The following is a 110447-nucleotide window of genomic DNA, read 5'->3' on the forward strand; positions in this document are numbered from 1 at the left end:
TGACTACAATGTGAATTCAGACCGTGACATCAAACAAGAACAATGCATGATTTATATCAAACGAGTGTGAATTGACGTAGTCAAGCCATTTACGGTAGCTTGGTAGAAACTTGCGGGCCATATCCCCGCGATTATACGACTTCTATCTATTTGATTTCTGTGTCTATTGTACCAACTTCATTTTTAAAACACAATACAAAAAGCGAACATTTTTCAAAGAAATGTCCGCTTCATTCGTCTTATTACACGAATTTGGAAAATCACATCTAGTTCTTTATACACCCATCACTGAATTCTGGCAAAAACCGTTTCTGCTACATCGAAAAATGCCTTCACAGCAGGAGAAGCTTGCGTGACCGATGGACAGGCAAGCGCCACCTCACGATGATGCGATACATTCAGATGACTGATCTGCACAAATTGCTGCGTTTTTAGGAATAACTCAGGACCTATCGTCACACCAAGTCCTTCCCCAACCATGCGGGCAATGGTCGTACAATCATGCACTTCAAATAAAATAGACGGCTTGATTTGCGCCTCTGAAAAAATATCCTCTACATGGGATTGATACATGCCAGTTGGCATAATAAATGGTTCATCTGCTAATTCTTCCATGTCTACAATTGGCTGCTGCTTAAAACGATGATTTTCGTGATAGGCGACCACCATTTTATCTTTCATAAGTGGCAATAGATGAAACGCTTCATCCGCTTTACCTTTTACAACAAACCCAACATCAATAATGCCAGAATCGAGCCACTCCAATATTTCTTCATATGTCCCCTCATAGAATTTAAATTCAATCTTTGGATGCTTTTTCTGATAGCTCACAAGCAGTTTTGGCAATAAACAAGCGGATGCACTGGCAAATGTTCCAATCCGAATCAAGCCAGATTCAATATTTTTGGTGAGCGCAATTTCCTGCTGAATTTTCTCTACTCGATTTAGCACTTCTCTTATATGCGGGAGAAGGGTTTCACCGGTATCTGTCAGCGTAATGCCCTTTTTTCGGTCACGCACGAATAAAGACACGCCCCACTCCGTCTCTAAACTTGCCACCGCATGACTCACGGCAGACTGTGTCATATTTAATGCTTCAGCTGCAGCGGTAAAACTGCCTAGCTCGACCACCTTAGCCATCGTCTCGAATCGAACAAAGCTCATGAGTATTCACTCATCCCTTTCATGAAAAACATCAATTTTACTTATGTTAGCACGGAATTTAAAATGAATACAACGTTTCAACATAAAGGAAGGGTTCAAAATGAAAAGTACATCTTATCCATTGCTCATATTTCTTTTAGCCGTTGGTTCTTTCGTCACAGGTACTTCAGAATTCGTCGTATCAGGCATACTGGACATCATTTCTGACGATCTGCGCATCTCCATCCCGGTTGCGGGACAGCTTATCACCATCTATTCTCTTTTTTATGCGGTGGGTGCCCTCTTTTTAGTCATGGCCACATCGAAATTGAATCGAAAAAAGGTTCTTTTATCGGCGATTTCCATGTTTATAGCAGGGAATGTGCTTGCCTTTTTTAGCCATCACTTTATGCTGCTCATGCTCTCTCGGGTCATCATGGCCATGAGTGGCGGCTTATATATTGTGCTCGCAACAAATTATGCAGCGCAGCTCGCCCCGCCAGAAAAAAAGGGGAGTGCGATGGCCACGGTGATCACTGGATTTACAGTTTCACTAGTACTCGGTGTACCGATTGGAACATTTTTAGCAGGATATGTAGATTGGCATGCCATTTTTCTCATCATTGCAATAGGAACCGCTTGTCTCTTGTTTCTTCTGTATCGATTATTACCGCCTATGGAGGGACATTCGCATGTGCCATTCAAACAGCAAATGCAAATTCTTCAAGACCGCAGGGTGTTAAGCGGCTTAGCCACGACAGCCTTTTGGATTTTAGGTTACACAATGGTATTTGCCTACATTTCGCCATTATTGAGGCAAACATCCGGATTTACGCTCGAAATGACAAGCATTGCCTTGCTCGTCTTAGGGATTTCTGCTTTTATCGGATCACGCTTTGGCGGATACGCCGTCGATCAATGGGGACCAAACCGAACCATTTCAATCAGCATCACGGTTCAGATGCTCATGCTCTTTGCATTATCTTTTACACAATTTTCTGTAGTTGGCGTCTTCATCACGCTCGCCATTTGGGGCACCGCCACATGGACAACAACACCAGCGAAGCAATTTTATCTCATCTCCCTAAAACCCGAAACATCAGAAACCGTACTGAGCTTTAATACAGCGATTATGAATATCGGCATGATGCTCGGCTCGTCAATGGGTGGTCTGATTATTCAATATACAAATGTAACGAATTTAAGTTGGATCGGCGGGCTAGCCAGTTTTGTTGCATTGATGTTGATTCGGTACTCGTTCAATCGTCATCGACTGGCGCATCAACAGATAAAAAGCGAACATGTGTAATCATGTTCGCTTTCTTACTTATTGACTAGCTTTTGATGTTTCTTTTTTGACTGGAATGGTTACCGTTATCGCCTTCTGTGGTGCCAACATGTTCAGTTCAGTCAAATCAAGATAAAGCCCATATTCTTTAAAAGAAAAATGGTTTAATGATAAAGTCTCTAAATTCTTATCATCAAATTCAAAGGTGGATTGCATGGAAGCTGTCTTTAAATTCGTCACCTTCGCATGGTTCCCTTTCAAGTAATATCCGCTTTCATAGTCTGCTTGTGGATTGGTCCATGATTTCATCTTTTCAACATCGCCTAATCCAATGAATTCACCTATATTCTCCATCACATCCTGCTCTAATTCTTTTTGATCTACTCCAGTAAATTGATAATCAACAATCACAGAACGGTCTTTTTGCTCTATCTTATTAATTTGGATTCCGATGCCATGGTGTTTTGTTTTGAACTGAATAGGCAGCTTTGTCTGAAGAGGAATGATTTTGCTCTCTTCTCGTTCGATATTCACATATGTGTCAAATGTCAATTCAGTCGCCTTTGGATTGATCGGCTGATTCAAAATCGTTAAATGATCTTTTCTAGTTTTGTCAGAAGACATTTGTTTTTTTCTTAAAACGGTTCCAATCTCAAGCTGATACTCATTCCCTAAATTATCCTTCATTCCATCTATACTGACTTTATCATCTTTGGCAAAACCATTGTAATCAATGGCATATTGAATCGCAGAGCCATTCACTCCATTTTCTACCTTTACATTTCTTATTTGATAACGGCCGTTTAAAATAGACACGTCTTTTTGTCCCACTAATAAGGTGGTTTTTTGCTTGACAACAGGTAATTTGAAGCGCCAATTCCCTACAATATCCCCAATCTTCGAAATGACAAGCGGGACTTGCTGACCTTGTTTGATCGTCTGTCCATTTGTATAGACTTCCGTCTGCCCAACATAGCGGCCATCTTTCATTTTTTTCAATCCCTGATTGTCGTAACTCGGTTGGAAAGTGTCATTTTTATGATCGAAGTTGTTGACTATGAATGGTACAGAATCTTCCTTTGTATTCAAGTTCTCCACAGTAAACGTATAAACAAGCCGCCCGGCATCATAATACACACTGTTCACTTTCACAGTAACCCCTCTTGATTCAGCCCCCTCATTGACATGCTTCACCAACTCACTCTGAAAAAGAGACATTCCTACTTTATCGTGAAACATCATATATAACTGTCCAACAAACGGCACTCGAGCCATCGCTGTATTAAGAGAAGGAAAAAGGAAGCCGGATGAAAAATAAAGAACGATTAGTACGATGGCAGAATATATTGGCGTTCTCCAATTCCATGTGAACCAACGTCTTTTCTTTTCCGCTTTCACATCTCCTATTGCTTGGCGAACCGCAGAGGTCACTTCAACCTTTGGTACATCAATCTCATCATAGAGCTTTTTCATTTCTTTTTGTTCCATCGACACACTCCTCCTTCTCCAATGTTTGCTTTAATAACTTTCTTGCACGATATAAATGAGTTTTGACCGTTCCTTCGGGCACAGCCATCTGTTCAGAAATCATTGAAATCGAATAATCTTGAAAATAAAATAGCTGAATCACGAGCTGATATTGCTCATCTAATACATCTAGTGCATTTTTTAAATCGAGCTTGTCTTCCAAAAAATCATGACGCTCAACGCTCTCATGATGCTGTTCAAACGGAACAACATCTTGCTGCTTTTTCTTCATCGCAAAAATCGTATGAATCAAAATCCTAGTCAGCCATGTAGAAAAATAAGCCGGTTCTTTTAAGCCCGATAGATGCTTAAATGCTTTAATGACCGTCTCCTGAACAGCATCTAACGAATCCTCTTTATTTCTTGTATAGAGAAAAGCCGTTTTATATAAACGCTCTTGATACATCAGCATTAATGTCTCAAATGCCGGGACATTCCCTTTTTGTGCTTTTTTAATTAGACGCACTGGCTTCATCTCATCCACACCTCCTACACCTGTTAGAGCAAGGTTTCTCACAAACGGTTTCAACAAACAGAAATTTCTTTTACTTAGCATATGTCGGACAAAAATAGAGAAAGTGAAGAATAGGCCGCAAAGATCGTATTGAACTTTTGATATAATGGAAGAAATATCTACAAAAAGGAGGATATTGATTGTTTCTATTTGAAGAACCTGCTTGTGCTAGCTGCCAAAAGAAAATAGAAGGTAACGAAGAAGTGTACGTTAAGCTGGTCTATCCAAAGAGACGAGGAATGACAGAAGTAAAGGCTTGGCTAAGAAATGAAGGGGTTTTTTATTGTAAGGCATGTACAGAACAAAAGACATCACATGGAGGATAAACGCATGAACAAAATCACTTTTCCGCAATCATTTCCAACGATACATACCGAAAGACTGATCTTAAAACAAGCAACGATCACAGATGCTGAGGATATGCACATCTATTTATCCAATGAAACTGTCTGCCGCTACATGGGCATTGATGCACATGAAACAATCGAAGACACAAAAGGAGAAATCAAGTGGTATGACAATATCTTCAAAGAACAAACAGGCATCCGCTGGGGCATTTCTCTAAAAGAAAATCCAGCCATCATCGGCAGCTGCGGCTTTCTCAATCTAGAAAAACAGCACCGCCGTACGGAAATTGGCTATGAATTACACCAAGATCATTGGCGAAAAGGCATCATGAAGGAAGCAATTACTGCGGTGTTACGGTATGGATTTCAGGAGATGAACTTGAATCGGATTGAAGCGATCATTGATCCAGCAAATACGTCTTCTGTTCAATTATTGGAGAAGATACATTTTGTACAAGAGGGTTTATTAAGAGAGTATGAATTGGGTCAGAAGGGATTCGATGATGTGTATATGTATTCGATTTTGAAGAGAGATTACGAAAAATCCTATTAAACAGAGGAGAAACAAATGAAAACGGATATTCATTTCATCCAAAAGCCGCAACCAGAGTATGTTTCTTTTCACATTTATGAACTCAATCCGTCGGTTGAAAAACTTGTCCAGCAAGTGGAGCAGTCAGCCCCCTATTTCTTAGCACAAGAACCAACGAAAGAAAGAGTGAAAAAGGTCTATTATCACGACATTTTATATATAGAAAGCGTTGATAAAAGATCGTTCTTGTATACGTCAGATGGAGTGTTTCTCTTAAAGGAAAAGTTATTTGAACTTGAAGAACGGCTTGAAGCGCACGATTATGTCAGGATTTCAAAATCGATGATTCTGAATATAGATTCTATTGCCGCTATTTCTCCTAAAACGAGTGGCCGTTTTGAAGCAAAGCTTACAAATGAGGAAAAGGTGATGATTTCACGTTTTTATATTCAATCATTAAAAGAGAAACTTGGGTTACGAAGGAAGTGAACAGGATGAAACGTTATATCACAAATCTTTTGATCACATTTTGTATGATCTTTACTGCACTCGTATTGATTTACTGTTTCACGTTTGGAACGATGCCCATCTATATTTTACAAGCCATCATGTTCAGTTCCTTTTTTTCAAGCGCCCTGACCTTCTTGCTATACTCAAAACAAACGTACAGCCATAAACGGATTCTTTTTCAACAAATTCTATATATCGTCCTTGTGATGGGTATGATTATAACAACCATCATTATTGTGAGCGGTGAAATCAGCCCTCTTTCGTTTATCCTAAATTTCCTTGTGGTCATGGCTTTATTCTTTGTGATCAAGTACCTATTGTATAAAAAAGATCAAGCAACCGCTGAGGAAATCAACGATCTTTTACAGCAACGAAAGAAACGAACAACATCTTAATGTGCATCTTAGGGCTAAATATTGACATGTTAGGAAGATTTCATTGTGACTTCTGCATGATTCCACTACTCTGACGTTAGAGGAGGAATCAACACATGAAACCAATCACAATCATTCGAAAATCAGTACTTCTACTGCTCTTTTCTTTAATCATTCCAACAAGTGCAGGTGTCTATTTATCCATCAAAGAAGTAACCGATCCGATGACCATCTATCTCATCAATGGCTGCGCCATGCTAGCTGGGTGTCTTTTACTTCTATTCATTATTCAAAAAAGTCGTTTTCACTTGAAAGAAATAGGTTTTCGAAAAGGCTCTCTCGGGATGTGGATATTTCCGATCCTTATCATCGAAGCCATTCCGTTTATTGCTGGATTCAACAAGGATTTAACTGTTTCTTCCTTTCTGGCACTTTGTTTCTTCATGGTGTGTGTCGGTCTTTTTGAAGAAGGAATCTTTCGAGGCATTCTATTTCAATATTTAAAACAAATCAACTTGCGCACTGCCATATGGGGCTCCGCCGTACTATTCGGACTTGGTCATGCTGCGAATCTGCTAAGCGGAAAAAGCATCACATTAACAGTGGCACAAATCTTATTCGCCTTGTTATTTGGATTCGTCGCAGCCGAAATCGTTGCACTCACGAACAGCTTGCAATGGGTGATCTTATGGCATGCAGTGCATAATATCGTGGATCAAATGACAAATGGAAATACGCCTGTCGGAATGCAAATGCTTTTACTATCCATTCAATGTGTCATTTTGCTTGTTCTTGCAGTGGTGTTGTGGAGAAGATTAAGAACGAAAAAAGTGTTCGATAGATAATGAAAAAAGGAGGAAAGAAATGAAGGAGAACACATGGATAGAAGGCTGGTTTGAAAAGTGTGAAGAACTTGAAATCAAGCCTTGGGAATGGGATTTTAAACAAAGTGTGTCAGGGCTGAATAAAAGAATAGATTTAAGCAAATAGATATTTGAAAATTTCAAATCATATGAGTGATAAAGTATCGGATCTAGCCACCTAAAATTCCACTATATCTACATTAATATAAATTTATTAAATCCCGTTAGTTTAATAAACTAACGGGAGGAATGACTTTTAGCAGTTAGTAAAATATTTTATTTGATCTAAACTGGCTTATTTTTTATACCAAGTGTAAATACTGGCTTATTTTTTTAGAAGAAAGTTTATTTGAAAGGAAAATATACTCCGAACCTTTTTTTGAATTACCAGCACTATAATTTAATTGATAAGTAAAATGCTCAAAGCTAGAGTAAATGTTATGAATATCGTCATGAACATCATATGTTAAAATCCACTTTTGTTTACTCATATACCTCACTATTGCATCATTTAGCTCTAAATGATCAGGAAATTCATAAAAATTGGTATATAAATCTTTGCCTTTAACGAAATATGGTGGATCAAAAAAAGTTAGTGAATTTCTCGTTTTCACAATATTATTTTTAATGAAATCTATTGCATCCAGGTTATATAATTTTATTTTCGTTTTAAAAGAAGCAATTAAGTTTATTTTATTTATTAAAGTTTCTTTATTAAATCGACAATCAATCTTGTATGTTCCTGTTTGTTGCTTACCTCCAATTGGTCCGGCGTTGATAATCCCAGAATGATTTGTTCTATTCAAATAAAAAGTAGAAAACCCTAATTCTAATAGATCCGTCTGATATTTGTTAACCTGAATTTTTTTTTGTTTTTCCCATTCCTCCAAAGAAAAAGAAGCTTCTTTAATTTTTTTTATAAAATTTTCTGTATGATTTAATACAGAATACCACATAGCGTATATGGAACGATCATAATCATTAATCATAATTCTTTTGACATCACCTTTGATAAGCAGTTTCAAAGCTACTGCCGCTCCTCCACAATATGGCTCAATATAAGTGTTTATATTATTCTCTTTTATTAGAAACTGAACATATTTATATGTCTTATTTTTACCACCTGGATACCTTAAGGGGCTATAATTATTCATAGATAGAAACATCTCCATAACTAAACTATTAACTTAAAGCAGCAAACAGTTTATCTAAATAAGTTTGATATGCCTTAAATATTGTTTTTAATGTAATTGAACTTATATTACTTCTATAGTCATGAATTTTACCATTTAGAGTTTCAATATCTTTTCCATTTCCAAAGGATTTTTTTAATTCTTTATTAATAATTTTTTTGTCATATAAATGAGCAGATACTTTAGATATAAGCTGTGTAAGGTCAGATGGTCTATCTATTCCATTTCTATGTTTATCCCAGTATGCTTTTGATGAATACTCTAGTAATACCCTAATTAAAAAAGCTATGATGACAAACTTATCGCTTTGTGTAGAAATATCCTTTTCTTTTTCCAAACAGTTTAATACAGAAACTATATTTGAATATTCTTCTTTTTTAGCTAATAATCCAAATGATTTTTGATACCATTCTTCACTAAATAGAACCTCACCTGCTACAGATTTTTTTATAGGGATATTTAAGAAGACCTTGTAAGTTTTAACCATATCATTCAATCTAATATTTATATTATACTCTCCGTTTTTAGAAAGTGCAGAAATTTTGTTATTTATTATCGCAATATCATTATCATCAGAATACACTGCTATTTCTGAATAAATATCATGTTTTTCTGATAATATTTCGCCTTGTTCATTTATAACTTTTATATTGTTAAGTGTGTCATAATTAGCTCTAACTAAAGTTAATTCATTTTTTTTAACAAAAAGTTTATACTGCTGACTAACTTCATTTAAACTATCTTTTTTTCCATCTTTCTCTCCAATAGGAACTAACCCATCCTTTAGCCCACCTTCAGTAGCATCACTAGGCGGAGTAGCCGGAGTAGCCGGAGTAGCCGGAGTAGCATCACTAGGTGGAGTAGATGGAGTAGCTAAATTAGTATCTTCAATATAATTTTTTATCAATTGCTTCAACCCCGGAACAACCTTGTTTTCTTCTAACAGGTTGTCCCACATCTTCTGAGTGTTAAAAGTTCTTGTATTAAGAGTACAAGTTATCCATGTGGCTTCACCTAATTTTTTAAGTATTTCTAGAAACTCTTCTTCTCTATTCTTTTCAGGTAACAGATAGAAATTATCATCTTCCTTTAAATTTAATGTCTTTTTTAGTTTGCGCCAAACTCTTGAAATAAGAACATCATTTTCTAAGTGTGATAATTCTTTTAATTCAGGATAGGAAGATTTAACCGAATTATGGATAGCTTTTAAAAACCTTTGATGTTTAATGGCATTCTTTATATCTATTGGTTTCTCAGGTGTGACTTTTTCAATCTCTTCTATGGCACTTTTACTGGATAAACCATTTTTTTTATGTTGAGTAAATAAATTATCATAGAATATTCTTTTATCAGAGGGACGCCATTCCTTAATCCCTTCAATATGCTTTGCTGTAATTTTGAATAACGCTTCATCTTTATTGTCTTCATCTATCACATCGCAGTGCACCATAAAATCATCTATATTTAGTTTTTCTATTTGTCTTCTAACTGAACTGCTAAATCTTTGTTTTTCTTTAAAAATTATTTTTAGTGCTGCAATTCTTCTATTGCCCTCTAAGACAACATATTGTGTATTTACTCTATTTCTTTTCTCAAGAACTATTACTCTTTCACCAAGCGTTACATACCCATTTTTTATAATTTGTTGAGCCAATGACTTTACATCTTCATACTCTATCAAGTAATCAATTATTTCTTCCTCTTTTAAAAACTTAAACAGAGAAAATCTTGGGTTATTTAGGTCTAGTTTTATTAGTGTGGGATCTAATTTCATTGTTTTAAACATAACATTGCTCCATTTTCGTGTTATTTGAATTAAAATTGGATTAATTTACAATTAAAATTATATAACTTCAAAATTTAGAAAGCAATGTTAGCTTAATCAGAAGTTGAACATTTATACAAAATTCTATATTAAATTTAGCATAAAAAAGCCAAAAAACCGCATTAGGCTTTTTGACTCAATTCCCTATTCCCACTCAATCGTAGCAGGCGGCTTACTCGTAATATCATACACCACGCGGTTCACATGCTTCACTTCATTCACGATACGAGTCGAGATCTTTTCAAGTACATCCCAAGGGATTCTTGCCCAGTCACTCGTCATACCGTCAATAGACGTAACAGCACGGATGCCGATTGTGTAATCGTATGTTCTTGCGTCACCCATGACACCTACGCTGCGGATGTCTGGGAGGACTGTGAAGTATTGCCAGATGTCGCGCTCAAGGCCGAAGTTGGCAATTTCTTCTCGTAGAATCGCATCAGATTCACGGACGATTTCTAGTTTCTCTTCAGAAATTTCACCTAGTACACGGATTCCTAGTCCTGGACCTGGGAATGGCTGTCTCCATACGATGTCGTCTGGAATACCTAGCTCTGACCCTAGAGCACGAACTTCATCCTTGAATAGCGTATTAAGTGGCTCAATCAATTCGAACTGCATGTCTTCTGGAAGACCGCCTACGTTGTGGTGAGATTTGATTGTTTGTGCCGTTGCTGTTCCGCTCTCAATGATGTCTGTGTAAAGTGTTCCTTGTGCTAAGTAGTCGATTCCTTTAAGCTTGTCCGATTCGTCATCGAATACATAAATGAATTCGTTACCGATGATTTTACGTTTTTGCTCAGGATCAGACACACCTTTTAGCTTGTTTAAGAAGCGATCTTTCGCATCTACTTTAATCACGTTCATGTTGAAACCTTCGCTAAATGTTTTCATAACCCCTTCTGCTTCGCCTTTGCGAAGAAGACCGTGGTCAACGAAAATACATGTCAGCTGATCGCCGATGGCTTTGTGGATCAATACAGCCACAACAGATGAATCTACACCGCCGCTTAGTGCGCACAATACTTGTTTGTCGCCTACTGTTTCACGGATTTTCTGCATTTCGATTTCAATGAAGTTCTCCATTGACCATTTGCCATCGCACTCACATACGCCGAAGACAAAGTTCTTCAATAGATCATTTCCGTACTCAGAGTGACGTACCTCTGGGTGGAACTGAACGCCATAGAAATTCTTCTCAGCTAAGCTCATCGCTGAGTTTGGACAATGTGCACTTGTTGCATCAACTGTAAAGCCTTCTGGTACTTCGACGACAAGGTCACCATGGCTCATCCAAACGACTTGATCCGTTGGAAGGTCTTTGAATAAAGCAGGTGTTCCGTTAATATGGATGTCTGCTTTTCCATATTCACGCTGACTTGCCGCTTCTACTTTCCCACCTAAATAGTGAGTCATCAGCTGCATGCCGTAGCAAATGCCTAGAACCGGAATACCTAGATCAAAAATCTTTTCGTCACAGCGGAAAGATCCTTCATCATATACACTGTTTGGTCCACCAGAAAGGATGATTCCTTTCGGCGCCATTTCTTTAATTTCTTCAGCAGTTAAAGTGTGCGGATGAAGCTCACTGTACACACCAAATTCACGAATACGGCGAGTGATCAGCTGATTGTACTGACTACCGAAATCGAGAACCAAAATCATTTCATTTACTAAATTTGTCATGGTGTCACCTCTATGTCCAATATAGTTTTTATAAACGCACAGAAAAAATGAGAGGAGAAAACCTGCTCTCAGTGTAAATCACGCTTTTGAAGCGCCCAGACTCACATCCGAACGCTTCAATTTCATGTATTTTAGAAGGTTTTAATATTCACCTATTCTAACAACAGGAAGGTACGGGGTCAAGACTATCTCCTGTTTATTAAATTTTCCCATAACTTCACCGACTGCCGCCAAAGCGCCGACGCATCTTCTCGCCTGTAGAGCGCCCGCTCATAGAACTGCGTTAGTTCAGACATGTGATGATTCCCTTCCTTGTCATCGATCAAAGAAGCAAATTCTCTTAGCGTCATGCCTGGCTTTTTCTCGATCCCTCTGCGCCTTAGCTGTTTTAATAGAGCAGCATATGCGTAGAAAAAAGCTTCCTCATCTGGCAGACTTTTTACCTTTCTCACAATAAAAATTGGCAGCCATCTTGCTCTGAACCTGTAAAGCATCCAGCCTATGAAACCAAGAAAGACAATCACACCTGCTGCGTAGCCCAAGATTGAACCAACATGAACCATACTTGGCTTTGCTTTAGTTGCTTGTTCCTCTTGTTTTGCCGCCTGTTCTGGTTCTTGTTGCTGCGGCTGTTGTGTCTGCTCGTTTTCTTGTTGATCAGATGCGGGCTGATCTTTTTCATCCTGTTGATCATCTGTTTGGTCGTTGTTAGCCGTGGTTTCATTCGTAAATGTCTCTGGGTTCGTGAACCCTTTTGTCGGTTCGAATGTCACCCAGCCACGGTTTGGAAAATACACCTCTACCCATGAATGCGCATTGTTATTGGTCACTTCATACACATTGTTTCCATCCATTTGTGTTTCATATAACTGACCTGACGTGTACCCTTTCACCCATCTCGCCGGAATTCCAATCGAGCGAAGCATGACAATCATAGAGGTTGAAAAGTTATCACAATAGCCAATCATCGTATCAAATAAGAACTGATCCACATAGTCTTCTTCACGCCCAGGCACAGCGACATTTTGGGTTTCATATGAAAACTTCGCAGATCCTAAATAATCCTCAATCGCTTTTGCTTTATCATACATATTATCCTTCGTTTCCGTTAAGCTGTTCGCCAATGTTTTCACACGCTCTGGCAGCGAGGATGGGAGCTGCAAGTATTCACGTCCGACCTGCTGGTTCACTTGCTGCTTGGTCGGTACTTTGATCCGCTGCAAGTCCTCTAGGATAAATGTAGGTGATAAGAAGCTGACTCGATAGTTCCCTAAATTTTTGGGCGGGTTTTGAGTAGACGGGACAATTTTCTCCGTTTTGCCCATCATTTGCAGTGGAATGTTTTCCATCGGCGTCAGCATAACCGTACCAATCGGATAAACAGCATGATTAAATCGATAATTTGATTCCATATCGACTCTCGTTTCATGCTCCTCTGTTTTCACGCGATTGGTAAACCACTGGTTCGGCACTTCATTCCCTTTTAACCGAGTAGGTTTCGTATCATTTGAAGCATCCTCCCAGCCTTTCCCCGTGTAAATACTTTTTGTTTCTACACGAAAATAAGACGGCTCTTTTCCGCTCCATTTAAATACCGGTGTACGGTCCTCACTAAACGGTCCCCCAAGCGACGAATCATCCGTACTATATCCCACCTTATTCTGCCCGGCAGAACCATCTTGATTCGTGACCGCTTTAAAAAACGGGACAGGGTCAGGCCATTTCGGATCAGATTTTGGCAAAGACGCACCGAGTGATGCTGATACAAGAACAAGTGCCAGCATGGGTAAGAACCAATTGAGACGCGCTTTCTGTGACACCCGCACACCTTCAGCCGAACGAAGCCGGTCGAAATAGAGCAGGCCAAGCAAACAAAAGCCAAATACCATAATTCGAACGATCGCAAAAGTCGCATCATAAGGTGTAAACGTATCAAGAATCGTGACATATACAATCGTCATCAGTAAAAAGAAAAAGATACGCTGCTGATACACAACCCAATAATGAAGCAAATAAACAAGTAGCCAAAGCAAAATATAAAACAACAATGTGCGGAAAGACGGATACATGTCACTCCACATGCCCATGCTCATCAAAGAAATATTATCTTGAATATCAGCAAACAGCGCAGGCAGATAACTTGGCTCTGATTGATAAAAAATCAAATATAATGCGAGCAAGATCAATCCAGCACAAATAGGAAACGTCACATACCACTTCAATCGAAAGAACGTCAACAAACACGTAAGCCCTATAAAAATGATGAAATAAGACGTATGACTCGTCTCTGTAAAATCTTGAAGTGGACGAAGCCACTCCCAAAGCAGCAGAAATGCGACAGCATAATAGATGAACAACTCAAAACGGCTTTGCCGCTGATGCATATAAATGTTTGTCACCTCACAGTTCTTTCGTGCAGCCGGTCCTCAAATAAAAGGGTCGTGTGTATCCCAGAAGCTTTAAGCCGGTCCACAAGCTGTTTTTCTTTTGCCGTCAATCGATCAACGGCTCTCTTCACTAAAAGAACGGTGATGTTCTTTCTGTTTCGATTCCCAAGTAAAATGGCAGCAAGCTCTTCTTGCAGATGACCTGTCACCACATACTTTCCTGTCTGCTGGTGCTCACTCGATGTTAATGATTGATAATCAGGTGCACGAGAAGGCTTATACTGCACCTTTGTTAAATAGTAGAGCATGTCCTGTAAATGCCTCTCTCCTTGATCCACTCGAAATAAGTGCTGATCCCCAAGCGGGACAAGGCCTACCGGCACCCCTTTTTTCACAGCCGTTTGCAGAACCGATGCGGCCATAGACACAATCGTTTCAAAAGCGGCTTCATCTGTAAAATCAGCAAACACCACCAGATCCTTTGTCTGATTCTGTTCAAACTCCTTCGTCATAAGCTGACCTCTTCTAGCTGTTGTCTTCCAGTCCACCCAAGCGAAACGGTCTCCTTGCTGGTATTCACGCACACCTGTTGTCACATTTGTCGGTTCATTTAACCAAGAGTGCAATGCTTTGCCTCCATTTTCATTCACCGATGCAGCAGATTCAACCGGAATATCCAATATTTTCGGATACACAAGCAATGTTTTCTCTAGTGGAAGAATCACTTCTTTTTCAACAAACCCAAACATATCACCCGTTTTGATTCTAACCGCCGTCAATTGATGCTCTCCCCGCATGATGTCATTAAATTGATACGAAAATCGCCACGTTTTCCGAAACCATGGAAAGATCATTCGCTTCATTTCAATCTGTTCCTGTAAATGGAAGGTATCCGGCGGGTCATCCTCAAGTATGACGTACACGTACGGAAATAAATTCGTCCGCTTGATTTCAAGGTCAACAGACAGCACATCCCCTGCCTTTAACCGGGTATGCTGTAATGTCCTTTTGGCTGTTGCACGAAGTGGAACAAGGGCAAACAACAAAGCATACAAAGCATATGGTGAAAATGCATAAAAAAGGAACCAGCTCACAAAACCGCCCTGAAACATGGCATAGCAAAAGGCTGCTGCTGTAAGGAGAAGGAGCATAAACACCCGTAACCATAGTGAAAAAGCGAAACGGTCACGTGACTTCATTGAGTCATCGACTTTTGAACTGGTACGCCAATATGCTCAATCATCTGTCGCAACAGTGTCTCCGCCTTCTTCCCTTCATATGTTGCTTCTGATGTCAAAATCATGCGATGCGGCAATGTGTAAGGCGCCAAATACTGTACATCATCAGGAATCACATAATCCCGCCTGTTCAACAGCGCATACGCCTGAGCCGCTTTCATTAATGCAATTGAACCCCTTGGGCTCACGCCTAAATAGACAGACGGATGATTTCGCGTCGCTTGGGCGATTTCGACAATATATTCTTTAATCGATGCATCCACATGTACGGTCTGAACCGCTTGCTGCAAAGCATGGATATGATCTTTTGTCATGACTGCCTGAAGCGTGTCAATTGGCGATTGTTTCTCCTGCAAATTCAGCACCTCAAGCTCCTCCAGCATGGTTGGATACCCCATCTGCAGCTTAAATAAGAAACGGTCCATTTGCGCTTCTGGAAGTGGATAGGTTCCCTCATACTCCACTGGATTTTGCGTAGCCATCACAAAGAAAGGATCTGCCAGCGGCATCGTTTCTCCGTCCACTGTGACACTGCCTTCTTCCATCGCTTCAAGAAGGGCTGATTGTGTTTTAGGAGAGGTTCGGTTGATTTCATCAGCCAAAATAATCTGCCCCATAATCGGTCCTTGTCTAAATTCAAACTCGTTTGTCTTTTTATTATAAATCGACACACCTGTTACATCTGAAGGCAAAAGGTCAGGCGTAAATTGGATTCGCTTAAACTCACACCCAATGGATTTTGCCAGAGCACGAACCATCATGGTCTTCCCAACGCCAGGCACATCCTCTAATAGCACATGCCCCTTCGCCAAAATCGCAACAAGGCTTAATATCGCAATATCTTTTTTTCCCACCATCACTTTATTGATGTTATCTACGATTTTTTGTAAATCTGAATGCATCGGTTCATCAAATGCCATCCTGATCCTCCTATCACGTTTCCGTCAATTTTCATATAGTCTAACTTTACCATACAACACGCATTTGCATGAAACATCAACACGTAGAAAAAAGAAGCCTTCTCACGACGGAAAAGACTTCTGCTCCTCTTTAGGCTCACTTGCTGGTTCCATATGAACATGAGAGTGTAAAATATCATGTTCCTGCTTCATTCTGCGTTCAATTTCATCTGCAATATCATGGCTTTCTGCGATGTTTAAATGCGGTTCTACTTCAACGACCACATCCACATGGACGGTGCTTCCAAGGTAACGAGCTTTAATGTCTTTCAAATCGCCCACTCCTGGTGTCGCTTCAATCGTCTCTTTATATTTAGACATATCTTTTATATGAAAACCGTCCGTTAACGAATGAGACGCATCTCTGAAAATCTCCCACGCTGTTTTACAGATAATTAAGCCAATCACAAACGCAGCAAGCGTATCAACCCACGCCAGCTGAAATTGAGAGGCGATAATTCCGACAAACGTCCCGATACTCACATAAGCATCTGATTTATTATCAGCCGCTGCCGCATATAGCGCCTGGCTATTAATTCGTTTAGACAGTTTACGGTTATACATATACACACCATACATCACAACAGCACTTCCTGCTGCCGTCCAAGCTGCAATCATATCAGGCGTTTGATGCTCTGATGAGAAAAGCGACTGGCCTGCACTCAGCAAAACCTGAAGCCCGACAAGCATCATAATAAAGGAAGCCACAAGTGACGCAATATTTTCAGCTCTAAAATGACCGTATGGATGATCCTCATCAGGTGGCTTCTGAGAAATACGCAGCCCAATTAATACGGCCAGCGAAGCAATGATATCAGTCGTATTATTCAAGCCATCTGCGGAAAGGGCTTCTGAATGAAACACATACCCAATGATCAGTTTGACAGCAGATAAGATCACATAGGCTATAATGCTGACCCAAGCACCTGTTTCACCTTGTCTTAATTCGTTGTAGCGCTCCATACCGAACAGCGCCTCCTCACACATTACTTTTCTATATTTATCTTACAAAGCCAAGCCCGTGTGGGTCTACAGCAACATGATTCGCTTGAATCAGCAAAATAGGATACATAGAAATGTGTTGACCTAAGCAAACTTATTTTTATAAGGTCAATTGACCTCAAGACCTACTCCCATCAATGTTTTTCAAAACCACCCCGAAAAATGAAAAAGAACAAAATCACTCTACTATCTAATTGTCAGAATAGTTTTATTTAAAAACACAACTTTTCTTTCTTCCTTCTTATGCTATTTTTAAGAATGGGCAGAGGAAAATGAGGGAACATAATCTCTCAAATCCTTTATACTTTTTAACATCATGTTAAGAGGTTTGAAATGTCAGTTTGATAACCTGTCCAATGCTGAATGACAATTCAGTATGATAAAATTTAAAATATTCTAAAAACAAACTCTCGAATAAAAGAGAAATGTTTGGAGGTAAAGAAATGTCCAACATGACAAACGGTCTTCAAAAAAACCTTAAGACAAGACATATTTCAATGATCTCCATTGCCGGGGTCATTGGGGCAGGGCTATTTGTTGGTAGTGGTGCTGTCATTCATTCTGCAGGGCCTGGATCGATTCTTTCCTATTCATTTGCCGGACTTCTGGTCATCTTTATTATGAGAATGCTTGGAGAAATGGCATGTGCCTATCCGACAAGCGGCTCTTTCTCACAATATGCGAGCGACGCCATCGGCCCGTGGGCCGGGTTTACAATCGGCTGGCTTTACTGGTTCTTCTGGGTCATCGTCATCGCCATCGAAGCCATTGCCGGTGCTGCCATTATTCAATATTGGTATGGAGATGCACCTGTTTGGCTCACAAGTCTTATCCTCACAATCCTCTTAACTTTGACAAATATCTTTTCTGTTAAATCTTTTGGCGAATTTGAATATTGGTTTTCATTGATTAAAGTCATCAGCATTATTCTATTCCTACTCATTGGTTTTGCATTTATCTTTGGTTTTGGCGGTCATCATACTGCAGGTCTTGCCAATTTAACGGGGAATGGCGGTTTCCTTCCAAACGGATTCGGCTCTGTGCTCCTCGGGATTGTCGTTGTCATCTTTTCCTTCATGGGAACCGAGATTGTGGCAATTGCCGCAGGTGAATCAGCAGACCCTGTCAAATCTGTGACAACAGCTACCCGTTCAGTTGTATGGCGTATTATTGTGTTCTACGTCGGGTCGATCGCCGTCGTTGTCACTTTACTCCCATGGAATTCAGCGAATATTTTAACAAGCCCGTTCGTTGCAGTATTAGAATACATCGGTGTCCCATCAGCCGCTCAAGTCATGAACGTCATTGTTTTAACAGCCGTTCTTTCTTGTTTAAACTCCGGCCTATACACAACGTCCAGAATGCTTTATTCATTAGCTGAAAGAGGCGAAGCACCAAAACGTTTTATGAAAATCAGCAAACGCGGTGTCCCTGTAGCAGCGACAGTCGCAGGTACCTTCTTTTCCTATATTGCCGTCATGATGAACTACTTTTACCCTGAAACCATCTTTCTATTTCTAGTCAATGCCTCTGGTGCCATTGCACTTCTTGTCTACTTGGTCATTGCCGTTTCACAATTAAGAATGCGTCGTAAAATTGAAAAAGAAAATCCAGAGCAACTCAAAATCAAAATGTGGCTGTTCCCATACCTTACGTACTTTACCATTTTGGTCATCTGCGCCATCTTGGCCTCTATGCTGTTTATCGAATCGATGAGACCTCAGCTCATACTGACAAGCATCATTACCATCGGTGTACTAGCCGCCTACTTCATCTTTAAACCGAATAAAAAAGTGCCTGCAAGTGCAGCGCTTGAAAATAAACACCCTTAATTCTCCCGCTGAAAAGCGGGTTTTTTTATTTTATTCACCTATTTGGATGTCCGCACTTATAATGTATCAAATTGATTTTAAGTGAGGATTAGTCAACATGAACCTAGAAAAGTTTGTTGACGAGCTGCCAATTCCAGAAGTCGCAGAGCCCGTCAAAAAAAACCCAAGACAAACGTATTATGAAATCGCTATGGAGGAGGTGTTCCTAAAAGTTCATAGAGATCTGCCCCCAACCAAGCTATGGACCTATAATGGCAGTTTGCCGGGTCCAACCATTAAAGCGAATCGAAATGAAAAGGTCAAAGTGAAATGGATGAACAAATTGCCGTTGAAACACTTCCTGCCTGTCGATCATACCATTCACGCTGGACATCATGATGAACCCGAAGTCAAAACAGTCGTTCACCTGCATGGGGGCGTGACACCTGCAAGCAGTGACGGTTATCCGGAGGCTTGGTTTTCGCGAGACTTTGAAGCGACCGGTCCCTTCTTTGAACGAGAGGTTTACGAATACCCTAATCACCAGCAAGCATGCACATTGTGGTATCACGATCATGCCATGGCATTAACACGATTAAATGTATACGCCGGATTAGCTGGCTTTTATTTGATCTCAGATGCGTTTGAAAAATCACTCGAATTACCGAAAGATGAATATGATATCCCTTTAATGATCATGGACCGGACATTCCAGGAGGATGGCGCACTGTTTTATCCAAGTAGACCAAATAACACACCAGAAGATAGTGACCTTCCAGATCCCTCCATCGTGCCATTTTTTTGCGGGGAAACGATTTTAGTCAATGGAAAAGTTTGGCCGTATTTAGAAGTAGAGCCGCGAAAATATCGTTTTCGTATCTTAAACGCGTCCAATACAAGAACTTACGAGCTTCATCTAGATAACGACGCCACGATCTTACAAATTGGATCTGATGGCGGCTTTTTGCCAAGACCTGTTCATCACCAATCTTTTAGCATTGCACCTGCTGAACGTTTTGATGTCATCATCGACTTCTCAGCTTATGAAAACAAAACGATTGTTTTAAAAAATACGGCAGGCTGCGGTCAGGATGTCAATCCAGAAACAGATGCGAACATTATGCAGTTTAAAGTCACTCGTCCGCTCAAAGGAAGAGCAGCTAAAACATTACGTCCGATCTTCAAACCACTGCCACCGCTCCGACCGAGCCGAGCTGATAACGAGCGAACGCTAACGCTTACTGGCACACAAGATAAATATGGGCGCCCGATTTTATTGCTAGATAACCGGTTTTGGAATGATCCTGTCACGGAAAATCCTCGACTTGGTAGTGTAGAGGTATGGAACATTGTCAACCCAACAAGGGGCACACACCCTATTCATTTACATCTTGTTCAATTTCGGGTGATTGATAGAAGACCATTCGATACAGACATCTATCAATCAACAGGTGAAATCGTGTATACAGGACCAAATGAAGCGCCTTCTTTGCATGAACAAGGCTACAAGGATACAATTCAGGCGCATGCCGGTGAAGTCATTCGCATCATCGCTCGGTTTGTCCCATATAGCGGACGATATGTGTGGCATTGTCACATTTTAGAACACGAGGATTATGACATGATGCGGCCGATGGATATCATTTAGTAAATATGAAACCTCCTCTCTCTTAATTGCGTAATATAAAAAGGGCTAACAGCTTCTATATATTAGCCCTCTATTTTCTTTTCAATCTCCATGAGAAAAACGAACAATGTATCGCATGAATGGCATTTTTTTGAACATTCCACACTTAAAAAGTTGACGAAGTAAACCGATAATACTACTATATACCCATTACCTCTATCAAAAGGCACTTAAGAAACCAAGCACGAACAAATAGAAAATCGTCATAAAAAACGGAGGAGTTCAATTTGAATGAAGAAAAAGAGACTTGCCATGTCAAGCAAGAAACAGTGGCAGGTAACAGGGAGAAGCTTTCAATTCATGAAAACGAGAGCATTCGATCAAACATTGAACAACTAACAATTGAACTCGGTGAACAAAAAGAATTCAATCACTTCATATTAGATGAAAAACAGAAGACCATCAGCACATTATCGGCTCTCATTGCAAAAGGTGATTGTGATGAAGAGTTAAAAGCTCATTTTGTACAAGCATTACATATCGGGCTCTCTGTTATAGAGATTATGGAGATCATTAAGCACTGTACAAAGGTTGCAGGATTCCCTCATTCCATTAATGCCTTGTTTATTTTTCAAAACTTACTAGATGAAAACAATAAATAAATAAGAGAAAACGAGAAGTCTTCTGTCCTCTCGTTTTTTTATTTCCACTTACTTTACTCTCTTACGCTGATTCTGTCACAGTAGCAAAATATCAAAATACCACTCATTTCCTTGCTTAAAAAGTGATGTTCATTTCACAAATCCGCATTTTTCACCGACACATCCCATGACAAAATAAAAAAACGTCCAGTTATATAAAATAACTGAACGCGCACCTTTTACCGATTGACAGTGAAATTGTTAACAATCCCGCCTTCTTTCTCCCAAGCGGTTTCTACTGTTTTCTTCTTAATATCATATTCAAAAATGGTTCTGACCTTCGCCTTTCGTCCTGTGTCATCCTTTAATTCCTTTGCGTTCTTTGCAACACCTAAGAAATAAACAGATGTACCATCCGCAGAAAATTGTGGCTGGGCAGCACTTAAAATACGCACATCTTGGCTGTTTTTAACAAGTGGCTTTGTTTTTCCTGTATCTACATCCATCACCTTAATAGATGATACTTCTTTTTCATTTCGAACCTTCACTTCTGTATAAATGAGTTTTTTATGATCTGGTGAAAAAGAAATATCATTGATGGTTTGAGAAATACGTGCAATTCGCTTACCCTTCTCACCTGTTTGAAGGGTAATCTTCATGGTCGTTGGTTCAGGATCCATTCCTTTTTCATTTGCCTCATCCGTCTTTTTATAATCCTCTTTTAACGAATAATGCTGAATGGCCAACAGATTTGATGCTGGATCATAAGCAAAAGAACTCACCGTATCATCATTACTTTTTTCTGGATATAACACTTTCACTTTCTGTGTTTTCAAATCAAAAGACGCTACATAAAATTGCTCACCTGAATCCTTGTTATACCTTAGATATAACTGTTTTCCGTCACCAGAAAGTCTCATACTGTCGATTGAATCGTCACTCGTAAAGAGCGTTTTTTCTTTATCCGTTTTCACATTCAATTCCCGTATACTTACTTTTTGTGTGTCTTCATCTGTATACGTGTAGTATAAAAGCTGTTTCGCCTGATCATAAGCAATTGAAGGATATGCTGTCAGTTTCTCTGTATGAAGCGCCTTGTCATGCAAGTAATAAGTATTGTTTAACTTTTGATCCGTAAATGAAACAAGCAATTCGTCTTTTGCATCTTGATTTGTTTTCACTTTTCCTTCATGTTTTGCCTCTTGCCCCGGCTTCATCATGAAGAAGATGACGGCCGCAATCACTGCGACTCCAATTGCTGTGATGATCCACCATGTTGATTTTTTCATTGACTTTCAGACCCTCTCCACAAGAAAAGAAGCCAGAAAATAAACTTTTCCCGCTTCTTTGCATGCCTATGTATTAATAAGTGTAATGCCCTTTGACGACACCTTTACTTGTTTTATACCCAAGTGCTTTGAATGCTTTCGGACTTACGTCTAATACTGCGTTTGGCATTCTACCTACATCATATTTATATACTGTAATCACTTTATGTGGTTTCGCTTTTGTTGTCACTCTTAGTTTTGTACCTTTTTTCGGTACGTCAAATCCCATTTTCGTTGCTGCATCCCAATGACCGAGTTTTTTTCCATCTGCGCCTTTTTTACCGACACCATTATACCATGTAATATTGCCGCTTACTTTTTTTGCACTTGCTCCATGTGAGAAACTAAACGCTAAAAATAAACTAGCTACTGTTACGATTGTCGCGATAAGCTTTTTATTCATTAAAAAATCCTCCGTATTTGGTTTCTGACCCTATTATACATGAAGATGCACCCAGTTATTTTACAGTCACATTACAATTCGAATACAAGTTGACCACTTAATGACCGATTTTGTTCATAAATTTCACCAAAAACAGCCAGAACATTGTCAGTAGATCCCTCCCTTTTGTTTTATATAATAGAAATGAATCAAAGATAAGGAGGAATTTTCATGAAAAAGTGGTTCATCGTTTTGAGTGTAAGTTTGACCTTCGTATTGATGCTTTCAAGTATTCCTGCCTCTGCGGCTGGTCCTCGTCACGGCGCCATCGTGACACAAACGGATGAAGCCAAATGGTCAGGTATCTCGGCTGATATTGTGCTGCCAAAAACAGCCACTATTAAAAATGGCTATGCCGACTGGTATCTTGGTCTCGGTTCTGCCGTTGTTGAAAGCGGGATTTCAAAAACATCTTCTGGCTATAAGGTCTTCCTGGGCACCGGCTCCCAAGGCGGCAGTCAATATTGGAACAGCGAATACGATTCAAGTATTAAAGATGGTGCACGTGTCAACTTAAAGCTCATCAACAATGGTGATGGCACAGTGTCACTATACGTCAACGGGAAACTGCGTTATAAACAGCCTGTTTTCAATCCTAGTCGTCTGAAAGACCTCGATGTCGTCAAAATGGTACACGGCGTACAAGATAATGGAACAAACAGCTACTCGCAAGCAAGTTTCTCTAATGTACAGCTCCGTGCAAATACATCTGGAAGTGTCTATAAAAAATGGGACGGCACCGTCAAATCATCTCTTTTACGCAAAAATCTAGAATCTGGTGCTCCGGCTCCAAAATTCACGGTCATTTCGTCTATCCCACTTAGTACAACCCTTTCAGCACAATAAAGCACCCAACTTTGGGTGCTTTTGATTGTTCACAGCTTATCAACACTTCTCTTTTAATCAAAACATCAATTCGTGGTAACATAAGCATACATACTTTGAAGAACAAAGGAGAAAGAACGTGAGAAAAAGTCTACTTGTTTTCATGAGTCTTGTTGCAACCTTCTCTATCCTAGCAGCTTGCTCAAATACGACAAAAGAAGAAAAAACAGAATCTACGGCACTTCCAACGATTAATGAACGCATTCAAAATGAAACGAAAGAGGTCATGGAGCAGTCTAAGCTCGTAAAAGACACAGCGATCACCGTTGATCAAAAGAAAAAAGTCATTTCCTTAAACGTGACGGCTTCATCTGAGACCAATAGTGATTACGCTGAAGTCATTGGTTTGAACTTTGCCAAAACACTAGCTATTGGTGCATCCACTGAAAAGGAAAACAACCTGCATAAACCGGAAAATGACAGCCTCGGCGCCCTCTACTCCTTTTATGACCTAAACATTACCGTGAAACAGGAAAACGGAAAAGTACTGGCAAAAGGAAAGAAAACAACAACTGAAACAAAGATTACCTGGGAGAGAGCCCAGTAATTGGACAAGAAAATTCTTTATGGATTTTCTTGTTTTTTTTAACAAAACTATTAACATTGTGAAAAGAATGCCGATGAGTAAGATTGTGTTGGTTCTTAAGTACCAATAATTCTTATTTACATATCGGGGGAAAGTATCATGAAAAGAACAACGGAATTTGTTTTAGGCTTAATTGGAGGTATTTTTGGATTTTTCGGTGCAATGTTTGCCATTGCCTTTGGAGGACTCGATGCGGCATTTAGTGAATCAGGTACGAGTCAAATCACAGGATTAGGCTGGGCAGCGATGCTTTTCTCTATTCTTGCGATTGTGGCATCTGTTATCGTGAAGAAAAAAGCAAAGCTTGGCGGGATTTTATTATTAGTATCTGCTGTTGGTGGTATTATTTCTATTTCTATGTTCTTTATCCTTCCAGCTGTATTAATCCTCATCGCAGGATGCATGGGCGTGTTTAGAAAAGAGACTGTCGTCAATAACACAACTGCATAAAAATAGAGAATAAAGCTTGTAGAGATTGCTCTACAAGCCTTTTCTCTCTACTTTTTGTAATTCATATTGAATGGCATCAACTAACTCTATTATGTTTTCATCTGTCCAAAGATCCAATATAAACAATATATCATCCATCATGTGTGACAAATCTTCCTTGCACATCAATTCTTCTTTGTAAGCAGGGACAATAAAGAAATAGAGTAGGTCAGCCAATTCAAGAGCGACACTTACATCTTTTTCATCCATGATGGCTTTATGCAAAGAGTAGATCAGCCATTTAAGGTCTTCATGATTTTCAATAGGAACATACATCAATTGATGAATTTCATCTACTTTCCTTTCCTTTAGAATCCTCTCAGCAAATTCCTTTGAAAGAGCCCCAACTGTATTTGAAGATATATTCAGAAACGAGAATTCATGTTGATCCTCTCTATTAACCATCTTGATTGACGAACCATCCATTTTAATCACTCCCAATCTCTTATAATAATTCTATTATAAGGAAATTCAAACTCGTTTTAAGTCATCAGAAGTGGATTTTATGTAATTTTAAGCTAACTGGTTTATCAAAAAACCACCCAAAAACAATTATTTTCTATTTTTATCATTTTTTGTTGATTTAAAGGTGCTTTTATCCTATTATAATAGTCATGGTCAATATATAAGTGCAAGACGCTTATATAAATTAAACAAAAGGGGATTTTCATTTTGAAGAAATTCTATGCTTTATTTTTAGCTTTAGGGCTAACATTTACACTGGCTGCTTGCGGCTCAACAGAAGATGTGTCTACAGGCGCATCTAAAGAAAAAGAGTCTACTAGCACAAAAACACAATCAAAAAACAAAAAAGATGATGGTTCAAAAAAAATAAATGCGAGCAAACACAAAACAACTGCTCAAGGAATGAAAGTAAACCTTGGCGAAATTAAAATTATGAAGGATAGAATCAATGTAGGAATGAATATCGAAAATACGACAGATAAAGTTCTAAACTTCTATCCAGACCAAGGTAAAGTTGTAGCTGGAAGCATGCAATTAGATGCGAATATGTTTATGACTGATGGCGATATTGGTGGCGAAGTTGAAGGTGGCGTTAAACAAGATGGTGTTATTCAATTCTTAGCTCCTGAAGGCAAAGAGATCAACATTAAAAACATCAAAGAATTAAAGCTAAAATTTGGAAATGTCACAACTGACGATTACATGAATAGTAAAGATGTGACCTTCACAGTAAAAGTAAAATAAACTTTCGCTATTGCCCTTGAATAATGAGGGCCTTTTTATTTATCACATTAAAAAACACTTTCCGAAAAGAAAGTGTTTTTGTTTATAAGTAACGATTCATTCATTTTAATACTTCATAAGAATAACTGATTTTTCGAGAAGTCTCTTACATGGAACTCTTTTTCATCGCAGCCGCCATTTCCACTTCACCCTCTGCTTCCAGCTGTTCAATAATGTGAGCATAATCTCTTTCACGGCGATTTTGGCTTAACTTAAAAGCAGCTTGAACTTCATCAATGATGATTTTGAAGCCCACAATCCCTTTCATTTGTTTCTCTAACAGTTCCTCAGATAACGTATCCCATAACACTGGCTGATCTCTATGACTTTCATATGTCTCCAGCATCACTGTTAATTCCTTGACCAGTTCTGATTTTTCAAGCAGTGAAGCCTTTCCATATACATGTACAGCTTGATAATTCCACGTCGGTACGGCTTCTTTCTCATACCACGAAGAGGATATGTAAGCATGCGGCCCTTGAAAAATGACAAGCACCTTCTCATTTTCTTCAAACGTTTTCCACTGAGGATTTCCAATCGCCATATGCCCTGAGATCACATACGAATCGCCAATTTGATGAAAACTCACTGGAATATGGGTCGCAATGGGCTTTTCATTCGTTGTCGTCACAACTGTAGCAAATGAATGTGATTGAATAAATGATTTGATTTTCTCCATATCTTTCACTTGAAAAAATGATGGTATATGCATGTTCCCTTCCCCCTTTTTGATCATCTCAATGTTTTGGTCATAATGAAGTCCATTTGCTCCTCGTCTCCCATGTGAAAAGCATGCACCCCTGTTTGAACAAACCCAAGCTTTTGATAAAATGCCATGGCGGCTTTATTATGCTCCCACACCCCAAGCCAAACATCACGTTTATGGTGTTTCTCTGCAATTTCAAAGGCTTGATTCATTAAATATCGACCTAATCCTAGTTTTTGAAAGGACTGTTTGATATAAATGCGTTCAATTTCTAATGTGTCATCACCCATCTCTTCTGACTGTGCATCGTCCATATTGACCTTTAAATAACCAGCAAGGCATCCATTCACTTGAACAAAATAAAATTGTGAAAAGGGATGTTGTAATTCTTTTAGCAGCTGGTTCGAATGAAAAGCTGTCTTCACATATGCGTCGATATGCTCCACCTTGTTTTGCTCCTGAAACGTTTCTATAAAAGTATCGATTCCGATTTTTTGCAGCTCTTTTATATGTTGTTCATTACACCGAATGAGCGTGACGGTCATGAAGTAACCCCTCCTTAGTCATTAGTAGCTTCTCTTTTTGCCTTTTTTCACATCTTCCCAATCTTTTTCGATATTCTTTCGCACCCTCAAAAGATACTGATAAATCTGTTTCGCTTCCTCTTCAGAAAACCCATCCAGCGCTACCCGATTTGAATGATCATGTTCTCGTTTGATCATTGGATAGACGGCTTTCCCTTTCTCAGTTGGAAACAATTTCTTGATTTTTTTATTCGCTGAGTCATGTTTCTTCTCAATAAATTCATGCAGCTCTAATTTTTGAATAGCCCGAGCAGCCGTAGTTCGATCCACCTTAATCATTTCCGCTAGTTTTTCCTGAATGATGCCAGGCTCCTCACAAATACGCACAAGATACAAATACTGCCCCTTCGTTAAATCATACTCTTTAAATTCAATATTACTAATGGAATCAAGCGCGCGAGCAATCACGCCGATCTCCCGCAAAATTTCTTTCATATACCTCGACTCCTTTTATTGCATTTACAACAAATAACTAAAGTTAGTATAATTGATTAATGTTGTATTTGCAACAAAAAAACCCACTTCTTAATTGAAAGTGGGTTTTCAACTCTTTCTTTATTTATCACGCCTCTTCGATCCAAACAATCCAAACACGACAGCCAGTGCAACTATAATCGCCACCCAAGTCGTAAAGCCCATATGATCACCGCTTTTCTTTTGAAAATCATCTCTTTATGTTAGATAAAACCAAAAAAATCACTGTCTCTTTAGTTAACGGATGTAAAGCGGTGAAAGTTTCAATTCATTTAACGCTCTTAACCAAAAAATAGACAAAACAAAAACCCCTATATTTCAAGGGGTTTTCGGGGGTGTTACATCATTCCACCCATGTATCGTAATTAAACACGAACATTCGTTCCTATTTATTTCGCCCTTTATCTCTTTAATTTAATTGAAATGTTATTTCGTCTTTTTATTGATATTCACATTCAATTTCATTTATTGTGACCAAACTTGTGACCAAAAAAACCATCCATTAGGATGGTATAGGTGTGAGTAATATAAGAAGAAGTTAATCATCTCCATTCATTTAGAAATTTGCATTATTATATAATTAATTCATAACAAAATCTTTTGTTTAAATTTGATTTAAAACAAATAACACATTATATTTTTACAAAAAAAGGTTACATTTAAGTTAATTTGCGTTATAATAATGATGTGTGGAATAAACTTTGAATAAACATTCCTTATTTACAGAGTAGATAATAGGGTTATTATTCTCAGAATTCAAATAACAACCGATTGTTTTGAAAGTCTGTTTCTAAAAAAAATTGCAACCAGATCACTCTGTAGATCACCCTCTAGACAAAAAAGTCTCTTATCAGATTGGTCATCTGTTTAAGAGACTTTTTTATGTTTAAATTTGTTCTATTACGGAAAGAATAATCATAAGATTAAAAACCAACCAGTTTTAAGATAACTTAAGAAAGACGCTTCTCCTTCACAAGGAGTTATTTACGCTAAGCTAGATTTAGAGTGGTCAGCTCTCCCAGAGCTCCCTTAAATCTCTTGCAACTGGTTAGTTAATTAAATCATCCTTTTAGATCAAGGAAGATTTTTAAAACAAAATAAAACCCTTTGGAAATATTACCGAAAATTGATGCAATAACTTGAAACTTGTGTGGTTTCTCTTTGAAAAACAATTCCGCCCCTCCTTCAGTTCCCCTGCTCGGTTTATGTAGTTCGTGCTACAATTACAGAAGGAGTAAGCGTACTCAGCTATTTAAATATAGCAGAAATCCATATTAATGTGTATATTTTTTTACAAAATATTCTACAATTAGGAAATATCCCTAGTTGAAAACATCTGAATTTCAAGAGTATTAGTCATGAAGTATATAATTTATAACTAATAAAAAAAGCCATTATTAAGGATACAGCATTCCTTAATAATGGCTTTTTTGTAAACAATAACTTGCCATAACACGGCTACCACACAGGCAGCTTACGTAGAATTAGTCGCGTGTTTCTTGGACTCACTTGTTATTGTGAATATAATATAACATACCAGCAGACTGCATGTCAATACTTTTCCTTAGAAGCAGCAGCTTCATCAGAAACATTTGTATATGGCGGAAAAACAAAAGGTGTACATATCTTTTGTTCTAAAAATTTGTATAGAAATTCACAACCTTCAAAATAAACTTGATCAGTATTTTCATTCACTTGATCAAATTGAGGAAAAGGACACCCAATCGATCGATAATATTGATAAATTGTATTTGCAACCATATCAGCCACTTGAATGTTAATTGATTGATCTGAAAGTAAGTAATCTACATTAACTTCTTTAGTGATCTGCTTTTCAAGGACTAGTTCCGGGAAGAGATAACCTTCAAGTTCTTTCAAAGATGGTAAGGCTGCATTCCTATTGTCGATTTGCAAATTTAATATCCTTCGGTCTTCATCACTTAATGGGAAATTCTTCATCATTATTGAAACTAAATAATTAAATGAACGTGCCGGACTTTCTCTAAAACGCTGATCAATTTTTTGATTTAAAACAACCATATGACCGATCCTAATATCCGTCGATTTAAACAACTTTTGAAATATAAATAACTTCATGAAAGGTGGTGTCTCTGACCCTTTAAGTTCCTTCGGATTAGGAAGGTATTTAAAAAAATCTGGATAATCTTTTCTCAATCGACTAATGGCTCTCTTATATGTATTTTTTAATTTTTTAGGATTGTCAGTATGAACAAAAGCTATAACAAAAAAACGATTTTTATATCTTTTTGGATAGAGTTTTGGAATACTCCCTGATTCATCTATGTAGAACAATTTAATCACCCTGTAAAAGTTTTCTTATTTTTCATAGTATTATATTTTCAGAAATATTACAAGAATACCCTTTTTCAATTTGTTAATAGTAAAGAAGATAGCCTCCTCAATTTTTAAAAAAAGAGAAGGCTTTATATTTATTTCAATACTTTTTCAATGGCTTTCTTTGTTTTCGGCCCGTAAATGCCGTCTGCTGTGAGCCCATGCATAAGCTGGAATCGCTTGACCGCATCTGCTGTTTTCGGTCCATAATAGCCGTCAATTCCATTGTTTTTCGCTCCCTTTTCAGGATAGAAGAAAAGAGCGGCTAGGGCTTCTTGTACGGCTTTTACTGCTGATCCCTTTGTAAGAGGCTTCGTGACTTTTAAAATGCCAGATGGTAAATTAAATGACTTCTTGGACGTGCTTGTTTTTGGCTTAGGTGTATTGTTCACAGGTGTCGCTTTCGGCGGCTTTGCGGTTGCAATACCCGCTTTGAAGCTGTCCCAACGATTAAGCAGCTTACGAGGACATTCTTTTCCGCTCCATCTCTTATGCGGCACGACATTGGCCAATGGAATGCCTTGCTCTGTCATCAGCTGACGAATTAACCATTGGGCGTTTTCTACCGCCTTCTCAAAGTTTCCGTCACTATTTTCACAAATTTCAATACCAATTGATTTCATATTGCCCGTTCCTCTGCCGTCTCCCGCATGCCATCCATTTTCATTCAACGACAGATGTTGATAAATGACTTTATCATCCACAGTGTAGTGCCAGCTTACACCTGTAGATGAGCGTTTAACAAATGCTGCATGACTTGCTGCATTTGCTCCTTTGGCTGTGTTAGCAGTGTTATGGACAGTAATATATAAAGGCTTCATATAGTTGCCCGGACGGTTCTTGTTACTTCTCGGAATGAAGTCCTGAACGATCTTTACCATTGGTTGATCTACTCCTTAAAATTGTTTTTAGTATTAAAAGAAAGCCGCCGATTACTCAGCAGCTTTCTTTTCTGATTCTTCTTTTTGACTATCATTTTCAATCACGTGCAATCTGTCAGTGATTGCAGCCGGAATTTTAACGCCGATCTGTGCAAGGTTCTCTACTATAGAAAGACCTTCGTTTGCAATATAAAAAAGCACTGTCCCAAAGGTCAGCACTCCATTTAAACCCATAATCTGATCAATAATGTTGGCCACAATCACCACCACAAAACTAAGCATTTTTCGCACGTAACCGAACCATGCTGTTCGGCTGCGCAACTTCCCAAATTTCCACGCTTTTATGATTCCTGTTAAAACGTCGATGACGCTTAACAGTACGAGCAAGTCCAAAAATTTCACTCCGCCAAATAAATAAGTCTTCGCTAAATCCAAAGTTTCAAAGTTAATAAACACTATTGTTTCCTCCATTTCGTTAGTCACCCCCTTAAAGAAGGCAAAATAAAAACGCCTATTCAGCGTTTGCGTTTGTGTCATTCCCTTGTTGATTTAATAAAGCTTCTTTAAGCTTCTTATGTTCTTCAGACAACATCGTATATGTCGCCCTCACCTCTGCAAATTTATTGTTTGCTTCATTAAGTAACTCGCTTAGACTGATTACTTTTAACTGTGTCGCTTTCAGCTCTGTTTGCAGCTGTTCCTTTGTCATCTCATTACTCATGTGTCATATCCTCCTGCATTTTAATTTCTTCTTTAATCTCTTGAAGTGTTTTTTCTGCTTCTTTCAATCTTTCTTCCAGTGATTTTGTAGGAGCGTCACCTCTAATTACGTTGGGTATCAGTTCCTTCATCTTCAATCACCCTTTCTACAAACGCATTTATATACCCCTCTCTTTCACCTTCAACATCTACTCTGATACTTAATAGAGTTAAAACGAGATAGTCGGACCCGGCATAACACGGCATTTGATTAGGTGACATGTAACATTTGTCTAAATGATAAGCGTGATTTTTTTCCTCATCCATCGTTATATAAAGGTCATACAGCACTGAATATCTGTTTTCTTCATCCGCATCTAGCTTTATCAAGGCTGCTGGAAGCTCACCTATAACTAATTCCCCTTCATACCTGTGATGAATAGTACAAGCGCTCAATTCAATTCCTTGATCTGTCTCTTTAGCTTTTAAAGAGCGAAAAAATGGATTGAATCTCTTATCTCCTCTAATTTCAATCAAACTGAATCCCCCTTCCCTTCTATATTGCTTCTGTAATCATCATTATGTTAACAGTGTAGTTCCGGTCGTTGGCACTAGCTATTCCAGCAGCATTTCTTATATAGATCCTGAAACCTGAAGTTGTTTTATTTTCAAATGCTGCTATGACAGCACTTGAGTTCGATCCTTCCACCTGCAAAAAAACATTAAAGACATTTTCTATATTCCGAAAGCCTCCAAATGTGTAATCATAGCTTCCAGAATTACCGGACATTCTGACAGTAACATTATCAAAAATAATTTGACAGTTTGTTTGAAGCGAGTTCATATACCTTTCATGCCAAACACCTGCAGCTCTCAAAAGGGTGTTTGTTTGGTTACCACTATACATATTAATAGTGTGTGCACGTAGATCCCCATATCCATCTGTAGCTTGTATGAGAAAGCCTTTTGCAGCTTGTACAGCAAAATAACCATCAGCTATTTTTGCGTAAAAATTCCCTTCAGTGCTAATGCTATTAGAACTCTCAAAGTAAGTTCCAGTTCCTTTGACCTCTATTTTTGCACCTAAATTTTTCATTATGGTTTCATATTTGGAGGAAATTTGAAACTCTCTATACTCTGCCTTCATAGATAAAACTTCAACTTCGCCTTTCCCATTGTCCGAAGTCATTTTGATTACAGATCCTTCTATCCAATCAGAATAAATGTGAGTTCTATAAACATCACCATTTGTAACTACTGTTCCCGTACCACCTTCAAGAGTTATGAAACCCTTATCAATAGTGGTTCCACCAAAGACAACTTTTGCCTCATCATCTTTATAGAACTGTTTAAAAACTCCGTCTTTTATAGTTAATACGTTTGTATTCCCATCATAATATTCTTGATATATCTCATTAGCAGTTATATAAGATTTATATCTTGAATTTTGAGAAATTGGCTCGATTCTAGCACCTTTTATAAGCGAACCTTCTATCGTGATACCTTTAATCGTGCCAGCTGTGATTTTATCAGCAGATAGATTGGCTATTTTGGCATTTGTAATGGCACCGTCTATTATATGAGCAGTATCAATAATTGCTGTTCCTAGATGCGCTTTTTGAATTGCTGCATTTGCGATTGCAGCTGATCCAATCGCTGCATTAGAAATATGCGCTGAGTTAATAGCAGCGTCATTGATATGCACTGATGTAATAGATTTTTCGGTAAGCATCACATCAAAAGGACTGGCAGACCATTCTTTTATTGTTTCACCCATTCTTAACTGAAGATTTCTAAAGACAAATGTGCCTTCATCTGAAGCGTTCTCTGTATAAGCACCGAAAAGCAAATAATAGTTACTTGCAGTATCTCCAGTGTAAGTAAAAGTACAGTTTAATCGCACAAACTCATCTGATGGCAAGTTAGAAATATCGCCAAAAGAAGTCTCAACAGTTTGTCTCTTAAGATTTCCGGGTGTAATGTAATAACGGAAATTCAAGTAATTGAAATTCTTCAAATTGCCTCGTTTAACTTCTATTGAAAAAGTATAAGTTTCTCCGTTTACAAGTTTTAACGATTTACGTGGAGATGTTGAAATTCCAAAAAGCATATTATCTGTAAGTTTTTTTGTTACAGTAACTTCATTGTAATCCTGTTCATTTACAGTTAATTCAGCAGAATTAAGTCCAGCTAGATCACTAGGCCTTGATAATGAACCCGGTAAGATGTTCGAGTTTGAAATGTCAGTATATAGTTTGTCTGCTGTCACTGATAGAGCGGCCAGTTTATCCGCTGTGACAGCACCGAACATAATATCATCGGTGAGGATTCTCACTGTCTTTGCTTCATATTCTTCTGACCAATCACTAGCCGTTCCATGTGTATTTATGGTTCTCAATCGGTAATACCATACTTGATCAACATCTACACCGTCTTGGTGGTGCCAGCCTCCTGTTTTACCTCTGAAAATAAGCTGTGCTGCCGTTGGCGTAAATCCTTTATTTTGCGACGCATACACTTCATATGCAGCGATATAGGAACTGGGGTTGTAATCCCATGTAAGTGAAATGGTCTTGAATAAACCTTCTGCCTTGATATTTGATGGACGGGGCGGCTTCGTATTCGGAAAACTACCATCTGTCACATTTCCCGCATCCGGCTTTCTTTCCCATGTGCCGCGGTTGTTATCAATAATCTTTTGCAGCTGCTTTACTCGATCATCGCCCTGTAAGGCTGATAAGAACTGCCCAATCTCAACGACGCATGTATTTTCAGGATCGGTGATGTCGTATTCCATTACTATAATTCGCTGTGAAGTTTCGATCGGGATTGCGAAATTACGGTCAATAGCGATGGTTGTATCTCCAAGATCAACATGCTCGTGCTCATACCCCTCAACACCTTCAAGCAGTTTAACCGATAATTCATAATTGACCTCAGTTATTGAAGCCACCGTAATTAGATGATTGTATGTTGCTTTCAATAACTCTTCAGGATCTTCAATATCCTCATCGTTGAAAATATCTTCTCTATGAATTAATTCCCCGTTTTTCAAGCGGCCGTATTTTTGCAATAAAGCTGGATCGCCTACCCACTCTTGACCCTTCGGCTTGTCTACTGGATCACCATTTGCTTTCTTCCACTCAACATCTGCGAAGTCGATAAAACGGGAATATCCCCCTGTTTCTTCTCCGTCATCGTCAGTCGTTTCCAATGATGCGCCATAACCATATAAAGCAGTCTTCGGATAGCTGATCACAGTACGTCTTATACTTTCAGTGTCTTTATCAATTTCAAACCGTTTGCCGCTGTCTTTACCTCTGCGCGGCAGGACCTTGATTGTGCGTTTGGTGATGGTATTCCCATCAAACTCCACAATGTCTTTAAATTCGCCGCCCCATTTGTTCAAGACATCGCTTAAACATTCAAGAGCATTCTTTTTATAAAATGATGTCGAGTTTAGTCCTAGCTCGGCGGTCACTTCTGCGGTCCAGCGAGTTCTTTCAAACACTTGATCAAGAACATACTGTGCAGTTTTATCTTTTGGCCGTTTTTCTTTGATGATTGTTTCTGCTAGTTCCATCATTGCTGCTTCGCAAGTAACAAGCGTATTAATCTCAGCACCATCATCCGTATCATCAAGCTCTTTTATGACAAATGCCCGTAATTCGCCGTCCTTATCTCGGAACACCACTTGATTTTCTTCAAATAGATAACGTGCGTCAGGATGGGAAGCATCCGCAATAAAAGAAAAAGAAGAACCCAAGTTGAGTTCTTCTTTATATTTTGCATCCCAAAAATTGCACGAGTCCTGTCCGTCACTGGACAGAACAGCCAAAAGTTCATCTTCTGGCGATAAAATGAATATCTCAGCCATATGACGGACCCCCTTTCTATAGATAGGCTTCTTTAAATTTGATACTGCTTTTGTGACTGAATTTTAGTTTGACGGGTTTTTGAGCAGGAAAATCAAAAAACTCTGATTGAATTTGCAGGCCATTCATAATTGCTTTTCCATTGTTCATGATTTTTCGTTTAGCAATGTCGATCACAAGCGTGTCTCCTTCAATAAAGTTGTGTACAACCTTTATGACTTTGTTGACACTCTCATCTGAATGTAAAAGAGCCACCTCATATGAAGTGGCTGCTGCTGTAAAAATACATTCAATTTGTGGTTCGATTGGCGCTAAACTAGGGTTTGTGAATGTTTGGACTCCTTTGCCTAATTCATACGCTGCTGCGGCCCCATATTTCTTAGGGTCAGAACAAAGAAAGGTTAGTGTGGCATGTTGTAAGCCTCCCTTTGTTTCACCCTCTGTCAAACTCTCAAATATGGCGTTATATGTCCTGTCTGGTTCATCGAAGAAAACAAGCGGCTTTTCTTCATCTGTGTGAAGAATATAGTTCAATTCCTCCTGTTTTTTCTTCAGTTCACTTTCACTACTGAATGCAAATAGCACTTCTAGGGTTATCACTCTAACAGGTAATCTAGTACCACGAAGAAAACCGCCTGGACGATTCCCTATCGTGTCAATCTTTACCTCTCGACCCACAACACCCCTACCGCTTGGTGTCTCTTTCAGGTAGAAATATTTTGATATATCGGTTCCATCAAAAGTGATTTTCCATTCATTAGGAACGAGTTTTTGATAATTGATCATGTGATCCTCGTCCTCCTTGCGTTAGCTCTCTTCTGCTCATGTTCTACCGGTTTCGCAACACCTTGACCGACCTTTTTGCTGTCCATTTCAATAACAATCACTTGTTCAGGAAGTTCAATATTTTGAAGCTCTGCACTCAATTCGTGTTTAACCGCTCCTATTTTACTGTTTGTAATAGAAGCATCGTAAGCGATGTTTAAATCCTCTTGTTTGATGTACATAGCATCCTTTACAGAATTCATCGCTTTACTCACAGTACCCACGCCTTGCTGAATCCCCACAGCAATACCAGCTGGCACCATGACACCCACTTGATCACGCATTAAACGTGAAGGCGAATGAATTTTCAGCTTATTTTTGATCGTTTTTTCAATTGTAGATGCGATGCTATTGGCTTCCTTCGCAAGCTCGCCTTTCATGTTTTTCATTCCTGAAATAATGCCAGCCATCGTGTTAGATCCAATAGCTTTCCCGCTCTTTTTAAGCGATCCCAGCTGCTTAACATTTACAGTCAATTCACTGATCTTATTCATGTATTCATTTTTCAGTTTGTTTAGTTCTGAGTTAGCCGCATTTCTCAATTCAGTGATCTTTTTAGTTGTTGCATTTTTAAGATCCGCAAGTTCTTTTGTCGCTTGTTCGCTTGCCATGCTGTGTTTTTGTTTCCATAGAGAGATATATTTATCTAGCTCTGGAGCAGACATGGAAGCAATAGCTTTTATTTGATCAGCTGATCCCACGCCCATTTGTCTTAATTCATCAACGAATTCTTTTGGTGCGCTGCCTGTTAGTTTTGATAGGTCAGACTGGAAACCTTTCATTTTATCAATTTGCGCTTGAAGATTATCCAGAAGCTTTGACCCACTTACTTTCTCTGTGGTGACACTATCAAATAATCCCATAGCATTGTAAATGGAATCAGTACGATCTTTAAGAGCATTCTTATACTCTTCATTGGCCTTCTTAATGTCATTAGTCAATTTATCATTAATGCTTTTAAACTTGGACAAATAGCTGTTGTTGGCTGAAATAATACCTTTATTCAGTTTTTCAGCTGCTTTTTTCTCATTTTCTTTCTTCTTCAACGCTTCTCTAGTTAGATTATTCTGCGTTGCATAGATTTCCCGTTGAATTTTATTACGCTGGTCAGCTGTCAGTTTTTCCTTCTTTTTAATCTTTTCAAGCTGCTTGATGTATGTCTGACCGCTTATTTTCTTGGTGTCATAATTCACTTCTGCATTAGCGATCTTTTGAGAGACTTTCTTTTGATACGCCAACTGCGCTTTTGCCTTTTTGCGCTGTGCCTCAAGTGCCTTCTTCTTCTGTTGAGCCTGTGTTTTCTTCTGTGCATTGTATATTTCACGCTGGATCTTCGCATTTTGAGTAGATGTTAACTTGTTGTGTTTCTTGATTGCATTTAATTGCTTGATATATGTCTTTGAGCTGATCTTACCTGTGTCAAACTTGGTTTCGACAGCTCTGATTTTGTTATCAACGCCTGTTTTTCTTCTAGCATTCGCTTTACGTGCCGCAGCTGCTTGTTTCTTCTTCAATGCCTCCGCTTGCTTTTGAGCTTTTTTCGTTTCAGCTTGCGCCGCTTTTTGCGCCGCCTGCGTTGTCTTTTTGGCAGAAGAAACAACGGTATTTGTTGATTTATCCAAACCAACAGCCATACCAGCACCCAAGTTATATCCAATCTCATCCCGCATCCAACGTGAAGGAGAATGGATTTTAAATAGTTTGGTGAAGGTGTTTTTGACATTGTTGACGATGCTTGATGCTTTATTATAAAGACTAGATGCCATTCCACCAATACCACGAACAAGACCAGCTATGATGTTTTTACCAATGCTAAACAGATTTATTCCTTTGAAGAACCGCACAACTCCATTCCAGATGTTACTAATGGTTGTTTTAACAGCTCGCATTGTATTGCCAATAGCGGTTTTCATGTTGTTAAAAATAGATTTAACAGTGTTGAAAATGCCGCTAACTAGACTTTTGACTGTGCTTTTAATACCATTCCAGACACTAGAAATAAAACTTTTTATTCCATTAAAAACTGATGATGTAAGTTTTTTTATGTTGTTCCAGTTGTTCACAAAGAAGTTTTTAATGCCGGCTAAAACGCTGCTGAAAAATGATTTAATTCCATTCCAGATTGATTTAGCTACATTTTTAATACCATTCCAAACGCCCGAAACAACGGATTTTATTGCATTCCAAACAGTTGTGAATATTTTCTTGTGTGTATTCAATGAATTGACAAAGAAAGATTTAATACCGTTCCACACATTGGATGCAACCTTTTTGATGGCATTCCAAACACCAGTTATAAAGCCTTTAATAGTTCCCCAAACTGTTTTCACAATTTTTTGGTGAACTGCAAATGTTGTTTTAAAGAAATTTACAATACCCGTCCAGACTGCGGAAGCGACTTTCTTTATTCCTTCCCATAATCCTTTTAAGAAGTTTGAAACAGCACCCCATACTTTTAGAGTAAACGCTTTGACTTTATCCCAATTTGCGATGATTAAAGCCACAATTCCTATTACTGCGGCTGTTATCCAGCCAATAGGACCCATCGCAACTACCCAAGCTGCGGCCATACGCACTGCATTTGCCATTGCTTGAGCGGCCATAACAGCCATTCGAGCAATAAATAAAGCCATTTGTTTTATCCCATTTTGTAACATGAGAATGAATGAACTCATCTTCGTTGCTGTCCACGCTGCTGCCATTCTTGTTGCATTCGCAATGGATTGAGTAGCCATTAACGCCATTTGGGTGACCCATAGTATCATTTGTCTAATGCCGTTTTGCAACATCATGATAAATGAATTTATGTTCATGATCGTCCATGCCGTTGCTGTTCTCGTCGCTTGAACAATTGACTGAGCAGCCATAACAGCCATGTTTCTTATCCATAGAGACATTTGAACGATTCCGTTCTTCAGAGCAGTGACAAACGCCGAAATTTTCATTGCTGTCCAAGAAACTGCCATTTTAGCGCTGTTTGCTATAGCTTGAGCCGTCATAACTGCATACTTTGCTATAAATTTAGAAATCCATATGATCCCTAATTTCAACTGGCCCACTAAACTAATTAATTTAACTCCGGCTGCTGTTTCTTTAAAGCCTCTTATATACAATGCCGCTGCTTTAAAATCTTTAAATCCGTTAGTTAATGAACTGACAGCTACCATTGCCGGAACAATCGCTCTAACGACACCAATAAGAGATAAACCAGCTGCGATAAATTGTCCAATTGCTGGATTTGCTTCCATTGTAGCATTAGAAAATTTCAAGAAGCTGTTTACAGTTTCTAAAATCGTCTTTCCTAGTGGTGCCATGCCGATCAACAGATTTATTATTGTCCGAGAAATTTGACCAAGCGTACTCCACACTGTTGGGCCTGTTTTTTCAATGTATGCGATGAAGTTCTTAAAACCTTCTGTATGTTGAACGGTACCGGCCCATTCTCTAAAACGAGCGGTCATATCAACTAAAGATGTAAGCATGTCAGCTGACATTGGACCGAACGCAGCGAATAAACGGCGTAATGCACCTGAAAAGTTTGTGATAACTTTTAAGATTTTCGGGCCGTTTTCACGGGTATACGAAATAAAATCTTGGAATCGTTGTGACGAGCTTAAACCAGCCGCCCATTTTGCCCATGAAGCTGTAGCTTTCTCCATGCTTGCGGCCATGTCATTTCCCAACGGCCCAAAAGCTACAATGAGATTCATGACTGTTCTCATGACATTTCCGGCAATGTTTCCAAAAGTCACAAAAGCTTTTCCAGCATTGTTGTTCATCCATTTGATGAAGTTTTGCATGTCTTTTGCTTTGAAAGCATTATCAAGGTTTTTCGTTAATGTAACCGCTCCATTAGCCACATTAACAAACATAGGTCTAAGACTATTCAGAACCTTTTTAAACGTTGAGAGAGAGTTCGTGAACGATTTCAAGATGGGTTTTTGTGTGATCTTCGCAATGTCTTGCCAGTTATCTTTAAAGTCTTCTAAAGTAGCAAGAGCTTTCTTCTCTTCTTTCCCTAGCGACTCTTGCAAAACTTTGATTTTTTCCATGATTTTGGCTCGCTCTTTCGCATTGGTGGCATCATCTAGCTTGGCTTGTAGCTTGTCTAAATCTTGACCAGCCTTGATAACACTACCTATAGATGTAACTGCCAATGCACCAAACGCCACTGCACCTGTTCCAGCTGTAGAAAAAGCACTAACAAGCCCCATTAATCCACCTGTAGCTGATCCGATCATTGGACCAAGTGCTCCAATTACTCCAACGGCACCAGATAAAGCAGGAGCAATAGCAGGTAGTAAAGCAAGCAATCCACCACGTAAAGCATTTCCCATGACGTTTGAAATTGAATTTGTGATCTTTGAAAGCCTGTTCATGGCATTCTCGAATTTATCTAGACGCTTTTCAAAACCCTTCCATACTGCTGTTATTTTAACAACAACATTATTAGGAAGGCTCGCCAAAGCCGCTCTTGCAACTGTTACAGCTCGAATCAAAGCCGCAGAACTTGCATTTATAATTGTTGTAACCCTGTTCGGTATGCTTGCTAATGCAGCACGAGCAGCGGCAACAGATGAATTTAAGTTACTTGCGTTTCCAGCAATCATTGTCGTCACTCTCTGCGCTATTGAAGAAAGAGCGGTACGAGCAACGGCAACCGTTGAAACTAGCGGGCTGGCATTAGCTGCAATGATTGAAGTTACTCTTTGAGATATAGAAGATAATGCCGTACGTGCGACAATTACAGCTCGTCCTAAAGGAGTAGGATTTCCAGCTATGACGGTTGTCACTCGTTGAGCGATTGACCTTAGCCCTGCTTTAGCACGAGCTATAGAACTAGTTAACGGATTGTTATCACCCGTAAAATAAGTATTGATTCGTTGAGGAATCTCACGCAATTTTTGACGGGCCATCCGAACTGCTCTTGTTAAAGGGTCAGCATCGGCATCCAGGTCAACTCGGTTGCGTTCGTGCCGGCGCAAGAAACTGTCCATTTGCTGTTCAGCTTCCCTAACACGCCGCTGGAAGTCAGCAATTTCAGCATCTACTTCAACCGTATGATGATCACGCATCCGACGCATCATATCATTCACTTTGTCCATTTGCTTTTTGAACTTACGTGTTTGCGCCTCGACAACCGCCGTTAATTTTTCGATCAAACCCTCACCCCTCTTCTTTTGGTTTTCTAAGCATGTTCCTTAATCCAATGTTAAGATCGTTCAGCTTTTTGGCATCCACTTGATTTTTGAAACCATTGCCAGTGACATCCCGTTCAAGCTCTGCTCTAGCTTTTTGTGCATCAAACATTTGTGAAGGCTTAACTTTTTTGGCGTTATTCGCATACCGATGGAACATTGCGTTTATTGTCATTCGCTCTATTTCATCAATTTCACGCAGCTTGGCCGCCTTGAGCTTGCGTTTATACTCGTTTGGAGTCCATGACATGATAAGATCGTTGTCATAGACACCCATCCAACGAGCTGCATCTTCTATGACTTTGAGGTAGTCGATCCCATCCGCTCTTTGCGGGCTTGCTTGAGCATTTCCATGTACTCTTTCGCTTGTTCCTGTTCCTCGATCCGTTTCGCTGCCATTTCTGGCGTTTCGTTCGGTGCCGCTTTCTTCGGTGCCCCCATTTTCTCCATCATGGTCCATTGCTGACGGATCTTGCCTTTGAAAAAACCGGCATTCTCAAGCGTCTGGAATGCTTCGTTAATCAAACGGTCAGTAGCATCACCTTTAGTGTCTTCGTCAATGATTTTCATAATTGCATCTTCAATTTGTTCTGAAGACGGTTTACTGCCTTTAAGGTGAGATAAAGCGCAATCCCAAAAAGCTGAAAGCATTAAAGCATCTTCATTGAGCAAGCCCATGTAAATGTTCAGCGTGCCGCCTGATTTGTCTTCCTCTTTACTTGTATATTTTTCATTTGCTGTACGGTCAAACGAGAAATCACATCTTGCTGTATATTCCTTATTTCCAATTGTTAAAGTAGCCATTTATAAAAACCCCCGATTTGTTATTTGTAATAGAAAAGAGCCTCTAAATGATAGAGGCCCTTCAAGTGTTATTCTCCTGTGGAAGCCGGTTCTGTCTGTGTAACGATTTCACTCATTGGAGACTCGCCAGCTTCATTCACTGCTGTCACATTAATGGTCAGTTTCGTATCAGGATTCATCCCTGTTGCGACATAACTTGTGTCAGTGACGTTTTTATCAAGACGCTTGTCTGCACCTCTGTATACGTTATATGAAGTCGCCCCTTCTACCGCATCCCACTTTACTGAAATACTGTCAGACGTAGCTGTAAACGATAGATTTTGGGGCTGCTTAGGGTGTCTCAACTTTCTTATTAAGTTCACCAAACTGCTTGAAGCTGTCAGCACCAGCAGCAGATCGAATTTGAGCAATTAATTCTGGATCTAGCGGCTCTAATTCGTCTTTAAACGTCTTTCCGAGAACAGGAAGAGTTGTTGAAACCTCGATAAAACCATCCTGCGGTGCGCTTTTCTCAAGGCTTTCAATGATCGCATGACCATATTCAGCATCATGTTTTCCATTTGCGTTTAAGTTAAGATTTACTTTCCATACCTGTACTGCTTCCTCTTTGTCAAAAGCAGCTTCAATGGCTTTTTGACCTGGATCATCGTCCGCAGCATAAAAAGATAACTCAAAACTTTCACTTTTTGTTCCATATCCAACGATACGACCTGATTTTGTGCTTTCGTCAAGTGAATCTTGCTCTTTCGTGTGAGAACCCTCAGTCTGAAAAGCAATAAATAATCCTTTTTGATCCGTTGCGCTAATTGGTTGAACAATGAAAACTTCATCCTTACCATTCAATAGGTTTACCACTAAAAACACCCTCTCAATTGTTTATCGTGTATCTCATTCGCAAGATACCGTGTTTTGTATATCCGTCTATGTCTGTGATGACCTGCATCCCTCGCAGCTCAGAACGGCATAAAGAAAAGCCCTCTATTTCTAGGGGCCTTTTGGTCAATGCTTGCAACATGAGGTCTATGACCTGCTGTGCTTCTTTTTTTCCGTTGTAATCTGACCAGCAGTGTAAAACCACGTTTACAACCTCGCCAGCAGATGTTTTTGTCTCAAATAAGGACACATCGTCATCACCCATTGAGACATAAGGCTTTTTAGCATCTTTGGAAACCGCATCAAAAACGCCTGTGACACGTTCGTTTAACCGCTTATCCATAGATAGCCTTTCAAATATAGCAGCCTGTAACGGCCACAATGATGAGCGCATTTCAGCAGCTCCTTTCTATTGCATTTCCCTTGCGAAGTGCCTCATTCCCTCTTCTACAGCAGGATTAAAGAATGGTTGCGCCCTCATACCTCTTGTCATCACCCATCGGCCTAGCTTTTCATCATAATAGACCCACGGTGTTTGACGGCCGCCGCCTTCCTCTGCATAAATACCGGTTCCATACTCAACGTATATTGCGTAATCGGCACCAACGGTGATGATGGCTTTCAATCCTTCGTCTCGATATTCAACCTCGATCGAGTTTTTAAGGTTCCCACCATCAATCATGGCTGTTGGTGCGTTAATGACAGCATGACTGTAAATCAGTTCTGCTGTTTCTGTGACAATTTGTTTTGCTCGATCTATGACTTTGCGCTCGAATTTCTCAACCGTTTTCGCCATTTGCTTTGCCCATTTGCCGCTTACCTCAGCCATTGAGCACCTCTGAAACTTGGCATTTGAGACACATGATCTCATTTTCTCCGCCTTGATCAATAGGATCTGATTTCAAGATGAGTATTTTATTTTCGTATTTGATTCGCATAGTCTTTTTGATATCTTCCCTGTACTCGAAATAGACATTGTGATCAACTGGGTTTTGCAGCTGTTGAGCTTGATAAAACTCTCTTGATGTAACACTTGTCACTCGTGCGGGTATTGTAAGATAGTCCACATGCTTTTCAGTGTAGCCACCGCCACCGTCCGGCACTTTTTCGAGTTTTTGAAACGTGATTTCATGTGGGAATTCTTCAAATACATAACTCACCAATAAGCCCTCCTATACGGGTACAGGTACTTAGTGACCGTTTCAGGAAAATCAGTGTCATAAGAGTACGACACATCACCCATGCTTCGACTTGCCAAACCTGCTGGTTTTAAATTGTACTCAGCGGCTTTCGCAATAAAGAGTTTTACACCCGCCGGAAGGTCATTTGCATCAAATTTGTTCTTACAAAAATCAGAAGCATATTCAACAAAAATAGGAACAACCTCAGACAAGTAATCATCGTGCTTATCTGTGGTCATTCCTATCATTCTTTTAATCTGTTGGATGTCCATTGGATCACCCTTTCAATTTTTCAAGCAGTGTTTCACGCTTCATGTTGTAATAACCAGCAATACCTTTATCTTTAGCTTCCTGCTTTAGCTGCTCAACAGTCATTTCTTCATAAGACAGGTCGTCTTGAGCATCTTTTTCAATCTTCGCACGCCTTTTCAATTCTTGTTCCAAGAGCCAAAAGGTTGTTGCTCCCATTTACTCGGTGCCTCCTTCTGCTTCTGTTTTAGTTGCGATTTCCGACATTGCAGATTCGCCGCTCTCATTAACAGAAGTGACATTGATTGTTAACTTAGTATCAGGCGTTAGACCGTCCGTGCTGTATTCAGGCTTGGTTACATTCTTATCAAAACGCTTGTCTGCTCCCCGATAAACATTGTATGAATCCGCCCCAGCTACGGCATCCCAATTGACAGTCACAGATTTACTTGTGCTTGTAAACCGTAGGTTTTGGGGCGCATTAGGGCGTAGGAATAGGCTCTTCCACTGGAAGTGAATCATCAACAATAATAGATTTTTGAAGGTATGTTCCAAAACCTACATCAGCTCTGTTATTAGGAATGAACTCAATCAAGTTTTGTTTCTGTAAATTTGTATGCGTTACCGAATGCATTGCAATTGAAGTGAATTTCCCTTTAGCATCCCCAAGTAATTGAGCTGCATCAAGAATCACTTCACCGCTTAATTTTGATTTAGCTGCTGCGTTTGGTCCTTCATTGGAAATAATCTTCACAATTCGGACTTTCTTTTTGTCATAAACACGTTCATAGTTTCTAGCGCTTGCTAATTCTTTCAGTGTAGGCATTTTCTCAGCAACATCCGCTTCGGTCCACTTGAAACCACGTGGATGCATAATGAACTTCTTACGATGGATCAGAATGTCTTCACCTTTAAGAGAATTTCGATCTGTTTCGGTCGGTACTTTAGGCATTCCTGGAGCATAACCAACGGCACCACCAGCAAATAGATAAGTTGTATACTTTTTCTCATCACCGCTCGAAATATCTAATACTAGATCACCATCATTATTAGTGATGTTGCTACTAAAGACACCATTCAGCATAAGGAAAATCATTCGCTGCATTTGTCTTTCCCAATAATTATTAACACGATCCCCGATTGCTCTCATTGGATCAGATCCGGCCAGTTCAGCAGCTAAATCTTCACTGCTCCATGCCTTTCCAAATTCAAGGACCCGTGCAACGTCTTTTCCTGATGTGATTTTTTCTGGAGTCAACGCAAAGTCTGACTGAATTGCCTCCGGATCTCCTTCTAGGTCGTTCCAGAAAGGCATATTTACTGTATCTCCGCCACTTGGGACATCTAAATTCGGTACTGGCTGAATAATTCCACTTCGATATACCGCTGTTTGTTCCACAGTGTTGTTCATTGTGTACTGGTTGAAAATTTGTGGGATGATAACATCCTGAACTCTAGTTACTGCCATTTAAATTCTCCTTTATAATCCATAGATTGCAGGATTTCCGCCTGCTTGGATGATTAATTTTTTAGCTTGTTCGGGATCACTTCTTAAAATGTTCCCTTGCTCAGTTAGGTTTAAATGGTCCTGACTGAATGGATTTTTAGCTGTTGGCAAATTAGCAACAGAATTACCTGTTCCATGCGGCTGTCTCCCCGCTAATCCCGGTGAACTGTCATTCTCTGTGTCGAACAGGTAGCTGTCACTCTCTTTTAGAGTGGCTAACTGCTCATCAAGACCAATGACCTTGCCATCAGATAATTTAAGCCCATCAACGTTTAAATTGGCTTTTACTGCCTTGATGTTTTTCGCCTTTGCATCACGTAAAGCACTTTCGAGAGCAAAGTCAAAGGCTTGTTTCTCCAGCTTTTGCTGATATTCCTCAGACACCTTTTTATTTTCTTCTTGCAGCTGCTCAATTGCGTTTTGAAGCTCTTCATTTCCTTTTGCTTGCTTTTGCAGTGTGCTTAACTGCTGATCCCGCTCGTCAAGCTGGCTTTTCAATTCCTTCTTTTCATTGTTCACTGCGTCAAACCGCTCTTTCGGGAACCATTGACCGTTACTAACAATATCAATTTTTTGATCTCCTGCTTTTTCAATGACTTTCGCATACAGATCATCACCGAGTAATTCTTTTAAACTCATTTCAACCTCTCCTTTGATGTTTTTTTGCGTGTCCACCTCACGCACAGGATTTGCGCTTAGTTTGGCTCCAAGCCTTTAGAATGAGCAAAAAAGCCTTTTTATGTCATGCTCAGGACAAAAGAAAAAGCTGTCACATAAGTAAACAGCTTTAATTCTTACTTATTTATTGCCGAAAATGTGTTTGATAGTTTAGCAGCAATATTGCCCCATCCATTCAATTGACTAGAATGATTCTCTTTTGCTCTGTACTCTTCTTGTAATGCAACCATTTTTTCAGCAGTCTTCGTATCAAACGCTTCATGAGTAAATAGTGATTGTTTCAATTCGCTGATAATCTCGTCATAAGTAACAGGATCATTGTATTGAATTACGCTATTGAGCATATCTAAAAGGTATTTAACACGTTCATTCTCTTTCATGAATTATTCCCCCTTTCCCTCAATTGTTTTGTACCACTCTTCATAGGTTTGGTATGGGATGACCTCGCCCGCTCCAGAACCGCCTTTTCTCGCTCTTCTCGTGTCTGGCATTTTGCCATTCACTTTGAACGAGACAGTGCAGCGGCAGTTTATATCATCTTTGGCATTATTCATGTGACCAGGAGCGGGGCCGACACCGCCGTAAATAGAAACGAATAAACCATTTTTAGCGGTCTTCCCATCTAGCTTTCTATGCCCCGCCCTTGTTTTTAGGTCAAGGGTAGAATTCCACACCTTTTCTAAGTTTGCATGCTTAGAAGCCTGTTCAGCGCTTTTCATCCTCGCCGATACTTGTACCCTATGAACTTCCGTTCTCGCTACGTCACGGGCTTTTTTTCTTGCGAATTCTGTGCTTCTCTCAATTCGCTTGGCTATTTTGCTATAATCTTCACCAGCTTGAATACCTTGAGCAATAGATATTTGAATCTGCCGGACATAATCATCACGGTGACGCTTATATAAAGCGGATAAAGTCAATTCAGCTATCGGGTTTAATATTGCCTGTTGAATCATCGCAGTTGTTGGCAACGTATAACCCATTTTCACGGCCGCTTCTATCTCGTAAAGATAAGCAGACCGCATGTAATTCTCAAGAAACTGCTTGGCTGCTAATGCTTCGACAATGATAAGAACCGTTTTGAATGCTTTGCTTGATTCCTCTGTCATGCGCTCCATTTCTTTTTTGAAGCGGTTGTATTTGTTTAGATCAGCCATAGACAACTTGCCATCTATACTGTATTTCGCATAAAGGGCCGCGATTTGTTGATTGATTTCTTTCAATCTCTTAGCAAAGACAGCATCAATTTTCTTGGCATCCTCTGTGATCATGTCATCGAGCAGTTTATCAATCTCGTTCTGGTTCATCTTCATCACCGCCCGTTTCGATCTCAGTTAACGGCGGCATACTGTTTCTGTATTCTGTTTCCTCTGCTTCAATGCGTTTCATTTCCGCTTCTACATCATCAACCCACGGATGATTTGCAATTCGTGTTTCACGGCTTAAATCTGTGCTCTGATTCGACATTTGAACCTGCTCAAGCTCGTTTGTCATTCGAGAGCGGTTAAAAGTCATCTGTAAGAGCGTGGGATCGTATTCTCCTTGACCTGTCATTTTTAGATATTCAGTGAAGAACCAAAAAAAGGCGCTCAAAGCTGGCCGGAACTTCCGCTCTGCTTCATTCGCCTTTAGATCAAGCAATGAATATAGATTTTTAATTGCAACGTTGGTCGGTGAATTTCCCACTTTGTCAGGATTGTTGTTTACACCCTGTCCGAAGCGGTATATATTCTCTTCTAATCGGTCCAGATGTGAATTTGCGCTGTCCATCGGGATTTCAGCGCTCTTCATTTCTAAACCGCCATCCCCTGACACTTCCACAGCTTTATAATGACGTAGATTCGTTGTAAATTCACTTAAATCTTGCCCTGCGAAGTTTTTCAAAACGTAGATCAAGTCTTGCATTTCATCAAACGTGTTAGCGTTATTTGAAATGTTGTTATTATATTGATCAATCAAGTCTTTATAGAAGATAAGGTCACTGACACCCTCTTCATTGTTCTTAAACTCGATCATTGGAACCTTACCCCAGCCATACCCCTTCCCTCGTTTGTCGTAGAAATGGCTTTCAGGGTTGTTTTTATAATCAAAGTCTTGAATCAAAGACCCGTTATGCTCTACATAGTAGAAAATCTGTTCATCTGTGTACAATTCCACTTTGCGGGTGATCTCATCATCAATGTTTTTAACATCGTAGTAACGGATAGCATAAAGCAGACTTCGTTTTTTGGTTGAATCGTAAACTGGTATGACTTCCTCTGCTGGAATGCGAAGATAATCAAAGTTACCTTCTTCATCAACAAATGGATGAAGCCATTCCTTGCCTTTGTTACTAGCATTCTTGAGCAGTTCTTGCATACAATCATCAAAATCTTCGTCTATAAAGTCGTTCACAACTTCAAGAAAACTTTCTTCTTCTGCATTGAAGGTGATCGGTTTCCCTAAAAGGTATTGGACCTTCTGTTGTACCAGCAGCTTATGCCAGTTGTGAGAGATTCGATTGTTTGGTTTCTCTGTATCAACCACTTTAACGCCATGTTTATAATAGTATCGGATTCGCTTCTTGATATCCGCTTGATTCAAATAATAAGCGACACCTTCAAGCATCTGTTCCCGCTCTCCATCGTGCCTATCAATCATCTTTTGTATAGCGGTGGTATCGGGCAGCTTGTCGGATGTTTCTGCGCTGTCTTCGATGATTTTTATCAGCTCTTCTGTATGTGTTGGCGATGTTGGGTACATGGTCATTCCTCCTCTCTATACCATTGTTCAAACATGTAATCCATTAGCGTATGTGTCATATTCAATGCTTCTTGATAAGTGGCACCTCGATAAACCAATACGTACTGATCTTGGTCAACCTCAGAAACAGCAATCATTTTGTGTATCTTTCCGCTTTTTGCATCAGCAAGCATTTTTTCTAATGATTCCACTATGTTTTTTTGATCTTCATTAAGCTGCACACGATTCTTTTTGCGCCAATCATTTGGTTTTTCAGTTTCAAAGCTGATCTTTTTCACGTTAATACCCTCACCCCCGATTGTTGCATATCGCGCTCAAACGCGTATCTAGTCGCATCAATAGAGTGATTTTCTTTATCCTCAAGGCGTGGTTTCGGGTTGCCGTCTTTATCTGTTTGATAATCAATATTCTCAAATTCACGGGCTAGATTTGGTGTTCTTAATGGATCAATGACTATTTCATCTAAATCACCAAGCCATTCCTCACCATATTGAACCGAGTCAGGGCCTTTCTTTGCTCCTGAAACCCTTCTAATGCCGTGTTCCTTTTTCAACTCGTCTATACTTTTTGGCTCAGCGCTATCGGCTGTAATCTCATTGCTTTCATAGCCTTTTGATTTAATCCACTTCGCTAGTTCTCTATTAGACACTTTGTGGTCATATAATTCATCCAGCGCATATATTTTGCTTCGCTTCTTATCATAATGCCATCTGACGAAAGAAAGCGGATCTGGACCATATCCAAAGTCAACGCCTTGACGTATATTGTCAAAGGAGCGGAGCATATCATCAGTTATGCTGCCTTTCTTGATTTGAAGGTTATCAAATGGAACAACACCAGTTCCGATCGCTTCCCCAAGATATTCCCATCTATATTTCTTATAATTTTTGGCTTTTGTTTCCTCAGCCTCATTGATAAACGCTTTTGATAGATGAGGGTTGTCTAAATAAGTGGAATGATGAATATACGTGTTTTCGGCAGGGAAAGACGTTTCATACTTCTTGTTAACCCAATTTTGCTTACGTTTTGGCGGGTTATAAGTGTAATAGAACGTATAATCAAACTTCCCTGCCCGTTTACGTGGGTTTTCTGGCTTTGTTTTGTGTGTTAGTTCTTCACGTAACACCGAGTTCATGATGGTGCTTACTTCTTCATCAGACTTAAATTCTGCAAGCTCTTCTATCCACATGACACCTATTGGAAAATCAGCATCTTTGATTGATTTGAGCTTTTCAGGATCGTCAGCACCAGCAAAGTAAATCTTGTTCCCTCTTGGCTTGTATATGATCTCTAACCTAGAAGGAACAAACTTGAATAGATGAGAGACACCCAGCGTTACCGTTGCTTGCTTTATCTGTGCGAAAACTGATTTAACAAGCGTATTCTGTACTTTACGCAGCACGAGAGCGGAAACAGGGTATTCAATAATATCTGTTACCACACCATTACTCACGCTGAATGATTTACCAGAAGCACGTCCGCCCTTTAGAACGTAATGAAGATGCTCTTTTGCTCTTCTGTATCTCCAAAACTCACGAAATGCCGGTGCCAGCACTTCCGATACTTTAATCATCGTCATCACCTATATCATCAACAATGTAAACTGGTGCAACGTCACCTAATTCCATTTTCTCGACTTCGGCTTTTGTTTTATCAATGTTCAAGCGCATCTGCTCCAGTTTAAGCCGTCTTTCGTCTGTCTCATGGGCTATGTTGTCAAACTGCTTTATCAACCCCCTAAGCTCAGACATTGCCCTAGATTGAGCGTTTAGGAATGTAGCATGACGATCCCAAGCAAACTGAAATTCGTATTCTTCTTCTTCGATGTCAGCTGAATCTGAAACGACTGACTTTTTCTTTTTCAGCTCTTTGATCATTTCATCCTTATTCTCGACAAACATGATCTTCTGCGCTCTTACAATGGCTGTAAATTGAATCTGTATTTGCTCCCACAACAAGTCCACTGGTGAAAACTCTTGTATGTCCTGCATGATCTCAAACGCTTCTGCTGGCATGTGCTTTGAATAAAAGCCGTGTGTCTTTGCGTTTTGGTTTCGTATTGGTGCTGCTCCCCCGCTATTACCTAACGCATTAACGTTACCGGGTTGACCACCCTTTTTTGTGTGCACACTTTTTCTTTTGGGTGCACCCTTTTTTCTTTCCCAACCATGCCGCTTTTTCCATGACTTTATGGTGTTGATCGACACCCCGTATTTCTCGGCAAGGTCCTTGTATTTCATACCTTTGACGTAATCTTTCTCCGCCTGAATGTGCTTCGATTCCATTTACATTCACCTGCCGCCTCCTTCTGATTCGTGTTTGTTTCGGGATCTTTATTTCTTCACTTGGTGCTTGATGAGGTTGTTGTACTCTTCAAACCACTCAAGAGGAATTTCTGATCTTGCTGATATTCTTCGTTCAATAGCTGCTGCAATATCTTCTGTTCTACGTTCATCATGTAGCCACTTAGGAATAACACCTAAAGGCGGTTCCGTTTTCATGTCATTCACTCCTTTGATTTATTCGCTCTAAACTGCCGCCGCACTCTACCTTTAAGCCGATACTTTTTATAGAGATTCTTCACCGGAAGCAGTTTACAGGGAACAAAAAAAGCACCCCGCAGGATGCTATTTATTACTTTAAGTATTTTTCAGAAACTCTTTTTTCAAAGACCTCCCGAAACCTTTTACCGATATCAGCATTGGAATATGTTTCATCAGTTAAGATAATACAAAATTCCGTAAATATGTCTTTCAGCTCTTCTTCACTTATTTTGTTTTCAAGAGCTTCTTCTAACGTATGTTGAAATGCCACAATCTCACCTCCCACCTATATTTATCGGCAGAAAGTGAGCATATGGAACTATTCGCAGAATTTGTCGAACGAATCCCAAGCTCGCAAGAGCAAGTGAAAATATATTAATTTGTGGTGACGCGGGAAATTGTGCCTCCCCGTCCTGCCTTCCATTTTACACTACGGATTTTTCATCATTCAACAAGTGCACAAAGTGGCAATATTGGCATAATTGGTCGATGATATTATCTTTCATCTGACGGACCTTTTCTCGAGACAGCCCCAAGTGAAGTCCAATGGCTCGATAACTCATACCCTCCATCATGCAGTCATAGACCACACGGTTCTTTTCTCCTTCGATTTTGCTTGCTGCTGCCTCTATCGCGTATACACGTTCTTCATATTTCCGAAGACGTTTAAATAATCTTTCTTCCCTCATATCCATGTCACGCAATTCAGCTTGGCTTTTTCCTTTGCTCCCTTTCGGTAAGGTTGCCTCGATGCCATATTGAGCAACACCCCAGCTACGCATAGGTATGTCAGTGCCATATAAAACACGCTGGAGCCGTTGAACCTCTTTTGCCATCCAGTGATAATTGTGAATGAGTCCTTCAATCTCTTTTTTGTTCATGGTTCATGCTCCCTTCGATCTTATTAAATCTAGTTGAATTGCAATCTTCTTTCTTGCTCTCTCTATGTGTTTTTGTACAGATCCTTTTGCTATGCCATGAAGAGCTGCACATTTGCTGAAAGAAAGGTTATGACCAACAACGGTTATATAAATTTCTCTCTCCTTCTTTGTCAGTGCAGATAAAACATCCTCGATTAATCTTTTATCTTCATCACTTATTGTGCGTGTTGACTCTCCCCGTAACTGGTACTGATTCGCTAAAGCCTCAAGCACTTCTGGTGAAGCAAATACAGTACGTTGATAAACTGATCTACGTTCAATCGCTCGTTTCGCTTCTGGCTGCCTCCCAGTGGACAACCATTTCACCACATATTCAAGGTCACTTATCATGGCACTGAAAATCTTGCGGCTTGGATCTGTTTCGTCCAGCTGCTCATATCTTCTTTTTGTATCTTTTAACGCTCGTTTATACTCAAGAATCAACTCGTTCATTGTTTCCTCCTATTTACGCTTGTACGCCCCGCCTTTGGCTCTTTTCAAACGTTGCATGTTTTGCCCCATGAGCTCACGTATCTCTCTTTCTGTAAGCTCCTGCGACTGTTTTTTTGGCTTTTCCTTCTTCATGGCCTCTCCTTTCAGACAAAAAGAAAACGGACACCAACCAGCACCCTTAAAAGGTGTTGATCAGTGTCCGCAGGCTCTCCGTCTTGGACTTATTTAGTTGTTAAATCCGATATGTGTTAAAGCTGATTTTACTGATAATGAAATGACATCACTTGGTTCAACGTCAGGTTGTTTTTTATATTCTACATAATAAGCACTTGCAAGTTTTGCAACTTCACCCGCCATTTTTATGTGTAACGGCATGATTTCTTTCATATCATCAATTATCATTTGCAACTCAATATCCGTTAATTTAATTCCCATCTATTTTACCTCCGATTCTGAATACATAGCAGCTTCAACCTTTGCTAAGATCCCTTTTTCGATTTTCGTTAGCTTATGGCCATGCATTTCTGTATGGAGAATGTTATCCTTGATGGCTGCTAGTTCTGATCTATCAAGTTTGATAAATCCTTTAAAGCAGTCTGGAAGAATATCTATTTCCACTTCGTCTCCAAAAACGTCTTCATTCAAGAATAGAAACCACGTATCTTCGTGATGATGTTCTCCTCTTTCCAAAATATCTTCTTTTGTTTCTGCGACTGTTTGGAGCAGAAAGCCACTCTCGTTGATTAGTTTAATTTCGTTTGATAGGCTTGATAATTTGATTGTCATTCCGCTACCTCCTATCGAATATTGAATTTCAAGGATTCAAAGGTTCCGATGTATTTTTTCTTTGCTGAATCAGTGTAGCAGTCCAGCTGGATCACATATGTTCCTCTGCCGGTACGCTTGCGGATCTCACTCACGCTAAACGACTTTAGAGGCGTTGACGTTTTGAATCTGCCCCTTTGCACTAGATTAGTATCTGTTAACCCGCCATTGGATCTCTTTTTGTAAACGCCAGCTGTGTAGTAAAGCGTTCCCGATCCCTTCTTCTCAGCTCTCCAGTCGACAGTGGAGGCATCCTTATAGTAATTGGTATCATCCGTAAAGACTCGTGCTTGATGACCATATCCGCCTCTTTGCCAGTTAGACCAATCAGCTTTCGCGAATGGTGCATATAAAAGCTGTGTCACCAGAATAATAGCTAATATAATTAGTAGATGAGCCATAGTTTTCCCCTTCCTCATAGCAAGCCACCGTCCATTAATAAAACACGTTCTTCTTCATCCTCTAAATTCTCAATCATTTCTACCTTTGTTATTTCGGCATCATCGGTCTCCGCTAACAAAACGCCATAAGTTACAGCAGCATTGATAGCTGACACTTCTTTCATGTATAGATCACCTTCGTCAGCTGCTACCTCGTCTAAATAGAGTTTAATTGCACTTTCTTTTGTGTTCGCTTTAATGAGTGCATAATATGGATCTCTCACTTTAAAAAATTTCATTTCATTCACCCTCCGTTTTTAACAATTCAGGATTTTGATAGATGTTGCCTATGCATTTATACGAATCAAGCTCGATCATTGAGTTTTGAACCAGATAGTCAGGTACAACTTCATAGCCGTCTTCATCAGTGGCTTTTGGGTTTACTGCTTCCGCATAATAACCTACACATTTTGAAGGTTCATACTCATTACCGCTTCCATCCTGTTCATACTTTCCAAGTTTCACAACCGCCACATAGTCACCAGAAAAATGGGAAACCTTGATTAAATCACCGACAAAGACATCTTTCTCTTCATCTGCACACAGATCACGAGAGATCAATTCGTATTCTGTTTCATCGAAGCATGGCGACAGCTTTTGTGCCGAACGCTCTTCTATTTGGCTGATTGAGTATATTTTGATTTCAATGTTTCCAGTTGCACGGTGCTTAAAAACGTATCTGATGACAATATCCATTAGGCTTCCTCCAATAGATCAGGATCTTCATAAATGTTCCCGACAACTTCGATATGCTGATGTTTGTTGAAATACTCATGAGCATTCCAAACTCCGAACATGTAGCAACCATTATGCATACATACCTCTCGTATAATTGGATCAACATCATCGTGCAGTCGGAGTGACCCTCTAACTATGTCCCCCTCATAAATCTCATCACCGTTCTTATCTTTCAATCCTGTGAACTGCATCACTTTATAACGTGCTAACCCGAGTATGTCGTTAAAACTTTCAAATTCATCTGGATCCATATAAATACCTGATTGGACATTGTAGAACATTCGTTGTGAATGCTTCTCAAAAGCTCGGAATTTAATCTCTCGCATTAGTACCCCTCCTGCTGCCGCTTATGATTGACGGCGTTTTTTTCCGTGTATGCTTGTTCTATTTGTTCAGGAGTAAAGCCGAAGCCAACGATTCCAATTGCCAAGAATAACGACCAAGATAATCGAAAGTGTAATTTTTTCTTAACTTCATCTTTGTACACGTTTGAATTCAGTAGATGCCATTGCATCTCCGTGAAAACTCCTGAAAGACCTCCGTCAAATCCCACTTCTTTGAAATCTTCAATCGCTTCTTCCGATACATGCAATTCATCTTTCCATCCCTTTTTAATCGCAATTGATAAGAAGAAGTGAATGCAGTCCGCATATTCTTCTAGCAAGGGATCAACTTCACGGTATATAGTCACGCTTCCAGCTTCGCAAATAGGACACTCATCATAATTGGGTTCAAACAAATTTTTAAAGTCTTCTATGGTTGGAAATTCACCGCAATCATCACTTTCGCATCTAAAATGAGTAGCATTTTCTGGTGTTGCACCTGCAGTAGTGAATACTTTTCTTTTGGGTTCTTTCTTATCACTCCAATGCTTGAACCAGCGTCCTTCATTTGCAAACTCGCCTAGTTCGGTGATAAGTGCTACATAAGTGTTAGGCAGCAGGTCTTGACCTTCCAGCCCTTTTTCTTTAATGATGCGGCGGTCTAACTCCGCTTGCATTTTAAACATTTTTTCAAGATTCATTTTAGTTGGCCCCTTTTCAATTTAATTTAATGAGAATGATGGAACTGCTTCAAATTCAATTTTCTTACGTTGTCTGGACCAACCGTTTATAAATGGTTTTGAATCTCCGTAAGATATCTCCCACTTCTCCTTGCAAATATTCCTATGAAAATGCCATACCATTACATCCTCATTGAGTGATCCTTCAATATCGTTACGTTCCCACAAGCCCCAATTGTCCCAAGCATCACTTTCTAGCCAATGTTCTATATCATAATCTGATTCAAAGACGAAGAAAGGACCGTCATCAATCGAATAAAGTAAAAACAAATTATCGTTCCAGTTATCTTCCTCCATAGATTTCAATACTCTACCGGGATTCATTTCCAACGAAATTTCTCTATCTTTGATTATTTCAGCATCAGTTTTTTTCAGTTCGTCTTTTATAAATTCAACCGCTTCCCTAAGCGTTTCAAATTCCTTTAACACATGTTCACTCATTCCGTTTCCTCCTAAGCCGCTAGGCTGTTTATAGATGATGCAACAGTTCAATTTGCACGCCGTTTAAACGTTTGTTTGCTATATCTACATATTCTCGTTCTATTTCAAAGCCGATAAAGTTTCGATTGAGTTTCACCGCTGCTACTGCTGTTGTACCTGATCCCATGCATGGGTCAAGGATTAAATCTCCCTCATCTGTACTCGCTTGCGTTAGATACTCAAACAAATCTAATGATTTTTGAGTAGGATGTAGCTTCCCTCTGCTAATCGGGAAATCCCAAACCGACGGTCTGCATAAAGCATTGAATTTTGTTTTTCTCCTTTTTGCAAAAATGCAGTTCTCCATCGTAGATAACCACATATGCTGACCGTTAGATGGTGCTGGATTCGTCTTTCTCCAAGCGCACTGACGTACCATAAAATCCTTATGAGAATCAAAGTAGCTAAATATAGTAGATAATTGCTCAACACCACAGAAGATATAAACACCACCGTTAGTAACTCTACTCACTTCTCGTAAAAAATCGGTTAACTCGAAAGTCACTATATCTGCTAATCCTTTGTCGATTTTCCTTAATTGACCCGCATACTTTGCTCGCTCCGCTCCATTTTTAGATACAGCACCATAAGGTATGTCAGTTAAAGTTAAGTCCACAGATTTATCCGGTAATTTTCGCATACCCTCTATACAATCAGTTCGATATATTTTATTTATTTCAAATCCACTGATCATTATCCAATCCCGCCTATCAACCCAGCGATCACGATAATTGCCATGAACCCAAGCACCGTTAGTATGACAGGCCCGTTTGACTCACGCTTTGCCATGACCACGTTACCTTCTATCACGAGATCATCATTTTTGCGTACCAGCATCGGAACCACATAGTCAGGCACTCTAATTTCAGCAGCTGCATCATCTATTGTCATCGCTTGATTTTTGCAGGCTTTGACGGCTTGTGACAGTTCAACGTGTTTTGGTAGACTCATAATCTTTCAACCTCCGATTATTTGATCTTGAATCCTATTTCATGGTCCACTCTCGCAAAGTGACCTTTAGCAGTTTGAATGATTGTTTTTCCGTGTTCAGGAGCATCAGTAATGTGAGCGGTTCCTTCGCTTCCGTCTATTACGATGATGCGGACCTTCCCAGGTTCTAAATTCTGATGAATTGTTGTATCAAAGTCTTTAATTTCAGTTGGTTTCATCCGCTTCATGCCCCCATATGTTATAATTAAAGTGTGAGATTTAATTAGCACTGGAGCAGCGGCTTCGGTGTTTTTTTATGCCCATTTATCCATTTGGTATGATGGTGACGGTTTTAGTTCTTCTCGATATACGATAGGATGTTTTGCTAGATACGCCTCTAGCTCTTCTTTGGTCATCTTCCAAGTGACAACCGGCCCCGCTGTATATGGGTTGTTAGGCTTTCCGCTCATGTTTTCTCCCTGCCTTCCTTTTCAGTCCGCCAATTCAGTAATAATAATTTCGACTCTTGGATCTTCGCTGTAGAACTTACAGACTTTCAATTCCACTACTTGACTATCATCTTTGTAAATTAGATTGTTTAATGCGTCTTTAATGCCTTTTGAATAGTTATCAACATCCGGCTTTGTTGTGGGCCTTAGAATTCCTTTTTCAGCACATGCTTTTTGCTTCTTAGAATCTGAAATCTTCTTCGTCATTGGTCTGAATACTCTGATATCCATTGAGACAGGTCCCGTTATGAGTTGATTTGGTTTATGTTGTGAAGCGACTAAAGCCACGTAATGCTTAAAATCTTTTGATTTCTGTGGATCATGCATAACGATTTTTCTTTTTCCAGTATTCCTTGTAGAAGCTCTTGGTCTTCCTTGTGCTACTGGCTCGCCATAAACTGTGAATGCTATTGTCATGTCTACCTCCCGTCATCCCGCAGCCATTGCAGGAGCTTCCTTTCTCTGAATCTAGCTGTGAAAGCGATAGTGATAAGTGAGGCTATCGTCTTCATGCTGTCTTTCCTTCCAACGCCCTTGCTTTCGCCAGCATTTGATTTAATTGATCGATGACTGGCTTCAAACTCTGCTTTTTACCTGTGGTGTTACAGTCAGGACATGGATAGAAGCCCGCCATGAAAGTATTTTCGTTTATGACGACTTTCTCGCCATTGCATGTGTTGCACATCCGACATTCTCCTTTACTCGTATAGTTCCATAAGCAGTTCTTCATTTTCTTTTTGCGCTATCTTTTTACGAATCTTTTCATTTGGCATAATCACTGGGAACGCCAGTTTTTCAATCCTGCTACTGATCCGACCGCTTTTATATACTGTGTCAAGATCATCTATACTTAAATTGCTTGTAAGGATCGTAGGCTTCTTGTTTTGAAGTCGGTAATCAAGAATACGTGTGAATGTTTCTTCAACAAAATCAGTTACCTTTTCCACTCCAATATCATCTAGGACAACAAGATCCGCTGTCTTGACAGCATCCATAATGTCGGTACTCTTCACTTTTGATTCGCTATCAAACGTGCTCTTTATTTCTCCGATTAGATCAGCTGTAGACGAATAGATGATTTTAAGTGGTTTGTACGTTTGGGTTTCTTTGTCGTATACCTTGTCATGTGTTTTGGTTATCGCATGAAGAATACTGGCAGCAAGCCTTGTCTTTCCGCTCCCTTTCTCCTTACTAAAGAAATACAAGCCTTTTCCAAGTTCACGCATCTTTTCAAATTTCAAAACATAGTTTTTAGCAACCCTTTTAGCATTGGCTGCTCGCTCTTTGGATTCGGGTTTGTCGTAAACATTGATATCAAAAGAGTTTAGAGAAGCGTCTTTGAACTCTTCGGGTAGTCTTGCACTCATAAGCCTATTTGAGAGCTTTTTCACTTCTTTGCATGGACATTCTTCCATAAATTCTTTGTTTTCCTCATGATCAATAATCCATATCAACCCTGATCCATCGCATTTCCCATACATGCAATGTTCTTCAGAAGTCACAGTGAGTGTCTCGTACCTGACCGGATAGACCTTTTCTTCTTGCAATTTCTTGGAGTCTCTCAGTCTCTTCGCTAGTGCCGGATTTGCTTTCTCCAACGACTTTAAGGTATCGCCCATACTCTGCATCTTTCTTCACTCCTTCTTGTGCCCGCTGATTTGAAAGGACCCGCTGAACATATTTGATGTTCTGAACGCCGTTTTTCAAAGTGATTTTCATTGCTTTAATCACGTTTTCTTCTCCAAAATCGTCTATCAGGTCACCAATTTGCTGACTTACAAAGCTGTTTAAAGTGCCGCCGAAGTGACTTTCATAAAATTCAAATGGGTTTGGGTTCATTGGCTCGTCCTCCTGTCGTGTTGGTTTTTCTTGTTTTGGCTTTTCAGGTACAGGGCTTGCGACATTTTCAAGGCTGATTATGCGGTACCGTCCGGCTTTCTTTCCTTGCGGGATGTATTCGATTCTCCCTGCTTCGACTAGGATCTTTCGATGCTCAAGAACCGTTTTCTCAGAGACATTTAATCGTGCTACTAATGTTGTGTTACTTACGGTAAACCACTCTCGCCAGCTGCAACCGTTGTTAATATCCATTAGCTGTAACCACAGTGCTTGTGTAGTTGGCTTCAAGGGTGATGTTTCAAGCCACCTCATGAAGCCGTTTATTTCTTTGAGATAGTTCATCTATTCACGCCCTTTCAACTTACATAGGGCATACATACCGCTAATTTTGATATAAGTAAGCCCAGTTTCGTTTCTCTTAATGAAGTCTTTTACATATGACCTAAACAAACTGGCTTGATCTTTGCTTGATTCTGATAAAGACAAGTAAGCATAAGGAATAGTGACCTTTATCAAAAAATCCTTTTCCATCAACTGATCAGCTCCGAAAAATGAATGATTCTGTTTAGTTGATTTGTGGAACGACAATACTTGCATCTTTCACACCGATTTGGTGGCTCACCGCCATGTTTCACTTGAATGATTCGCTCCATATGCTTCTCAATATCTTCAAGCTCGACTTCCATTCTGGAATTGTCTATATTGATTACGGCTTTATCTGGTGGATCTTCTTTTGAAATGGCAACGATAAGAGGCTCAAGCCATTCATTCCTTTTAGACATTTGCCTTTCTAACTCTGCATAAATTGCCATTTGACCTATATATCCGTAAGCCTCTACAAATGAACAATATCCTAGTTCTTGATCCCAAACTTTTTCACGAAGGGAACGTGTTGTCTTTAAATCTGCGAAACGTCCTCCATTTGGGTTGTAGACATCGAGCTTGCCTTTCCACGGAACACCAAACAATTCACCAGTAACAATGACTTCTTTCTCTCCTTGAAGAACAAACATACACAGATCATCGTTTTGAATTGATTCAATCATGAGATCAGCTAATTGATATTGCTTGTACAGCTGGCCCTTTTGAGTGAACAATGATGGTGTATTCATCTTGAAGGAATCGAATGCCTTTTCACCTTCTAACCAAGCATGAACATACTGGCCGAAGAGAAGAGCCTCAGAGGACGGCGGCTGCCATTCGCCGTTAATCTTTGCAATCGTAGCCGCCTCACACTCTAAGAAACTTTTATATTGAGAATTAGACATGTAGACTTTATCTATCTCGTTAGAGTAATAGTTATCTTGATTGATCACCGGAATCCCCATTTACAGGATCACCCGCCTTTTTATTGCTTTCTTTTTGTTCCTTTTGTTTTTGAAAGTCTTCTTCTGCCTTTGACTTGGTGGCACTGCTAACTTTCACATTGAAGTAATCTTCTTTCTTTGCCATACCATCACGTAAGGAAGTGTAAATACGACCAATCTTGAGATAATCTTGCTCAGTAAAAGCATCCAAGTTGCTCCCTACATATTCTTCGATCATTTCTTTAGTAACACCAAATTCAGTTTTAAAAGCTGATAAGGCGTTTCTCAAACGGTCCTCTAACGGCTCCTTATGTCCGTTAATCAATGTTTTTTGACACATATCAACAGCGGCATCTACAATGTCTCCTGGTATTACTCCAAGAATGCAGGCACGAACACGGCGTGCCCCTAGATTAGCCACAAGCTCATAAATATCTCTCGAATCATTCAACTTAGTTACGGTTCCCTTAGCTTTCCGTTCATGTTTTACCGTGAATATTTTTGTTTGTCGTGTATTTGTCTCAAGATCCCACGCATACGCCATTACTGACGATTCACCCGCTTTTTGTTCTAGCTCAATTATCCCGTAATCAATGTTCCCCCAGTTCTGAGCCAAAGCCTCAGCAAGCCGGATAGAAGGACCTGAAATTTTCGATCCACCTTTTGGGTATTCGTAAACAGCACTCTCAGCTAACAGCTTTCTTTCACATGCTTTCTTAATTCGCTCAAATGCAGCATAGACGTCTCTCGGAAATTTTTTTGCTACGACCATAGCAGCTTGAACCTCTTGCGCCTGCCTGCTCACCATTGCTTCTGTTGTGACGGAAGTTGCTGTATTTCCTTGAGGCATATAATTCGAGTAATCAATATTGGTTAAACCATTCATTACATTTCCACCTTTCTGCGATATGCCGCCTGCCCCAATTGAATGTATTTCTGTTTTGCTTGAGCGTTCGGAAAGTTGAACACAGGTTGTCCTTTTTTGTAGTCGATCCAACCGCCCGCTTGCTCTAAACGTTCTTGCGCTTCACGGCGGTGATCAAAACTGATTTGATATTTTGACATCATGTATACCTCCATTGAATTTTTGTTAAAGATTTGGTATACTGTCCGTAACCAATCAGAAGCAGTACACCTTAAAACTCGCTATGCCAAGCGGGTTTTTTTATTTGTCATCCTCTTCTTCCTCTTCATAACCGTCTCTTTCTTGCTCGTCTTTCCAATGACTCTTCGGATAACCAAAGCTATTAATCTGCGTTACCATCGGATGCTCAATATTCAATTGTCTCGCTCCTTTCAGTTCGTGTGACAACCTCAAGACGTACACCATGTTTTTTCTGAATTGACTCAGCTGCTTTAATTAAAAGCCCCTCGTTATTCATCCGCACAAGATCCTCGCTGATATTTCTAATGCTTCCAACTAGACTTGCAAGTTCGTCATAGTCACCATCTTTTAGTGCTTGATGAGCAAGGTATAAAAGCTCTTTTGCACTGTCAATTTTTGATTCCGCCAGCGGAATATCTTCACTTAAAAACTGCTTATCAATCATGCTAGTACGGCCTCCCTATCCTGCCTTTTGTGCATTGCTACCTCTGCGACAATGGCCTTTTTAGACCATTTCTCAGTTAAGTCTGTTATTTTTAAGCCAAACTCACGAGCCATTGAGTACATGAGTGTTTTATTTGCTTGTGTCAGGTCGTATATTTGCTTGATAGCCTGCATCGGAAGCTCGCCATGTTTGCCCGGTCGGGTATTGTTCAACCATTCCGCAAGCTCGCTGATAGCTTGTTGTGCATCTTTCATTTCCTGTACCAAATTGATCAGGGCTTTATGTGGACTATCATTTAAGGCGGGATCAATCGGTGCCGCGGCGAGTGGATGAAGCTTGAAAATGAAATGAACAAGGTCAATATGTTCATAGGCTCCACATGCTTTGAACCAGTTGATGCACAATTCAGGTGTAGGTCTGACATAACCATTTTCAATGTCTGATACATTCCTCTGATCACGCCCTCCGATTAATTTGCCTAGCTGATACTGCGAATATCCGGCTTCTTTCCTCACTCCCCTCATGATTTCAGGTAAATTCCGCTGATTATACGGACTGTTCTGCATTTGTTCCCATCCTTTTCTATTCAGTTTTTGTTGTTAAAATATTAATGAAGGGACAGGCAAGGTATAGAAAACCCTGCGCTGAATTGGTTAACGATTATGCTGTTTCTGACGCTAGAAATTTATTAATAAAATAAACTTGACCTTTTCCAGTCACTTTCGGTGTGCGTGTTGTTCTAACTGAACCGTCAGGATTGTTAACAGCTCGCTTCTTAATCTCGAACAGCCCCATATCCATACTGCGCTGTGTTGGGAGATTATAGGATTCACCTTTTTTGCGGATTAAGTATCCATTCTCTCTTAACCATTCAAAGAGTTTGTTTGGTCCGATTTGCACATTATTTTGTTGAAGCAGTTTTGCTAATTCTCCAACAAGTACAGATGATTCAGACGTTTCGACTGCATCTGCGAAAAGCGCTTTAGGCTTCATTGCTTCAATCTGCTTACTTTGTTCTTTCATCGTTTGCAAGGTGGCTCTGAAAAAATGTTTTGTTTGTTCATCAGCCTGCGGCAGATAAGTTTGAATGAATAGATCATCGTTTGCTACATAACCGCCTGTCTTTCGGATTGTCGGAATAACTTCATGGGTGATCCATCGCTTAAATTGTTTAGCTTCAGGTTTGCGGCTTCCTAGAATTAATGTGTAAAGACCTGGTTCGTTTACGATTGTTTTATTGGGATTGCCAATACCCTCATTTAAAATGATGGTATTCTTCTCATCATTTTCTAAACGACTTAAAGCCTGACTTGGGTTACCGATTTCTAATACGTCACATACATCCTTTGCGACAAACCAAGGTTGTCCATCTTGAATGACTGTTCGGACTTCTTGATCCTGATAATTGAAAATCTGTTGTAATTGATTCATGTTTTAACCTCCAAATCTTGTATAACTATTAATCTTTCATGTGGTAAAATCTTCATGAAGGTGGTGATAAAATGAATGCATATTTATGGAACTTGGATATTGAAGAACTCCCTTGTGGTTGGGAAAATATCTATCAAGAAGCTCTAGTTGATTTTCCTGATGGAAAAACATTCAAAGAAACAACGAATGGTCCTGATGACATATACGAATTCTTTTCTAATCCTGTTAAATATAAGGAATTGTTAATCCAGTTGTTTAACTTTCATAAATCTAAAGCTCAGAAGCTTTTTGAATCTAATGATCTTTTAACTGACAGAAAAGCTATAAGTGATTTGATTAAGCACGATATGGCTTTAGATCACTTGGTATCAACTTGGGTTTCTACTGAAAAAACTTTGGATTCTTTTGACCCTAACACTGTTGAAAGAGATATTTTTGATCCAGAATGGTACTTCTCGAATGATGACTTCAATCAGTCAAAAGGGTATTCAAAATTGAGGTTCATTCAATTTTAGTAATTACAAGCCCTTCTCTTTCTAAGGTTTTCTCAATGAATTGTAAGAAGTTAGCAGGGTTCACTCTCGCTGGACCCTGTTTTCTCAAACTGGACAAAGAATGTTCAGATACTTGAAGAATGCTTGTTAACATCCCATTAGGGCTTTCTCTCAAATGTTTTTGAACTGTTTCTGTTAATGAATAACTTTCCATGTTCTTGTTCATGCTGTGACTCCTTTCTTGAAGTAATCTGTGTTTTCGTTAATCCAGCGGGTATTGTTTTCAATCCACTTGAAAAGCAAGTGTGTTGGAATTAATAGACCCGCTTCTCTAAATACCGGAAAGTCTTCACGGTTTAAAAGCTGTGAAGCCTTTGTATCTTTAATGTTGAATAGCTCCATAAGCTGTTTTTTCGTTAGCATTGGCGGCAGTTGAGTTGTTCTAAAATCCTGCATCGCTTTAGCAACTTCTTCCGCAATGATTTCTCTGAACATTTCCTTAAAGGCTTCATGGTCGATGTTCAACATGTTAAAACCTCCTATGCGGTATTTGATTTTTGATCCTTATAATTCTTCGTTTCGTATATTTTGTTCACAAAAAAATTTTGGATCGGTTCGTCTAATACACAAGCAATATCTTTTAACAATTCAACATGAATCTTTCGTCTGCCAAGTTCATATGAGTTGTAAGTAGCTATAGGGACATTTAGTTCTTGCGCTACGAATTTTTGAGTCATTCCCTTTGATTTACGAATGTTGCGTAACTTTTCATTTACTTTCATGTAGATACACCCCCTTATATACGAATTGAAGAACTTGCTGTTAACCCTATATTAATTCTTCGTTTCGTATATGTCAATAAAAAATTATACTTTTCGTTTATTTTTTTTACTCATATTGAAGAATGTTGTACAATTTGTAGAAAGTATGAATATCTTGGAGGAATAAAAATGGCTCTGGGAGCACGCATAAGAGCTTTGAGAGAAGCTAAAAAACTCACACAAAAAGCTCTTGCTGATAAATTAAACATTCCACATCAGAATTTATCCAATTATGAACGTGGTTTTAGAAATCCCGATTATGAAACATTAATCAAAATAGCGGAGTTTTTTGAAGTAACAACTGACTATCTGCTAACGGGAAAAGAACTTAACTCTTCTTCAAATCCTCACAAGGGTGACTTGATGGATCAGGCATTAAAGGTATTAGACAGTCCTGAGACATTCATTGCTGCTTCTGACGGAAAAATTACACCTGAGATGCAGGAATATGTTTTGGAGTACATTCTAGAAGAATTAAAAAAAAATAAAGGCCGCAACAAATAATTCAAAAATGCTTATATATAAATATTTATTATTATGTTTAGTTTAGTTTAGTTTAATTAATGCTGAAGGTTCTGCTGTAAAAATTACAGTAATACCTACAATTGAACGACCATTCAACTGTAAAAATTACAGTAGAGTCTACAATCATTTTTTCTCAATTGAAGGTTCTGCTGTAATTTTTACAGTATAAATCTTGTATAAGGATGTAAAAATTTTCGATATTTGTTGAAATATTGAATGAGTATATACCGATCTGTAGATAGAGAGATTGATCGTTTATATAAAAATTATGTTTAAAAGGGGAATTTGTTTTGAAAAAATTACTTGTATTGTTTTTAGCATTGGGTTTAACACTTGCACTTGCAGCATGCGGATCAGAAGACACTTCTTCTGCTAGTAACAGTGAGTCATCTAAAGAAACGAAAAAAGAAGACAAAAAGAAAACTAAGGAAGCTAAAATGAACACCGATGTTAAAGTTGGTGATATGGTATACAACATTAAATCAAAATCAACTTCTGAAAAAGTGGGTCCTTCAATTGCCCCGGAAACTGCGAATGGTAAATACCTTATCATTGAAGCTGATTTAAAAAATACCGGAAATGAAAAGATCATGGTCGATGCCTCATTCTTCAAACTTAAACGCGGGAAAAAGACATATGAAGCTGATTCCACTGCCAGTATATCAGCTAACCAAAAAGAAGATGGATCAATTGATAACAGCTTTTTAATGCAAGATTTAAACCCGGATGTTGAAATGAAGGGTAAAGTTGTTTTTGATGTCCCTGCAAAAGTAGCGGAAGCTGAAGATTTGAAATTAGAAGTACAGACTGGCGTTTTTGGCACTCAGACTGGCACAATCAAATTATCTAAGTAAGCCTTCGGGCTTCTTTTTTAAAAACAAAACAAGAACATACATTCCCTATATTGATTTTATCCTGAAATTGAAATATCATAAAAGTTATACAATATATACAAATAATGGTTTTGGGTAGGCTGATATATTCTGGACGGGAGAATGATGTAATGTTTGGTTTCTTCTTGCAGCTTTTCTTTATGATCATCGGTGCAGTTTTTTGGACTTATCACCAATACTTCTACAGACCAGACATCAAAGAAAATATTGTCCTTCTAATCATCATCATAAGTTTCACAGCGATCTTCTTTTTTAAAGACATAGAATGGAAAAAAGCTGAATAACGCCCTGTAACATCGGGCTATTTTTTAAAACCAAAAACAGAACACACGTTCTAAATTTTGTCGAAGTTTGCAGAAAATTGGTCTCTATTTCCAGTACAAAATATGACAAGCTTCTCCTATAATTACATGAAAGACCATATTTTTCCCAAAGTAAAATATAGATATTTTGGAGGGGATCAACTCATCATGGGGTATGTCAAAAGTCATTTAGAAGAATGGATTGAAGATCTCTACAGAAGTATTAATATTCAACACTCTCATCAAATTAATTTTGAACAGATTGCCGAATCTTTGGGTTTAAACGTAAGATTCAGTCCGCAAAAAAGCTTTGGTTTCCGGGCACTTAATAAATATGTGATTGTTCTAGATAAAAGAAAAACGAGGCAAGAGCAATGGTTAGATTTCGCACATGAATTGTGTCATATATACAGACATGAGAACGATATCAAAATTATGCCCCGCACATGGAATGAATACAACGAGAGACAGGCAACGTATTTTGCATATCACTTTTGTGTACCAAGTTTTATGTTGAAAAGTTTGAGTTTGCCACCTGACCAAAACAAAGCAGCGCTTCTTGTTGCGGACATCTTTAAAGTCACTTGTGAATTTGCAAAACGCAGGCTGTGCCTGTATTACAATAAAATCAAATATTATTGAGAGGAGAATTTTAATGGTTGCTTACAAAAAAGAAAAATCAAAAAAGGCTGCTAAAGGTTATACATGGTATTTTGTAATGGATGATGGCCATGATCCGAGGACTGGCAAGCGCAGACAAATTAAACGAAGAGGATTCAAAACTAAAAAAGAAGCAGAAGAAGCATATTCACAGCTAAAATCAAAGTTGTCTTCTGGATTAGTATTGGATAAAGAGAAAATACTGTTTTCTGATTTGCAGAAACTCTGGTACAAAGAGTATCAGAAAACAGTTAAAATCAGTACACTTCGAGCAAGAAAAAGTGAAATAGACCATCTTGTCGATTATTTCGGTCATATGAAAATAAAAGATATTAATCGTTCTGTTTATCAGGATTTTTTAGATTACCTAAATTCCAAAGAATATTCATTTAATACAATAAGCGGCATTCACACTACCGCAAGCATGATTTTCAAGTATGCTCGGCAAGAAGATATTATTTTAAAAAGTCCGACTGAATTTGCAAAACCTCAAAAACCACAAGTCACGGTCGAACAAATAGAATCTTCAAATGAAGTGGAAAACTTCCTAGAAGGTGATGAACTTGTGCAGTTTCTTGATCTCACTGAAAAACACGGTCTTCTTCTCGACTTTGAATATTTTTGTACGGCTGCATTTACAGGTACTAGAGCTGGAGAAAGACTTGCAGCAAAATGGAAAGACTTAGACCTGGAGGATGAAACCAAGACATTACGGATAACCAAAACATTGTTCTGCCCTTCTAATAAAGCAAGTGACTATCAGCTTTTAACACCAAAGACACCTGCAGCTATAAGAGAAGTTCCTTTGTCTGACTTTCTGGCCGCTCTACTTAAACGACTGAAACTGAAACAAGCAAAAATAGCATTTGCGAATGGCAGGACGTTTAGTGATGAAGACTTTATTTTCGCACGAGCAGATGGTCATCCAGAAAACATAAAGAAATTCGATACACGTATGAGGCGAATTTTAAAAAGAATGGATCTAAACAAAAAAATAACTCAGCATACATTTAGACATACATTTACTTCATTAGCCGCAGAAGCAAATGTACCACTTGAAGAAATTCAAAAAATACTTGGTCACGGGAATGATGATATAACTCGTAGAGTTTATTTACACACTACAAAAAAAGTGAGAGAAAGAACATCAGAAAAGTTTAATTCATTTGTTAATGATCTCTCATTAAAAATCCAATCTTCATAGTTCCGTGACCAAATTGTGACCAATTTTATAAAGACAAAACAAAAACCCCTATATTTCAAGGGGTTTTCGAGGGTGTTTACATCATTCCACCCATGCCGCCCATGCCGCCCATATCCGGCATTCCGCCGCCTGAGCCGCCTTCTTCTGGTTTGTCAGCTACGACTGCTTCAGTTGTAAGAAGCATAGCTGCTACAGAAGCTGCGTTTTGAAGTGCAGAGCGAGTGACTTTTGTTGGGTCAACGATTCCTTTTTCGATCATGTTTATCCATTCGTTTGTTGCTGCGTTAAAGCCTACGCCAATTTCTTCGTTTTTCAAGCGCTCAACGATGACTGATCCTTCAAGACCTGCGTTGTGAGCGATTTGACGAATTGGCTCTTCAAGAGAACGTAGAACGATGTTCACACCTGTTTGAACGTCACCATCAGCTTCGATGGAAGCGACTTTGTTGTATACATTCACAAGTGCTGTACCACCACCGGATACGATACCTTCTTCAACTGCTGCACGAGTTGAGTTCAGTGCATCCTCGATGCGTAGTTTACGCTCTTTTAGTTCTGTTTCAGTTGCAGCACCAACTTTGATGACAGCAACGCCGCCAGCTAGTTTTGCAAGACGTTCTTGTAATTTTTCTTTATCGAATTCAGAAGTTGTTTCTTCTACTTGCGCACGAATTTGGTTCACGCGTGCTGCGATTTGAGCAGAATCTCCTGACCCTTCTACGATCGTTGTGTTTTCTTTTGTAACAACCACTTTAGACGCACGGCCAAGCTGACCAATTTCAGTTGATTTCAGGTCAAGTCCTAGGTCTTCTGTGATTAATTCCCCGCCTGTTAGAACAGAGATGTCTTCAAGCATTGCTTTACGACGATCACCGAATCCAGGTGCTTTTACAGCCACTGCGTTGAATGTTCCACGAAGTTTGTTCACAACAAGTGTTGCAAGTGCTTCGCCTTCTACATCTTCAGCAATGATCAATAATGGTTTTCCTTGTTGTACGACTTGCTCAAGTACAGGAAGGATTTCTTGAATGTTTGTGATCTTTTTATCAGTGATTAAGATGTAAGGATTTTCAAGAACCGCTTCCATCTTATCAGAATCAGTGACCATGTATGGTGAAGCGTATCCACGGTCAAACTGCATTCCTTCAACCACTTCAAGCTCAGTTGTGAAACCTTTAGATTCTTCAATTGTGATGACGCCGTCGTTTCCTACACGCTCCATCGCTTCAGCAATTAGGCTGCCGACTTCTTCATCTGCTGCAGAAATAGACGCAACTTGAGCAATTGATTCTTTACCTTCGATTGGTTTAGAAATCTCGTGTAAGCCTTCAAGTGCTACTTTCACTGCTTCTTCGATTCCTTTACGAACGCCAACAGGGTTTGCACCAGCTGTTACGTTTTTAAGACCTTCACGGATCATTGCTTGAGCTAGAACTGTTGCAGTCGTTGTACCGTCACCAGCTACATCGTTTGTTTTGCTTGCAACTTCTGCCACAAGTTTTGCACCCATGTTTTCAAATGCATCTTCTAATTCGATTTCTTTTGCAATCGTTACACCATCATTTGTGATAAGTGGAGAACCGAATTTTTTCTCAAGAACCACATTACGTCCTTTAGGTCCTAAAGTTACTTTTACAGCATCTGCAAGTGCATCTACACCACGTAACATCGCACGACGTGCTTCTTCACTGAACTTAATATCTTTTGCCATAATAACGAAACCTCCTCAGTCTTTTTAGAAATATATCTCAATCTTTGTTTATGTGATTAACCAATAACAGCTAAAATGTCGCTTTCACGAAGGATTAAATATTCTTTTCCTTCATATTTCACTTCAGTACCTGCATATTTTGAGAAGATAATGCGGTCGCCTGTGTTTACTTCTAACGCAACGCGCTCACCACTTTCAAGTACACGACCTGAACCTGCTGCAACAATTTTACCTTCTTGCGGTTTTTCTTTTGCAGAATCCGGTAAGACAATACCGCTAGCGGTTTTTTCCTCAGATTCAACGAGTTCAATGATTACGCGATCGCCTAATGGCTTTAACATAAGAAACAACCTCCTCAATTTTTATATGTAGTCTTTTTTAGCACTCATCATCAACGAGTGCTAACACATTTATTATAATAAAGAATGTCTTCTGTAATTTCAAGTAAAAACCTTTAAAAATTTTTACGCTTTCATGATCTTTTTTTATCACCGATTCTTTCCTTTTCAACGAAAAAGAAGACTTGTGTTACAATAAATCTAGTTCTTTTAGTAAAGGGGTTTTCGTTACTTGAAAAAACAATATTGGTACATCATCTTAACGTATATATTGGTGCAATTTTCTGCGTTTCCGTATGTGTTCATCATGAAGTGGTTAGGTTACATTCAGACACCGATGACACAAGCAGAGCTCTCCAAATTGTCAGGAACATGGACAATCATCAGCTTCTGTATTGGACTAATCATTATTCTGCTCATCCTTCGGACTGTACCAAAAGCTTCACTTCGAAATGAAGCACCGGCATCAGTCGGCGTGGCAATCGCTTGGATCATTGGCGGTTTCTTTCTTTCCCTCTTTGCACAATCCATTGCGGGGGCGATTGAACAATATGCATTTGGCATTAGCCGAGAATCCGAAAATACTCAAAACATTTTAGCCATTATGGATGCAGTTCCATGGCTTGTAATCGTCATCGCTCTGATTGGACCGATATTAGAAGAAATCATTTTTCGAAAAATCATTTTTGGTGTGGTTTATGAAAAAACGAATTTTTTCATTGGCGCACTTGTCAGTTCAGTGGTTTTTGCTGCTGTACACAATGATTTCCCACATATCTTGCTCTATACCGCAATGGGCTTTACATTTGCCTTTTTATATGCGAAAACAAAACGAATCATTGTGCCAATCGGTGCTCATATGCTGATGAATTCGCTCGTTATCCTTGTGCAGATTGAGCCAGTAAGAAAAATGATTGAAGAACAATCTCAAACAATGCAAATGATTATTGGAGGCTTTTTCTCATGAGAAACCCTGTCGTATGGGGCATTATTTATTTTGCCGTAGGTGTGGCGTTCACCTATATGGCCATTCAAAATCCAGGTGACATGTGGTCATTTTACAGCATTTTGCTGATGGTGTTTGCGGCCTATAATATCAATATCGCGTTAAAAATGTTTGCTTTTTCTGTCAAAATGAAAAAACAGCAGCAAAAATAAAGCAAAAACCATTTTCCGCCGTTTGGAAAATGGTTTTTTTATGGAGGTCATGTTTTCATGGAACACGAAAAACTGAACATCATGAACAATCAGCATGAAACGATTGGTACAGCCGCTCGATCTGATATCCATGCTGAGGGCCTTTGGCATGAAACCTTTCATTTCTGGCTTTTAAAAAAGGAAGATGACACAGTGTTTCTCTATTTTCAGCTGAGGAGTCCCTCCAAAAAGGATTTCCCTTCTCTACTTGATATCACCGCAGCAGGCCACCTTCTCGCAGATGAACAGCCTTCTGATGGCATCAGAGAAGTCGAAGAAGAGCTTGGTCTTTCCATCTCGTTTGAGAACCTTACCTTTGCTGGTGTCATGAAAGATGAAATCCATATGCCATCGTTTACCGATCGTGAGTTTTGCCATGTGTATCTTTATATGGATCAAAAAGAGCACATGGATGTCCATCTACAGAAAGAAGAAGTTGCTGGACTTTATAGAGCAAGGCTGATGGATGCACAGCAGCTTTTAAATAGAGAATGCGAAAAAATGAAAATCGAGGGCTTTGAAGTGGATGCAGACGGCAAGCGACGTGAGGAAAAGAGAGAGGTCCATGTACATGATTTTGTCCCGCATGAACCTGCCTATTATGAGCATCTCTTTGAAGCAATCAATCAATTTCTTTCACAATAGAAAAAGCATCGTGACCCCTATTTGGATCACGATGCTTTTTTATGAGACAACATCATTTTCTTTCTCCTCTGTCTCTGTTTGCTGCATTTTGCGATAGGTCACTCTTGAAATGACAATACTCACTTCATACAAAACGAGCATTGGCAAGGTAACCATGAGGTGAGAAACGAGCTCTGGCGGTGTAATCAGTGCGGCAATGACAAGGAGGACAAAATAGGCATACTTCCGTATTTTTGATAAAAACATCGGTGTAATGATACCAAGTCTAGTGAGAAACATCAACACGACAGGCATCTGAAACAAAAAGCCAAATGGAAGTGTTAACTGCATCAGAAATGTAAAATACTCATGAATCCCAATCACTTGCTCCACATGTAAATCATTTGACATCCGTATCATAAAATCGACGACAAATGGAAACAAAATAAAATAAGAGAAAGCCACACCGCTCAGAAATAAAAGCAGTGCAATCGGAATATAAGCAAGTGTCACCTTTCTTTCTTTTTCATATAAGCCAGGACTCACAAACGCCCAAAGCTGATATAAGATCACGGGACACGTCAAAACAAGAGCAATGACAAAAGCGAACTGCATAAACACGTACAGTGGATCTGTGAGCTTAAATGCGTTCAATGTCAGTGTGGCCGCTTCATCGGTATTTTGTAAATACACAATGACCGGCTTAGCGAGAAAAAAACCTGCCACCATAAAGGTGACAAAAAACATCGCAATGATCACTAAACGTTTTCGCAGTTCCACAATATGCTCCATAAGCGGCATATCTTTGACATTCATGAAGCTCATCCTATTCTACTGATCTTCTTTTTTCTTTTTTTCTTCCTGATCATCAGCTAAACCTTTTGTGGCATTTTTGAATTCACGTAATGTATCTCCTGCTGCTCTTCCTAATTCAGGAAGCTTTTTCGGCCCAAAAATAATGAGCGCAACAACCGCAATCAGAACCAAACTTCCAGGACCGATCGGACCCATTTGCTCCACCCCCTTTACCCCTTTTCGTCAGTCCTCCTGTGTAACAGAGTAATGCTTTAAGAAATACACAAGAGACTGAAGTTCAACCGCCAAATCTATATGATGAATTCGAATGTGTTCCGGCACATTCAATCGAGCCGGCGTAAAGTTAAGGATTCCTTTGATGCCAAGGGCAATCAAACGATCTGTAATGGATTGAGCTGCTACGGCAGGCACTGTCAAAATCGCAACAGGAATATCTCCTACCTCTTGCACATGCTCTTCAAGCTTATCCAAATCATAGACAGGCACGCCGCCTATCTCACTTCCTATTTTACTCTCATTGACGTCAAAAGCCATTGAAATTTTTGTATTATTATTTTTAATGAAATTATAGTGTAAAAAAGCAGTCCCTAAATTCCCGACACCGATGAGCATGACATTCGTCATTTCATCTTGGTCAAGGGTTTTTCTAAAGAAGGTCAAGAGGTAATCGACGTTATAGCCATACCCTTTCTTCCCAAGTGCACCAAAGTAAGAAAAATCTCGGCGAATGGTGGCAGAATCCACTTTGACTGCATCACTAAGCTCTGCCGATGACACCCTTTGTTTTCCTGATGCATGCAGATTTTTTAAAAAACGGTAGTAAAGCGGCAAACGTTTGGCTGTCGCTTGTGGAATTTTTGACTGGTCTATATTCATATAAGATCCTCCAACTTAAATATCAGATGCTCTGTGAAAATCACCGTTTTTCCCGCCTGTTTTTTCTACTAGATAGGTCGGGCCGATGATCATCCCTTTGTCTATTGCTTTGCACATGTCATAAACGGTCAGTGCACATACTGAGGCAGAAGTGAGCGCTTCCATCTCCACACCCGTACTTCCTTTTGTTTTCACCTGTACTTGTATGTTCAGAATGTACGCATTTCCGTCTTCCTCCCAATCAAAGGAGATATCGACACCTTTTAATGCAAGCGGATGACACATTGGAATGATGCTGGACGTTTGCTTTGCTGCCATGATGCCAGCTACCTGTGCGACAGATAATACATCCCCTTTTCCAATGTCATGCTTTTGTATTTGATGAAATACTTCTTTTATCATACGAACGCTTGAAACAGCAACGGCAGTTCTCACTGTAGACGATTTGTCACTAATGTCGACCATCTTTGCTCTTCCTTGTTCGTTAAAGTGGCTAAATTGACTCATCTTTCAACGCTCCCTCACTCAAATCATACACTATTTTTTCCTATCTGTCTTTCATTTGACCATGGCAGCCGTATGTAAGATTTGCCGGTTTACTGCTGATAAGCTACACTTAACATATTATAGCAGAGGTGAAGTTACATGATGATTCTACAAGTGAATCAGCTGTCCAAATCGTTTGGCGCTGATACCGTTTTAACGAATATAAAATTGGAAGTCAAAGCGAGGGATCGTATTGCCATTGTCGGTCGTAACGGTGCAGGAAAATCCACGCTTTTAAAAATCATTGCCGGTCAAATGTCTTACGAACAAGGTGAGATCATCAAACCGAAAGACCTATCCATTGGATATCTAGCACAGCATACAGATGTGACGTCTACACGTACGCTAAAAGACGAACTACTATCCGTTTTCGATCATTTAAAAGAAATGGAACAAGAGATGAGAACCATAGAAGAGAAAATGGCTTCTTCCACAGGAACAGAATTAGATTCTCTAATGAAAACCTATGACAGACTGCAGCAAGCTTTTAAAGATCAAGGCGGCTATCAATATGAAGCAGATGTCCGCTCCATTTTACACGGACTCGGCTTTAGTCATTTTGAAGACCATACAACCGTCCAATCCTTAAGCGGCGGTCAGAAAACCCGTCTAGCGCTTGGAAAGCTATTATTGATGAAACCAGAACTCTTGATTTTGGATGAGCCAACCAACCATCTAGATATTGATACCTTATCATGGCTTGAGCAGTATTTGCAAAATTATACAGGAGCCATCCTCATCGTTTCCCATGACCGATACTTCTTAGACAAAGTCGTGAACCATGTATATGAAGTGTCAAGAACAGCGATGAAAAAGTTCGCTGGGAACTATAGTAAGTATCTTGACCAAAAAGCTGAGCAGCTAGAGCGTGATATGAAGCTGTATGAAAAACAACAAGAAGAAATTTCGAAGCTTCAAGATTTCGTGGATCGCAACTTAGCAAGAGCCTCCACCACAAAGCGTGCTCAAAGCAGGCGGAAACAGCTGGAACGGATGGATCGTTTAGATAAGCCGTTAGGAGATGAAAAATCCGCAAACTTCCATTTCGATATTATGAGGCAAAGCGGAAATGACGTGCTGAAGGTGCATGATCTCGATATTAGTTACGATGAAAAAACGCCGCTCCTCTCCTCCCTCTCTTTTCATATTAAACGGGAGGATAGCGTGGCACTCATCGGTCCTAACGGTATCGGGAAATCAACTCTTTTAAAAACCTTAACGGATACGTTAAAACCAGTAAAAGGCGATATCAGCTTTGGTTCTCATGTGACGATTGGCTACTATGATCAGGAACAAGCCAAGCTGACATCCTCCAAGAAAGTGTTAAATGAACTTTGGGATGATTATCCCCATATGACTGAAAAAGACATTCGGACTTGTTTAGGAAACTTCCTTTTTTCAGGTGATGACGTCTTAAAGCCTGTACATGCTTTAAGTGGTGGAGAAAAAGCACGACTTGCACTGGCAAAGCTGATGCTCCAAAAAGCCAATTTCCTCATTCTCGATGAACCGACGAACCATCTTGATTTAGACAGTAAGGAAATATTAGAGAATGCACTAATTGATTATCCAGGCACCATCTTGTTTGTTTCGCATGACCGTTACTTTATCAATCGCTTGGCAACAAAAGTACTTGAGCTTTCACCAAATGAAACAAAAGAATACCTCGGTGACTACGACTATTATCTTGAAAAGAAAAACGAACAATTAGAGCTTGAAGCACTCCAAACTCAGGAGACGCATAAAAAACAAGCAGAAAAACCAGTAGAAACAGCAAAACTTTCCTATGCAGAAGAGAAAGAACTCAAAAAGAAAGAAAGACAAAAGCAGCGCCGAATTGAAGAAATTGAAGAGCGTATCGCTGTCATCGAAGACAAGCTCGGTGAAAACGAAGAGCTTCTATGTGATCCTGCTATTTTCCAAGATCACGAGAAAGTACAAGCCATTCAAACAGAAAATGATGCGCTCAATCAAGAGATGGAATCACTTTTTGCGGAATGGGAAGATCTATCAGATGCATAAAGAGTGCCCTAACGGGTGCTCTTTTTTTAAGGTGAGAATCTTTATCCACAATGATACCCACAATAACATCTTGATTATTCTTAAATATTTTAAAGTTATCCACTTTATCCACAGCATTTTAATCACATATCCACATAAAAGAACACATTTATACACATTCTCTTCATTTTAAAACGAATTTTCTAACAATTGTGGATATATAACGTTTACATGTGAATAAATCGCTTTCATTTCAATAGAAAAAACTCCTGTATATCCACAGGAGTTCTTATTCATAGGAGACAAGCGGCAGTCCAGGTTGACCGTTCATTGCCATGTCGCCTCTTATTCCCTTTTCAAATGCAATGGTTCCCGCAGCAGCAATCATGGCTGCATTGTCTGTACAAAGAGACAATGGCGGAATCATGACATTCACTTCAGGTAGCTTCGCAAATGCTGAAGTAAGGGCTTCTCTAAGACCTTTATTGGCAGCAACCCCGCCAGCTAGAACGACTTGTTTCACACCATACGCTTCAGCCGCTTTTAATGTCTTTCCGACTAACACCTCAATCACGCTTTCTTGGAAACTTGCAGCCAAATCCTCTGGCGCAATGGTTTCACCCTTTTGAGACGCATTGTGTAGTGTGTTGATAACCGCTGATTTTAAACCGCTGAAGCTAAAATGATAAGACCCTTCTTCAAGCCATGCTCGAGGAAGCTTAATCGTTGGCTCCCCTTCATGTGCCAATCGATCAATGTGAGGTCCCCCTGGATATGGCAGACCCATTGTCCGAGCTACTTTGTCATACGCTTCTCCAGCCGCATCATCCAACGTTTCACCAATGACCTCAAAAGACCCATGCTCTTTCATCAAAACAAGCTCAGTATGCCCACCAGAGACGACTAGAGCTAAACAAGGAAACACCAGTTCACCAACGAGCTGGTTCGCATAAATGTGTCCAGCAATATGATGAACACCAACAAGCGGAATTTGTTGTGCAAAACTCAATGCTTTGGCTGCATTGACACCTATCAAAAGTGCACCAACTAAGCCCGGACCTTCTGTCACAGCAATGGCGTCTAAATCCTGAAAGGTCATATTGGCCTGCGTCATGACTTCTTCTAATACGATCGTCATTTGTTCCACATGATGCCTTGAAGCGATTTCTGGTACCACGCCGCCAAATCGTTTATGACTTTCTATTTGTGAGGCGACAACATTCGCTACAATCTCTTTCCCATTTTTCACAATGGACGCAGCTGTTTCGTCACAGCTTGTTTCTATACCTAATATGAATCGATCTTTTTTTTCACTCATTTATCTTCACCCACATGACTAATGCATCTTCCCCGTTATCCGTATAATAATTCTTTCGAATAGAAGCTGGTTTAAAACCTAGCTTTTCATAAAGGGATTGTGCTGGCGTATTTGATACCCGCACTTCTAGTGAAAGATGATCTGTCTTTTTTTCTTTGCAAAATTCCATGACATATCGAAGCAGCGCTTCCCCGTATCCTTTTCCCCGGTGCTCAGGGAGAATCGCAATATTCGTAATTTGTGCATCATCCATGACAATCCAAACGCCGCAATACCCAACAGGCTGACCATCTTCTTCAATGAGGAAATAATGGCTGTATTGGTTATGGAGAATTTCATAGACAAACGACTCTTTTTTCCAAGGCGCTGTAAACGAATGCACTTCAATCGTATATACCTCTGGGATGTCCTCTACTGTCATTCTTCGCATCTCTACTGTGTTGAGATTATTTTTGTCCTTCAAGCCATTTCACTTCCGCTTCTGCCAAACGAATATAATTAGGAACAAGCTGATGGACATCTTCAGAAGGGCGGTCTGCCCCTAAAAATGCGAGCACTGAAGGTCTTGGGTTGTGAAATGCCTCGTCTGCGATCACAGCAGTTTCTCCAAGTATGGAGAGAACATTCTCTTGATGAAGATGCACATCATGTCCAAGAAATAAAACAGAGTCCCCTTCCTTTTTCAGCTCTTGAAGCCAATCAGTAAGCAGGATATTTTGATCTGGTTTCGCTTCTTTTATCTTTCCACCTTCAAATGTATATAACCCTGTATAAACTTGTCCTCTTCTTGCATCAAATATAGGAGAAATCATTCCATCAAAATATCGAGCATTTGCCGCCAGCGTTTCTAAACTTGAAACAGCAGTTATCGGGATAGACAGCGTCCAAGCAAGTGTTTTTGCAATGGTCACACCGATTCTAACGCCAGTGTAAGAACCGGGTCCTTTGGCTACAACAATTTTGCTTAATTCGTTCGGTGCTACGCCGCATTCTTTCATCAATGCTTCAACTGTCGGCATTGCACGTACTGAATGATTCTTCTTTAAGTACGTAATACTTTCCCCAACCACAGTGTCATCACGGACAAGAGCTATTCCGAGTGTATGGTTTGACGTATCAATTGCCAGTATGGTCAATGTCTTTCATCTCCTTACAAAGGGCCTCGTAGCGCTCCCCTTTTGCATAAAACGTGAGATGACGTTCTTCTTCACGTTCTGTTCTCAGCATTTCAATTTTTAAATACGATGAAGGCAATTGAGGTTCAATGAGATGTGCCCATTCAACCAAACATACACCTTCCCCCTCAAAATATTCGACCAGTCCAATATCTTCTTCCGCATCTTCCATACGATACACATCCATATGATAAAGTGGCAGTCTGCCATCCGTATATTCTTTAATAATTGTAAAAGTAGGGCTGTTGACGATACGGGTAATACCTAAGCCTTCTGCAAAACCTTTTGAAAAAGTCGTTTTACCTGCGCCTAAGTCTCCTTCTAATGTTAAGACATCGCTGGGCTTCACAAGTGTAGCCAAGGCAGCAGCAATTCGTTTCGTCTCATCCGCACCTTTTGTTGTCCACGTTAACTTCATGGTGGAGTCACCTCATTTCTTAAAATGATTATATCCTTTTTTCATTAAAATTGTTTGTTGATCATGGTCTTTTAAAATAACGCTGGACGCTCGATCATCTTTGACTTGTCCAATACGCGTGACCTGAATGTGTTCTTTTTTACATTGCGTCTCAAATCGCTTCCAATCCGTTTCAGGGATCGTACCAGTTAAGACAAAATCCTCTCCACCGAACAAGACCCATTCAAGCCATTCTTTATGTAACAACGGTAGATGTGGATGTTTTGGGAGCTGATCAGCTTCAATTTCAATCGTCACACGACTGGCTTCCGCTATTTCGTTTAACTCACTCGCTAATCCGTCACTCACATCATTCAAGGTCACCCGGGGGAAGCTTGAACAAATAAGGCCAGCAGCAATATGCGGCTGCGGCATTTTGTGTCGCTCTAGAAAAAAAGCAGTGTCAATCGAATGTGCAGCATTTACTTCATTCATTAAAAGCGATAGCCCAGCAGCTGATGAACCTAGTTCACCTGTGACAAAGACAATGTCTCCTGTCTGAGCACTATGACGGTAACAGGCTGTTCCCTTTAGAATCTCACCAATGACCGTTACTGTAATGACAAAGTCACTGCGGGTGGCTACTGTATCTCCACCGATTAAATCCATATGATATCTGTCAGCCAATGCTTTCATTCCCTCGTAAAAAGCTGCGACAATTGCTTCATCCCCATGAGGCGGGATCGCGATTGATACAAGATAATACTTAGGGGTCCCTCCCATGGCTGCGATATCACTGATATTCACTGCCAGCGCTTTAAATCCAACCTCAAAGGGTGTGGAAAAATCAAATCGAAAATGGACATGCTCTACCATTGTATCAACACAAACGACCTCTTCACAATGTGAATGAGGTTGATAAACACTAGCATCATCACCGATGCCCATGACCAAAGAACGCTGATGCGTTTCTTTTGGTGTAATTCGGCGAATAAGATCAAATTCATCCATAAAAGACAGCCCCTTCATACAATCAACTGATTGAGCAAACATGATGTCAGACACAGTTAGTATTAGTGTAGCGAATATGAGCCTCGGTTCCAACTAAAAACGATATAAAGAAAGCCTGGTATAAAAAAACCAGGCGTTGTTTGTTGAAGTCATGATCTTTTCTTATCACATTTAGTGTAGCCAAACACAAGGAGTTTCATTGCATCTAGGATACTTATTGAAAGAAAAAGACATAAAAAAAAAACGAAACTATACGTTTTCGTTTACAAGTCATAAAAATGGCGGTCCGGACGGGACTCGAACCCGCGACCTCCTGCGTGACAGGCAGGCATTCTAACCAACTGAACTACCGGACCATTTTGGCTGTACTCAATGAGTACTCCCTATTTAATAGGTAAAATAATTTGGTTGCGGGGGCAGGATTTGAACCTGCGACCTTCGGGTTATGAGCCCGACGAGCTACCGAACTGCTCCACCCCGCGACGATATAAAATGAAAAGCTTGGCGGCGTCCTACTCTCACAGGGGGAAACCCCCAACTACCATCGGCGCTGAAGAGCTTAACTTCCGTGTTCGGTATGGGAACGGGTGTGACCTCTTCGCTATCGCCACCAAACCTGATGGAGAGAATGTTCTCTCAAAACTAGATAACAATGTTCATTTTTCACATTAGAATATAGGTTAAGTCCTCGATCTATTAGTATCTGTCAGCTCCACGTGTCACCACGCTTCCACCTCAGACCTATCAACCTGATCATCTTTCAGGGATCTTACTTCCTTGCGGAATGGGAAATCTCATCTTGAGGGGGGCTTCATGCTTAGATGCTTTCAGCACTTATCCCGTCCGCACATAGCTACCCAGCGATGCCCTTGGCAGAACAACTGGTACACCAGCGGTGCGTCCATCCCGGTCCTCTCGTACTAAGGACAGCTCCTCTCAAATTTCCTGCGCCCGCGACGGATAGGGACCGAACTGTCTCACGACGTTCTGAACCCAGCTCGCGTACCGCTTTAATGGGCGAACAGCCCAACCCTTGGGACCGACTACAGCCCCAGGATGCGATGAGCCGACATCGAGGTGCCAAACCTCCCCGTCGATGTGGACTCTTGGGGGAGATAAGCCTGTTATCCCCGGGGTAGCTTTTATCCGTTGAGCGATGGCCCTTCCATGCGGAACCACCGGATCACTAAGCCCGACTTTCGTCCCTGCTCGACTTGTAGGTCTCGCAGTCAAGCTCCCTTGTGCCTTTACACTCTGCGAATGATTTCCAACCATTCTGAGGGAACCTTTGGGCGCCTCCGTTACATTTTAGGAGGCGACCGCCCCAGTCAAACTGCCCACCTGACACTGTCTCCCTGCCCGATAAGGGCAGCGGGTTAGAAGGTCAATACAGCCAGGGTAGTATCCCACCGATGCCTCCACCGAAGCTAGCGCTCCGGTTTCCAAGGCTCCTACCTATCCTGTACAAGCTGTACCAACATTCAATATCAGGCTGCAGTAAAGCTCCACGGGGTCTTTCCGTCCTGTCGCGGGTAACCTGCATCTTCACAGGTACTATAATTTCACCGAGTCTCTCGTTGAGACAGTGCCCAGATCGTTGCGCCTTTCGTGCGGGTCGGAACTTACCCGACAAGGAATTTCGCTACCTTAGGACCGTTATAGTTACGGCCGCCGTTTACTGGGGCTTCAATTCGCACCTTCGCTTACGCTAAGCGCTCCTCTTAACCTTCCAGCACCGGGCAGGCGTCAGCCCCTATACTTCGCCTTACGGCTTCGCAGAGACCTGTGTTTTTGCTAAACAGTCGCCTGGGCCTATTCACTGCGGCTTCTCGGGGCTTTAACACCCTAAGAAGCACCCCTTCTCCCGAAGTTACGGGGTCATTTTGCCGAGTTCCTTAACGAGAGTTCTCTCGATCACCTTAGGATTCTCTCCTCGCCTACCTGTGTCGGTTTGCGGTACGGGCACCTCTCACCTCGCTAGAGGCTTTTCTTGGCAGTGTGGAATCAGGAACTTCGCTACTAAATTTCGCTCGCCATCACAGCTCAGCCTTCACGGGAAACGGATTTGCCTATTTCCCAGCCTAACTGCTTGGACGCGGATATCCAATACCGCGCTTACCCTATCCTCCTGCGTCCCCCCATTGCTCAAATGGTGAGGAGGTGGTACAGGAATATCAACCTGTTGTCCATCGCCTACGCCTTTCGGCCTCGGCTTAGGTCCCGACTAACCCTGAGCGGACGAGCCTTCCTCAGGAAACCTTAGGCATTCGGTGGACGGGATTCTCACCCGTCTTTCGCTACTCATACCGGCATTCTCACTTCTAAGCGCTCCACCAGTCCTTCCGGTCTGACTTCACTGCACTTAGAACGCTCTCCTACCACTGTTCGTAAGAACAGTCCGCAGCTTCGGTGATACGTTTAGCCCCGGTACATTTTCGGCGCAGAGTCACTCGACCAGTGAGCTATTACGCACTCTTTAAATGGTGGCTGCTTCTAAGCCAACATCCTGGTTGTCTAAGCAACTCCACATCCTTTTCCACTTAACGTATACTTTGGGACCTTAGCTGGCGGTCTGGGCTGTTTCCCTTTCGACTACGGATCTTATCACTCGCAGTCTGACTCCCAAGGATAAGTCATCGGCATTCGGAGTTTGACTGAATTCGGTAACCCGGTAGGGGCCCCTAGTCCAATCAGTGCTCTACCTCCGAGACTCTTACCTTGAGGCTAGCCCTAAAGCTATTTCGGAGAGAACCAGCTATCTCCAGGTTCGATTGGCATTTCACCCCTACCCACACCTCATCCCCGCACTTTTCAACGTGCGTGGGTTCGGGCCTCCATTCAGTGTTACCTGAACTTCACCCTGGACATGGGTAGATCACCTGGTTTCGGGTCTACGACCACGTACTCATGCGCCCTATTCAGACTCGCTTTCGCTGCGGCTCCGCATCTTCTGCTTAACCTTGCACGGGATCGTAACTCGCCGGTTCATTCTACAAAAGGCACGCCATCACCCGTTAACGGGCTCTGACTACTTGTAGGCACACGGTTTCAGGATCTATTTCACTCCCCTTCCGGGGTGCTTTTCACCTTTCCCTCACGGTACTGGTTCACTATCGGTCACTAGGGAGTATTTAGCCTTGGGAGATGGTCCTCCCGGATTCCGACGGAATTTCACGTGTTCCGCCGTACTCAGGATCCACTCTGGAGAGAACAACATTTCAGTTACAGGGCTGTTACCTTCTTTGGCGGGCCTTTCCAGACCTCTTCGCTTATATCGTTCCTTTGTAACTCCGTATAGAGTGTCCTACAACCCCAAGAGGCAAGCCTCTTGGTTTGGGCTGTTCCCGTTTCGCTCGCCGCTACTCAGGGAATCGCATTTGCTTTCTCTTCCTCCGGGTACTTAGATGTTTCAGTTCCCCGGGTATGCCTTCTCATACTCTATGTATTCAAGTATGGATACTACTCCATTACGAGCAGTGGGTTTCCCCATTCGGAAATCTCCGGATCAAAGCTTGCTTACAGCTCCCCGAAGCATATCGGTGTTCGTCCCGTCCTTCATCGGCTCCTAGTGCCAAGGCATCCACCGTGCGCCCTTTCTAACTTAACCATTTCTTACTTTAGAAAGAATCACTATGTGTGATGAACTTTGCATTGCATTCAATGTGAATGTATTACTTATTGTTATCTAGTTTTCAAAGAACAATCCTGTCTCGCTAGAGACATGTTTGAAGGAATGATCCTTCAAAACTAAACAAGACGAGAAACGTACGCTGCTCCATATATCCTTAGAAAGGAGGTGATCCAGCCGCACCTTCCGATACGGCTACCTTGTTACGACTTCACCCCAATCATCTGCCCCACCTTCGGCGGCTGGCTCCATAAAGGTTACCTCACCGACTTCGGGTGTTGCAAACTCTCGTGGTGTGACGGGCGGTGTGTACAAGGCCCGGGAACGTATTCACCGCGGCATGCTGATCCGCGATTACTAGCGATTCCAGCTTCACGCAGTCGAGTTGCAGACTGCGATCCGAACTGAGAACAGATTTGTGGGATTGGCTAAACCTTGCGGTCTCGCAGCCCTTTGTTCTGTCCATTGTAGCACGTGTGTAGCCCAGGTCATAAGGGGCATGATGATTTGACGTCATCCCCACCTTCCTCCGGTTTGTCACCGGCAGTCACCTTAGAGTGCCCAACTGAATGCTGGCAACTAAGATCAAGGGTTGCGCTCGTTGCGGGACTTAACCCAACATCTCACGACACGAGCTGACGACAACCATGCACCACCTGTCACTCTGTCCCCGAAGGGAAAGCCCTATCTCTAGGGTTGTCAGAGGATGTCAAGACCTGGTAAGGTTCTTCGCGTTGCTTCGAATTAAACCACATGCTCCACCGCTTGTGCGGGCCCCCGTCAATTCCTTTGAGTTTCAGTCTTGCGACCGTACTCCCCAGGCGGAGTGCTTAATGCGTTAGCTGCAGCACTAAGGGGCGGAAACCCCCTAACACTTAGCACTCATCGTTTACGGCGTGGACTACCAGGGTATCTAATCCTGTTCGCTCCCCACGCTTTCGCTCCTCAGCGTCAGTTACAGACCAGAGAGTCGCCTTCGCCACTGGTGTTCCTCCACATCTCTACGCATTTCACCGCTACACGTGGAATTCCACTCTCCTCTTCTGCACTCAAGTTTCCCAGTTTCCAATGACCCTCCCCGGTTGAGCCGGGGGCTTTCACATCAGACTTAAGAAACCGCCTGCGAGCCCTTTACGCCCAATAATTCCGGACAACGCTTGCCACCTACGTATTACCGCGGCTGCTGGCACGTAGTTAGCCGTGGCTTTCTGGTTAGGTACCGTCAAGGTGCAAGCAGTTACTCTTGCACTTGTTCTTCCCTAACAACAGAGCTTTACGATCCGAAAACCTTCATCACTCACGCGGCGTTGCTCCGTCAGACTTTCGTCCATTGCGGAAGATTCCCTACTGCTGCCTCCCGTAGGAGTCTGGGCCGTGTCTCAGTCCCAGTGTGGCCGATCACCCTCTCAGGTCGGCTACGCATCGTCGCCTTGGTGAGCCGTTACCTCACCAACTAGCTAATGCGCCGCGGGTCCATCTGTAAGTGACAGCCGAAACCGTCTTTCATCCTTGAACCATGCGGTTCAAGGAACTATCCGGTATTAGCTCCGGTTTCCCGGAGTTATCCCAGTCTTACAGGCAGGTTACCCACGTGTTACTCACCCGTCCGCCGCTAACATCCGGGAGCAAGCTCCCTTCTGTCCGCTCGACTTGCATGTATTAGGCACGCCGCCAGCGTTCGTCCTGAGCCAGGATCAAACTCTCCGAAAAAGTACAAAACCGAAGTTTTGCTTTTCGCCAGTTTGACTGACTACCTATGATGTATCATAGGATTTTTTATAAAAACTCGAATTAACAGGTACGTTTTGTCTTGTTTAGTTTTCAAAGATCATTTTTTTAAAATGGAGCGGGTGATGAGAATCGAACTCACGACATCAGCTTGGAAGGCTGAGGTTTTACCACTAAACTACACCCGCGTGGTTAAATGTTATTGGCGCGCCCGAGAGGAGTCGAACCCCTAACCTTTTGATCCGTAGTCAAACGCTCTATCCAATTGAGCTACGGGCGCTTAATCAGGCGACTTAATTATCTTAACATATCGTTTTTATTAAGTCAACATCTTTTTGAAGTTTGTTTGTCGTATCTGTCTGAGCATCAGTGTTTCAGATGCGTCATCAGCGACGAATAAAAATATACCATGGATCATACAAAAGGGTCAATACATTTTTCTAAAAAAGTTTAATGTTTTTTAAGAAGTGCTCTTTTGTTAGATAAATAGAGTTTCAATCGCCCTATTTTCATTTCTTTCTTCATAATTCTAATGATTCTTAAATAAAATCTTTCTAAATCCAAAGGAGGACAAAACATGGTCACCTAGAATTTTTATTTATTGGAAAATTCTTAATATTTTCCATGCATTTAAAGGAGGTAGGAGATGATGAAAAAGTTTGTCGCTTTTCAAATCATGATCGCTTTGGTGATAGGAGCTCTTATCGGCCACTTCTTCCCTGATTTCGGAATGGCACTGCGGCCCATTGGGGATGGCTTTATCCGATTGATTAAAATGATTGTAGTCCCTATTGTTTTCTCTACGATTGTCATCGGCGCAGCTGGCAGCGGTGGAATGAAGAAAATGGGCAGTCTCGGATTAAAGACAATCATTTGGTTTGAAGTCATTACGACCATCGTTCTTGGAATCGGACTTTTATTGGCCAACGTGTTAAAGCCAGGCGTTGGACTCGATTTCTCTCAATTAGCTAAGAAAGATATTGGGGAACTCGATGGTTATACTCAAAAGGTCGTCGATTTTAAACAGATGGTTTTAGACATCATTCCAACCAATATCATCGATGTTATGGCTCAGAATGATTTACTAGCAGTGATTTTCTTCGCTATTTTATTCGGTGTAGCCGCAAGCGGCATTGGGAAAGCTTCCGCTCCTGTCCTTACCTTCTTTGAATCAGTAGCACAAATTATGTTTAAGCTCACACAAATGGTCATGGTGACAGCTCCTATTGGAGTTTTAGCATTAATGGCAGCTTCTGTCGGACAATACGGCATTGTTTTACTCATTCCTATGATGAAACTTGTTGGCACTGTCTTCTTAGGATTGTTTATTATTCTATTTGTTTTGTTCCCTCTTGTCGCACTGATCTTCCGTTTTAACTACTTCGAAGTGTTGAAAATGATTTGGGATTTGTTTTTGGTTGCCTTTTCTACTACAAGTACAGAAACTGTTCTTCCACAGCTCATGTCACGGATGGAGAAATACGGCTGCCCAAAAAGAATCGTTTCCTTCGTCATCCCGTCAGGTCTTTCTCTTAATTGCGATGGTTCAAGTTTATATTTATCGGTTTCCTGTGTGTTTCTTGCACAAGCGTTTGGTGTCGATATGAGTTTATCACAGCAGCTCCTCATGATGCTTGTCCTTGTTTTAACAAGTAAAGGCATTGCAGCTGTCCCGTCTGGCTCACTTGTTGTTCTTTTGGCAACAGCTCATGCAGTAGGTCTGCCAGCAGAAGGTGTCGCTATTATCGCCGGGGTTGACCGGATTATGGATATGGCTCGAACAGGCGTGAATGTTCCTGGACATGCGGTTGCCTGTATTGTCGTTTCTAAATGGGAAAAAGTATTCCGAGAGTCTGCATGGGAAGTTCCAAAAGCAGGTGAAGAAACAAAAGGAATGTAATGTTTTTTATGAAGGAAAGGGGTCGCCCTTTCCTTTTTTTATGGCAAAAATGTCTGCTTCAGCACGGCTTTACCTTCTTGTTGCAACTGCACCTCCGCATATGCTCCGTTAATGAGGGTCATTTGAGGCGGTACGTGTCCACAATCAATATCGTAAACAATCGGTATGTGTAATTCCTTATGCAATTCTTCATATAGATCCGTATATTCATATCCTTCCACAGGAGTGTCCACTGCACTCCTGCCAAACATGATGCCAGAGCAATGATCAAACCAGCCTGCTAGTTTTAATTGAACAAGAGACCTCTTCATGCTCGCAGCATTTAATTCACAGTTTTCAAAATACCATAGAATGGGTTCACCTTTCAGGTATGTTTCTTGAAAAGCTTTGACATCTCCAAAAGGCGTGCCAGCTAAGTGCCGGATCACATCAATACAGCCACCCATCAGTCTTCCCTTCATCGTCGTCTCTAAGTGATCAACAGTACGCCATGCGGTTGGCTCGGTTAAATGAAAGACATGAATGCTTGGATGGTCATACTGCCATTCCTTTTGATACATATCAGAAGAAAATTGAGTAACGTCCTTTTTCTCTGGAGTGGAAAGTATTTGTTCCCACATAGCCGTCACCTGATCAAGCTCTTCCCCCTGAAGATCCACAAGGTTCGGTCCATGCGCTGTCGCAATGCCAGTGTTTAAGGTCAAAGCTAATAGAAGGAGACTTGTATCTGAGTAACCAAGAATCCACTTTTTTTGCATCACTGAGAAATCAAGATGCTCTAACACTTCAATAAACAGCTGTCCGCCCCATGGCGGGATGATGTGGTCAATCTCATGACAAGTCATCATCCGCTGTAACTCATTTGCTCGTATGATTGCAGGGGCAGATTTCGCTTTTTCCTGCTGCCATACTGTCTCTCCACATATGACTTCATAGCCTCTTTTTTTCATCCGATCACAAGACAGTTGAAACATCTCATGCAAAGAGGGTTGCACACCTGAGGAAGGTGCTGTCACCCCAATCGTTTGTCCTTTTTGCAAAAATGGATACTGGATCATCCTGCTCACCTCCACCTTCTATGAATCTCTCATCTATTCTTTGTAAAGAAAATTCCCCTTCTCCAAGGGGAATCTCGTCTTACTCTCTCTGACGCAGGACAGTATATACACCTGCGAAAATACACAAAATCCCAACAAACGAACGTAAGCCCATCTCTTCACCTAGAAGCATCCATCCAAGGACCGTGCCAACGATTGGTTGAAAGAAGAAAAACAGACCACCGCTTGAAGCGTCCATCAGTTGAAGCCCTCTATTCCACAAAAAGAAAGCAAGGGCCGTTGAGATGATACCTAGATACAGAATGCCGCCCCATATTTCCGGTCTTGCCATTTGCTGCACATCAAGATGAGGTAAACGAAACAAGACAGATGGTGTTAATACGATAAAGGCCACAATGATCGCATATGTTGTCGTCACTACTTGAGGATACTTTCCTGGAACTCGTTTCAAAAGAACAGACATGAGCGCCCATGTTAATGCAGCAATAACCAGTGAAAGACCACCAACAAACTCATCCGTTTGAACAGCGACAGGCCCAATCATCGTCAGCACACCTACTGTAGCAAGCAGAATGGAGACACACTTTCTCACTGTGAATGATTCTTTTAATAGAAAGAAAGCGAAAAGCACCATAAAAGCAGGTGTTGCCGATGTGATGACGGCACCCATTTGTGCAGACGTATACATTGTGCCAATTTCTTGGGTCACGATCGAAAGAAAGTTGCCAATCAATCCAATCGCCACAATCAGCGGGATATCCTTTTTGTCTAACCGAAAAGAGTAGCCCAAACGCCAAATCGTGAACACAAGAACGACTCCAGCTATTGCATATCTCATCCAGACGAGCTCAAGTGGCGGGACCACCGCAACTGTTACTTTGACCACTACATACATACCGCCCCAAATACTAGCAGCTAACGCTAAGTAAAGGGCTCCTATATATTTTTCATTCATTTTTTCCCCTCCGTTACTGGATATATTCACTGCGATATCCACAAACGGAGATCACTCTCCGTTATGGACGGAGGTGATTTGGTACATCATGTTCAAATAAAGGCTTCCATTGCATATCAGTCACCCCAATTGTTTTTATTTTCTGATTACTTTATAACAAAATCTGGTTCACTTCAATCCTTTTTTATCGCCATGTTTCTTCATATAATAGAAGTTCAATAGGATTGACATGATGAATTCGTTTTCTTATAGTAAGTAAAACAATTGATGTTTACACAGAAAAGGAGTAGAGTTCTTTGGATGTTGAAGCTAGGAAACACATTCCCACTGCCGGAAACGAACCGTTTCTTGAGGGAATAAAAGATTGTGTGCCAACCTTGCTTGGTTATATGAGCATTGGGTTTGCCTTTGGAATTGTTGGCATTAGTTCGCAGTTAAGTATATGGGAAATCGCGCTGCTCTCTATCTTTATTTATGCTGGCGCTTCACAGTTTATCATCTGTGCATTACTTGTGACAGGAAGCCCCCTTTCCGCTATTATTTTCACCACGTTCATTGTCAATTTACGGCATTTGTTACTCAGCCTTACGCTTGCCCCCCATTTTACACGCTACTCTGTAAAGCAGAACATCGGGTTTGGTCTTCTGCTTACTGATGAATCCTTTGGCGTAGCGATGAATAAATTAGCACAGCAAGGAAAATTGAATAACAGATGGATGCATGGACTGAATATTACAGCTTATTTATGCTGGATTGCTGCATGTACACTTGGCGGAATATTCGGACACTGGATTTCAAATCCAGAGGCGCTTGGTCTTGATTTTGCCCTATCCGCGATGTTTGCTGCGCTGCTCATTCTTTCTTTACAGACGGTGCCAAAAAATAAGCTAACCCATCGCTTGTCACTTGTTTTATATATGTTTGTTGCGATGTTTGTGCTGCTTCATTTTGTTCCTTCACACGTGGCTGTTTTGTTGGCAACTGTGCTTGTTGCCACTATTGGGGTGGTGACAGATAAATGATTAGTAGTTTTATGTTATGGCTCATTCTTGGCTGTATGATTGTGACCATCATCCCAAGAGTCGTTCCATTTTTATTTGTAAGGAGTATCCAGATGCCAGAAGTGGTGCTCAAATGGTTATCGTTTATCCCCATTTGTATATTTACCGCTTTGATTGCAGAGCATCTTTTCATACATACTACAGCAGGCGTCACCATTCACTGGATGTACCTTGCTGTCTTGGTTCCAACTGTGTTAATCGCTATTTGGACAAAAAGCTTGTCCCTCACCGTTTTAGTAGGCGTCATGCTGATGGGCACAGCTAGATGGTTTTTCTAATAGAAAAAGCTTAACCGGATGCGGTTAAGCTTTTTGTCATTTTACGATACCGTATATAAAGCCGTCATAGCCTTTTTCGCCAACAGTTTGAATAGCGGTTGCTTCAATTCTCGACTCTTGTTTGAGTAAATCGAAAAATTCACGCGTTCCCTTCACTCGCTCATCTTGATCAGAGGCATGGAGAACTGCCCCATTTCTGACCACATTGTCTGCAATAATGACTGTTCCCTTTTTTGAGAAATGTAACGCCCACTTCAAATATTGCGGGTTGTTTGGTTTGTCTGCATCAATGAAAATCAAATCGAACGGAAGCGTATCCTGCTCTTTTAACTGAGATAAAGTATCTAACGCTTTTCCTTGTAAAATGGTGACACGTTCTGCTAGGCCTGCTCTGTCTATGTTTTGCTGTGCGGTTTCTGCATGATGACTGACAGCCTCTAATGTCATGAGTTCTCCATCCGCTTCAAGTGCACGGGCAAGCCAAATGGTACTATAACCGCCAAGTGTACCGATTTCTAAAATGCGCTTTGCACCCTTGGTTTTTGCTAACAAATAAAGTAGTTTTCCTTGGGCCGGCGACACATCTATTTCTGGTAGCCCAGCTTGCTTATTCTTGATAAGAGTTTGCTCCAATACGTCATCTTTGGCCATCAATTTGTCTTTGATATACTCGTCAACTTTCCCCCATACTTGCTCCATTTCATCCATCTCCCTTGTTCATGTCTTCTATTTAAAGTCTACATGACGGAAGCAAGAATTTATAATCAATTCTTTTCACACACCTATTGATTTTATTGATGAAAGGTATGCGATGATGGATACATGGGGCGAGTACCTGCAAGTATGTGCAAACTACTGATTCAGCTTATTTTTCACGTCACCTTTTTTATCTTGAAGCTTTCCTTTTACTTGATCTTTCTTTCCTTCTGCTTTCAGGTTTTCACGATCTGTCGCTTCGCCAAGTTTTTCTTTCACTTGACCTTTGACTTGATTTGTTTTTCCTTTCGCTTTATCCATATGTCCATTTTGTTCACTCATTTGTTCCACCTCCACGTTTGATACTGTTTATTTAGCCTTTTTGCACATGACAAAACATCTGAGTGTGCTGTGTGCGCGTTTCAGGTATGATAGACGTAATGGAATGAAAGGTTGGTGGTCTGTTCAATGATCATTTCTGAAAGTATGTTCACTGTACGTGGTGTGACCTATCGTATTCGCTCTGCTGCATTAGCAGATGCCAAACAGTTATCAACTCTCAGACTGAAAATCGATGGTGAAACCGAATATTTAGATCGTGAACCGGGTGAAGCTTTTATTGATGAGAAAGGGTTCGAGGCGTTGATTCAAGAGGATTCCAAGGAATGCCGTCATCTCTTTTTAGTTGCAGATATTGAAGGAGACATTGTCGGTTTTTCAAGATGCGAAGGACATTCTCTTAAGCGCTCTGCTCACAAAGTAACGTTTGGCGTCGCCGTACAGAAGGCCGCTTGGGGCTATCACATCGGGAAAGAACTTTTAGCTACATCGATCGACTGGGCAGATCAGCAAGGCATTCAAAAGATGTCACTTCAAGTAATGGAAACCAATCAAAAAGCCATTCGTTTATATGAACACTATGGCTTTGAGATTGAAGGCTTGTTAAAAAAAGATAAACGGCTGGCGGACGGCATGTATTATGATACGGTTGTGATGGGCAGGCAGCGGCCAGTCTCCTGACCGCTTACATGACATAACTCCAGATCATCGAAATCGCACTATACATAAGCAGCAGCCCCATGACGAACTGGAACGGCCGCTGATAAAGAGTCAAAAAACGCTTGAATACAGAGCCAAATAAACTCCAGCTAAATGTGCCTAAAAAACCAATGATGGCAAGAATCAGCGTCAACAACATGTATTGCATATTGGACTGTCCATACGGCAGAACAAAAGTGGAAATGACGGTTAACCCATACAAAATGGCTTTCGGATTAATAAATTGCAGCAGCATTCCCGGGATAAAATGATTATAGCGGTCTAATGTTTCGTCATCTCCGCCTTTACTTTTCATGATTTTAACAGCCAAATAGATCATGTAACCGGCTCCTATGAAAGCCATGACCCAGCCGATTTTCGGCATGACTTGATAAAGAATGAGATTAAAGAAACCACTCAAACACAAAATGACCAAAAATCCGATCCCAACCCCTAAACAAAATCGAAATGTTTGCTTGACCCCATATTTATTCGTAAAGACCATCGCCATGATATTATTCGGCCCAGGGGTGAAACTGGTAACAAAAGCATAAATCAACATGGAAACAATCAAATCGTTACCTCCTTTTCATACGTTATTTAGACTCAAAAGTCTTTATTGCGTATATTACGTTTCATTGTACTATTCGGTCGTTATAAAGTAAATAAAAGAAAGGAGTTTTTTGATGGAGGATGTACAATCAATTATTGCTAGAAATGTCAAACTGCTAAGAGAGCAAAAGAAATTAAGCCTAGAAAAGATGGCTGAGGTAACAAGTGTGAGTAAAACGATGATTGGGCAAATCGAAAGAGGAGAATCCACACCGACCATCACCACTCTGTGGAAAATCGCCAATGGGTTGAAGGTGTCTTTTAGTGAACTCATATACGCACCGCAACCTGAAATTAAGATCGTGCGAAAAGAAGAAGGACAAGTTTTAACCGAGGACGAGGGAAAGTATCGGGTATATACGACGTTCCCATTTGATGACCTGAGAAAATTTGAAGTCTATCAGGTAGAAATTGATCCTCATGGGTCGTTAAGTGCGGAAGAACATATCGGCGGTACAGAGGAATTGATTACCGTATTTGAGGGAGCACTTGATTTATCGATCGGTGATGAGCAATACACATTACAAGCTGGCGACTCGATTCGGTTTAAAGCTGACCGTGCCCATGAGTATAAACAATCAGGAGAACAGATGGTAAGGATGCAAATGATTCTTTATTATCCCCATTAAAAAAAGCTGACAGGCTTGTCCACCTGTCAGCTTTACATTTTATATTTAATTAAATCCTGGATCGCGTACAACCGTTCCAGTAAAGGTAACTCTATATTTTCCTAAACCTAACTCTTCAATTGACGATTGATAGAGAATACCGACCCATCCATCCTTTGCATATGTAATACTTGATGGAATGTTTGACGTCGTATATGTTCTCGTTTCCGAGACGGTTCGACTTGCTTGTACCGTTACTTCACTGCTTACTTTCCCCTTCGCTTCTACCGGGACAGCGGTAACACCCGCACCCGTTAAAACAATTGCTCCAACCAAAACAGAAGTTATGACCTTTTTCATAAAAAAACCCCCCCTTTTTTTGTTGAACATATTAACCATACCATAATTTAGAACTTTAGTAAGTTATTTTTTCATTTTTTTGAAAATTATGATATGATTGTCTTATGCTGGATAGAGAGTGTTACATACTTCTATGCTTTTATCCTCACCTCATTCTAGTGAAACAATTGATAACGGAGGTGATTTCATGAAAAAATGGCTTATCTGTTTTCAACTTGTTTTCCTCTTCACCTTGACGGCCACACCATTTGCTTCTGCTGCTTCATGCCCTACAGTGAAACCATGTGTTATTGATCCTTAAGCATAAGAAAAAGTCGATCAAGCCTATTCACTTGATCGACTTTTTTGTTATGCTTGTTCGGCTTCCCAGCGAGCAACCTCTTCTCTTACTTTAGGAGCCACTTCTTTCCCAAATAACTCAATAGCTTTCAACACTTGATCATGCGGCATTGAACCGACTGGCACGTGCAACATGAAGCGCGTAATGCCTACATTTTTTCGCAGATGAATCACTTTCTCTGCTACGGCATCTGGATCTCCTACATACAATGCACCTTCTAATGTTCTTGCTGCATCGAATGTAGAACGGGTATAAGGTCCCCAGCCTCGTTCTCTTGCTAATGTATTCATGACATGCTGTGTAGAAGGGAAGAATTGATCTGCTGCTAATTCTGTTTCCTCCGCAACAAATCCATGTGAATGGGATGCCACCGTTAATTTCTCAGGATCATGTCCAGCGTGAATCGCAGCTTGCTTGTAGAGCTGCACTAGCGGTGCGAACTGTCTAGGGCTGCCGCCAATAATGGCAAGGACAAGTGGTAATCCTAATAATCCAGCACGTACGACAGATTCTCTGTTTCCTCCACTGCCAATCCAGATGGGAAGCGGATCTTGAACAGGTCTTGGATATACGCCGACATCCTGAATGGCTGGACGGTGCTTACCGCTCCACGTCACACGCTCTGACTGCTGTAATTTCAACAGTAAATCTAGTTTTTCTTCAAATAATTCTTCATAATCATCTAAGTCATAGCCAAAAAGCGGGAACGATTCAATAAATGATCCACGGCCAGCCATGATCTCTGCACGCCCGTTAGAAAGGCCATCTAATGTCGCAAAATCTTGAAACACACGAACAGGATCTGCCGATGAAAGAACAGTTACGGCACTTGTCAGACGAATATTCTTTGTTTGCGTTGCCGCAGCTGCTAATACGACTGCTGGATTTGATGCGGCAAAATCTTCACGATGATGCTCTCCTACACCAAAAACGTCCAGACCCACTTGATCTGCTAAAATAATTTCTTCTACTACTTCACGAATACGCTGTGCGTGGCTGACTGTTTTTCCTGTTTGAAAATCAGGTGTTGTTTCTACAAATGTACTAATTCCTAGTTCCATGAATGGAACCCCCTATCTTATAAATATGTCACAAATTCAGAGACCGGCTTGCGGTAGCCTCTCGCTTGTCTGCTTTCTACTTTTTCTTTTCCGAGCGTGATCATTAATACAGGAACCAAATCTGATTCGATGTTTAACACCTTTTTCATTGCTTCGGGGTCAAAGCCGATCATTGGGCAAGTATCCCATCCCTTGTTTTTGGCGGCAAGCATAAATAGCATGGCAGATAATGAAGCATTGCGAATCGCCTCTTCTTTCTGAAAGTCTGATCCTCTCTGCACATAAAAACTCATCGTCTCTCTGACCATTTCCTCATATTGTTGCGCATTTAAGATGCCGAGCATTTTTAGGCCTTCATAAATGTTTCCTGCTTGCTCATAAGCTTTCGGATCGCCGAGCACAATGATCGCTGCTGAAGCGGAATGCACCTTATATTGTCCAAATGCAGCATCTCTCACTTGCTCTTTAAGCGCTTCTGATTGGACGACGACATATTGCGTATGCTGTAAATTAAAGGCTGAAGGTGCCAGCTTCACTTCTTCAAAGATACTATTAAGCTCTTCTCTCGAAATCGAGATATTCGGCAAAAAATTTGATGCTGATCGTCTTTCACGTACCAATGTATCAAAGCTGTGTGTCATCTTGTTTCCCCTTTTCGTGAAGTTGTTTTGCACCTAAACCGATTTTTTTCAACCATTCAATGAGCTGCTCTTTTTCCTCTGTTTCGATAAAGGACAGATTTTGTGAAATGACATCTGTATGTATTGGAAAAATATCGTCAAATAGCTGCTTCCCTTTATCTGTCAGTAATACATGGAATACACGTTTATCAGAAGGTGCACATTGTCTTTTGACTAATTCTTGTTTTTCTAATTTGTTGACCACATAGGTGATGCTCCCACTTGGAATGGATAGAATCTCACTAATTTTTTGAACGGGATGCGGTCCCTTACTATACAGTAATTCAAGAATTTGAAAGTTTTCAAATCCGATATCATAACGTTCAATGTCTTTTTGGATGTTTGCAAAAAGGGCATGGTAGGCTTTCATCCACACTCGGAAAAGCCTTAAGTCTAATTCCTGATCTTGCTGCACCATGGCAACTACTCCTTTTTCAATAAATCCTAAAACTAGGATAAATTTATCCTAACACTAGGATATTTTCTTGTCAACGTGTTTGTTTGATTAAAAAAAGACCCCTGTGATTCAGTGGTCTTCTTTTAACACAAAATGCATTTCAGCAATTTGTTTGTATTGATTCACTTGTTGTAATGAAAATCTAGATTCCTGTTCAGTTGGAGGGAAAAGAGGGATTCCTTTTCCAATCATGACAGGTGCGATTTGGAGATACAGCTCATCGACTAATTTTTCTTTTAATAATGCTTGAAGCAGTTCCCCGCCTCCTACTATCCAGATATGCTGCCCTTTTTCATTTTTTAAGTTGTGGATAAATGAGAGAACATCTTCACGAATGATACGGGTTCCTGTATGGCTGTCTTGTAAAGTGCGAGAAACGATATAACATGTCTTGTCTTCATAAGGAAACCCATCAGGTGAGAGCTTTAGAACCTGTTCATATGTGTTCCGTCCCATGATCAGCGTATCGACGGAAGCATAAAATTCCTCATATCTCGTATCCTCTTCGCCCTCTGTTCCTATGAGCCAATCTAAACGGTGATCATCCCTTGCTAAATATCCATCAATGCTCATTGCCCCATAAAATAGTAATTTCCTTTTCAATCTCACCACTCCCCACTTCAATTAAGAACATACATTCTTATCTTAACAGACAGGAAAGAAAAAGAGTATATGATTAATTCGTTTCTTACGATTCCTGTTCTACCTTCATGAGAAGCTTGTACAAGATGTGTGCAAGCTGCCCCGCTTCGACTGTCATCCCTTCATGAATCCATTCCTCCAGTACACCAACAACACCAGACACAACAAATGAGGCCACAATCTGTTCATGCTCCGTAATTTGCCGCTGATCAAGCTGCCACTCTTTCATGATTTTTTCTTTAAAAAACGATTTGAATTGATTCGTCGTTGGGCTATTCGGTTTGACAAACAACGTCATCATGAATTGTTTTTCTTTTAAATACTCAGTTGTTTTGTTTAAAAAGGACAGCATATCAAGCGGGTCCTGGCTTGGAAACGATTCATCGTATAGTCCGCCAAGCTGATCGAATAGTTCCTTCTCAAGCTGTTCATGCAAATCAAATACATCTTGGTAGTGCAAATAAAAGGTCCCTCTTCCTAAATCCGCTCTTCTAGATAGCTCTGATACTGTAATTTGTTGAACATCTTTTTCCTTTAAAAGCTCAAGAAAGCTTTCCCGTATCGCCTTTTTGGTTTTGATTGTTCGTCTGTCCTTCATCAAACACCCTCCATTTTTGAACAATCTGGCTATACCTGTCTATTTATGAACAAGAGATCATTCATTGCCGATGTTCGGTTTATTTTCCTCTTATTATAATAGACACATGTTCAATAATCTATATCTGTTCAAAAAAAGGAGGACCATCATATGTTTCAATTCAGACTTGCTAGAGAGGATGAACTGCCTCAAGTGGCAGCGTTGTTAGATGATTCATTTCAGAACTATTCATTTTTTGATTTATTATGCGAAAAGGTTACCAAGCGTGCTGCTTTCGCCCGGCAGTTGCATTTGGTCAATACAAAGGTATATTTTCAGCATCAAATCTGTTTGGTCGGGGTTGAGAACGAGAAAATTGTGTCTGCCGCCCTGTTAAAACATCCCCGTCTTCCTGAGCCAGGACTCATGGATTATGTGTTATCTGGTGGGTTAAAGCTGCTCTTTACTGGTGGCATATCGGCGATTCAGCATGTGTTCCGTATGTTAAAGGAGGCAAAAAAAGCGTGTTCCTCCTTAAAGAAACCTTACTGGTATTTAGAAGCTCTTGTCGTTGCAAAAGACCAACAAGGAAAAAAACTTGGAAGCCGTATGTTAAAGCAATGCCTTTTCCCCTTTATCGCCCGGCAAGGCGGCGGACTGTTCACACTGATTACACACAACGAGGCCAATCGTCATTTCTATCGAAAAAATGGGTGGACGGAGTTTGATGAGAGAGTACTGCACGGAGAAGAGATGTCCCTAGAAAGCTGGAGTTATAAAACCGTGATCAAATAAGGTATCTTCTTCAAGGGATGATATAATAGAAGCAGTTCAAACAATGATCATACTTGGAGGAGAGACTGATGATACGACGACTTGATCATATCGTGTTGACTGTTCAACATATGGAGGAAACCATTCGCTTTTATACAAACGTATTAGGAATGAAGGAAGAAACTTTTGGAGAAGGCCGTAAAGCCCTTCGTTTTGGCTTACAAAAGATCAACCTTCATGAAGCGGGTCATGAATTTGAACCAAAAGCTGCTCATCCCCAGCCTGGATCTGCTGACTTGTGTTTTATCACCGATTTAGATATAGACAGTTTATTGCTTCATCTTCGAAAGCAGGTTGTTCCAATTGAAGAAGGTCCGGTCAGACGTTCTGGTGCATTAGGTCCGATTGAATCCATTTATATCCGTGATCCTGATATGAACTTAATTGAAATCTCCCGATATATAGAGGAGGCTGATCCATCATGACTCGATTATTCTTGAGACCGATTGAAGAAAAAGATTATCCTGGTATTCATAGAGGATGCCAGCATGCAGAAACACTTTATATGACTGGCACACGCAAAACGTTCACACTAGAAGAAATTCGCTCAGCCTATACCCGTTTTCTGCTGGATGACAGTAGACGAGACTTTGCCATTTGTCTGCTAGACACGAAAGAAATGATCGGGGATGCGGCGATTGTGGATATTGATCCGATAAACCATACGGCAAGTTTCCGCATTGCGCTACATGGTCCAGAGCATTTTCACAAAGGATATGGCACTGAGGCTGTTCGGATGGTCCAAACATTTGCCTTTGAGACGTTAGAACTCAATCGGCTTGAGCTTGAAGTTTTTTCCCATAACCCACGAGCCTTTCGAAGCTATGAGAAAGCCGGATTTCAATATGAAGGAAAAAGACGTCAAGCGCTCTATTTCAACGGTGCTTATTCGGATGTCATCATGATGGGCATCCTTCGTGAGGAATACGATAGAATCAAATCATAAAGATGTCCCAGCCTACGATGGGTCATCTTTTTTAAACAAATGAACCCCTGTAACGATGATCAAACAAATGATAGAAGAGAGAACGATAGAGACGCTTGATATGCTGAGCGCCATCCCTTCCCATCTGCCAATGAAGAAACTGCCGATCAATAACAGCAATCCAAACAAGGTGATACATATCGGAACAATCAGCCCGGCATGGCGATGCCTGCGTCTTTTTCCTGCCCACCACGAGAGACAGAGTACAATGACAGTAAAAATAGCGGTTTGCAGCCAGAACATATCGCATCAACTCCTTTTCTTTTTTATCCTATGACAACGGAGGTTTTTCCAATGAATATTAGACCGATTCAAAAGCAGGACAATCCTTTTATCGCGGCCATTATCCGCCAGTCATTAGAATCAGCGAATCTTGCGATTGAAGGTACAGCCTACACAGACCCACACCTTGATCAGCTTTTCGATTACTATCAATCATTGACTCATGCAGCCTATTGGATTGCCGAAGAACATGGTGAAATTGTTGGTGGCGTTGGCATTGCCCCTTTCACAGATGGCATTTGTGAGCTGCAAAAGCTTTATTTAAGCCCAAAAGCACAAGGCAAAGGTGCGGGCAAGAAACTGATGGATATGGCCCTGCAATATGCTGCTACATACTACGATGCTTGTTATTTAGAAACCCGCAGTGAATTAACAGCTGCTACTGGTCTTTATCAACGGTATGACTTCTCTCTTCTTCCTGCACCGATTGAAGGCTCAGAGCATTCTGCCATGGATGCTTGGTATCTCAAAACCTTTTCAGCGTGAGGCATAAAATAAACGATACGTCTTTGTCCAATGAAAACCTAGCTTCTCTGCCAATTTGGCCGAGGCTGCATGATGGACATCGCAATCCCAATGCGGTGTCTTCCCTTTTTCAACACAGATGCTGATCATTTGCTGAGCTGCTAACAAAGCCAACCCTTTTCCACGGCAGGCTTCATCTGTCCAAATATCGATTTCCACACGTTTTTCACTTAAAAAAATAGAGACACATTCACTGACCACATCTTCACCATTTAAGATGGCAACTCCGATGCCATTAGATAAAAAGTGATCTACTCCTCCCCAATATGCTTCATAATAGCTGGATGGGAATACTTTGCTTGCGGCAATGACTTGTTCATTCGTGCGTTTGATCATTTCGTCTTGATTAGGCAAAATCAGATCAGGAGAGGTCAAGTCATAAGAATACGTATGTCTTTGCATTTCATTCAGTTGGGAACCGAAGCATTTTTTCATCATCTCATCTGATGCTGGATTTGCTGAAAACAAAGTGAAACGTCCGTTCTCTCTTTTCTGCTTTTTATAAACATCCACAATGAACGTTGAACATAATGAGAGTGCTGCTTCTGTCTTGCCTGCGACATAATAAATGCCGGTTGTTGTCCCTGCAAAATAGACACACGGGTGATCTCGGTGATCCACATATAAATCTCCTTGTATCACGCCATCGAGTATCGCATCTACGAACACTGGATAGGCAGGATCAATCCGCCGAATTTCCTCTTTTACCGCTCCTGTCCTTTGTTGATCTACAAGATACAACATCATTCCTCCATTCACGAACGAGTATCTTTTCATTATAAAGGAAAGCCGCAGACACGCGGTGAATCTTTGCAACAAAAAGAATTCTTCTGCATCAAAGCAACATTCAATCGCATTCGCTTTCATCTATTGCTATGCTCATTGTGAGAGGAGGTTTATGAATGAAATTTCGTTTGATCTGGAATCAAGAAAAGGATGTGACGGAAGTAGACGTCATCAGCCATCCACATAATCAAGAACGTTTACAAAAGATGGCATCAATGATGGAGACTAGTACATCTCTAACGGTCAAAGATCCAAAAAATGATCGGCAGTCTCTTTTACCATTAGAACAAATTGAAGCGATCTCTGCGCTTGGACATCTGTCAAAGGTGATCACGACTCAGGGTACGACGTATTTTCTCAGCAAACGGCTGAAGGATCTGAAGTCGTTAGAGCGTGAACATTTCTATCGTATCAACAATGCAGTCATTCTCAATTTAGCGCAAGTCGACAGCTTTGTCGCTGGTACTTACGCTCGCTTAGAGGTCGAAACCATCTCGAAAAACAGCTACACCGTCAGTCGTCATTACGCCAAATATATAAAGGAGCGATTCAAATGATCAAGGAACTAAAACATCAATTTATGCAAACAGCTTTTGTCTCTATCGTATGGCTGACACTCATCCTGTCGATCACTCAATGGTCATCCTCTATCCCTTTTCATTACGTGTGGCACATCATTGGCATCGGTACTCTGGCAGGCATCGTCTTTGGGGTCATGTATCCTTTACTATGGAACTACTTTACCTTTCCAGCCCCCACCAACATTCTCATCTCCACTGTCATCAATTTAGGGTTTCAAGTAGGAGCCGTCGCTTTATATTCGACTGCACTGCTCGAATGGATATTACCATATTTTATCGGTATAGCCTTTCTCACATTAGTAGGCCATATCATCGCCTTTCTATTTTACAAAAAGCAACAAAATCAAAAACTGGCGCAGGCACTGAATCACCTGAAGCCGCAACCTTAAAAAAAGAGACCTTATTTGAAAGGTCTCTTGTCTATTATTCTGCTGCTAACTCATTCTCTCTAAAAATGAATCACCCCTAATTCCACTGCTGCTTTAATTGCTTCCGCTCTTGAAGTGACCTCCAGCTTTTGATAAATATTTGTTAAATGAGCTTTGACAGTTCTCTCGGAAATCCCCATATCAAATGCAATTTCCTTACTTCGATATCCTCTAGCCACTGCTTGCAAGACAAGCATCTCTTTTTCAGTCAGCATGTTTATTTCTTTTTTCAAATGGGTCGGAGTCACTTGATGCTCTGTTGATTCAAATACTTTAGCAGCGACGTTTGCTTGAAGAAGAATATCCCCTCTGATAGCTGCTTCAATTGTATAAAATAAATTTTCTCTGCTGGCATCCTTTAAAAGATAGCCCTTTGCTCCAAGTTGCAGCCCTTCAATCATTAATTTCTCTTCGTTATAGGTAGTGAGAATCAGGACCGGTACTTTTAATTGAAGAGACTGCATCTCTTTTAACATCTCAAGCCCACTCATGTTAGGCATGTTGAGGTCAAGTAATACAAGGTCTGGAGCCTTCTCTTTCAAGATATCTAAACCCTTTGCTCCATCTTCTGCTTCACCAACAACATCAAATCGTTGATCTGTCTCAAGAATTAATTTTAATCCTTCTCTAACAACAAAATGATCATCGACAATCACAATTTGATAAGACATTGTTTTTACTCCTTTTTCAAAGGTATGGTTACCGTCACTTGTGTACCTTCATTTTTTTCGCTTTTCAAGTGTAGCTGTGCATCAAGCAGTCGGGCACGTTCTGACATACCAATTAGACCGTAATGCCCGGAAGTGGATTCTTGTTTTTTCTCATCAAAACCCACTCCATTGTCTGTGATTTGCAAGGAGATGTGATCATCTTGTTGCTTCATCATCAATTCGACCTTACTTGCTTTGGCATGCTTGGCAATATTCGTCAAACATTCACTGACAATGTATACGGTATGTTCGATGAGGAAAGGGGACACTTGATAAGAGACAGCCACTTTTGTATGAACTGGAATATTCGTCGCCGTCATAAACCGATTCACTTCATCTTTCACAGAATCAACTAAGTCATATTGATCCTGGCTGTATGTTCGAAGGTCGTCAATGACCAATCTCGCCTCACCTAATGTCGTCCGCGCATGGCTCATTGAACCTTTAATAATGCTTTGAGCACGCTCAACATTCTGATTCTCTAAATGGGCATGGACCGCTTCTAATTGCATAATAATACCTGCCAGCCCTTGTGCAAGGGTATCATGTAAATCTCTCGCCATTCTTTGACGCTCATTTGCAAGTGTCAGTTCTTCCACTTGTTGATGTGCCAATTCAAGTTCCTTTAAAAATGTTTGTGTACGAATTCTAGCTTTGACTTGTCTAAAAAATAAAATGGAGTATGCGATGACTACAATCAGAATCAAAAACAAAATAGGAATGTATACGGTCAAATCATCTGTATCATTGACCAAAATAAGGGCAAGAAAAAAAAGAACATAAAAACTAAGCCCTGTCAAAATCACCTTCAATGTATGATAATATACCCCAATACTTTGCGCTATTAGTACCGGTAACAGACCAATTAAGATCACAGGGGAAGCCGCCTGCATGACTGAAACACAAAGTAGAATCACTATTCCTTGAATCAGAAAATATACCCATGGATTCTGCCGAAACCAGTAAAATGACCACCAATGCAGAATCAGATGTACGGCAATAAGTGCAGAAAAAAACAGGCCAGAAAGTGCTAATGGGGTGGTTATAAACTGAAATATCATTGCTGCAATATAAACAAGAATGACCCATAATAATGTTGGAATTCGCGAATAGATCATTTCATTAAAAGGGTCTATCCGTCGTTTCGCCATAAATATCACCATCCGAGCCTCATATTCACTCAAAAAATACCGCCCACCCTTTATCGAGGTAATGGCGGTATCATCAATCATACCATGTAAGACTATCAGTGACTAAATCACCTTCTCTTCTTTCTCATCCTTCTGAGAAATAGACTCACCTTCAATGTCTATACGTGGAAGCCAGCTTTCAAACCATTTGGGTAAGTACCAAGCAGCTCGTCCGATCAGCATCATACAAGCTGGGATAAAAGTCATTCTTATGACAAATGCATCAAACAGAACACCGAATGCCAACGTTAACCCCATTGTTTTGATAATCAAGTCATCTGCAAAGATAAAACTAGCAAAGACGAAGATCATGATTAAGCCTGCGGCAGTCACTACTCTTCCACTGTGCTTCAAACCTGATACAACGGACTTTTTCGCATCACCTGATAGAAGGAAATCTTCTCTCATTCGACTGACTAAAAAGACCTCATAATCCATTGCAAGACCAAATAATATTCCTGTCACTAGTACAGGCATAAAGTTTAACAATGGGCCATTTGCTGGTATTCCAAACAATGGCGCAAGGTGTCCATCCTGTAAAACAAAGACTGAAAAACCTAGTGTAGCGGTCAATGTCATAAGGAATCCTAAAACCGCTTTTAATGGAACAAGGAAGGATCTAAACACAAGAATCATCAAAATCAAAGCAAATCCAATAATGACTCCTGCAAATTTCGGTAACGCTTCACTGAGTCTATCTGAAATATCTATATTAACTGCCGTAGAACCAGTAACAAGTAATTTCGTATCATACTTTGCAGCAGTCTGACTAGATTCATTTCGTATAACTTTGACTAATTGCTTTGTCGCCTTATCTTCTGGACCGCTTTTCGGTAAAATGGTCAGCATGGCGTACTTACCCGATGGATTAGGAACAGGCGGTGCCATTTGTTTGATGCCATCCATCTTCTCTAATACTTTTGTTGTTTTCTCAATAGATTTCATTGCGTTATTTGCATGGGAGGCATCAATGATAACAACCAGTGGCCCATTAAACCCTTTACCAAATCCTTCTGCTAACAGGTCATAGCCCTTACGTTCAGTTGTTTCCTTCCCCTTCATGCCGTTATCAGGAAGACCCAACTCCATATGAAGTGCTGGCCAACTGAGTAGACCAGTCAATACAATGACACCTAGGATGATCTTACCTGGATACTTCTTGATAAACCTTCCCCAAGCTGTGGCTTCTTCTTTTTGTTGAGATTGTAATTTAGAGAACCATTTATTCTTTCTTGAAGGGCTTACTTTATCACCAAGAATCCCTAGTATGGCAGGAACAATTGTGAGAGACACAAGCATAACTGATAGTACCATGAATGCAGCTACAAGACCCATAACGCCTAAAAATGGTATACCGACTAATACAAGTCCGCATAGTGTAATTACGACGGTAACACCTGCAAACAATACAGCGCTGCCTGCTGTAGCAACAGCTCTAGCAGCTGCTTCTTTCAATTCGTAACCCTCTGCTAATAACTGTCGATAACGAGAAATGATAAATAATGCATAATCAATTCCTACTGCAAGTCCAATCATCACAGCTAATGTAAGACTAAATGCAGACATCTCAACAAAATTTGAGGTAATTAATATGACCATCACACCGATTATTAACCCAATGACAGCCGTCAAGATCGGTAGTCCTGCAATCAATAGTGAAGCGAAAGTAAAGGCTAAAATAAAGAAGGCCATGACAATACCTATGACTTCCGAAATCCCGCCTACCTCAATTTCTGAGAATGTGACGGAGCCGCCTAATTCTGTTTGGATGCCAGCCTTTCTTGAAATCTTAATACTATCTAATACTTTCTCTTTTGAGGATGTTTTTACCTCATCCGCCTTTACCCGGTATGTAATATCCGCATACCCTATTTTCTTATCCTTACTAATAGCAAATGTCTGATATAAATCCGTCACTTGCTTGACTGCTTTATCCTTTTTGACTTCTTTGATCGTTTCGTTCAATTTGTTTCTTACTTTTTTTGTTTCTAATGTTTCACCCTTAGGTGCTTTAAAGATCAGACGAATCGTCCCGCCATCATCACCTGCTGGGAACTTTTTCTCCAAGAGATCCATTGCCTTTTCTGACTTTGTTCCTGGAATCGACATATCGCCATTAAATGAAACACCTGTCCCTATTGTTGCCGCCACAACAGCTACTAAAACAAGTAACCAACCGATAATCATCCGTTTCGGCTTAGAAAATGCACTTTTTCCTAAATGATATAAAAATTTTGCCATTCACTTACTCCTTTTTCTTCAACTTCGTGAACTTGATCTCTTTATTCTAAGCAATGAGATGGTCGATTGAAATTGTACTTTCGGGCAAGAAGCATTGTACTTTTAGGCAACAAAAAAAGGGCATCTTCTTAAGATCCCCTTTAAAACGTTTATGAAGCGACTGTTTTTCGCCTCGTTCTGTTGATTTTACCGACAAACATATAGCCATATTTATAATGATTTGCTATCCGTGACAATAGGATAGGTCCAGCAATTGCAAGTGCTGATGTTATGATTGTCCCTACAAAGAATGGATAATCTTTTAATTGTCCCCATAGTAACACAGAGATACCTAGAAAATACCCGTGAAGCAAATAGATGGTGAATGAATATTGACTAATGACAGCTACGAAAGGTGGAACGCTTTTCACTTTAGAAAACAAGAGAAAACATAAGAAGACAATACTGACTGTATAAAGAACAACGTCTGGCCTCTTAGAAGAAGACTCGAAAAAGCCTACATATGAATTGCTTAGAAGGGTCGCTGCGGAAATCAAAACAAGTCCATACACGGCATACTTAAAACGATGAAGTCTTGTGATAAACTGCTGATAATTCGCTCCACAATAATAGGCTAAACAAAAATAGAACAACCACCCTGGAAATGGAATCCATTCTAAGCCGAACATTGGATTAGGTAATTGAGGTTGTGGGATTTTGACGAGGTTCATGACACTTAAATAACCAACTGTGATGATAAAGGAGATCGGCAATACCCATTTGGCTGAGGTACGCTTAGCCATTTTGTGAAAAAACATGTGCAAAAAGTAAAATTGAAAAATAATCAGAACAAAATAACCAATATAATTTCCCAATAAGACATTTGCTGAAGCTCTTTTAAAAAAGTCAGCTGCCCCTCCATTTAACGATGCCGAATGCAAAAAACCATCGACAATCCCAATAAAAGCAAATGGGAAAAAGATGGCTTTCACCCTCTTCCACATAAATCCTTTAGGGGTACCATTCGGATAAGCATGAGCCAATAAAAACTCAGAAATGAAAATAAAACTCGGGGTACTGAACATGAGTAGTGCTACAAGAATAGATGATGAATGAGAGCTAGATAAAATGGCTATTGCATGAATAAGCACAACACTCAAACACGAGATACACCGAATATAAAAAATCTCTTTAATTTGCATTGAAAATCCTCCTCCTGTATTTTGGTAAAACATGTATTAGATTAACATGTATAATACCTTTTCAACAGGGACCTTGTGATTATTTTTCAATCATCTATCCAAAAGGAACAAAAAAAAGAGCCCTAGTTAGAGCCCCTAATCTAATCAGATTCAACCGTCGCCTTCCCCTTCCAAATAAGGGTTAAGCCTAATCCAAGAAATAAGACAACACCTGCAAACAGGAAAGGGAAATGAATATTTTGATCGAATAAAATGCCGCCAAGTGCCGGGCCAAAGATCGTACCAAGACTTGTGTAGGTAGAGTTCATCCCTGCGACAAACCCTTGCTGATTGCCAGCGATTTTTGATAAGAAGGTCGTGAGTGCAGGGCGCAATAAATCGAACGCAAGGAAAATCACACACGTCACGATCAGCACAACCATAAAGCCTGACACGACTGTGGAAACAAAAGCGAGAACTGCTCCAACAATCAAGCATAGTTGAATAACTCGTTTCTCCCCAAGCGCATTCACCATTTTACCAAACACGAGGACTTGAATGATGACGGCTACAATTGAACTGACGGTAATGATAATCGCAATATCCTTCGGACCAAATCCAAACTTGTGATTTGTAAACAAGCTAAAGACCGTTTCATATGCAGATAGTCCAAACGCCAGCACAAAGACAATGATGAAGGCGATGAGATAACTTGGATGAATCGATTTTTTCAAGTCTTTAAAGAAGGTCGATTCCTTCACTTGATCCATTTGTTTCTCTCGCTCTTCTTTTGTTAATGGTTCCTTCAGCATAAACATAGACGAAATCACAGCAATAAATGCAATCCCTGCTGCAAAGAAAAACGGCAGGCGAACACCATATTCTGCAATAAATCCGCCAATTCCCGGGCCGATGATAAATCCGGTACTAATAGCAGCGGATACATACCCCATTGCCTTTGATCTTTCTTGAACGGTTGTGATATCAGCGACATAGGCAGTGACAGCCGGCATGATAAATGCCGCACTAATACCGC

At 40.4% G+C, this 110447-nt stretch carries 137 protein-coding genes, 4 tRNA genes, 3 rRNA genes and 1 riboswitch (1 of these 145 only partly in view); of the genes, 35 read left to right on the top strand and 109 right to left on the bottom strand.

Features of this window, described 5'->3' with window-relative positions; all coding sequences use genetic code 11:
- Positions 1–57: 57 nt before the first annotated feature.
- Positions 58–159, bottom strand: a riboswitch (purine riboswitch).
- 126 nt (positions 160–285) lie between these two features.
- Positions 286–1164 carry a LysR family transcriptional regulator gene (locus MHH23_RS17915; RefSeq protein WP_340959979.1) on the bottom strand — a complete coding sequence of 293 codons (879 nt, stop codon included), beginning with the start codon at positions 1162–1164 and terminating at the stop codon, positions 286–288.
- Between the two features lie 100 nt (positions 1165–1264).
- Between MHH23_RS17915 and MHH23_RS17920 the strand changes: the two genes are divergently transcribed.
- Positions 1265–2452 carry an MFS transporter gene (locus MHH23_RS17920; RefSeq protein WP_212361065.1) on the top strand — a complete coding sequence of 396 codons (1188 nt, stop codon included), beginning with the start codon at positions 1265–1267 and terminating at the stop codon, positions 2450–2452.
- Positions 2453–2470: 18 nt separating this feature from the next.
- Here MHH23_RS17920 and MHH23_RS17925 read toward each other — a convergent pair whose 3' ends face one another.
- Both MHH23_RS17925 and MHH23_RS17930 read right to left on the bottom strand, forming a co-directional pair.
- Positions 2471–3919: a DUF4179 domain-containing protein gene (locus MHH23_RS17925; protein ID WP_340959981.1), complete on the bottom strand. Its 1449-nt coding sequence runs from the start codon at positions 3917–3919 to the stop codon at positions 2471–2473.
- A complete protein-coding gene (locus MHH23_RS17930; protein WP_268431676.1) occupies positions 3888–4433 on the bottom strand; it encodes a sigma-70 family RNA polymerase sigma factor in 546 nt (181 codons plus the stop codon). The genes MHH23_RS17925 and MHH23_RS17930 overlap by 32 nt, the downstream gene beginning before the upstream one ends.
- 179 nt (positions 4434–4612) lie before the next feature.
- On the opposite strand from MHH23_RS17930, the gene MHH23_RS17935 reads away from it, so the two are divergent.
- From MHH23_RS17935 to MHH23_RS17960, 6 genes are all read left to right on the top strand, one after another.
- Positions 4613–4798, top strand: coding sequence for a hypothetical protein (locus tag MHH23_RS17935; protein ID WP_047946428.1), 186 nt, complete (start codon positions 4613–4615; stop codon positions 4796–4798).
- A 4-nt stretch (positions 4799–4802) separates the two neighbouring features.
- Positions 4803–5372, top strand: a complete 570-nt coding sequence (locus tag MHH23_RS17940) for a GNAT family N-acetyltransferase (RefSeq protein ID WP_268363588.1) — start codon at positions 4803–4805, stop codon at positions 5370–5372.
- Between the two features lie 15 nt (positions 5373–5387).
- Positions 5388–5840 carry a LytTR family DNA-binding domain-containing protein gene (locus tag MHH23_RS17945; protein WP_135009909.1) on the top strand — a complete coding sequence of 151 codons (453 nt, stop codon included), beginning with the start codon at positions 5388–5390 and terminating at the stop codon, positions 5838–5840.
- Positions 5841–5845: 5 nt separating this feature from the next.
- Entirely contained in the window at positions 5846–6256 is a 411-nt protein-coding gene (locus MHH23_RS17950; RefSeq protein WP_135009911.1) for a hypothetical protein, read from the top strand.
- Positions 6257–6351: 95 nt separating this feature from the next.
- Positions 6352–7080, top strand: coding sequence for a CPBP family intramembrane glutamic endopeptidase (locus tag MHH23_RS17955; protein WP_268431674.1), 729 nt, complete (start codon positions 6352–6354; stop codon positions 7078–7080).
- A gap of 19 nt (positions 7081–7099) precedes the next feature.
- Positions 7100–7225, top strand: coding sequence for a hypothetical protein (locus MHH23_RS17960; protein ID WP_268431673.1), 126 nt, complete (start codon positions 7100–7102; stop codon positions 7223–7225).
- A 175-nt stretch (positions 7226–7400) separates the two neighbouring features.
- Here the strand turns inward: MHH23_RS17960 and MHH23_RS17965 are convergent, their stop codons facing one another.
- The 7 genes from MHH23_RS17965 to MHH23_RS17995 all read right to left on the bottom strand — a co-directional run bounded on the left by MHH23_RS17965 (position 7401) and on the right by MHH23_RS17995 (position 17349).
- A complete protein-coding gene (locus MHH23_RS17965; RefSeq protein ID WP_268431672.1) occupies positions 7401–8252 on the bottom strand; it encodes a DNA adenine methylase in 852 nt (283 codons plus the stop codon).
- Positions 8253–8280: 28 nt separating this feature from the next.
- A complete protein-coding gene (locus MHH23_RS17970; RefSeq protein WP_340959985.1) occupies positions 8281–10077 on the bottom strand; it encodes a hypothetical protein in 1797 nt (598 codons plus the stop codon).
- 183 nt (positions 10078–10260) lie between these two features.
- Positions 10261–11802, bottom strand: a complete 1542-nt coding sequence (guaA, locus tag MHH23_RS17975; protein WP_017366723.1) for a glutamine-hydrolyzing GMP synthase — start codon at positions 11800–11802, stop codon at positions 10261–10263.
- A 185-nt stretch (positions 11803–11987) separates the two neighbouring features.
- The gene (locus tag MHH23_RS17980) at positions 11988–14186 is read right to left on the bottom strand and encodes a transglutaminase TgpA family protein (protein WP_340959986.1); all 2199 of its coding nucleotides are present in this window, start codon (positions 14184–14186) and stop codon (positions 11988–11990) included.
- 11 nt (positions 14187–14197) lie between these two features.
- Entirely contained in the window at positions 14198–15388 is a 1191-nt protein-coding gene (locus tag MHH23_RS17985) for a DUF58 domain-containing protein (protein ID WP_340959987.1), read from the bottom strand.
- Positions 15385–16347, bottom strand: coding sequence for an AAA family ATPase (locus MHH23_RS17990; protein WP_017366721.1), 963 nt, complete (start codon positions 16345–16347; stop codon positions 15385–15387). The genes MHH23_RS17985 and MHH23_RS17990 overlap by 4 nt, the downstream gene beginning before the upstream one ends.
- A gap of 102 nt (positions 16348–16449) precedes the next feature.
- The gene (locus MHH23_RS17995) at positions 16450–17349 is read right to left on the bottom strand and encodes a cation diffusion facilitator family transporter (protein ID WP_008344349.1); all 900 of its coding nucleotides are present in this window, start codon (positions 17347–17349) and stop codon (positions 16450–16452) included.
- Between the two features lie 482 nt (positions 17350–17831).
- Here MHH23_RS17995 and gabP point away from each other — a divergent pair, with 482 nt between their 5' ends.
- From gabP to MHH23_RS18010, 3 genes are all read left to right on the top strand, one after another.
- The gene (gene gabP, locus MHH23_RS18000; protein ID WP_340959988.1) at positions 17832–19220 is read left to right on the top strand and encodes a GABA permease; all 1389 of its coding nucleotides are present in this window, start codon (positions 17832–17834) and stop codon (positions 19218–19220) included.
- 97 nt (positions 19221–19317) lie between these two features.
- Entirely contained in the window at positions 19318–20847 is a 1530-nt protein-coding gene (locus MHH23_RS18005; RefSeq protein WP_340959989.1) for a multicopper oxidase family protein, read from the top strand.
- A 266-nt stretch (positions 20848–21113) separates the two neighbouring features.
- Positions 21114–21488, top strand: a complete 375-nt coding sequence (locus MHH23_RS18010; RefSeq protein ID WP_212361029.1) for a carboxymuconolactone decarboxylase family protein — start codon at positions 21114–21116, stop codon at positions 21486–21488.
- A 218-nt stretch (positions 21489–21706) separates the two neighbouring features.
- Here the strand turns inward: MHH23_RS18010 and MHH23_RS18015 are convergent, their stop codons facing one another.
- Both MHH23_RS18015 and MHH23_RS18020 read right to left on the bottom strand, forming a co-directional pair.
- Positions 21707–22756 (bottom strand): hypothetical protein, encoded by a 1050-nt coding sequence (locus tag MHH23_RS18015; RefSeq protein ID WP_340959990.1) that lies wholly within the window; start codon positions 22754–22756, stop codon positions 21707–21709.
- Positions 22757–22829: 73 nt separating this feature from the next.
- Positions 22830–23198, bottom strand: coding sequence for an RlpA-like double-psi beta-barrel domain-containing protein (locus tag MHH23_RS18020; RefSeq protein ID WP_003213878.1), 369 nt, complete (start codon positions 23196–23198; stop codon positions 22830–22832).
- 210 nt (positions 23199–23408) lie between these two features.
- Here MHH23_RS18020 and MHH23_RS18025 point away from each other — a divergent pair, with 210 nt between their 5' ends.
- The 3 genes from MHH23_RS18025 (at position 23409) to MHH23_RS18035 (ending at position 25158) form a co-directional block, all read left to right on the top strand.
- Positions 23409–24083, top strand: coding sequence for a hypothetical protein (locus MHH23_RS18025; RefSeq protein WP_041093255.1), 675 nt, complete (start codon positions 23409–23411; stop codon positions 24081–24083).
- Positions 24084–24201: 118 nt separating this feature from the next.
- Complete coding sequence (locus tag MHH23_RS18030; protein WP_144667741.1) at positions 24202–24669, top strand: hypothetical protein; 468 nt, start codon at positions 24202–24204, stop codon at positions 24667–24669.
- A gap of 138 nt (positions 24670–24807) precedes the next feature.
- Entirely contained in the window at positions 24808–25158 is a 351-nt protein-coding gene (locus tag MHH23_RS18035) for a DUF4064 domain-containing protein (RefSeq protein ID WP_096881078.1), read from the top strand.
- Between the two features lie 30 nt (positions 25159–25188).
- On the opposite strand, the gene MHH23_RS18040 is transcribed toward MHH23_RS18035, so the two are convergent.
- A complete protein-coding gene (locus MHH23_RS18040; RefSeq protein WP_268431656.1) occupies positions 25189–25632 on the bottom strand; it encodes a hypothetical protein in 444 nt (147 codons plus the stop codon).
- A 237-nt stretch (positions 25633–25869) separates the two neighbouring features.
- Between MHH23_RS18040 and MHH23_RS18045 the strand changes: the two genes are divergently transcribed.
- Positions 25870–26406 carry an LptM family lipoprotein gene (locus MHH23_RS18045; protein WP_024426726.1) on the top strand — a complete coding sequence of 179 codons (537 nt, stop codon included), beginning with the start codon at positions 25870–25872 and terminating at the stop codon, positions 26404–26406.
- Between the two features lie 145 nt (positions 26407–26551).
- Here the strand turns inward: MHH23_RS18045 and MHH23_RS18050 are convergent, their stop codons facing one another.
- From MHH23_RS18050 to MHH23_RS18330, 57 genes are all read right to left on the bottom strand, one after another.
- Complete coding sequence (locus tag MHH23_RS18050; protein ID WP_268431655.1) at positions 26552–27157, bottom strand: FMN-binding negative transcriptional regulator; 606 nt, start codon at positions 27155–27157, stop codon at positions 26552–26554.
- A gap of 20 nt (positions 27158–27177) precedes the next feature.
- The gene (locus MHH23_RS18055; RefSeq protein WP_268431653.1) at positions 27178–27696 is read right to left on the bottom strand and encodes a GNAT family N-acetyltransferase; all 519 of its coding nucleotides are present in this window, start codon (positions 27694–27696) and stop codon (positions 27178–27180) included.
- Positions 27697–27717: 21 nt separating this feature from the next.
- The gene (locus MHH23_RS18060) at positions 27718–28170 is read right to left on the bottom strand and encodes a MarR family winged helix-turn-helix transcriptional regulator (protein ID WP_041506695.1); all 453 of its coding nucleotides are present in this window, start codon (positions 28168–28170) and stop codon (positions 27718–27720) included.
- A gap of 1590 nt (positions 28171–29760) precedes the next feature.
- Positions 29761–30531, bottom strand: a complete 771-nt coding sequence (locus tag MHH23_RS18065; protein ID WP_340959994.1) for a DUF3800 domain-containing protein — start codon at positions 30529–30531, stop codon at positions 29761–29763.
- 128 nt (positions 30532–30659) lie between these two features.
- Positions 30660–31445: a peptidoglycan recognition protein family protein gene (locus MHH23_RS18070; protein ID WP_327862181.1), complete on the bottom strand. Its 786-nt coding sequence runs from the start codon at positions 31443–31445 to the stop codon at positions 30660–30662.
- Between the two features lie 51 nt (positions 31446–31496).
- A complete protein-coding gene (locus MHH23_RS18075) occupies positions 31497–31916 on the bottom strand; it encodes a phage holin family protein (protein WP_327862182.1) in 420 nt (139 codons plus the stop codon).
- Positions 31917–31956: 40 nt separating this feature from the next.
- Positions 31957–32166: a hypothetical protein gene (locus tag MHH23_RS18080; RefSeq protein WP_024720115.1), complete on the bottom strand. Its 210-nt coding sequence runs from the start codon at positions 32164–32166 to the stop codon at positions 31957–31959.
- The gene (locus tag MHH23_RS18085; protein WP_165378747.1) at positions 32159–32296 is read right to left on the bottom strand and encodes a hypothetical protein; all 138 of its coding nucleotides are present in this window, start codon (positions 32294–32296) and stop codon (positions 32159–32161) included. Before MHH23_RS18085 ends, MHH23_RS18080 begins: the two co-directional genes overlap by 8 nt.
- A complete protein-coding gene (locus MHH23_RS18090) occupies positions 32268–32681 on the bottom strand; it encodes a hypothetical protein (protein ID WP_165378746.1) in 414 nt (137 codons plus the stop codon). Before MHH23_RS18090 ends, MHH23_RS18085 begins: the two co-directional genes overlap by 29 nt.
- Positions 32682–32700: 19 nt before the next feature.
- Positions 32701–36021: a prophage endopeptidase tail family protein gene (locus MHH23_RS18095; RefSeq protein ID WP_327862183.1), complete on the bottom strand. Its 3321-nt coding sequence runs from the start codon at positions 36019–36021 to the stop codon at positions 32701–32703.
- 16 nt (positions 36022–36037) lie between these two features.
- The gene (locus MHH23_RS18100; protein ID WP_340959998.1) at positions 36038–36805 is read right to left on the bottom strand and encodes a distal tail protein Dit; all 768 of its coding nucleotides are present in this window, start codon (positions 36803–36805) and stop codon (positions 36038–36040) included.
- Positions 36802–42006 carry a hypothetical protein gene (locus MHH23_RS18105; RefSeq protein ID WP_340960000.1) on the bottom strand — a complete coding sequence of 1735 codons (5205 nt, stop codon included), beginning with the start codon at positions 42004–42006 and terminating at the stop codon, positions 36802–36804. Before MHH23_RS18105 ends, MHH23_RS18100 begins: the two co-directional genes overlap by 4 nt.
- A 4-nt stretch (positions 42007–42010) precedes the next feature.
- The gene (locus MHH23_RS18110) at positions 42011–42319 is read right to left on the bottom strand and encodes a hypothetical protein (RefSeq protein ID WP_039167454.1); all 309 of its coding nucleotides are present in this window, start codon (positions 42317–42319) and stop codon (positions 42011–42013) included.
- 17 nt (positions 42320–42336) lie between these two features.
- Positions 42337–42846, bottom strand: a complete 510-nt coding sequence (locus tag MHH23_RS18115; RefSeq protein WP_251211292.1) for a tail assembly chaperone — start codon at positions 42844–42846, stop codon at positions 42337–42339.
- A 68-nt stretch (positions 42847–42914) separates the two neighbouring features.
- Positions 42915–43190, bottom strand: coding sequence for a fibronectin type III domain-containing protein (locus MHH23_RS18120; protein WP_304716959.1), 276 nt, complete (start codon positions 43188–43190; stop codon positions 42915–42917).
- Positions 43177–43701: a phage major tail protein, TP901-1 family gene (locus MHH23_RS18125; RefSeq protein WP_046526964.1), complete on the bottom strand. Its 525-nt coding sequence runs from the start codon at positions 43699–43701 to the stop codon at positions 43177–43179. Before MHH23_RS18125 ends, MHH23_RS18120 begins: the two co-directional genes overlap by 14 nt.
- A gap of 13 nt (positions 43702–43714) precedes the next feature.
- Positions 43715–44113, bottom strand: a complete 399-nt coding sequence (locus MHH23_RS18130) for a DUF3168 domain-containing protein (protein ID WP_039167463.1) — start codon at positions 44111–44113, stop codon at positions 43715–43717.
- A gap of 15 nt (positions 44114–44128) precedes the next feature.
- The gene (locus tag MHH23_RS18135) at positions 44129–44548 is read right to left on the bottom strand and encodes an HK97-gp10 family putative phage morphogenesis protein (RefSeq protein WP_039167465.1); all 420 of its coding nucleotides are present in this window, start codon (positions 44546–44548) and stop codon (positions 44129–44131) included.
- A complete protein-coding gene (locus MHH23_RS18140) occupies positions 44541–44882 on the bottom strand; it encodes a phage head closure protein (RefSeq protein ID WP_034647806.1) in 342 nt (113 codons plus the stop codon). Before MHH23_RS18140 ends, MHH23_RS18135 begins: the two co-directional genes overlap by 8 nt.
- Positions 44876–45172, bottom strand: coding sequence for a phage head-tail connector protein (locus MHH23_RS18145; protein ID WP_340960004.1), 297 nt, complete (start codon positions 45170–45172; stop codon positions 44876–44878). The genes MHH23_RS18140 and MHH23_RS18145 overlap by 7 nt, the downstream gene beginning before the upstream one ends.
- 4 nt (positions 45173–45176) lie before the next feature.
- Positions 45177–45368, bottom strand: coding sequence for a Rho termination factor N-terminal domain-containing protein (locus MHH23_RS18150; RefSeq protein ID WP_034282935.1), 192 nt, complete (start codon positions 45366–45368; stop codon positions 45177–45179).
- Positions 45369–45671: a fibronectin type III domain-containing protein gene (locus MHH23_RS18155; RefSeq protein ID WP_080673871.1), complete on the bottom strand. Its 303-nt coding sequence runs from the start codon at positions 45669–45671 to the stop codon at positions 45369–45371.
- Positions 45631–46617: a coat protein gene (locus MHH23_RS18160; protein WP_251211297.1), complete on the bottom strand. Its 987-nt coding sequence runs from the start codon at positions 46615–46617 to the stop codon at positions 45631–45633. Before MHH23_RS18160 ends, MHH23_RS18155 begins: the two co-directional genes overlap by 41 nt.
- A 12-nt stretch (positions 46618–46629) precedes the next feature.
- A complete protein-coding gene (locus tag MHH23_RS18165; protein WP_340960005.1) occupies positions 46630–47295 on the bottom strand; it encodes a phage scaffolding protein in 666 nt (221 codons plus the stop codon).
- Positions 47296–47450: 155 nt separating this feature from the next.
- Positions 47451–47714 (bottom strand): hypothetical protein, encoded by a 264-nt coding sequence (locus tag MHH23_RS18170; protein ID WP_024720099.1) that lies wholly within the window; start codon positions 47712–47714, stop codon positions 47451–47453.
- 3 nt (positions 47715–47717) lie between these two features.
- The gene (locus tag MHH23_RS18175) at positions 47718–48638 is read right to left on the bottom strand and encodes a phage minor head protein (protein WP_340960006.1); all 921 of its coding nucleotides are present in this window, start codon (positions 48636–48638) and stop codon (positions 47718–47720) included.
- Complete coding sequence (locus MHH23_RS18180; RefSeq protein ID WP_340960008.1) at positions 48619–50073, bottom strand: phage portal protein; 1455 nt, start codon at positions 50071–50073, stop codon at positions 48619–48621. Before MHH23_RS18180 ends, MHH23_RS18175 begins: the two co-directional genes overlap by 20 nt.
- Before the next feature lie 2 nt (positions 50074–50075).
- Positions 50076–50351, bottom strand: coding sequence for a hypothetical protein (locus MHH23_RS18185; protein WP_024720096.1), 276 nt, complete (start codon positions 50349–50351; stop codon positions 50076–50078).
- Positions 50348–51652: a PBSX family phage terminase large subunit gene (locus MHH23_RS18190; RefSeq protein WP_340960010.1), complete on the bottom strand. Its 1305-nt coding sequence runs from the start codon at positions 51650–51652 to the stop codon at positions 50348–50350. Before MHH23_RS18190 ends, MHH23_RS18185 begins: the two co-directional genes overlap by 4 nt.
- A complete protein-coding gene (gene terS / locus MHH23_RS18195; protein WP_034282954.1) occupies positions 51639–52358 on the bottom strand; it encodes a phage terminase small subunit in 720 nt (239 codons plus the stop codon). Before terS ends, MHH23_RS18190 begins: the two co-directional genes overlap by 14 nt.
- A gap of 48 nt (positions 52359–52406) precedes the next feature.
- Entirely contained in the window at positions 52407–52574 is a 168-nt protein-coding gene (locus MHH23_RS18200; protein ID WP_340960013.1) for a hypothetical protein, read from the bottom strand.
- 133 nt (positions 52575–52707) lie between these two features.
- Positions 52708–52887 (bottom strand): hypothetical protein, encoded by a 180-nt coding sequence (locus MHH23_RS18205; protein ID WP_267527898.1) that lies wholly within the window; start codon positions 52885–52887, stop codon positions 52708–52710.
- Between the two features lie 154 nt (positions 52888–53041).
- The gene (locus MHH23_RS18210) at positions 53042–53497 is read right to left on the bottom strand and encodes a sigma-70 family RNA polymerase sigma factor (protein WP_340960015.1); all 456 of its coding nucleotides are present in this window, start codon (positions 53495–53497) and stop codon (positions 53042–53044) included.
- A 3-nt stretch (positions 53498–53500) separates the two neighbouring features.
- Positions 53501–53989, bottom strand: coding sequence for a sigma factor-like helix-turn-helix DNA-binding protein (locus MHH23_RS18215; RefSeq protein WP_340960017.1), 489 nt, complete (start codon positions 53987–53989; stop codon positions 53501–53503).
- Between the two features lie 9 nt (positions 53990–53998).
- Positions 53999–54121: a hypothetical protein gene (locus tag MHH23_RS18220; protein ID WP_340960018.1), complete on the bottom strand. Its 123-nt coding sequence runs from the start codon at positions 54119–54121 to the stop codon at positions 53999–54001.
- 93 nt (positions 54122–54214) lie between these two features.
- Positions 54215–54424, bottom strand: coding sequence for a hypothetical protein (locus tag MHH23_RS18225; protein ID WP_211063144.1), 210 nt, complete (start codon positions 54422–54424; stop codon positions 54215–54217).
- Complete coding sequence (locus MHH23_RS18230) at positions 54425–54775, bottom strand: hypothetical protein (protein WP_340960020.1); 351 nt, start codon at positions 54773–54775, stop codon at positions 54425–54427. It lies immediately after the preceding gene.
- Between the two features lie 11 nt (positions 54776–54786).
- Positions 54787–55215: a hypothetical protein gene (locus MHH23_RS18235; RefSeq protein WP_340960023.1), complete on the bottom strand. Its 429-nt coding sequence runs from the start codon at positions 55213–55215 to the stop codon at positions 54787–54789.
- A 14-nt stretch (positions 55216–55229) separates the two neighbouring features.
- Positions 55230–55493, bottom strand: coding sequence for a hypothetical protein (locus MHH23_RS18240; protein ID WP_111292441.1), 264 nt, complete (start codon positions 55491–55493; stop codon positions 55230–55232).
- A gap of 1 nt (position 55494) precedes the next feature.
- Positions 55495–55950, bottom strand: coding sequence for a hypothetical protein (locus tag MHH23_RS18245; RefSeq protein WP_340960025.1), 456 nt, complete (start codon positions 55948–55950; stop codon positions 55495–55497).
- A complete protein-coding gene (locus MHH23_RS18250; protein WP_340960027.1) occupies positions 55950–56318 on the bottom strand; it encodes a YopX family protein in 369 nt (122 codons plus the stop codon). The genes MHH23_RS18245 and MHH23_RS18250 overlap by 1 nt, the downstream gene beginning before the upstream one ends.
- Positions 56318–57016 (bottom strand): dUTP diphosphatase, encoded by a 699-nt coding sequence (locus tag MHH23_RS18255; protein WP_340960029.1) that lies wholly within the window; start codon positions 57014–57016, stop codon positions 56318–56320. The genes MHH23_RS18250 and MHH23_RS18255 overlap by 1 nt, the downstream gene beginning before the upstream one ends.
- Positions 57017–57037: 21 nt before the next feature.
- Positions 57038–57496: a hypothetical protein gene (locus tag MHH23_RS18260; RefSeq protein WP_340960030.1), complete on the bottom strand. Its 459-nt coding sequence runs from the start codon at positions 57494–57496 to the stop codon at positions 57038–57040.
- Positions 57497–57524: 28 nt separating this feature from the next.
- Positions 57525–58229 (bottom strand): DNA-methyltransferase, encoded by a 705-nt coding sequence (locus MHH23_RS18265; RefSeq protein WP_024720085.1) that lies wholly within the window; start codon positions 58227–58229, stop codon positions 57525–57527.
- Positions 58229–58486 carry a hypothetical protein gene (locus MHH23_RS18270; protein WP_327862185.1) on the bottom strand — a complete coding sequence of 86 codons (258 nt, stop codon included), beginning with the start codon at positions 58484–58486 and terminating at the stop codon, positions 58229–58231. Before MHH23_RS18270 ends, MHH23_RS18265 begins: the two co-directional genes overlap by 1 nt.
- A gap of 17 nt (positions 58487–58503) precedes the next feature.
- Positions 58504–58704 (bottom strand): XtrA/YqaO family protein, encoded by a 201-nt coding sequence (locus tag MHH23_RS18275; RefSeq protein WP_229200360.1) that lies wholly within the window; start codon positions 58702–58704, stop codon positions 58504–58506.
- Between the two features lie 75 nt (positions 58705–58779).
- A complete protein-coding gene (locus MHH23_RS18280) occupies positions 58780–58935 on the bottom strand; it encodes a hypothetical protein (protein WP_268498447.1) in 156 nt (51 codons plus the stop codon).
- Positions 58936–58956: 21 nt separating this feature from the next.
- Positions 58957–59391, bottom strand: coding sequence for a RusA family crossover junction endodeoxyribonuclease (locus tag MHH23_RS18285; protein WP_226804908.1), 435 nt, complete (start codon positions 59389–59391; stop codon positions 58957–58959).
- A 91-nt stretch (positions 59392–59482) separates the two neighbouring features.
- Positions 59483–59659 (bottom strand): hypothetical protein, encoded by a 177-nt coding sequence (locus tag MHH23_RS18290; RefSeq protein ID WP_327862186.1) that lies wholly within the window; start codon positions 59657–59659, stop codon positions 59483–59485.
- Between the two features lie 13 nt (positions 59660–59672).
- Positions 59673–60476 carry an ATP-binding protein gene (locus MHH23_RS18295; protein WP_327862187.1) on the bottom strand — a complete coding sequence of 268 codons (804 nt, stop codon included), beginning with the start codon at positions 60474–60476 and terminating at the stop codon, positions 59673–59675.
- Positions 60466–61155: a DnaD domain protein gene (locus MHH23_RS18300; RefSeq protein WP_327862188.1), complete on the bottom strand. Its 690-nt coding sequence runs from the start codon at positions 61153–61155 to the stop codon at positions 60466–60468. Before MHH23_RS18300 ends, MHH23_RS18295 begins: the two co-directional genes overlap by 11 nt.
- Before the next feature lie 188 nt (positions 61156–61343).
- Positions 61344–62141 (bottom strand): PD-(D/E)XK nuclease-like domain-containing protein, encoded by a 798-nt coding sequence (locus tag MHH23_RS18305; protein WP_327862189.1) that lies wholly within the window; start codon positions 62139–62141, stop codon positions 61344–61346.
- Positions 62113–63006 carry a hypothetical protein gene (locus MHH23_RS18310; protein WP_267527916.1) on the bottom strand — a complete coding sequence of 298 codons (894 nt, stop codon included), beginning with the start codon at positions 63004–63006 and terminating at the stop codon, positions 62113–62115. Before MHH23_RS18310 ends, MHH23_RS18305 begins: the two co-directional genes overlap by 29 nt.
- Positions 63006–63185 carry a hypothetical protein gene (locus MHH23_RS18315; RefSeq protein ID WP_106036630.1) on the bottom strand — a complete coding sequence of 60 codons (180 nt, stop codon included), beginning with the start codon at positions 63183–63185 and terminating at the stop codon, positions 63006–63008. Before MHH23_RS18315 ends, MHH23_RS18310 begins: the two co-directional genes overlap by 1 nt.
- 206 nt (positions 63186–63391) lie before the next feature.
- Entirely contained in the window at positions 63392–63670 is a 279-nt protein-coding gene (locus MHH23_RS18320; RefSeq protein ID WP_340960032.1) for a YqaH family protein, read from the bottom strand.
- Positions 63667–64236, bottom strand: coding sequence for a helix-turn-helix domain-containing protein (locus MHH23_RS18325; protein WP_327862191.1), 570 nt, complete (start codon positions 64234–64236; stop codon positions 63667–63669). Before MHH23_RS18325 ends, MHH23_RS18320 begins: the two co-directional genes overlap by 4 nt.
- 94 nt (positions 64237–64330) lie before the next feature.
- A complete protein-coding gene (locus MHH23_RS18330) occupies positions 64331–65101 on the bottom strand; it encodes a phage antirepressor (RefSeq protein ID WP_327862192.1) in 771 nt (256 codons plus the stop codon).
- A 71-nt stretch (positions 65102–65172) separates the two neighbouring features.
- On the opposite strand from MHH23_RS18330, the gene MHH23_RS18335 reads away from it, so the two are divergent.
- Positions 65173–65616 (top strand): hypothetical protein, encoded by a 444-nt coding sequence (locus tag MHH23_RS18335; RefSeq protein WP_327862193.1) that lies wholly within the window; start codon positions 65173–65175, stop codon positions 65614–65616.
- Here the strand turns inward: MHH23_RS18335 and MHH23_RS18340 are convergent.
- The 3 genes from MHH23_RS18340 to MHH23_RS18350 are packed head-to-tail and all read right to left on the bottom strand — an operon-like array spanning position 65603 to position 66377.
- Positions 65603–65821 carry a hypothetical protein gene (locus MHH23_RS18340; protein WP_099679808.1) on the bottom strand — a complete coding sequence of 73 codons (219 nt, stop codon included), beginning with the start codon at positions 65819–65821 and terminating at the stop codon, positions 65603–65605. The two genes, MHH23_RS18335 and MHH23_RS18340, sit on opposite strands and share 14 nt — an antisense overlap.
- Positions 65818–66123, bottom strand: coding sequence for a hypothetical protein (locus tag MHH23_RS18345; protein ID WP_007496139.1), 306 nt, complete (start codon positions 66121–66123; stop codon positions 65818–65820). The genes MHH23_RS18340 and MHH23_RS18345 overlap by 4 nt, the downstream gene beginning before the upstream one ends.
- Positions 66124–66134: 11 nt before the next feature.
- A complete protein-coding gene (locus tag MHH23_RS18350; RefSeq protein WP_136945031.1) occupies positions 66135–66377 on the bottom strand; it encodes a helix-turn-helix domain-containing protein in 243 nt (80 codons plus the stop codon).
- A 168-nt stretch (positions 66378–66545) separates the two neighbouring features.
- Here MHH23_RS18350 and MHH23_RS18355 point away from each other — a divergent pair, with 168 nt between their 5' ends.
- The 5 genes from MHH23_RS18355 (at position 66546) to MHH23_RS18375 (ending at position 70000) form a co-directional block, all read left to right on the top strand.
- Positions 66546–66920 (top strand): helix-turn-helix domain-containing protein, encoded by a 375-nt coding sequence (locus MHH23_RS18355; protein ID WP_136945032.1) that lies wholly within the window; start codon positions 66546–66548, stop codon positions 66918–66920.
- A 311-nt stretch (positions 66921–67231) separates the two neighbouring features.
- Complete coding sequence (locus MHH23_RS18360) at positions 67232–67795, top strand: DUF4352 domain-containing protein (protein WP_327862194.1); 564 nt, start codon at positions 67232–67234, stop codon at positions 67793–67795.
- A gap of 149 nt (positions 67796–67944) precedes the next feature.
- Positions 67945–68118 (top strand): hypothetical protein, encoded by a 174-nt coding sequence (locus tag MHH23_RS18365; RefSeq protein ID WP_268359227.1) that lies wholly within the window; start codon positions 67945–67947, stop codon positions 68116–68118.
- 186 nt (positions 68119–68304) lie between these two features.
- On the top strand, positions 68305–68778 hold the full coding sequence (locus tag MHH23_RS18370; RefSeq protein WP_007496145.1) for an ImmA/IrrE family metallo-endopeptidase: 474 nt from the start codon (positions 68305–68307) through the stop codon (positions 68776–68778).
- A 13-nt stretch (positions 68779–68791) separates the two neighbouring features.
- Positions 68792–70000, top strand: a complete 1209-nt coding sequence (locus MHH23_RS18375; RefSeq protein ID WP_327862195.1) for a site-specific integrase — start codon at positions 68792–68794, stop codon at positions 69998–70000.
- Between the two features lie 76 nt (positions 70001–70076).
- Here the strand turns inward: MHH23_RS18375 and groL are convergent, their stop codons facing one another.
- Positions 70077–71711 (bottom strand): chaperonin GroEL, encoded by a 1635-nt coding sequence (gene groL, locus MHH23_RS18380; RefSeq protein ID WP_340960036.1) that lies wholly within the window; start codon positions 71709–71711, stop codon positions 70077–70079.
- A 56-nt stretch (positions 71712–71767) separates the two neighbouring features.
- Complete coding sequence (groES, locus tag MHH23_RS18385) at positions 71768–72052, bottom strand: co-chaperone GroES (protein WP_003214120.1); 285 nt, start codon at positions 72050–72052, stop codon at positions 71768–71770.
- Positions 72053–72281: 229 nt separating this feature from the next.
- Here groES and MHH23_RS18390 point away from each other — a divergent pair, with 229 nt between their 5' ends.
- From MHH23_RS18390 to MHH23_RS18400, 3 genes are read left to right on the top strand one after another with little or no spacing between them, the layout of a single operon-like run.
- Positions 72282–73016, top strand: coding sequence for a CPBP family intramembrane glutamic endopeptidase (locus tag MHH23_RS18390; RefSeq protein ID WP_024719333.1), 735 nt, complete (start codon positions 72282–72284; stop codon positions 73014–73016).
- On the top strand, positions 73013–73207 hold the full coding sequence (locus MHH23_RS18395) for a YdiK family protein (protein WP_017366710.1): 195 nt from the start codon (positions 73013–73015) through the stop codon (positions 73205–73207). Before MHH23_RS18390 ends, MHH23_RS18395 begins: the two co-directional genes overlap by 4 nt.
- 57 nt (positions 73208–73264) lie before the next feature.
- A complete protein-coding gene (locus tag MHH23_RS18400; protein ID WP_268431649.1) occupies positions 73265–73891 on the top strand; it encodes an NUDIX hydrolase in 627 nt (208 codons plus the stop codon).
- A 39-nt stretch (positions 73892–73930) separates the two neighbouring features.
- Here MHH23_RS18400 and tatC read toward each other — a convergent pair whose 3' ends face one another.
- Genes tatC through moaC form a run of 4 tightly spaced genes read right to left on the bottom strand, consistent with a single transcriptional unit; the run spans position 73931 to position 76069 of the window.
- Complete coding sequence (gene tatC / locus MHH23_RS18405) at positions 73931–74695, bottom strand: twin-arginine translocase subunit TatC (protein ID WP_096881072.1); 765 nt, start codon at positions 74693–74695, stop codon at positions 73931–73933.
- A gap of 6 nt (positions 74696–74701) precedes the next feature.
- Positions 74702–74881, bottom strand: coding sequence for a twin-arginine translocase TatA/TatE family subunit (locus MHH23_RS18410; protein WP_008344374.1), 180 nt, complete (start codon positions 74879–74881; stop codon positions 74702–74704).
- Positions 74882–74908: 27 nt separating this feature from the next.
- Positions 74909–75562 (bottom strand): redox-sensing transcriptional repressor Rex, encoded by a 654-nt coding sequence (locus tag MHH23_RS18415; protein WP_008355687.1) that lies wholly within the window; start codon positions 75560–75562, stop codon positions 74909–74911.
- 15 nt (positions 75563–75577) lie between these two features.
- Complete coding sequence (gene moaC / locus MHH23_RS18420; RefSeq protein WP_026050052.1) at positions 75578–76069, bottom strand: cyclic pyranopterin monophosphate synthase MoaC; 492 nt, start codon at positions 76067–76069, stop codon at positions 75578–75580.
- 138 nt (positions 76070–76207) lie between these two features.
- On the opposite strand from moaC, the gene MHH23_RS18425 reads away from it, so the two are divergent.
- The gene (locus MHH23_RS18425) at positions 76208–78130 is read left to right on the top strand and encodes an ABC-F family ATP-binding cassette domain-containing protein (protein WP_212361010.1); all 1923 of its coding nucleotides are present in this window, start codon (positions 76208–76210) and stop codon (positions 78128–78130) included.
- 268 nt (positions 78131–78398) lie between these two features.
- Here the strand turns inward: MHH23_RS18425 and tsaD are convergent, their stop codons facing one another.
- The 12 genes from tsaD to MHH23_RS18485 form a co-directional block, all read right to left on the bottom strand.
- Positions 78399–79427 carry a tRNA (adenosine(37)-N6)-threonylcarbamoyltransferase complex transferase subunit TsaD gene (gene tsaD, locus MHH23_RS18430; RefSeq protein WP_024719329.1) on the bottom strand — a complete coding sequence of 343 codons (1029 nt, stop codon included), beginning with the start codon at positions 79425–79427 and terminating at the stop codon, positions 78399–78401.
- A complete protein-coding gene (rimI, locus tag MHH23_RS18435; protein WP_008344382.1) occupies positions 79420–79848 on the bottom strand; it encodes a ribosomal protein S18-alanine N-acetyltransferase in 429 nt (142 codons plus the stop codon). Before rimI ends, tsaD begins: the two co-directional genes overlap by 8 nt.
- A gap of 25 nt (positions 79849–79873) precedes the next feature.
- Entirely contained in the window at positions 79874–80563 is a 690-nt protein-coding gene (gene tsaB / locus MHH23_RS18440) for a tRNA (adenosine(37)-N6)-threonylcarbamoyltransferase complex dimerization subunit type 1 TsaB (protein ID WP_039170066.1), read from the bottom strand.
- Positions 80544–81020, bottom strand: a complete 477-nt coding sequence (gene tsaE / locus MHH23_RS18445) for a tRNA (adenosine(37)-N6)-threonylcarbamoyltransferase complex ATPase subunit type 1 TsaE (protein ID WP_039170068.1) — start codon at positions 81018–81020, stop codon at positions 80544–80546. Before tsaE ends, tsaB begins: the two co-directional genes overlap by 20 nt.
- Before the next feature lie 12 nt (positions 81021–81032).
- Positions 81033–82010: a thiamine-phosphate kinase gene (gene thiL, locus MHH23_RS18450; protein ID WP_039170070.1), complete on the bottom strand. Its 978-nt coding sequence runs from the start codon at positions 82008–82010 to the stop codon at positions 81033–81035.
- A gap of 279 nt (positions 82011–82289) precedes the next feature.
- Positions 82290–82366: transfer RNA gene (locus MHH23_RS18455), tRNA-Asp, on the bottom strand.
- A 49-nt stretch (positions 82367–82415) separates the two neighbouring features.
- Positions 82416–82492, bottom strand: a tRNA-Met gene (locus MHH23_RS18460).
- Between the two features lie 17 nt (positions 82493–82509).
- A 5S ribosomal RNA gene (gene rrf / locus MHH23_RS18465) occupies positions 82510–82625 on the bottom strand.
- 61 nt (positions 82626–82686) lie between these two features.
- Positions 82687–85617, bottom strand: a 23S ribosomal RNA gene (locus MHH23_RS18470).
- A gap of 182 nt (positions 85618–85799) precedes the next feature.
- A 16S ribosomal RNA gene (locus MHH23_RS18475) occupies positions 85800–87348 on the bottom strand.
- The 16S, 23S and 5S rRNA genes sit together here with 4 tRNA genes alongside, the layout of an rRNA operon.
- A 132-nt stretch (positions 87349–87480) precedes the next feature.
- Positions 87481–87554: transfer RNA gene (locus MHH23_RS18480), tRNA-Gly, on the bottom strand.
- 15 nt (positions 87555–87569) lie between these two features.
- A tRNA-Arg gene (locus MHH23_RS18485) sits at positions 87570–87646 on the bottom strand.
- Positions 87647–88015: 369 nt separating this feature from the next.
- Here MHH23_RS18485 and gltP point away from each other — a divergent pair.
- Positions 88016–89266 carry a glutamate-aspartate/proton symporter GltP gene (gene gltP, locus MHH23_RS18490; protein ID WP_024719154.1) on the top strand — a complete coding sequence of 417 codons (1251 nt, stop codon included), beginning with the start codon at positions 88016–88018 and terminating at the stop codon, positions 89264–89266.
- Positions 89267–89304: 38 nt separating this feature from the next.
- On the opposite strand, the gene MHH23_RS18495 is transcribed toward gltP, so the two are convergent.
- Complete coding sequence (locus MHH23_RS18495; RefSeq protein WP_039170182.1) at positions 89305–90324, bottom strand: S66 family peptidase; 1020 nt, start codon at positions 90322–90324, stop codon at positions 89305–89307.
- 79 nt (positions 90325–90403) lie between these two features.
- The gene (locus MHH23_RS18500) at positions 90404–91279 is read right to left on the bottom strand and encodes a DMT family transporter (RefSeq protein WP_039170184.1); all 876 of its coding nucleotides are present in this window, start codon (positions 91277–91279) and stop codon (positions 90404–90406) included.
- A 296-nt stretch (positions 91280–91575) separates the two neighbouring features.
- Here MHH23_RS18500 and MHH23_RS18505 point away from each other — a divergent pair, with 296 nt between their 5' ends.
- A complete protein-coding gene (locus MHH23_RS18505) occupies positions 91576–92301 on the top strand; it encodes an AzlC family ABC transporter permease (RefSeq protein ID WP_007496390.1) in 726 nt (241 codons plus the stop codon).
- Positions 92298–92618, top strand: coding sequence for an AzlD domain-containing protein (locus MHH23_RS18510; RefSeq protein ID WP_041092890.1), 321 nt, complete (start codon positions 92298–92300; stop codon positions 92616–92618). The genes MHH23_RS18505 and MHH23_RS18510 overlap by 4 nt, the downstream gene beginning before the upstream one ends.
- A gap of 36 nt (positions 92619–92654) precedes the next feature.
- On the opposite strand, the gene MHH23_RS18515 is transcribed toward MHH23_RS18510, so the two are convergent.
- Together MHH23_RS18515 and MHH23_RS18520 are read right to left on the bottom strand one after the other, a co-directional pair.
- Positions 92655–93317 carry an O-methyltransferase gene (locus tag MHH23_RS18515; protein ID WP_045035200.1) on the bottom strand — a complete coding sequence of 221 codons (663 nt, stop codon included), beginning with the start codon at positions 93315–93317 and terminating at the stop codon, positions 92655–92657.
- 153 nt (positions 93318–93470) lie between these two features.
- Positions 93471–93656: a CsbD family protein gene (locus MHH23_RS18520; RefSeq protein ID WP_024719159.1), complete on the bottom strand. Its 186-nt coding sequence runs from the start codon at positions 93654–93656 to the stop codon at positions 93471–93473.
- Positions 93657–93782: 126 nt separating this feature from the next.
- Here MHH23_RS18520 and MHH23_RS18525 point away from each other — a divergent pair, with 126 nt between their 5' ends.
- A complete protein-coding gene (locus MHH23_RS18525) occupies positions 93783–94334 on the top strand; it encodes a GNAT family N-acetyltransferase (protein WP_144668396.1) in 552 nt (183 codons plus the stop codon).
- Between the two features lie 4 nt (positions 94335–94338).
- On the opposite strand, the gene MHH23_RS18530 is transcribed toward MHH23_RS18525, so the two are convergent.
- Positions 94339–94926: a LysE family transporter gene (locus MHH23_RS18530; protein WP_039170191.1), complete on the bottom strand. Its 588-nt coding sequence runs from the start codon at positions 94924–94926 to the stop codon at positions 94339–94341.
- Between the two features lie 112 nt (positions 94927–95038).
- On the opposite strand from MHH23_RS18530, the gene MHH23_RS18535 reads away from it, so the two are divergent.
- On the top strand, positions 95039–95593 hold the full coding sequence (locus MHH23_RS18535) for a helix-turn-helix domain-containing protein (protein ID WP_024719162.1): 555 nt from the start codon (positions 95039–95041) through the stop codon (positions 95591–95593).
- Positions 95594–95638: 45 nt separating this feature from the next.
- Here the strand turns inward: MHH23_RS18535 and MHH23_RS18540 are convergent, their stop codons facing one another.
- The 6 genes from MHH23_RS18540 to MHH23_RS18565 form a co-directional block, all read right to left on the bottom strand.
- Positions 95639–95932 (bottom strand): hypothetical protein, encoded by a 294-nt coding sequence (locus tag MHH23_RS18540; RefSeq protein ID WP_024719163.1) that lies wholly within the window; start codon positions 95930–95932, stop codon positions 95639–95641.
- 348 nt (positions 95933–96280) lie between these two features.
- Positions 96281–97333, bottom strand: a complete 1053-nt coding sequence (locus tag MHH23_RS18545; RefSeq protein WP_017358431.1) for an LLM class flavin-dependent oxidoreductase — start codon at positions 97331–97333, stop codon at positions 96281–96283.
- A gap of 17 nt (positions 97334–97350) precedes the next feature.
- Positions 97351–97974 carry a nitroreductase family protein gene (locus MHH23_RS18550; RefSeq protein WP_039170198.1) on the bottom strand — a complete coding sequence of 208 codons (624 nt, stop codon included), beginning with the start codon at positions 97972–97974 and terminating at the stop codon, positions 97351–97353.
- Positions 97958–98431: a MarR family winged helix-turn-helix transcriptional regulator gene (locus MHH23_RS18555; protein WP_159145444.1), complete on the bottom strand. Its 474-nt coding sequence runs from the start codon at positions 98429–98431 to the stop codon at positions 97958–97960. The genes MHH23_RS18550 and MHH23_RS18555 overlap by 17 nt, the downstream gene beginning before the upstream one ends.
- Positions 98432–98539: 108 nt before the next feature.
- Complete coding sequence (locus tag MHH23_RS18560; RefSeq protein WP_051404170.1) at positions 98540–99043, bottom strand: dihydrofolate reductase family protein; 504 nt, start codon at positions 99041–99043, stop codon at positions 98540–98542.
- 115 nt (positions 99044–99158) lie between these two features.
- A complete protein-coding gene (locus MHH23_RS18565; protein ID WP_024719167.1) occupies positions 99159–99710 on the bottom strand; it encodes a TetR/AcrR family transcriptional regulator in 552 nt (183 codons plus the stop codon).
- 150 nt (positions 99711–99860) lie between these two features.
- Here MHH23_RS18565 and MHH23_RS18570 point away from each other — a divergent pair, with 150 nt between their 5' ends.
- The 3 genes from MHH23_RS18570 (at position 99861) to MHH23_RS18580 (ending at position 101469) form a co-directional block, all read left to right on the top strand.
- Complete coding sequence (locus tag MHH23_RS18570; RefSeq protein WP_045035198.1) at positions 99861–100484, top strand: GNAT family N-acetyltransferase; 624 nt, start codon at positions 99861–99863, stop codon at positions 100482–100484.
- 68 nt (positions 100485–100552) lie between these two features.
- On the top strand, positions 100553–100948 hold the full coding sequence (locus MHH23_RS18575) for a VOC family protein (RefSeq protein ID WP_008346708.1): 396 nt from the start codon (positions 100553–100555) through the stop codon (positions 100946–100948).
- Positions 100945–101469 (top strand): GNAT family N-acetyltransferase, encoded by a 525-nt coding sequence (locus tag MHH23_RS18580; protein WP_024719169.1) that lies wholly within the window; start codon positions 100945–100947, stop codon positions 101467–101469. Before MHH23_RS18575 ends, MHH23_RS18580 begins: the two co-directional genes overlap by 4 nt.
- Positions 101470–101481: 12 nt before the next feature.
- Here the strand turns inward: MHH23_RS18580 and MHH23_RS18585 are convergent, their stop codons facing one another.
- Positions 101482–101751 (bottom strand): YesK-like family protein, encoded by a 270-nt coding sequence (locus MHH23_RS18585; protein WP_024719170.1) that lies wholly within the window; start codon positions 101749–101751, stop codon positions 101482–101484.
- A 51-nt stretch (positions 101752–101802) separates the two neighbouring features.
- Between MHH23_RS18585 and MHH23_RS18590 the strand changes: the two genes are divergently transcribed.
- Positions 101803–102276, top strand: coding sequence for a GNAT family N-acetyltransferase (locus MHH23_RS18590; protein ID WP_144668402.1), 474 nt, complete (start codon positions 101803–101805; stop codon positions 102274–102276).
- Here the strand turns inward: MHH23_RS18590 and MHH23_RS18595 are convergent.
- Positions 102268–103056, bottom strand: a complete 789-nt coding sequence (locus tag MHH23_RS18595; protein ID WP_041507613.1) for a GNAT family N-acetyltransferase — start codon at positions 103054–103056, stop codon at positions 102268–102270. The two genes, MHH23_RS18590 and MHH23_RS18595, sit on opposite strands and share 9 nt — an antisense overlap.
- 161 nt (positions 103057–103217) lie before the next feature.
- Here MHH23_RS18595 and MHH23_RS18600 point away from each other — a divergent pair, with 161 nt between their 5' ends.
- A complete protein-coding gene (locus MHH23_RS18600; RefSeq protein ID WP_041507612.1) occupies positions 103218–103658 on the top strand; it encodes a LytTR family DNA-binding domain-containing protein in 441 nt (146 codons plus the stop codon).
- Positions 103655–104071 carry a hypothetical protein gene (locus tag MHH23_RS18605; RefSeq protein ID WP_268430883.1) on the top strand — a complete coding sequence of 139 codons (417 nt, stop codon included), beginning with the start codon at positions 103655–103657 and terminating at the stop codon, positions 104069–104071. The genes MHH23_RS18600 and MHH23_RS18605 overlap by 4 nt, the downstream gene beginning before the upstream one ends.
- 59 nt (positions 104072–104130) lie before the next feature.
- On the opposite strand, the gene MHH23_RS18610 is transcribed toward MHH23_RS18605, so the two are convergent.
- The 5 genes from MHH23_RS18610 to MHH23_RS18630 all read right to left on the bottom strand — a co-directional run.
- Positions 104131–104781, bottom strand: a complete 651-nt coding sequence (locus tag MHH23_RS18610) for a response regulator (protein ID WP_017358441.1) — start codon at positions 104779–104781, stop codon at positions 104131–104133.
- Positions 104782–104786: 5 nt separating this feature from the next.
- Entirely contained in the window at positions 104787–105971 is a 1185-nt protein-coding gene (locus MHH23_RS18615) for a sensor histidine kinase (RefSeq protein ID WP_268430881.1), read from the bottom strand.
- 102 nt (positions 105972–106073) lie between these two features.
- Positions 106074–108251, bottom strand: coding sequence for an MMPL family transporter (locus tag MHH23_RS18620; protein WP_268430879.1), 2178 nt, complete (start codon positions 108249–108251; stop codon positions 106074–106076).
- A gap of 149 nt (positions 108252–108400) precedes the next feature.
- Entirely contained in the window at positions 108401–109432 is a 1032-nt protein-coding gene (locus MHH23_RS18625; RefSeq protein WP_096881057.1) for an acyltransferase family protein, read from the bottom strand.
- Positions 109433–109572: 140 nt separating this feature from the next.
- Positions 109573–110447: the 3' portion of an MFS transporter gene (locus MHH23_RS18630; protein ID WP_073415861.1), read on the bottom strand. It continues 322 nt past the right edge of the window; only the last 875 of its 1197 coding nucleotides appear in the window; its start codon lies off the right edge, out of view — the gene reads right to left on this strand; it ends in the stop codon at positions 109573–109575.

Source organism: Bacillus sp. FSL K6-3458 (assembly GCF_038005045.1).
Classification (GTDB): domain Bacteria; phylum Bacillota; class Bacilli; order Bacillales; family Bacillaceae; genus Bacillus; species Bacillus altitudinis.

Coding starts and splice junctions, on each gene's coding strand:
- MHH23_RS18170 (WP_024720099.1), bottom strand. CDS start 47,714: ATGAAAGAGAATGAACGTGTTAAATACCTTTTAGATATGCTCAATAGC.
- MHH23_RS18590 (WP_144668402.1), top strand. CDS start 101,803: ATGAATATTAGACCGATTCAAAAGCAGGACAATCCTTTTATCGCGGCC.
- guaA (WP_017366723.1), bottom strand. CDS start 11,802: ATGACAAATTTAGTAAATGAAATGATTTTGGTTCTCGATTTCGGTAGT.
- MHH23_RS18100 (WP_340959998.1), bottom strand. CDS start 36,805: ATGATCAATTATCAAAAACTCGTTCCTAATGAATGGAAAATCACTTTT.
- MHH23_RS18080 (WP_024720115.1), bottom strand. CDS start 32,166: ATGAGTAATGAGATGACAAAGGAACAGCTGCAAACAGAGCTGAAAGCG.
- MHH23_RS18545 (WP_017358431.1), bottom strand. CDS start 97,333: ATGGAACTAGGAATTAGTACATTTGTAGAAACAACACCTGATTTTCAA.
- MHH23_RS18565 (WP_024719167.1), bottom strand. CDS start 99,710: ATGAAGGACAGACGAACAATCAAAACCAAAAAGGCGATACGGGAAAGC.
- MHH23_RS18370 (WP_007496145.1), top strand. CDS start 68,305: ATGGGGTATGTCAAAAGTCATTTAGAAGAATGGATTGAAGATCTCTAC.
- MHH23_RS18020 (WP_003213878.1), bottom strand. CDS start 23,198: ATGAATAAAAAGCTTATCGCGACAATCGTAACAGTAGCTAGTTTATTT.
- rimI (WP_008344382.1), bottom strand. CDS start 79,848: ATGACAGTAGAGGACATCCCAGAGGTATATACGATTGAAGTGCATTCG.
- MHH23_RS18610 (WP_017358441.1), bottom strand. CDS start 104,781: ATGTCTTATCAAATTGTGATTGTCGATGATCATTTTGTTGTTAGAGAA.
- MHH23_RS18365 (WP_268359227.1), top strand. CDS start 67,945: ATGTTTGGTTTCTTCTTGCAGCTTTTCTTTATGATCATCGGTGCAGTT.
- MHH23_RS18160 (WP_251211297.1), bottom strand. CDS start 46,617: ATGGCAGTAACTAGAGTTCAGGATGTTATCATCCCACAAATTTTCAAC.
- MHH23_RS17985 (WP_340959987.1), bottom strand. CDS start 15,388: ATGAAGTCACGTGACCGTTTCGCTTTTTCACTATGGTTACGGGTGTTT.
- MHH23_RS18540 (WP_024719163.1), bottom strand. CDS start 95,932: ATGAAAAAGGTCATAACTTCTGTTTTGGTTGGAGCAATTGTTTTAACG.
- MHH23_RS18395 (WP_017366710.1), top strand. CDS start 73,013: ATGAGAAACCCTGTCGTATGGGGCATTATTTATTTTGCCGTAGGTGTG.
- MHH23_RS17960 (WP_268431673.1), top strand. CDS start 7,100: ATGAAGGAGAACACATGGATAGAAGGCTGGTTTGAAAAGTGTGAAGAA.
- MHH23_RS18280 (WP_268498447.1), bottom strand. CDS start 58,935: ATGAGCGGAAAGCCTAACAACCCATATACAGCGGGGCCGGTTGTCACT.
- MHH23_RS18520 (WP_024719159.1), bottom strand. CDS start 93,656: ATGAGTGAACAAAATGGACATATGGATAAAGCGAAAGGAAAAACAAAT.
- MHH23_RS18060 (WP_041506695.1), bottom strand. CDS start 28,170: ATGAAAGAAATTTTGCGGGAGATCGGCGTGATTGCTCGCGCGCTTGAT.
- MHH23_RS18005 (WP_340959989.1), top strand. CDS start 19,318: ATGAACCTAGAAAAGTTTGTTGACGAGCTGCCAATTCCAGAAGTCGCA.
- MHH23_RS17925 (WP_340959981.1), bottom strand. CDS start 3,919: ATGGAACAAAAAGAAATGAAAAAGCTCTATGATGAGATTGATGTACCA.
- MHH23_RS18620 (WP_268430879.1), bottom strand. CDS start 108,251: ATGGCAAAATTTTTATATCATTTAGGAAAAAGTGCATTTTCTAAGCCG.
- MHH23_RS18300 (WP_327862188.1), bottom strand. CDS start 61,155: ATGAACTATCTCAAAGAAATAAACGGCTTCATGAGGTGGCTTGAAACA.
- MHH23_RS17995 (WP_008344349.1), bottom strand. CDS start 17,349: ATGGAGCGCTACAACGAATTAAGACAAGGTGAAACAGGTGCTTGGGTC.
- MHH23_RS18335 (WP_327862193.1), top strand. CDS start 65,173: ATGAATGCATATTTATGGAACTTGGATATTGAAGAACTCCCTTGTGGT.
- MHH23_RS18175 (WP_340960006.1), bottom strand. CDS start 48,638: ATGAACCAGAACGAGATTGATAAACTGCTCGATGACATGATCACAGAG.
- MHH23_RS17970 (WP_340959985.1), bottom strand. CDS start 10,077: ATGTTTAAAACAATGAAATTAGATCCCACACTAATAAAACTAGACCTA.
- MHH23_RS17940 (WP_268363588.1), top strand. CDS start 4,803: ATGAACAAAATCACTTTTCCGCAATCATTTCCAACGATACATACCGAA.
- MHH23_RS18345 (WP_007496139.1), bottom strand. CDS start 66,123: ATGTTGAACATCGACCATGAAGCCTTTAAGGAAATGTTCAGAGAAATC.
- MHH23_RS18050 (WP_268431655.1), bottom strand. CDS start 27,157: ATGCATATACCATCATTTTTTCAAGTGAAAGATATGGAGAAAATCAAA.
- MHH23_RS18625 (WP_096881057.1), bottom strand. CDS start 109,432: ATGCAAATTAAAGAGATTTTTTATATTCGGTGTATCTCGTGTTTGAGT.
- MHH23_RS18575 (WP_008346708.1), top strand. CDS start 100,553: ATGATACGACGACTTGATCATATCGTGTTGACTGTTCAACATATGGAG.
- MHH23_RS17915 (WP_340959979.1), bottom strand. CDS start 1,164: ATGAGCTTTGTTCGATTCGAGACGATGGCTAAGGTGGTCGAGCTAGGC.
- MHH23_RS18560 (WP_051404170.1), bottom strand. CDS start 99,043: ATGAGCATTGATGGATATTTAGCAAGGGATGATCACCGTTTAGATTGG.
- MHH23_RS17980 (WP_340959986.1), bottom strand. CDS start 14,186: ATGCATCAGCGGCAAAGCCGTTTTGAGTTGTTCATCTATTATGCTGTC.
- MHH23_RS18085 (WP_165378747.1), bottom strand. CDS start 32,296: ATGAAGGAACTGATACCCAACGTAATTAGAGGTGACGCTCCTACAAAA.
- MHH23_RS18250 (WP_340960027.1), bottom strand. CDS start 56,318: ATGCGAGAGATTAAATTCCGAGCTTTTGAGAAGCATTCACAACGAATG.
- MHH23_RS18240 (WP_111292441.1), bottom strand. CDS start 55,493: ATGAAATTTTTTAAAGTGAGAGATCCATATTATGCACTCATTAAAGCG.
- MHH23_RS18315 (WP_106036630.1), bottom strand. CDS start 63,185: ATGTCAAAATATCAAATCAGTTTTGATCACCGCCGTGAAGCGCAAGAA.
- gltP (WP_024719154.1), top strand. CDS start 88,016: ATGAAAAAGTTTGTCGCTTTTCAAATCATGATCGCTTTGGTGATAGGA.
- MHH23_RS18285 (WP_226804908.1), bottom strand. CDS start 59,391: ATGACAATAGCATTCACAGTTTATGGCGAGCCAGTAGCACAAGGAAGA.
- MHH23_RS18550 (WP_039170198.1), bottom strand. CDS start 97,974: ATGACACACAGCTTTGATACATTGGTACGTGAAAGACGATCAGCATCA.
- MHH23_RS18230 (WP_340960020.1), bottom strand. CDS start 54,775: ATGACAATCAAATTATCAAGCCTATCAAACGAAATTAAACTAATCAAC.
- MHH23_RS18605 (WP_268430883.1), top strand. CDS start 103,655: ATGATCAAGGAACTAAAACATCAATTTATGCAAACAGCTTTTGTCTCT.
- MHH23_RS18600 (WP_041507612.1), top strand. CDS start 103,218: ATGAAATTTCGTTTGATCTGGAATCAAGAAAAGGATGTGACGGAAGTA.
- MHH23_RS18075 (WP_327862182.1), bottom strand. CDS start 31,916: ATGGAGGAAACAATAGTGTTTATTAACTTTGAAACTTTGGATTTAGCG.
- MHH23_RS18580 (WP_024719169.1), top strand. CDS start 100,945: ATGACTCGATTATTCTTGAGACCGATTGAAGAAAAAGATTATCCTGGT.
- terS (WP_034282954.1), bottom strand. CDS start 52,358: ATGGAATCGAAGCACATTCAGGCGGAGAAAGATTACGTCAAAGGTATG.
- tsaE (WP_039170068.1), bottom strand. CDS start 81,020: ATGAAGTTAACGTGGACAACAAAAGGTGCGGATGAGACGAAACGAATT.
- MHH23_RS18340 (WP_099679808.1), bottom strand. CDS start 65,821: ATGAACAAGAACATGGAAAGTTATTCATTAACAGAAACAGTTCAAAAA.
- MHH23_RS18525 (WP_144668396.1), top strand. CDS start 93,783: ATGATCATTTCTGAAAGTATGTTCACTGTACGTGGTGTGACCTATCGT.
- MHH23_RS18055 (WP_268431653.1), bottom strand. CDS start 27,696: ATGACCGTCACGCTCATTCGGTGTAATGAACAACATATAAAAGAGCTG.
- MHH23_RS18220 (WP_340960018.1), bottom strand. CDS start 54,121: ATGAAGAAGGAAAAGCCAAAAAAACAGTCGCAGGAGCTTACAGAAAGA.
- MHH23_RS18215 (WP_340960017.1), bottom strand. CDS start 53,989: ATGAACGAGTTGATTCTTGAGTATAAACGAGCGTTAAAAGATACAAAA.
- MHH23_RS18210 (WP_340960015.1), bottom strand. CDS start 53,497: ATGAACAAAAAAGAGATTGAAGGACTCATTCACAATTATCACTGGATG.
- MHH23_RS18375 (WP_327862195.1), top strand. CDS start 68,792: ATGGTTGCTTACAAAAAAGAAAAATCAAAAAAGGCTGCTAAAGGTTAT.
- MHH23_RS18495 (WP_039170182.1), bottom strand. CDS start 90,324: ATGATCCAGTATCCATTTTTGCAAAAAGGACAAACGATTGGGGTGACA.
- MHH23_RS18355 (WP_136945032.1), top strand. CDS start 66,546: ATGGCTCTGGGAGCACGCATAAGAGCTTTGAGAGAAGCTAAAAAACTC.
- MHH23_RS18555 (WP_159145444.1), bottom strand. CDS start 98,431: ATGGTGCAGCAAGATCAGGAATTAGACTTAAGGCTTTTCCGAGTGTGG.
- MHH23_RS18305 (WP_327862189.1), bottom strand. CDS start 62,141: ATGGGGATTCCGGTGATCAATCAAGATAACTATTACTCTAACGAGATA.
- MHH23_RS18425 (WP_212361010.1), top strand. CDS start 76,208: ATGATGATTCTACAAGTGAATCAGCTGTCCAAATCGTTTGGCGCTGAT.
- MHH23_RS18200 (WP_340960013.1), bottom strand. CDS start 52,574: ATGAAAACGGAACCGCCTTTAGGTGTTATTCCTAAGTGGCTACATGAT.
- MHH23_RS18320 (WP_340960032.1), bottom strand. CDS start 63,670: ATGATTGATAAGCAGTTTTTAAGTGAAGATATTCCGCTGGCGGAATCA.
- MHH23_RS18570 (WP_045035198.1), top strand. CDS start 99,861: ATGTTTCAATTCAGACTTGCTAGAGAGGATGAACTGCCTCAAGTGGCA.
- MHH23_RS18515 (WP_045035200.1), bottom strand. CDS start 93,317: ATGGAGCAAGTATGGGGGAAAGTTGACGAGTATATCAAAGACAAATTG.
- MHH23_RS18265 (WP_024720085.1), bottom strand. CDS start 58,229: ATGATCAGTGGATTTGAAATAAATAAAATATATCGAACTGATTGTATA.
- MHH23_RS17920 (WP_212361065.1), top strand. CDS start 1,265: ATGAAAAGTACATCTTATCCATTGCTCATATTTCTTTTAGCCGTTGGT.
- MHH23_RS18350 (WP_136945031.1), bottom strand. CDS start 66,377: ATGAAAGTAAATGAAAAGTTACGCAACATTCGTAAATCAAAGGGAATG.
- MHH23_RS18145 (WP_340960004.1), bottom strand. CDS start 45,172: ATGGACATCCAACAGATTAAAAGAATGATAGGAATGACCACAGATAAG.
- MHH23_RS18035 (WP_096881078.1), top strand. CDS start 24,808: ATGAAAAGAACAACGGAATTTGTTTTAGGCTTAATTGGAGGTATTTTT.
- MHH23_RS18415 (WP_008355687.1), bottom strand. CDS start 75,562: ATGAATATAGACCAGTCAAAAATTCCACAAGCGACAGCCAAACGTTTG.
- MHH23_RS17950 (WP_135009911.1), top strand. CDS start 5,846: ATGAAACGTTATATCACAAATCTTTTGATCACATTTTGTATGATCTTT.
- MHH23_RS17930 (WP_268431676.1), bottom strand. CDS start 4,433: ATGAAGCCAGTGCGTCTAATTAAAAAAGCACAAAAAGGGAATGTCCCG.
- MHH23_RS18095 (WP_327862183.1), bottom strand. CDS start 36,021: ATGGCTGAGATATTCATTTTATCGCCAGAAGATGAACTTTTGGCTGTT.
- MHH23_RS18150 (WP_034282935.1), bottom strand. CDS start 45,368: ATGGGAGCAACAACCTTTTGGCTCTTGGAACAAGAATTGAAAAGGCGT.
- MHH23_RS18410 (WP_008344374.1), bottom strand. CDS start 74,881: ATGGGTCCGATCGGTCCTGGAAGTTTGGTTCTGATTGCGGTTGTTGCG.
- MHH23_RS18330 (WP_327862192.1), bottom strand. CDS start 65,101: ATGAATCAATTACAACAGATTTTCAATTATCAGGATCAAGAAGTCCGA.
- MHH23_RS18165 (WP_340960005.1), bottom strand. CDS start 47,295: ATGAGTTTAAAAGAATTACTCGGTGATGATCTGTATGCGAAAGTCATT.
- MHH23_RS18130 (WP_039167463.1), bottom strand. CDS start 44,113: ATGCGCTCATCATTGTGGCCGTTACAGGCTGCTATATTTGAAAGGCTA.
- MHH23_RS18225 (WP_211063144.1), bottom strand. CDS start 54,424: ATGGGAATTAAATTAACGGATATTGAGTTGCAAATGATAATTGATGAT.
- MHH23_RS18025 (WP_041093255.1), top strand. CDS start 23,409: ATGAAAAAGTGGTTCATCGTTTTGAGTGTAAGTTTGACCTTCGTATTG.
- gabP (WP_340959988.1), top strand. CDS start 17,832: ATGTCCAACATGACAAACGGTCTTCAAAAAAACCTTAAGACAAGACAT.
- MHH23_RS18235 (WP_340960023.1), bottom strand. CDS start 55,215: ATGGCTCATCTACTAATTATATTAGCTATTATTCTGGTGACACAGCTT.
- MHH23_RS18310 (WP_267527916.1), bottom strand. CDS start 63,006: ATGAATGGTTTAACCAATATTGATTACTCGAATTATATGCCTCAAGGA.
- MHH23_RS18510 (WP_041092890.1), top strand. CDS start 92,298: ATGATTAGTAGTTTTATGTTATGGCTCATTCTTGGCTGTATGATTGTG.
- MHH23_RS17990 (WP_017366721.1), bottom strand. CDS start 16,347: ATGGCATTTGATGAACCGATGCATTCAGATTTACAAAAAATCGTAGAT.
- MHH23_RS18270 (WP_327862185.1), bottom strand. CDS start 58,486: ATGAGTCTACCAAAACACGTTGAACTGTCACAAGCCGTCAAAGCCTGC.
- tatC (WP_096881072.1), bottom strand. CDS start 74,695: ATGAGCTTCATGAATGTCAAAGATATGCCGCTTATGGAGCATATTGTG.
- thiL (WP_039170070.1), bottom strand. CDS start 82,010: ATGGATGAATTTGATCTTATTCGCCGAATTACACCAAAAGAAACGCAT.
- groES (WP_003214120.1), bottom strand. CDS start 72,052: ATGTTAAAGCCATTAGGCGATCGCGTAATCATTGAACTCGTTGAATCT.
- MHH23_RS18535 (WP_024719162.1), top strand. CDS start 95,039: ATGGAGGATGTACAATCAATTATTGCTAGAAATGTCAAACTGCTAAGA.
- MHH23_RS18015 (WP_340959990.1), bottom strand. CDS start 22,756: ATGAAAAAATCAACATGGTGGATCATCACAGCAATTGGAGTCGCAGTG.
- moaC (WP_026050052.1), bottom strand. CDS start 76,069: ATGAGTCAATTTAGCCACTTTAACGAACAAGGAAGAGCAAAGATGGTC.
- MHH23_RS17955 (WP_268431674.1), top strand. CDS start 6,352: ATGAAACCAATCACAATCATTCGAAAATCAGTACTTCTACTGCTCTTT.
- MHH23_RS18500 (WP_039170184.1), bottom strand. CDS start 91,279: ATGAATGAAAAATATATAGGAGCCCTTTACTTAGCGTTAGCTGCTAGT.
- MHH23_RS18135 (WP_039167465.1), bottom strand. CDS start 44,548: ATGGCTGAGGTAAGCGGCAAATGGGCAAAGCAAATGGCGAAAACGGTT.
- MHH23_RS18325 (WP_327862191.1), bottom strand. CDS start 64,236: ATGCAGAACAGTCCGTATAATCAGCGGAATTTACCTGAAATCATGAGG.
- MHH23_RS17945 (WP_135009909.1), top strand. CDS start 5,388: ATGAAAACGGATATTCATTTCATCCAAAAGCCGCAACCAGAGTATGTT.
- MHH23_RS18400 (WP_268431649.1), top strand. CDS start 73,265: ATGGAACACGAAAAACTGAACATCATGAACAATCAGCATGAAACGATT.
- MHH23_RS18260 (WP_340960030.1), bottom strand. CDS start 57,496: ATGAGTGAACATGTGTTAAAGGAATTTGAAACGCTTAGGGAAGCGGTT.
- tsaD (WP_024719329.1), bottom strand. CDS start 79,427: ATGAGTGAAAAAAAAGATCGATTCATATTAGGTATAGAAACAAGCTGT.
- MHH23_RS18245 (WP_340960025.1), bottom strand. CDS start 55,950: ATGGATATTGTCATCAGATACGTTTTTAAGCACCGTGCAACTGGAAAC.
- MHH23_RS18110 (WP_039167454.1), bottom strand. CDS start 42,319: ATGGGTGTCTATGACAACGATCTTATCATGTCATGGACTCCAAACGAG.
- MHH23_RS18155 (WP_080673871.1), bottom strand. CDS start 45,671: ATGATTCACTTCCAGTGGAAGAGCCTATTCCTACGCCCTAATGCGCCC.
- MHH23_RS18585 (WP_024719170.1), bottom strand. CDS start 101,751: ATGTTCTGGCTGCAAACCGCTATTTTTACTGTCATTGTACTCTGTCTC.
- MHH23_RS17965 (WP_268431672.1), bottom strand. CDS start 8,252: ATGAATAATTATAGCCCCTTAAGGTATCCAGGTGGTAAAAATAAGACA.
- groL (WP_340960036.1), bottom strand. CDS start 71,711: ATGGCAAAAGATATTAAGTTCAGTGAAGAAGCACGTCGTGCGATGTTA.
- MHH23_RS18190 (WP_340960010.1), bottom strand. CDS start 51,652: ATGACGATGATTAAAGTATCGGAAGTGCTGGCACCGGCATTTCGTGAG.
- MHH23_RS18115 (WP_251211292.1), bottom strand. CDS start 42,846: ATGGCTACTTTAACAATTGGAAATAAGGAATATACAGCAAGATGTGAT.
- MHH23_RS18615 (WP_268430881.1), bottom strand. CDS start 105,971: ATGGCGAAACGACGGATAGACCCTTTTAATGAAATGATCTATTCGCGA.
- MHH23_RS18275 (WP_229200360.1), bottom strand. CDS start 58,704: ATGAAACCAACTGAAATTAAAGACTTTGATACAACAATTCATCAGAAT.
- MHH23_RS18290 (WP_327862186.1), bottom strand. CDS start 59,659: ATGTGCAACACATGCAATGGCGAGAAAGTCGTCATAAACGAAAATACT.
- MHH23_RS18255 (WP_340960029.1), bottom strand. CDS start 57,016: ATGAATCTTGAAAAAATGTTTAAAATGCAAGCGGAGTTAGACCGCCGC.
- MHH23_RS18070 (WP_327862181.1), bottom strand. CDS start 31,445: ATGGTAAAGATCGTTCAGGACTTCATTCCGAGAAGTAACAAGAACCGT.
- MHH23_RS18180 (WP_340960008.1), bottom strand. CDS start 50,073: ATGTACCCAACATCGCCAACACATACAGAAGAGCTGATAAAAATCATC.